Raw genomic sequence first — 115,343 nt, forward strand, 5'->3', positions numbered from 1 at the left:
AATAAACGGGTTGATCAACACCTTAATCTCTTCCTGTTTACTGAGCAATGTAAAAAGCTGGTCGTATTCTGCCTGCATCAGCTCGATTACATGCGGAAGCGTACAATAAATCCCGTCCTTATACCTTTTCAGGTACCAGATAACCGAGGTCAGGAAATTAATGGGGCTCTCCACAAAAAAATCCCCCTGTTTTTTTACCCATTCCCTGTTCAGCCCGAGCATAATCGTACGGCTTGCTTCGGTCGCATCGGTAATATCTTCCATCGCTTTGGGGTCAAGCGGATTACAGCGGTGCAGCGGCCTGTCAAAATTGATGACCCAGAAGGTCGGCCTAACCGGATAATTAGCCGCATATTTTTTTAACATATTCCAGGCTATACGGCTGAGGTCATCATACTTGAAGTCGTAAATAAACATCGAAAACCCCTTACTAATATGCTGGGAGATAATGTGGCGGATCACGAAATAACTTTTTCCTGCCCCGGGGGTACCCACTACCAGCAGCCCCCTGAACATGTTGATCAGGTTGATCCAGCTTTTCCTCATCACCCCTTTATTGTTGTACTGCGCGGGTAGGTTAACCGAATACTGGTTTTCCAGCAAACGTTCTTCCTGCGGAAAGCTTTCATTGTCCCGGTTAAAAATATCCGGCCGCAAACCGCCCTTTACGATCCGTGAAATTTTCGCGCCACTGGCCATCATCCACAAATATCCAACCATACTCACAGCGATATAACCTGCGCTTTTAATTGCCAGGTGCTCCACCAGGCAAAAAAATAAAATGCTGATAAAAAATAACGACAATCCGCACATATATTGCATCAGCAGCGGCTTGAGCGATATTTTCTCATCCTTGCCACCCTTTACACCCAATAGCGAAACCATCAAAAAAACAAGGCTCGCCAATTTGGGCAGGAAATTGCTGCTGAAAAGTGTCGTTTTAACAATACCCTTCAAAATTTTATCGACCGGATCTGCCTGCAATCCCAGATTCCTGAAGAAAGCATAACAGGCCAGATAAAAATGCAGCCCCAGTATCAGCAGGCTGATCAAGCGGGTAAGGTCAATTATCTTTCGTAATGCGCCGGTATCTTCGCCTGTATTCATCGACCTTGTTCCCTTTCCATACTGCGTCTTTTCTTTTTCTTCCTTTTCCCTACGCTCACTAGCGCCGGTTCCCGGACTGGTTCCAGTAAGAACGCCATATCCGCAGTAAGCGTCGTTCCGTCAGCAGCATTACCAACATGTTGCGTGAAGGCCGGATATTTATCCCGATGAGCACCTGAAGTAGCTGCTAGCCCCCGCCCAAACCTGGCCATCAATGCTGTAGCGGCATAGTCTTTCCCAAGTGCAGAGCCCTTGAAAATCGTTTTGCTGCCATGGTCAATATAGCTGATCCCAAACACCTTTCCCTCAGTCGACCGCGCCACTACCATTTCGATATTGACTGTGAATAACCTTTGCTGAAATTGGTTAAATGAACTTACGCCACGGGCAAGCTGCTGGTCTATCTTTTCCTTTACGCCTGCCCTGAGACTTTTCTTTAGCTCACCTTTCAATTCAAAATCCTTTTCCAGATGCCTTAAAATAGGCTGGCCACTCAAAGCACTCGCCTTTATCGGGACGCCGGTGGGTTGTTCCTGATCATTTAATACCGCATACAACAAACCTTTACACTGCTCCATCCTGGACCCGGCAGTGCCAGGCAAGGCGATCACATTGAAACTTTTAAGTATCATATTAAATTCTGCAAAACTGCCATATACATAATGTTCACGTACGGCACGAACCAGTCTGGAAAGGGATTTCCTGGTTGCCTTCTGCCCATAGATTACCTGCCGGGGTATAGCGACCTTTTCTATCTGCTGCTTCTCAGTCCTGCCCTGCGCAACTATCAGTTCATATTTTTGTTCAATCGTTTTCCGTACCGGCTCTGACAGGCGGTACCCAATACCATGGACATCGATCCGGGAACCATCGGGCCGGATATTGGTCGAAACGATGTGTATATGCGGATGATGCACATCCATGTGCTGGTAGACCAGGTAAGGCTGGTTACCAAATCCGATACCCTCCATATATTCCCGCGCTATCATACAAAGCCTGTACTCATCAATACTGTCTTTACGATGAAAGTTTAAGCTGATGTGCAAAGCATTGGTCTTTACTGCGGCATTGAGCCTGGTAAGGTTAAGAAAGCGGTTGATTTTCATGGGGGTGCTGAGTGCCGATACCTCTGCCGCAAACCCACTGCCCATTAACAGCAATGCTTCCCCCCGGGAAACCTTATCCTCGTTATAACGGACAATCCCGGCAACCTTTTTACCCGTTACGATCCTTGCAACCATTTTAAGGCAAGCTGGTTTGCAATGGCTAAAAGCTGCTCTATTTTGCGATCAATCGGTTTATATATTTCCAGTGTCCGGTTGACATAAAACCATTTCTGACTGGTCTGCTCACAAGCATTAAAATAGTGTGTCTGCTGATTGATATTGATGCCGATCGACCTGATTTCTCTACGTATCATAGCCAGCTCCTCCATTACCGCGCCCATTTCATCACTTCGATAGAACACATTGATCCTTGCGCCCGTAATGATCTTTCTGGCCGCTGCGCAGGCGCTTCTGCAATCACTGGTCGAAACCAGTTTCTCCAGGCGCTTAAAGGTTTTCTCATCAATCCTGATCCTCAGCACATGTTTTAAAAGTTGATCACTGTCCTGCTTTTTCGTCCTGCCCATCTTTAAAAACCAATCATCTTTTGGAACCGCAAGTCCCGCCGCGGTTCCCCAGCCGTAAGGATGGCAAGATATTTTTGTCTACAAAAATCCATCTTGCTGCGCGCCCGGGCGGGCAGAATCCTTCCATAAACACAAGCTGCGTTATTTAATTATTTCGTTTTACTAGCGCTGAAAATGAGCCCAGAAGCCTGCGTATTCTAAGCCGCATGTACGATCCCTCTGATTGCAGCTTTCTTTTGGGCCGATGGTAACGGTGTTCATCCATTATTTCCTTCTCTTTTAACATCATATTCTTAGATCACAGGGATAAATCCCGTATGCCATCACCAGGCGCATAAAAATAATGTTGTCTTAAAGGCATAATGAATACCTATACCCTCTTATTCATCATTGCCTCGATATCCTCATACTTATAATACATCAGGCCACCGATCCTTGTGAACTTGATCTGGCCACTTTTTCTGAGCTGTAAGAGCGTTCCGGGCGAGATTCCCAACAACTGCCTCACCTCGTAGCTTTTGATAAATGGCTTCTGCCTATCCTTACCAGCTGGCGGCTTAAAGGTAGGCCTTCTCAGCTCTGCAAAAAGTTCCTGCTTGAATTGTTCAAGATCTTCCTTGGTTATAAATTCCAATGTCCCCATATAATATTTTTTTTCTGTGGGATAAAACTGATAAAATCCAGATCACCAAAAGGGTAATCCCAGGTTACTTACCATTTATTTTACCAAACAAATTTATTGGCAATCAAGCAGCATCAAATAATGTCCTTTTCATTATTGAAGTTCTTAAACCATCCGGGGCATGCTTTGGGTAAAGAATTACCTGATGGTTATAAGGTTGATCCAGGTTGTGGATAAATTCATTAATAATTTAGCAACAGGCTTGTTAACTTTGTTAATTATGTCCAGTGAATATAAAGTCATTCATCTTTTTGAAAACCCTGATCTGATTATCATGAAAATAAATCCCAAAGAGTTTCCTCTGGCAACAGAAACCTGGGACATGTATCACTGGCTGTATTTTGATAAATTATCGGGTTGTTTATTGAAACTTTGGTTTCACAGCTCGGATTCCTCGACTGAAATAGAGGAACGCTATTTTGAACAGGGCTATCTCAAGTTCAGTGAAACTGAGGCTACCTTTATTGAAAAATTCAATTCTTCCCAGCATAAATTGGTTAACTATAGCCGCAGGCCGGTAAGTCCTGAGGTACAGGAACTGATCGATGGATACCTGAAGCAGCCCATGGGCTAAAGCATTATCGCACACCATTCAGCGATTGCAAAAATATCCTTGTTACTAGGGTAATGCAGGTACGCAATGCCAGATTTGCCGGTCAGGACAGCATGCCGTACATCCGGGAGTTACTCGCTAGCCTGGGAACACCATCAAATAAAAAAAACCTAATTGCAATCAGTTAGCCTGCTTTTTCCAATTAAATGTGTTTTGACGGACGTGTTGACAGGGGCTTTTATCGAGGAAAGGTTAAGCTATAGATTAGATTCTATCAGCAATTTGAAAGCTTTCAAACGGTACAGTATGGGCGCATTTGGCTTGCTGTTGGGATCAACCCTGAGGGAGGTAAACTGTGCTTCAAGAAACTTGTCTACATCGGCAATCTGTGTGCCGGGAAATAACATAACTGGTGGCTTAGGTAATTCAACGTTCTTAAACCATTCTTCCAGTTCATCCACTTCTTGCATTGTCATGCTACAAAATTAATTCAACGGAAAATTTTCTAAAAATATTTTTGTCTGAATTTCGTAGACCTTTACCTTTTGGTTGGATTACCAGATGGTCCGTGCTGTGAAAAATTTCGCGGTTATCACTGAAATTTTTTCAGTTTCACAGCTGCAAATTTTGCAGAAAAAATGAAATTTTTTCAGAAAACCCGCTTGCCTTTCTGTTCCAAACGTAATGGCACAGCACTTGATTGATATGGATACAACCTGATAGATGCAGGTGACAGATAAAATTAATTGATTTATAGTCCATTTATTATTAAAACACTAAAAGGAGAAAAACTATGACATTGGTTAAATTCAATCCCGAAAAAAAGAACAGTTCATTATTGCCAGGCTTTAATGACATTTTCGAATCTGTATTAGGCGATACGTTTTTCACTGACCGCCGCATCAGCAGCCTTCCTGCAGCCAATATTTCTGAATCCAACGCGGCATACCACATTGATCTGGCCGCCCCGGGCCTGAAAAAAGAAAATTTCAGGGTAGGTTTGGATGGGCATTTGCTAAGGATTTCTTCGGAGCAGCAAGATGAAAGCAACACGGAGGGAAAAAACTTTAACCGCCGGGAATACGGCTATGCTTCATTTACGCGTTCATTCACCTTGCCTGAAAGCGCAGATGTTAATGCGATTCAGGCCAGCTACAAAGACGGGGTACTCAGCCTGCATATTCCCAAAAAGGAAGAAGCCAGGGCGGTATCCAAACAGATTGAAATACAATAATGTAAGTGCCGCTCAATGCGGCACTTTGTATTACCAACCCTCAAAAAAACAGTTTATGGATATGCGTTTTACAATTACTGTCAGCCTTCAGGGGCCGGGAGAAAAAAAAACCACATATGGACGGTTTTGCATTGGAGATGATAAAAACATTGCCATGGAAATCTTCTCCCGCTTATCAGGCAAGCCTGAAAACGACTCGGGATTCGCGTTAATAATGGAATTTTTCGAAGAGGTTATGGGGTTGCCGGTTCCTTGCGGGAGGTTATATTGCGCTTTAGGTGAGCTAAAAGAGAATATCGCCTTTATATCAAAGGAAATCTTCCGCATCGCGAACCTGGAAAATAAAGATATTGCTCCTTTGAGCTAAGAAATGAAAAACCGCCGAGCACCGGTTGGTGTTAGTAAGCCACCTTCAATAAACAAAAATTCCTATGGAGCGAAAAAAAATACTGATCGTAGAGGATGACCTTATTTTGCTTGAAACCCTTACCGGTATCCTTTCTTCGAACGGTTACGAATGCAGGGGCTGCGAGGAGGCGGAAAAGGTAACGGCCCTGGCAGAACATTTTAGACCTGACCTGTTTATCATTGACTATATGCTTCCTGAATGGAATGGAGGGGAACTCTGTGGAGCGATCCGGGGACTCGAGGGCTTTGCGCAAACGCCGATCATTATCACATCGGCCTATACCAGCATAGTGCTTTCTTTAGCAGATTATGGTTGCGATGCTGTCCTTGAAAAACCCTTTAGTATTGATGAGCTACTCAAGCTCATCAGCTCGCTGCTTAGCGCCGGATCACCTGACAGTGGCCTTATCCCCAAGGTCAAGATGATCATAAAAAACATTATTCCAAAGCATTAATGGCAAGCTATTCCCCAGAAATCCCATCGTGCTTTCATATGCGCAACAGCCTCAACTCAGCCTGAAGACATCATGCTTCCCAATGGAAACGGTATGCAGTAAAAATAAATCGGGGAGCTTGGATGGAGATTGGCAGGTGCGATCGTGAAAAGTTCCGAAAGAATCATTTTGACCGGAAAACAGATCCTCTGGTATCATTTTTGGAGAGAAAACCTTATTTTGCCGGCAAAGAAAAGGATACTATGATCAAAAATCTACCTAAAACCCCTATTGAAAAAATTATTGCCCCGGTTAACCGTTTTGTACACCTGGAGTATACCAGTGGTATTGTACTGCTGATCAGTGTAATTATCGCTATTGTGTGGGCAAACTCATCAATCGGGGATTCCTATCACCATTTATGGGAAATGCATTTCAAGGTTGGCCTGGGTGAACATATTCTCGATAAGCCTTTACACATCTGGATCAATGACGGACTGATGGCACTTTTTTTCTTTGTGATCGGACTCGAGCTCAAGCGGGAATTTATGGAAGGGGAACTCTCTACATTTTCGAAAGCTTTACTACCGATGACTGCCGCCCTGGGAGGCATGCTTGTTCCGGCCGGAATATATCTGTTGTTTAATTCTGGTAGTGAGGCGCAGCATGGATGGGGAATCCCGATGGCTACCGATATTGCTTTTGCCCTGGCGCTGCTTTCCATGGCGGGTAAGCACATCCCCGGCGCTGTTAAGGTTTTCCTCTCGGCACTTGCCGTGGCGGACGATTTGGGTGCTGTGCTGGTGATTGCCTTTTTTTACACTGGCTCGGTGAATTTCACCGCACTGGGCATTGCAGGTTTATTTTTATTGGTACTGGTCATCGGAAATGCAATGGGAATACGCAGTACTGCGTTTTATTTGATTGTCGGTATAGCGGTTTGGATTGGTTTTTTACTCTCAGGGGTACATGCAACTCTTGCCGGTGTATTGGTGGCTTTCACCATTCCTGCCAGGACCAGGATCGATGAGCAGGTTTATTCCGGGGCGCTCCGCCGCCTGAGTGAGGATTTTGACAGGGAGATTCCCAGCAATAGTTCGCTCACTACCCCTGAGCAGCACAGGACCATCCGGGAAGTGAAAGACCTGAGCACGGCAGCTGAAACACCCCTTCAAAAAATTGAACACGCCCTTCACCCCTATGTTGCTTTTTTAATTATGCCTCTTTTTGCCCTTGCTAATTCAGGGATAATCATTGGAGCGGATTTCTTTTCTGTTATACTCAATCCGGTATCCATGGGAGTCAGTGTGGGGCTTGTGGCGGGCAAGTTTACCGGGATCATGCTGTTCTGCTTTGTGATGGTAAAGTTGGGGTTTGCACGTTTACCGGTGGGTTCAACCTGGAAGCAGATGATGGGCATCTCGCTTTTAGCCGGAATTGGCTTTACCATGTCCCTGTTTATCAGCGGGCTTGCTTTCTCCGATCCGCAAACCGTCCAACAGGCTAAATATGGCATTCTGATCGCATCTGTCATCGCGGGTTTACTTGGTTCGCTGGTGCTAAAATCGACAACACATAACAACCTAAATAAGGATTAATGATGAAAGATCAAAAAAAATCAGGTTTTAAAGATTTGCTGAATCTTTTTTTTGCCCGCAGGTTTAACCTGCATCTGGATAAGGCAAATGAGGAAGAAGTGGTGGCTTCTATTACGGCCAACAGTGTTTTTGTAGGCCCAAGTCTCTGGATTCTTATATTTGCAATTTTTATTGCCTCTATAGGTCTCAATGTCAATTCTACTGCAGTTATTATTGGGGCAATGCTAATTTCTCCCTTAATGGGCCCGATTATAGGAATAGGCCTGGGCATCGGGATTAATGATTTCTCACTGGTTAGGCAAGGTGGACGAAACCTGTTGATAGCAGCTTTGATCAGTATTGCCACCTCTGCGCTATATTTTTACCTTACCCCTTTGCATGATGCGCAGAGTGAACTGCTGGCCAGAACAACCCCTTCGATTTGGGATGTGTTCATTGCCTTTGTAGGAGGAATGGCTGGCGCAATCGCTGTAACCAGGAAAGAGAAAACCAATGTAATCCCAGGTGTAGCCATCGCAACTGCACTTATGCCTCCATTATGCACAGCTGGTTACGGCCTGGCGTCGGGAAACTTGCTTTATTTCGCTGGTGCGTTATATCTTTTTTTTATTAACAGTGTTTTTATCTGTATATCTACTTACTTGATTGTACGCTTTTTAAAATTCAACAAAAAGCATTTTGAAGATCAGGGTACAGAAAAAAAAGTTTCCAGGTATATCCTTTTTACAGTCCTGCTTACGGTTATCCCCAGCATTTACCTGGCCTATGGAATTGTTCAGAAAAGTATTTTTGAAAACAGTGCACAACGTTTTGTCCGTGAGGTTTTTGATTTTAACAATACACAGGTAGTCAGCAAGACTTTCAAATATTCAAGAAAATCCAGCGAAATTGATTTGCTGGTTATTGGCGCTCAGCTCTCGGGCCCCACTATAGACACCATTCGGGGTAAACTCAAGGATTATCGCCTGCAAGGAACCAAGTTAACCATCCGTCAGGGGCTTGACGCCCAGGCGAATATTGATTTTTCCCAGATTAAGGCGAGTATTATGGAAGATGTCTTCAACAGGGACTCCCTGAATACCGGCAGCAAAAAGCAAGCAATTATCCCTGCCCCTGAAATCAGGCAAGAGCTCCGGGCCCTTTTTCCTGCAATCAGGTCTTACAGTCTTTCCAGGGCAATTTTCCGATATACCGATACAGCCAGAAATGACTCTTTGCTACAATTTACAGCCGTTTTAAATGGACGAATTAACCTATCAGATGAGGCTAAATTGCAAAACTGGTTAAAGGCCAGGCTAAGTCAGGATACGATTCTTGTGTTATTGAAGTAGCCGCTTGTGTCCTCGCCTTTCAAATCAGGTAGTAGCAAACCGAATATAAGCTGGCAATACTATCGTTTAACGCTGTTTTTGATCCCATAGCGCTAAGGACAGAATATGTTAATGAATATCCGTTCACAACATTTACCTATCGAGCCGTAAACAAACCAGTCAAATACAACTCTTCAATGCCTTCCATAAGCGAAATTTTACTTATGCTAAGGATTAAGAGATATTAACGCATAGCCATCAAAAAACAAGCGATCAAGCAATTTCTTTCAATTACTCCAGTGAGCCCTTATCACATCCCGCTTAGGGCTTGCAGCGTTTGCAATCTTCGACGAGGTTTGCAGCAGATACCGGTCTATGCTGTGCAGCGCAAATATCTGGTTATTTGCAGGCCTGTCTCCTTGGATCGATGTAAACCATAAATCGTGCACCTCTATCTTTGGAGCTGCGATTAATATTGAACCAATAAAAATATTTAATTAGTACAAAAACATACTTTTGTTTTAATTGTTTTGTATAAAAAAATATCAAATGAAATATCACTTGTTAACAGAAATTATGCTTTTGCTCGAAGACTTTGAACATTCGGCTGACAACCTGGATAATCCCGGTCTGCAGGATTTTCTGACATGGGCTATTTTGAATAAGCTGGGAAATGTCAGCGCTACACCTGAACCTGACTGGGAGGGAAAAGAAAATGGTAGAAGCCCTGAGAGTGCTATTACAACCTTATTGGTTCATTTAAACCGCTATGCAAGAACATACTCCAGGGCAGCGATCGAAGGATCGAAATTTTCTACGCAAGACGATTTCAGCTATTTAATCAATTTGAAAGCTTTCGGGGAGATGACCAAAATGGAACTGATTAAAAAAAATATACAAGATAAGCCCACCGGCGTGCAAATTATAAACAGGCTGATTAAGAATGGTTGGGTTATGCAGCGAGCCTCTTCCCAAGACAGGCGAAGTAAAATTTTAAAAATCACCGCAGGGGGGCTTGAGGCATTGGAACTTCAGATGGGAAGGATTCGTTTAGCCAGCCGCATAGTGACAGCCAACCTCAACCACCATGATAAAATGACCTTGATCAGCTTACTTAATAAACTTGAGGCATTTCACCATCCTATTTTTATCAAACAAGCCAATGCGAAAAAACTCCTCGATGTGGCCTTGGAACAGTTACGGCCCGATGAGCTTCCAACCGGGCTACAACCGGGGTAGTCCGACAGGAAAAATTTAACTCCTAAACCACACTAAAAACGCACTATGAAACAACTATTTGATGAACTATCCTTTAAAGTCAGTAAAGCTGTTACACAAAAATACAGTACGAGCTTTTCTATAGGTATCTTTGCACTTTCCCCCGCCATACGGCCATGGATTTATGCAATATATGGTTATGTTCGTTTGGCAGATGAAATTGTAGATAGCTTCCACGGCTATGATAAAGCAACGCTGCTAAACAGGTTTCGTGCAGATACCTGGATGGCAATTGATGAAAAAATTTCGCTGAATCCTATCCTGCAAGCCTTTCAGGAAACAGTAAACCGTTACTCAATCGATCGATCGCTAATTGAGCAGTTTCTGAATAGTATGGAAATGGACCTGGAGCATTTCACTTACGACTACCAGCTTTACCAGACATATATCCTGGGATCTGCTGAAGTTGTAGGACTGATGTGCCTTAAAGTATTTGTAAATGGTGATGCATGTCAATTTGAAAGCCTTAAGCCGGCTGCAATGAAGCTTGGATCGGCTTTCCAGAAAGTGAACTTCCTTCGCGATCTAAAAGCAGATTCCCAGCAACTCGGCAGATGTTATTTCCCTGGCATGAGGACTGATATTTTTGATAATAAAATTAAATGCCAGATTCAAGAAGACATCGAAACTGATTTTGAACAGGCGCTCGAAGGCATCAGAAAGCTCCCAATGTGCGCAAGGTTTGGTGTTTATCTTGCTTACAATTACTACTGGTCATTATTTAAAAAGATAAAAAATACACCGGCAGAAATGATTATGCATAAGCGGATCCGTATCCCAAATACCCAGAAAATTTCGCTTGCCATGAGCAGTTACATCAGCTATAAAATGGCAATTGCAAAAATGGCAGCTTTTTAACTTATCAGCCGTAATCTTAAAATAATAAATATGAATACAAAAACAACTTGTCTGTTAGTAGGGCTTTTAGCGTTATCGCTGATTTACTCCTGCGCTTCTATTCCAAAAAATGCCAAGGCTGTCCAGCCTTTTTTACCAGATGCTTACCTTGGGAAATGGTATGAAATTGCCCGGTTTGATTATATTTTTGAGCGTAACCTGGATAATGTCACTGCAAATTACAGTAAGGGGAAAAATGGGGAGATCAAAGTACTCAACAAGGGATTTAATTACAAAAAACAAAAATGGAGTTCTTCTGAAGGAATTGCTAAATTTACAGGTGCGGAAAACACTGCTGCACTGAAAGTTAGTTTTTTCAGACCCATATACGCAGCTTATAACGTCATCGCAATCGATAAAGATTATAAGTATGCAATGGTTGCAGGTAAGAACCTGAATTATCTCTGGTTATTATCCAGGCAGAAAACTATGCCTATGGCCCTCCAGCGGGCATACCTGAAACAGGCAGAGGAAATCGGTTATGACACAGGAAAGCTAATCTATGTTAAACATGATAAATAAGTCCAATGTATGCCCTTTAAAGGACTAACCGGCTATTGGGCCACGGTCATTTGGCGAGTGATAAACATGAAGACCGTAATGCATATTTTATCTTACTGTTAACGCCCATGCGGGCCTTTAAGTTTCTCCAAATCGTACCTGATTTCCTGAATCTGGGTTAAATGATGGCCGGAAATGTCAGCAATCACTTCGATAAAGATTTCAGCATTCCGGCTGGAGGACAGCTCCTTGCCAAAACTTTTTGACAATGCGTTTAAAGTCCCGATGGAGGTCTTCAGGTTTAAGACCTTTTTTTCAACCAACATTAACTCAGAAATTGTTTCAGAGGGTTCCTTGAATAACATGTTATAGGTTTGTAAGCTTGTTAAAGCAAATTTATACCATCGGGTTATTTTTTCAAAGTAGTATTTTCAAATTACTTCTACTATTTTCCCGGTCTATAAAGTCTCAGCAGCGCTTTGAAATTTACAGCCGCCAGCTCTAGTTGTTGCCAGACTACCTGGTTAGCCTGATGTAAATTTGCTGACCAAATTCCATCAAAAAACCAACTTGCCAGTTTACTTATACTTGAAGGGTATGACTTAGATCCCCAATCTGGTCTTTTTGGTAATCAGCCCAATTTTCATGGGCCAGGTGGCGAGCTAAAATATCTATACCCCTTCTAAAGGTATTGACCCAGTCTGCAGCACTCCGAACAGCCTTTTTATTGTGCTTTCAGCTAAATATTCACCAATTGCATAAAAGGCTTCAACAGATATTTTCCGGGAGAAAAGATGTTGAGATGAATCACCAACAAATTTGCTTAATACAGTTTTTTTAATCTCGTTAATGCAGGTGCAATAATCCCTGGTTCAGCAATCTGAATTAAAATCATGGACATTTGCTAAAAACCAAAGCTGGAAAAATTCACCTGCTCCGGCTCTGAAAACGACCTTTTCAAAAATCTGCCTTCCAGGAATTATTTCCTCTGGCAACAGTGGTATGCTGGTCGGATTTCTCATTTAAATTTCCCCGTTGAACACAGGTACTGACCGTACCTTTAAGGCGCTTTTCCTGGACAGCTTATGAACTAATTGGTTTAGCTCGAGCCCCTGCAGGATCACTTGCTCCAGGGTGAGTTATTCCGCTGTACCAGCATTCGGGCAATTGAGCAAAAGGCTGCCTACTGTTAACCTTGACAGCTGATGGTAGTAGTAAATGAGTTTATGGCAAAAATCTTCCTGATTAAGGTAAGCAGGAAGTCCGTGAAAGGTGCCCGATTGCAGTGGTAGTAAGAAAGCCGGGTTATGGGCAAACTTAATCCCTTTTGGGATGGACTTTGCTTGGATCTTTCCGGGCATTCGGTTTTTCTTTAGTTGGTAATCCGCGGACCCATACTACGGGCTTTGAAAATGACCAGCGTGGTAACATTTAAATCGATTGAAATCGTTAGCAGAAAATATACCATTTGAAATAAAGCAGACCAACTAGCGGGATGATAGCGAATATGAGGTAAAATTAAGAATTTGCTTTTCCAAAAAACGCTAAAAATTCAGGCAACGCCGTGTGCTAAGTCCGGGTATCGGATTGTGCTATTTCAGCAACAGCATCCGGCAGAGAGGAATTGGAAAAGGTTTTACTACAAATCCTTGCGCTCACCCCTTTTTTTGCTCCGTCTATGAGCATTGCAAATATAGGATTTTTTACCAGAATGGCTTTCATTACAAAACGCTTCTTTGCTGGCTGTTAACTGTTTTGGCAAAACAGCTCGCATGGAGCCATTGCCAGCAAGTTTCGCAACGCTTATGTTATGCACTCAGAGCAAAGTCACCTCCGTTTTCAAAACAGAATCTCTTTCGTAGAGCGACAATAGCCAGCCGTATGGCTGTCTTCACGCTTCCCAAAGGCATTTGTAGCAGGTCTGCAATTTCAGCGTGGGTATATCCCTGGAAATATGCCAGATGGATCATTTCACGGTGTTTTGTGCAAAGTTGATCGATAAGCTTTTTTAAACCTATGGTATCGATATTAAATTGTTCAGCTGGTTTGTTCATAAGCTCGCTCCGGACATCATCCAGTTCGAAGGTTTTTTTGCCGTTTTTTGAAGATACCAGTCTGATGTGGTCGATAGCGATATTCCTTGCAATATTAAGCATCCAGGTAAAAAGCCTGCCCTTGGCCTGATCGTAGTGGACAATACTTTTACTGATCTTAACAAAACAATCCTGTAACAAATCTTCTGCTATTTCCCTTTGAATCACGATTTTGGTAATAACACCCAGCAAGCTGGCTGAATACATTTTATAAAGTTTTCTAAAGGCCTGCTCATCTCCGTTGATGAGGGCCAGTATAAGCTCTTTTTCGTTAAGGTATTTGGATGAAGGATGGCAAAGTATACGTGTTTTCATGATTCTTGTGAGGGCTTAGGTGAGCTTCGCTGACCGGGATAGATATTTGGTTGATTGATTGTCTATTGCCAAAAAATAATTAGTGCCCTCTTGGGGACACTAATTATTTTTTGGCTATTATTTTGGCATCAATACGGTATCCACTACATGAATGACCCCATTTTTCTGATAGACGTCAGCAATGCTCACTGTGCTTTTTCCGCCTTTTTCATCTTGTAGTACCAGTTTACCACCTTGCATCCAGGCCCAAATTTTCCCGCCTTCTACAGTTGTCAGTTCAGCTTTGCCTTTACCTTTTTTGATTGCAGCTGCGATAATTTTGCTGTCCATTTTACCTGCCAGGACATGGTAAGTCAGAATTTTAGTTAAGGTAGCTTTGTTTTCCGGTTTTACCAGGTTGTCTACCGTGCCGGCAGGCAACTTATCAAACGCGCTATTGGTTGGCGCAAAAACCGTAAAAGGCCCCTTTCCTTTTAAGGTTTCAACCAGACCCGCTGCCTTCACTGCGGCAACCAGTGTGGTGTGGTCTTTTGAGTTAACGGCGTTGTCAACGATGTCCTTTGAAGGATACATGGCTGCACCACCTACCATTTTGGTTCCTTTTTCAGCTTGTGCGAAAACGGTGGTGTTCGTTGCAAGTGCGATAGCTACTAGGGCAAATGCGGTTGAGAAAAGTTTTTTCATGGTTGTTTTTGTTGTTATAAGCCCAATTACGAAATAGTGCCTAAGGACAGATTTGAGATGGAACAACAAAAAACAAACAAAAACATAAAGCACTATCTATCAGATATTTAATAATAAACAAAATAGGAATACACTAATTAGGTGTGCGTTAGTTAGCATGATCGCTTACAAAGTACCTATCCAGTACGCAGGCAGGGTCAGCCACCTTGGCTTGCTTGTTTTTTTAAACCAATATCCCTATGCCCGGAGATTGTCAGCTAGCCAATCCACTGACAAACAAAACATTATACCAGTTACTTTTAATTAAAAAAAGCCATACCAATGACTTTAATTTTACTCGGAAGGCCAGGCGCTATTGGTCTATAACAGGAGTTATTCCGATCGATTGCTGGGCGTGCCATCCTTGCGGTTTTGTCTGGCTGATTATTGGTTATGATTACCAGATATTATTGCCCTGCGATGTCAAGTACGATGCGTCCTTCAATTTTTCCAGCTTTCATCTGTTCAAATACATCATTGATTTCATCAAGTCTAGCTGTTTTTATCTGTGCCTTGACCTTTCCTTCTACGGCGAAGGAAATGGCTTCCTGCATGTCTTTCCTTGTTCCAACTATCGAACCCCTGATGGTGAACCTGTTGAGTACGGTCTCAAAAATAGGAAGTTGAAAGTCGCCCGGAGGAAGTCCGTTGAGCGAAAGCGTTCCTTTCCTGCGCAGAGCTGACAATCCCTGGCTGAATGCGATGGGCGTTCCAGCCGTAAGCAGTACGCCATGCATGCCTCCGGTCTGTTTTTTTAAGAAAGCTCCAGGATTCTGCTCAGCGGAATTCACCACCAGATCCGCGCAGGTCTGGAAGCCCGGGCGGGTTGAATGGCCTGAACTCCCTGATGCACATTACTATCTGATCAAATCTAAAATTTCAACCGAGCATTACAACATATTTCAAGATACACCTTTCGAAGTGGACTTCCGGGAAAAAATTGGCACGCGTTGGAATAATTCCGATAGTAATTGGAACAAAGTCAGCCTAATATTATCTGTTTTTCAACGTCCAATGAGAATTATCGAAATTGTTAAATTAATTGCAAGAATGGACGGACGCGAGGATTTGGGAAATATGACTAGAACAATTGAGAGCCTTTTCCAATTCAAAATTAAAAAGGGTGTTCTGGCTTCCATACGGTTCTCAAAGAGGCATGCCGAGTACTACCTAATTAAATAATAATTTGGGATCTACCATAGCTACGCCTCTAACGAAACTCTTTCATTTTATTTATGTCGCTGGAGAAATAATTCAGATAACTGTTGTGAAGATCATCTGCTGTTTACGGCTGTACCGTTCCGAATTCAATTGAAACCACAGGATATAATAAAGCGATTTGGTATCTGCATTGAAGACTCTAAGCAAAAATCTGATCATACGATTTTCAATATCACAGGGTGCAACTTTTGCTTAACCAGATTCATTTCACTGGCAACTTTCTTCTTCTTCACTTTTGAATAAATCTGGGTTGTCCTGGTACTGCTATGCCCAAGCATATGGGCAACACTTTCGAGCGAAACTCCATTTTCCAGCGTTATAGTAGTGGCAAATGTGTGCCTGGCTATGTGAAATGTGAGACGTTTATTGATCCCCGCCAGTCTAGCGATAATCTTTAGGCAGCGGTTCATGTACTGGTTACTTGGAGTAGCAAAGATAGTTCCCTGAGCGAGTGAGGCTGTGGAATGCTCATACTTTTCGATAAAACCTAAAGACTCCGGTAGCAACGGCACATGAAATTTCAGTTCACTTGTATTAAGCGTTTTTTGCCTGATCATTTCAATCCATAGACTTCCGTCAGCTTCCCTCCTGATATAATCATTGGTCAGCCTGCTGATCTCGTTATAGGAAAGTCCGGTATAACAACTGAACAGAAACATTTCTTTCACGAGCATGACCTGCTCATTTTCAATTTCAAGTGACCATAACTCAGAAATTTCGTCCATATCAAGACATTCCCTGTCTTTCCTAACCATGAGACGCTTGTGATTTAAAAAAGGGTCTGTGATTATCCACCCAAATTTGAGCGCAATGCCCGTCAACTTCTGCAACCTTTCCAAATGTTTCATTACAGTGTTATTCGTACACGGGCGTTGGAACCGATCGGGTTCTTTTTTCCTCAAGTAAACTGCAAACTCGGTAATAAACCGAAAGTCTAATGCCATAAGCTGGATGTCTTTCAGTTTTTTCTTCTGGAGAAATTCTTTTAAGAAACGTTCAGTTGAATAATAGTTTTTGATCGTTCCTTTGGCGAGCAAAGCGCCCTGGTGCTCATAATGGTATTTGATCAGGTACATCAGGGTTTTTCCTTCCTCGTCACCCTCTACCTTGGATTTGATCGCCTGAGCAGTGATCGCTTTCTTTTGGTAGCGTAACTCATCATAAGCACCATTGATTTCATTTGTCACCTGTCTGAGCTTTTCTCGGAGCGAAATAATTTCTGGCGTATTCCCCAGGAGTCTTTGCGTCCGCTGGTTCCAAAATTTGGGCTCGACAGACCTTTTTACCGCTAGTCTGAGGTACTTACCATCGACCGTAATTTTCGCATAAATTGGAGCTTTGCCATTTAGCTCATTTTCCCGCTTTAAATAGAATGAGAGGGCAAAAGTGTGCTGAGATTTCATAAAATTTCCTCCTAAGCTGAGCACCAATTCTAGCACCTGAAAAACAGTAAAAACCAGGCGATAGCAAAATGGTGCAAAATAATTTTTAGTGATTGAAAAAAATACGCGACTCAGAAATCTACAATAATAGAAATAAGATTTTGGTGCTAGAATAGGTGCTAAATACTTTGATATTTTTAGCACCAAATTGATATGGGATAAAAATAAAAAACCCTCTAATCAATTGATTTAGAGGGTTTTTGACGGATTTTAAATCCTTGTTTCGTCGGGATGGCAGGATTCGAACCTACGACCTCCACATCCCAAATGTGGCGCGATACCGGGCTACGCTACATCCCGAACTTTGGTATCGATCTTTTTTTAATCCTGTTGTAAAGTGGATTGAACTTTTAGTCGGGATGGCAGGATTCGAACCTACGACCTCCACATCCCAAATGTGGCGCGATACCGGGCTACGCTACATCCCGAACTTTGGCATCACCTTTTTAACCTTATTTCTAAGGGTTGGCAAAGATATGGAATTTATTGGGTATTTCCATTTTTTACCAATTTTTTTTATTTTAACGGTTAAAGAAATCAAACTCCTTAATGTTATTTAAATACTATTATGCAAAGTAGTATAACTGCTGTACATCTTGTTTTAAAAACTATCTCGTTTCAACAGCGGCAAAGGTATATATAAATCTGAAGTTTGCAAGGGGCGCCTTAGCACTTTTTTAAATTATCACGATAATCACCTAATTTTCAATGAGATTATTTTCCATTTAAAACCTTCAACAGATAACAATTAGCATACATTCAATTCATATTAGAAAATTATTGATGTGCAACACTAAATTACTGAGCTTGAAAAGGCGTAAACGCGCTGTGAACGGGCATGCACTTTTAGTATAGAGCTTTATCCGAAAAAGGAAAGGGAACGAGGTTTTATCCCGCCCCCTTATCGTAAATTAACGCATTTGCTAAGATTTTTCTCTTATGCAGGTAGAGCCTGATTAATACATTATGCCGATTATTGTTTTACCAGTTTAAATTTCTGATTATTGGCACCACCGGCAGTGTATATTTCAACCTTGGTACCATTAGCAGTACCTGAGCCAGCTATATCCAGATTTTTACCAGGCGCATTTGTAGGTTCCAAAGTAAAATTACCACCGGCAACAGGGGTAATTTTCCACTCCTGAGCACTTGACCCGGTGTTTTGCCATATTTCTATCTGCGTACCATTGGCAGTAGCGGCACCCCTTACATTTAATACTTTGGCCGTATCTGCCTCCGATTGGATATAATATTTGCCAGGGGTGCTGCTTCTCTTCAACCGCCATACCTGGTTATTGGTGGTAGGGTTATTATTGCTCCACAGTGAAACAATAGCCCCATTTGTGGTATTTGAACCATTAAGATCGAGCAGGCTGCTATTATTTACTACCGATATGATTTTATAACGGGCACTATTCTCAATACCGGCAGTATTTTCATCTGTTAAAGTAGTCGGGTCGACAGTTGGTGCCGGTAAATTAAGCGCAGCAATTTCATCGTAAACACTTTGCGCTACCGGCAATGCCCACTTCCTGAAAAAATAGCTCAGGTCTTTACCAGAAATATTACAGGCTTTTAGCATAAAGTAGCGCATCCTTACTGCGTTATTGGCCGGATCATCGGTGTTGCCAAAAGCAGGTTTTTCTATACGCGACTGTTTATGCAGGTTAATGTAAAACGAATCGCCAAAGGCCAGCCAGAGTTGATGGAACATCATTAAACGTACAAATGGGTCATTAATCGTACCACTGGTTGCATTAAAATTTTTATTTGGATCGGTACTTGCCAGGTAACTAAGGGCATTATTGGTAATGCTGCCTTTAAGCCGGTTAACACCATTGCCACCAATGGCCCGTTCGGCTGCAAGCGTGTAAATATTTACGGTAACCTCACCCAATCCGCTCCAGGTCCATGCAGGTTGCTGGTGCATATGCCCTATTTCATGCCATGCGCCCCACCCACTGTTAACAATAGTAGCGGCACTTATTCCTTCGTCTATAAATCCAGGCGCAAACAACACCCTGTACCAGGTTGCAACTCCCCAAATACCGGGCTTATTGCTTTCTACACCAAGTATTTTGTGTACCGGTGGTACATGATCGGCTGTTGAGCCATCAAAACCAGAAATATAGTTTTCTCCCTGGTTAATGCCAATATCAATTTTTTGCAAAACAAAATTAGCATCTGTTTCAGTCATATTTGCAGCCCTGGTGCGGGTCCACACCAAATACATATTATCATTAATCAGCAAGGCATCGGGAGCCTGACTATAGCTGGCCAATTGGGCTGCCCAATCGGTGGTTTGATTTTTGAAGAAGACCGGTACCCTTACCGCACCGCTCTTAATGGTGATACGTACTTTAGCTGTTGGTGTACCTGCTGTAATATAGCGTATCCACAGCATACCACCAACATTATCGGTTATGGTGTTAAGTCCGGCAGCGAGTGATACTGTCCGTGGATCTAAACGGGTGGTATCACGCGAATAGGTACCGATCAATAATTTCGGCAGGGTACTACCGGCAAGTTGTGTCACAACCAGTTTTACCGTATCGCCAGGCAATAAATAATAACCGGTTGGCGAAAAATCGGACCATGTTCCACCCAAACCGGCCCTTTTATTTTCGTCAAATCCATTAAGTACTTCATTGAATTCCTGGATGGAGTCTCCAACGCTTAATGGCGTAAGCGCGTTTGTAGTCATTCTTGTTGCCACTTTCAAACTGGTTTCTGATGAGGGCTCTGTAATTGGTTTCTTACAGGAGAAGAAGAATAGGTTTGAGGATAGTAATAGTACCATCCATAATAATTGTTTTGTTTTCATATACTGTTCTTGTGTTTAGATATACTAAAAAAATAAAATCAGCTGATAGATGTTGTTTCTTTAAAATTAGATGCCTATTTTTAAACATTATAGCTATATTTTAACCTAAAGCACTCATATTTTGACTTATTTACACTATAGTAACTAATAAAAAATAATACAAATTATTAAATACTAAACACCACAATACATACATTTTATCATACAGTTACATTCGGAATTTTATTATAAAAATAAGGGCTCGGTAGTTAAGTAGGGCTGTCAGCTTCAGAACAAAAGCACACGTAAAACATTTACCAGATTTGTAATCGTAAAACAAACCAACCTGTGTAGGTTTATTCCGGCCAGGTAAAATGCTTATTCGCAAACCAAACAACTTGCTAAAGCTATTGCGTTGCTGTGCTTAGAAGAGGTGGGCTATGGAAACTGGATTATTTTCAAATCCGGAGCAATGGGTAAAAATTATAGCAGAGGGCTAGCGAAAATTCAGGGAAATAGGCAGCGCTGTGCAACAGCTGTACAAGATACGAAGAACATTTTTTTCAATACGAGTCTTGTACTGGCATTCGTAATAATTCACATTACGATTAAAAGCTTAAGGTTATCTGTCACCGGCCAGATAAATACTATCACTAACAGCTTCCAACCAAACAGTGGGGCCTTTTTCGCGTCCGGTAATGGCAACCTGGAAAAATGCGGTATCGGCACTTGCGCCATGCCAGTGGGGAACATTGGGCGGACATTTGATTACATCACCTTTTCTCAGAATAACTTTCGACCTGCCTTTCTCCTGGTAATAGCCCACTCCACCGGTTACGAGCAAGATCTGTCCTGCCGGATGTGAATGCCATTTCGAACGTGCACCAGGTTCAAAGCTCACATTACCAACGTTGTTCTGATTTAAGCTATCGCTTTCTATCAGTGGCTGGAGGTAAACGACTCCGGTGAAATTGTCATTTGTTACCTTTTTGCCTTTCGCAAAAAGGCCGGACTCATCGGTATTCGCATCATGGGATACTTTAGCTTCCTGAGTACATGAAAAGAGGGATATGGAACAAATAAGCCCCAAAACTGTCTGTCTTATCTTTTTCATGCTCATAAATTGGTCTGATAAAATTGTACAAGTTTATTCAATGCCTGCGATACATACTCCTGTTTCCAGTAAGTTTGGATATGCGTAGCACCATCAAGAACAAAAAGTTCTTTATTTTTGGCATTGGTAGCTTTTGCAAAAGCTTCATCGGTCATGTATTTTGTATCTGCCTTACTCCCTGCTATCATCAGGAGGGGTTGATTGATGAGATCCATATTTGTAGCAGCATCCCAGGTCATCAGATCAAGCAGACTGCTCATTGTGTATAGGAAGGTGGAGTTAGGATGGGCATGCGTGCGATAATAATACTCATATCCCTCTCTGTACAAATCTGTTTTGGTTTTGGCAATTTCATCATCGCTGATGCTGGCTACGCCTGCATAAACAATTTTGCCACCAGCTGCTTCCTGAGCACGTGCATCAGAAGCCTGCTTTAAGCGATCCTGAATGGTGTTGAGCTGCGCGTTTTGAAAGCCGTTTCTCCTCACCTCACCCGAGTTAAACATACTCAAGGTAGCTACAGCCCTAAAACGCCTGTCGGATTGTGCTGCTTTTAGCGAATAGCCTCCACCACCACATATACCCAATACCCCTAAACGATTGGCATCAACACCAGCATAACTACTGATATAATCTGCCATACCACGAACATCTTCAACCCGGCTGGCAGGTTTATCGGTATGGCGGGGAAGTCCTCCGCTTGCCCCCTGGTAGGCTGCATCTGCTGCAATGGTAATATAACCGGCTTCTGCCAAACGCTGCGCATATAACCCTGCAGTCTGCTCCTTAATCCCGCCATTTGGATGGGCTACCACTACCGCTGGATAGTGTTTTAAGGAGTCATAGCCAGCTGGGGTATATACATTGGCCGCAATTTCTATCCCATTAAGCTTGTATTTAACAGGATGTATATTCACCTTACCTTTTTCATTTTTAGCAATAGCCCCTTCATATACCAAAGTATAGGGATTTTTTTCCTGTGCCTTTGCTACCGTTTGCCCGTTTATATCTGTTGCAGCAACAGATGAGATCAACAGCGCTGCTATTGTTTTTATGCTTTTATTTGTTTTCATATCAATTTCACTTTTTATTTTCTAGCACTTCCTGTAAAACTTTTCTTGCCACATTCGATTCCTTGTGACCAATATTTTGCTTAACAAGACCTAAAAATTCATGCAGTTGATCTGCCGTAAAGCCAAGGTTCAGGCAGATATTCAGATGCGACTTTAACATGGGTTCAACTCCACCAATACTTGCCAGCACAGAAATTGTCACCAGTTCTCTTTCTGCAAAACTTAGCACATCGCGTTCAAACAGATCGGCAAAAAGATGCTCTTTCAAAAACACTTCTATCTCTGGTGCAAATGCCGCGTACCCGATTTTTGGCCCTTTTTCAGGAATACCTGTAAGCTGTTGCAGGTTCTTTTTGCCCCTTTCGTATTTAGTTTCTTTACTTTCAATTTTTGATGCCTCTGGTCCTGGCTGATCCACAATGCCCTTGTTTTTACGCCCTTCCACCACAGTCATGAGCGTCTGAAGTGCTCTTAAACTTCTAGGGAAACCACAATAAGCATACAAATGAACCAATGTTTCCCTGGCCTGGTTGATCGTCAAACCGTTACCCAGCCCTGTATTCAAGGTCCGCTCCAATTTAGCCAGATCACCCTTTGCAGCTACAACTGCGATATTGATCAGACGCTGCTGCTTTAAACTAAGCGCGGTGTCTTTAACACTATCCTTTGCATAAACTATTGTATTCATGATAAGCATCGCCAGCAACGGAATTTTATACATTAATCTTTTCATCCTAATTTCTTTTATTTCTCATTTAGCAAAGCCAATGCGGCTTAACCATTTAACCACCTCATTTTCTGCTTCCATTGCCCTACTACCTACAATCATCAGTAACTTGCCATCACGTTCAGATCCACCCTTCATGGTAAACCCTTCCATTACTTTGCTGCCGGAACAAAGCTCCTTCACCTGATCAAAACTACTGCCTATACCATAGCCACCATTGGTATTGAACGGAATAACCTGCTTTCCTTTTAGCTTGTAACTATTTAAGAAACTTTTCATCGGTGGCGGGAGCTGCATCCCCCAGGTGGGGAAACCGATGAATATTGTATCATAGCTTGCTATGCTATCGATTTTTGTCTTTAACGGAGGTAAAAAGCCGGATTCATTTTCACGCGCTACCTGGTCAACAGTTTGCCGGTAATTTTCCGGATAAGGTTTCTCTAATTCGAGTGCAATGAGCTTGCCTCCTGTATGCTTCCCGATCATCTGCGCAATTGCTTTGGTGTTTCCGGTACGCGAGAGGTAAACAATCAGAACCTTTTGATCTGGATTTATCGGTTTATCAATAGTCCTGTCCTGTGCGCTCGTACAACCGGCAAACAAGACAATGAACATGATCACCGCCACAAAGTATAATAATGTGCTTTTCATCTTTGTCTAATATCTGATTACAAATTTCGACAAGATAAGCGGCTATAAAGTAGACAGATTACCGAAAAGACTACCCGTATTACCTATCCAGACCTTTTTTCTTTAGCCAGGCCGACAATACATCGGCTACTTCAAGGTTATTCAGATCAGCAAAAGGAAAATGGGTATTGCCTTTGATCCCAATCTCTGGCAGGTGAACCACCTGGGCATCGCCGCCGTGTTTATTAATGGCCTTTACCCAAAGCCTGGCCATTTCAAGGCCCGAACGCCAGTGATCCTGGTTCCACACGGATGTGGGTGAAGCTGCAATGTTATCGCCATAGTAGATTACAATCGGCATCCTGGTAAGCTTTTTAAAATCTTCCATCGAAATTTCAGTTCCTTTCAGCGCACCAAAAAGCCCTGTTGAAGCAATGGGTGAAGGCAATTCCCCTTCAGGAAACACAAATCCGCTGTAAGGCTCAAATGCAACTATTGCTTTTACCTTATCGTTTTTGATTCCCGTTAACCAACCAGGACCGCCACCCTGCGAATGAGCAACCAGAATACCACCATCGATTTTATCCAAAAGTGCTGAAACTGATTCGCTTACTATGGAAGCATCAAACGCGCCGGTATTTGGGGTCATCTGCCTGTAGAACTGCTCCAGGGATGCAGCATCCTTTGGAAACTGAACCCCTGGAAAATAATCTGGATAATTGCCAATACGGAACTGCGTAAACCAGAACTGTTCATCAGCAGTTGGTGTAACAGTTGCGGCAACCATACTTTTCCCAGCTTCACCACGGCGGGGCTGATCCAGGAGATAAACCCCGAACCCACGCCTCAAGAATATGTTCTGAAAACCCTCCCGACCGTCTGGCGTGGTCTCCCAGGTCTTTTTGGATTGCCCGGCCCCGTGAAGAAAAACCAGCGGATACCTGTGCGCCTTAACAGGGAGCTGATAAAAAACATAGGCATGGTCTCCATGAAAAGTCTGGCCATCGGCCTTAAGCGCATTTTTGATATCGAATACACCTTGCGTTAAATTCACTTTACCCCCTACCGCAAAACTTCCCTGCTCAGCAATCATTAATGGTTTACCAGATTTTTGCTGTTGGCCACGTACCTGAAGTGAACTAAGCGAAAGTAAAGCCGCTATTAATATTATCTCTGGTCTAATCTTCATCATACTACCTATGTTTATCGGGCCAATCGGATAAGCCCAGCTTTATTATTTCTTATAAGTGATCCGGTAGATTACGCTTGCAAAGTCATCCGAAACCAGCATTGAGCCATCTTCCAACACCAAAACATCTACCGGGCAAAAAGGCTTTAACGTGGACTGCCTGGCGTATTGATCTTGGTAAAAGAAAGCGAACCCAGTTTCCATCTCTTGTTCTCTCTGATGTAAACCTCCGTCACAATAAATGGATTGGTCACCTCGTTTCCGCCTACAACAGCCAACAAGGTGATATTATTCAATAAGATAGCCGTATTATCGATAATATTTACACTTGCAGAATGGATATCGGCTTTTTTGTAATGAATACCGCCCGACTTGATTATGTTTACTTCCTGTGCTTTTCCCCAGCTTCCGCCCATGTGCACGAATACAGATTTTTCATCAAACAGGATGGCCAGTGAATCCGCATTTTTATCTGCCATCCAATCCCATTTCTTTTTCGATAGGTCTAATACTTCCTGCTCAGCTTTGGAAGGTGTAGATGTGCGGCTTCCCGGCGACTGGGCATAGGAAAGTACGGAGGTAAGTACCAGCAATAATGCCCCGGTAATTATTTTTCTCATGTGGTTTTTAATTTAGGCGAGTATAGATTGATTTAAATATTATCATTTATTTGCCAACGCGTTTCTGCAGATCAGCAGGATAACGTTCTCCCTGCACATCAATACCTGATAATGCTTCTGCTATCACCGCGAGTTCTGTTTCTGAAAGGTGAACCTGGGCTCCAAGGACATTTTCTTCTAACCTTGCAATTTTTGTAGTTCCCGGAATTGGTGCAATCCATGGCTTCTGTGCCAGCAGCCAGGCCAAAGAGATCTGTGCAGGAGTAGCATTGTTCTTTTCAGCTAGCTGACGAACGGCATCAACAAGCACCTGATTGGCTTTGCGGTTGTCTTGAGAGAATCGGGGCACAACATTTCTGAAATCGGTAGTATCAAACTTGGTATGTTCGTCAATAGCACCCGTAAGAAATCCTTTTCCCAGCGGGCTAAATGGAACAAAACCAATTCCCAACTCTTCCAGTAATGGAATGATCTCCTTTTCAGGTTCTCTGAAAAACAAAGAGTATTCACTCTGTAATGCTGCCACAGGCTGCACTGCATGTGCCTTACGGATACTATCCACACCTGCTTCTGACAATCCCCAATGCCTTATCTTTCCTTCCTTTATCAAGTCCTGTATCGTACCTGCCACATCTTCCATCGGCACATTGGGATCAACCCGGTGCTGATAGAAAAGATCAATATAATCGGTATTTAAATACCTCAAAGCGTTTTCGGCAACCTGCCTGATCCTTTCAGGACGACTGTCGACCCCTTTCGAGGCATCGCCGTCCAGAAAACCAAACTTCGTTGCAATGACAACCTGCTGCCTGAACGAACCAACAGCTTTACCAAGCAACTTTTCGTTACCACCCTGGCTATAGGCTTCTGCAGTATCGAAAAAGGTAACGCCCAGCTCATAGGCGCGTCTGATGAGGCTGATCGCGTCTTTTTCATCTGTAGCCGGGCCATAACCAAAGGTCAACCCCATGCAGCCTAAACCTAACGCTGATACTTCAAGTCCGCCATTTCCCAATATTCTTTTTTCCATAACTCAATTTTTATCCTTAGTCGTTTAATTTTCTTTCTCCCAACCATTTTACCATCGCCGGATCACGGTGATCAAAAAAGCTGCTTGCTTTGGTATCCAATGCCTGGATAGCAGCCATGTCTTCGGCACTTAGCTTGAAATCAAAAATATTGAAGTTCTCAGCCATACGGTTTTTGTTCACTGTTTTAGGGATGGCAACCACACCTCGTTGTACTAGCCAGCGAAGTATGACCTGGGCAACAGATTTTCCATGTTCTTTTGAAATGGCGATCAAAAGTTCATCATTAAATATATTATTTTTTCCTTCGGCAAACGGTCCCCAGGACTCGATTTGCACCTGCTGCTCCTTCAAAAATTCCTGGGCTTCGAGCTGCTGATGAAAAGGATGCGTTTCGATCTGGTTAACTGCCGGAACAACCTGGTTGTGGATAATCAGGTCTATTAGTCTATCAGGTTGGAAATTGCTTACACCGATTGCCCGTACTTTGCCTTGCTTATAAAGTTCTTCCATTGCGCGCCACTCTCCATATACATCTCCAAAAGGTTGATGAATCAGGTATAGGTCAAGATAATCCAATTGTAACTTTTCCAGTGACCTGTTAAATGCTTTTATGGTTCCATCGTATCCGTTTGACTGAATCCATAACTTAGTGGTAACGAACAACTCTTCCCGTTTGACCCCACTATCTTTGATAGCCTTTCCAACAGCCTCTTCATTGCTATATGAGGCAGCTGTATCAATTAAGCGGTACCCCGTTTCAATTGCATCCATCACACTCCGTTCACATTCGGCCAGGTCTGTTACCTGAAATACTCCGAATCCCAGCAGTGGCATTTCTATTCCGTTATTTAATTTTACTGTTTCCATTTTTTGATATTTAAAAACAAGCTGACAATCGAAGCATTGTTTTTTACTTCAACAAATATCCGACGGATGGGTACCATCAGGTGTAGACAGATTCCTGCTTTTACTACCAATATTCCCGATCGGATAATGCACACTGTAGAAACCAACGATTTATGTTTATTTTTGATTCATAAACAACAGGTTATGGAAAAGGAATTTCACTTTAAGTCAATTGCAGAATACAATGCATTTAACAACCATCAAACCATCCATCCGCTGGTTAGTGTTCTTGATTTCTCGAAAGCAAACACACGGACCGGGTCTAAGATGTATTTTGATCTGTATTGTGTTTTTCTAAAAGATGTGAAATGTGGCGACCTGAAATATGGCCGCGAGTATTACGATTATCAGGAAGGTACGCTTGTATTCATTTCTCCCGGACAGATGATTGATGTGGAGAATAAAATAGACTACTATCAGCCCGTAGGTCATGGCCTGGTTTTCCATCCGGATATGCTATTGGGCACCTCGTTGGGAAAAGCCATTGCCGAGTATAGTTTTTTCAGTTATAACACAAATGAGGCGCTTCACCTTTCTCCAAAAGAAAGGGATCTGGTATTGGATCTTTTTTCAAAGATCGATACAGAGCTGCACCAGTCAATAGATAAACATAGCAAGAAGGTTATTGCTTCCAATATCGAATTGCTTTTCAATCATTGCGACCGCTTTTATGACAGGCAGTTCATCACCCGCGAAACAGTGAACAAAGGGGTGATTGATAAATTTGAAAATTTGCTCAACAGTTATTTTGAATCTGAGAAGCCATATACGCTAGGCTTTCCTTCTGTAGCTTATTGTGCCGATCAGCTCCATTTCTCAGCAAAGTATTTTGGCGACCTGATCAAAAAAGAAACAGGTTCTACCGCACAAGAATACATCCAAAATAAAATCATAGATATTGCGAAGAACAAAATATACGGTACCAGGAAAACGGTGAGTGAAATCGCATATGAACTAGGTTTCAAATACCCTCAGCACCTGAACCGTTTGTTCAAACAGCGTGTAGGATTAACTCCAAATGAATTTAGGACCCTGAATTAATGTTTCGTCCAATCAATATTAAATGTATTGAGTTGCCAACTGTGAGTTGAAAATTACTTCCCTTCTCGGCTTTATTGTCACAAAACCTCACTCTTTGTAAAATCTTACTGGGGATAGATCAGGACTATATTAAGCAGGATTAATATTCCCCCTTGCATAAATCAATTTATCTTATTGGGAATGCATTATTATTTTGTGGGTATTGATTAATCTGTAAAACACGCTAAAAATACCTCTTAGAGCAAATGAAAATGTACTAATTACGGCGATTTTTAATTTGAGTAGCTTAAAAAAAAGGAGTAAAAACCATAAAATATTGATTACCAATTATTTAACAAAATTAAAACCGCATAAAAAAACCCTGCATTGCAGGGTTCATTTTTTTTCAGCGGTGAGGGCGGGATTCGAACCCGCGGTACCGTTACCAGTACGACAGTTTAGCAAACTGTTCCTTTCGGCCTCTCAGGCACCTCACCTTTTCATCCTCTTTTCTTTGCCCTACCGGCGTTGTTTTGAGGTCTGCAAATATAGTAAAACAAGTTATTCTGCAAAAAAAAATTATGATAATTGTTGATAATCTATGCGCACATGATAGATACTCATCAGCATCGTCTTGAATATCAATTTGATAGTTTCAATATCTTTTAACGTTAAATCGCAATCATCAAGCTGATTTTGCTCCAATTTGTAGTTAATTATCCGTTCAACCAGGTCATTTATGTTCTGCGCATCCGGATTTTTCAGACTTCTTGAGGCAGCTTCGACCGAATCTGCCAACATTAACACACCAGTTTCTTTGCTAAAAGGTATCGGTCCGGGGTAGCGAAAAATGTTTTCGTCGACGAATTTTTCCGGCGAATTTTTCAAAAACGACTGATAAAAATAATCGACCCGGGTATTTCCGTGGTGCGTTCTGATAAAATCGATAATCGCTTCCGGAATCTGGTTCCTCCTTAAAATTTCAATTCCCTTGTGTACGTGCTGAATGATGATCTGTGCACTTTGCTCGTAAGGCAGTTTATCGTGCGGACTCACGGCCGTATTCTGGTTCTCGATAAAATATTGCGGGTTGTCTACTTTACCAATATCATGATACAGCGCACCTGCTCTCACCAATACAGAGTTACCACCTATTTTAAATATGGCAGCCTCGGCCAGGTTAGCCACCTGCAGCGAGTGCTGAAAGGTTCCAGGCGCCTTAAAAGCAAGCTCCCTAAGCAGTTTATTATTCGTATTGGTCAGCTCAATCAGCGCCACATCAGATGTGATACCAAAAATACGCTCAAACAGGTAAATTAAAGGATAAGCCAGCAGCGACAATAACACGCTAAATACAAAAGGAATAAAATTAATCCATTCAATTTCGCGGAATGAGCCCTCGCGCAGCAAAGCAATACCTACAAAGGCCACAAAGTAGGCCAGCAAAATAAATAAAGCCGAAACCAAAAACCGCTCGCGTTTAACAAAGTTTTTAATACTGAAAATAGCCACCATACCGGCCGTAACCTGGTAAAACACAAATTCGAAACTATTGGCCACAAAAAAACCTGCAATTAAAATCACCAGCATGTGCAGGTAAAGCGCCAAACGCGTATCGAACAGAATGCGGATAATAATCGGCACCACGCAAAATGGTATATAATAAAGACTCGGTATTTCTATTTTAATGGCCCAGGTAAGCGCCAACAACATCCCTGTGGTCACAATCAGGATTAACGACAACTGCCGGTTATCGGCAAAAATATCTTTACGAAACAGAAACAGGAACGACATTAATATGGTAAGGATAAAGCCAACCAGTACCACCTGGCCTAAATAAACCAGCGCCCTGCTCCCTATCGTTTTGGTTTGCGCATCGTAAGTGGCCTTATACGATTCGAGTTTCTGGTAAATTTCTTCGTCTATTACATCATTTTTAGCCACAATCAGCTCGCCTTTCTGCACCATCCCTTTAGTGGTAGAAATATTGCTGATGGTATTATCCTGTATCGTCTTGGTTAAACGCTCGTCAAATACAATATTAGGTGTAATATGATCAATGGCCAGATTAGCTACCAAATCGCCCATTACCGGATTGGGTGCTTTAAAATTAGCTTTAAAAAAGTTCAGCGCAGTTTCTGCAGTAAAAACATCCTGCGTATTGCGCTCCTGGGCTACATTATTTTCTACAAGCGAAAAATCGTAATTCTTCTTGCCGGCCTGGTGTTTTACATTTAAGCCAATAATCCCTTTTGTGTAAATAGATTGCAACAGTTTATAAGCTGCACTTTTATAAACCTCCCTGCCCTTCTCATCCAGCTGTTTCGATTTCCACTTGATATCAAACTCGTTCGAAAACTCATCAAGTTCATTCGCCGTAATCTCCTTATCAAACTGATACACCGGCAAAATATCCTTTAAAGCATTCTTTTTATCGGCACTTACCTGCGGGCTGGTTTTTAAAATGGCAAAACTGAAAGGCGAAATCAGGTCTTTATTTTTCCAGACTGCATTTTTTTCAAACTCATACCTGAATCGGGGTTGCTTCGGCAGGAATAGCGTAATGATAAAAACAGTAAATATCATCATCGCATATTTAAGGTTTGATGAATATTTACGGTAAAGGATTTTGTGTGAATTTCTCTTGATTTTGGCCAAAACGGTGTAATTATAGTATGTTCAAAATTAACATTTTTATCTCAATATACATTTTACAGATTTTGTTTGCAATTACCGGATTTTATATTTTACTTTATGATATCAAATTAATATCAATCATGTATCAAGAAAAAATCATTAACCCGCCATCAGGCTATTTAACATTCGCCTTATTTGTAGCGCTTTTAGGTGCAGCAATTTTCTGTTTTGTTACCGAAAGTTTTATCTGGGGAGGGTGTATCCTGGCCTTTAATTTCTTTCTGGTTTTACCGGGATTGATTATCAACAACCCCAACGAATCGAAAGTATTAACCCTCTTTGGTAAATACGTAGGTACGGTAAAAACCGACGGCTTTTTTTGGGTTAACCCCTTAACCAGCAAAAGAAAGGTTTCTTTACGCGCCAACAACCTAAACGGGCAACAATTAAAAGTAAACGATAAGCTGGGCAACCCGATCGAAATTGCTGCTGTAGTGGTTTGGAAAGTAAATGAAACCGCAAAAGCCATTTTCTCGGTAGAGAATTACATGCAATATGTAAATATCCAAAGCGAGGCCGCAGTGAGGCATTTGGCCAACATTTTTCCTTATGACCATGCAGAGGGCGAAGAAAACACCATTACCTTAAAAGATGGCGCCGAAAAAGTGAGCGAATTTTTAGAGAACGAATTGAACGAGCGTTTATCAAGAGCAGGTATTGAAGTGTTGGAAGCCCGCATTTCGCACCTGGCCTATGCACCCGAAATTGCCAGTGCCATGTTACAACGCCAGCAGGCTACAGCAGTAATTGCGGCGCGTAAACTTATTGTAGAAGGCGCGGTAGGTATGGTAGAAATGGCTTTAGAAAAATTATCGCAAAAAGGCATTGTTGAGCTTGATGAAGAACGCAAAGCGGCAATGGTGAGCAACCTGCTCGTGGTACTTTGTGGCGACCGCCATGTGCAACCCGTAGTAAACACCGGTACCTTATATAATTAGGATAATGGAATTTGAGGAGAAACAAGGCTTAAAGATCTGGTGGCTATACCTGGTAACCGCAATAACCGTGCTGCCCACTTTACTCATCCTGATCTTTCAAAAAGATGGCGAAGCGCTGCATCAATTTAAAAAAATGTACTACGCCCCTGCTTTTGCCATTTTACTCCCTTTTTTAATTATTTTTTTAATCCAGCAAAACCAGCTAACCTTAAAAATTAATACCGAAGGCATTTCGTTCCGCTATTTCCCCTTTCATTTCAAACCCAGCGTTTACCAATGGACGAGTATTGAAAAGGCTTATATCAGAAAGTACGATGCATTTTCCGAATATGGCGGTTATGGTGTTAAAACCCGCCTTTGGTTTAAATTTAAAGACAAAGCTTATATCTTAAACGATAAAAACAGAGGCTTGCAGCTGGAATTTAAAAACGGTAAAAAATTGCTGTTCAGTTCGAACAAAATCGATGAAATGGAAATGTTCCTCATCAATTTAAAAACCAGGTACAAAATACAGGCAATACAATAAAGATGGCGGAGAAAGATAAAAAAGCGTTTGTATTAAGAATTAGTCCTGCTTTATTAAAAGAAGTAGAAACCTGGGCTGCCGATGAATTCAGGAGCACCAACGGGCAAATTGAGTTTTTACTTACGCAGGCTGTAAAATCGCGAAAGAAAGGCAAGGCGAAAGAAGAGTAGAAATTGCTAACTGCAAACTGCCAACCGGTAACTGTTAATTGCTAACTGCTAACTCATTTGGGCGTTCCCCTTCCCGATGAAAAATCGGGAAAGGGTCGGGCTTTTCAGGGCTGCGCTGCGCTCCGGCACCAGTTAAAAACCGGCACTAAACCCTTACAATCCATTAGGTTTGTTTTATATTTAAAGATATCGCAATTCAGAGGTGATCCAACTGCAATCCTAGGTGTGAAGACCTATTTAGGGATACGGTCCTTTGACTTTGCTATGCTTCGGGCTTAAATAGAAATTCAGGCATTGAGGGCCTATTATTATGGATATAAGCTGTAAGCATAACTGCGATACTTTCTAACAACTCAAAATTAAACATTATGGAACAGTTTTCATTTTTTACAGGTATCGATGTGTCTAAACTATGGTTGGATATTGCAGTATTCAGTCCTACTAACGGGCTTGTTTATCAAACAAAGATCAACAACAATATAAAAGACATTAGATGTTTTTTTAAGGCACTAAAGAAGTATTTAAGTGTCGATGTGTCTGAACACTTATTCTGTATGGAGCACACTGGCAAGTATGGTCATACTTTTCTTAATGCATCGATTCTTGAGAAGGCGAAAGTATGGGTAGAATTACCGATTCAAATCAAAAGAAGCCAAGGACTTGTCAGAGGAAAAACAGACAAATGGGATGCTATTAGAATCGCTCAATACGCACATCGGTTCGCAGATAAGGCTGTTTTTTGGAAGCCTGCTGATAAGTCTCTTCAGGACATTAAAGATCTTCAGGTGAAAAGAAGCTTGCTGGTAAAAGCACATTCACAGCTTATTCAGGAAGACAAGGACGACCCGCTTTTCAAAAAGCCATTATTAGCTTTAAAACAGGCCATACAAACTATCGAGCTAAAGATGGAAAAACTACTGGAACAAAATGAAATAACCTGTCATCAATATAATCTGCTTAAAACAGTACCAGGCATTGGTAAACAAACAGCAATGGCTTTGATCATCGTGACGAACGGTTTTACCAGGCTAACAGAAAGCCGAAAGTTAAGTTGCTATGCGGGCCTTGCTCCATTCCCTTATAGTTCAGGTAGCTCTATTAAAGGCAGGACTAAAGTCTCAAAAATGGGTGACATGAAACTCAAAGTATTACTTAATCTTTCAGCTTGGAATGCTATCAGATCTATAACCGCTTTTAAGGATTATTTCAAGAGAAAAGTTAGCGAAGGAAAACATAAAATGTCCGTTATTAATGCCGTAAGGAACAAACTACTTGCTTTGGCTTTAGCCGTGATCAAAAGAAATAGCCCTTATGAAAAAAACTATACTCTTTCCTTGATTATGCCATAGAAATCCCTAACGCAAAACCCACCGTTTAAGCAGACCTTATAGGTTTCAAAAACCTATAAGGTCTTAAAAAACTTAAAGCGCCATGTGGTAAATCTTTTTGTTGTAATCAGGATTGGCCCCAACCTGCGAAGCCACAAAAGCACCCACTTTGCAGGCGTTATCCAAAGTGGTTTCCATGGGGTAACCTTGCAGGTAACAGGCAATAAATGTAGCCAGAAAAGCATCGCCAGCACCAACTGTATCGGCAACCTGTACTTTATAACCGGGGTGTTTAAACAGTTTTCCTTCTTTTAAAACGCAGGCACCTTTATCGCCCAGCGTTAAGCAAATAATACCAATGTTAAACTGATTGGCCAGTTGTTTAAGCAGCTGTTCGTCGGTATTACCCGTTAGACCGAAAGTATCTTTTACCCAAACAATTTCGTCTTCATTTATTTTTAGGATATCGGCATAGTTCAAAAGATCGCTGATTAAGTTCTTTTCATAAAAAGGACTTCTTAGGTTTATATCAAAAATCTTTGTTTTCGCATTTTCAAGTAAGCTGATAATGGTTTTTTTAGAACGCGCATCACGGCAGGTTAAGCTGCAGTATACCAATGCATCTGCCTGTTTAACCGCTTCGGTATTCTGGTCGGTAAGTTCAATATCATCCCAGGCAACAGGCTGTTTAATGGTATAAGTGGCCTGGTGATTGGCATCGAGCTGTACCACTACCGTACTGGTTGGTAATTCGGTGTGTACCTGAATCAGGTCTGTGGCAAAATGGTTGCTGCTTAAAAAATCCAATAATTCCTGACCATTGCCGTCGTTGCCAACCGCACTAATAAAGCTGCTTGTTATATTTTGTTTATGCAGGTTAAGTGCAACATTCATACTCGAGCCGCCGGCTTTCTTCCCCTCCGGAAAAACATCCCAGAGTATTTCGCCAATTGTAATTACTTTATTTTGCATGATAGATGATATAAAAGCGTAAATAAACAATTTTTAGTGATGGAACAAAATAATTTGTTTGCTACCTTTAAGTTTAACCTCAATTACCTTAATCATGAAAAAAATTCTGCTTGCCGTACTATTGTTAATCTCTGCCGGAAGCTTTGCCCAAAACGCGAAAGATAAACAAGCCATACTTGATTTATTAGAAAAACAGCGTACCGATTGGAACAAAGGCGATGTAGAAGCTTTTATGCAAGGCTACGAAAAATCAGATAGTTTACTCTTTGTGGGAAAAAACGGACCGACTTACGGCTGGCAGAAAACGCTCGATAATTATAAAAAAGGTTATCCGGATAAATCGGCCATGGGCTTTCTGGTATTCGGCATTAAAAAAGTCGATTTTCTGAATCCTAACCTGGCTTTTGTTTTGGGGAGCTGGAATGTAAAGCGCGAAAAAGATGAGCTGAAAGGTTATTTTACCTTACTCATTAAAAAAATAAAAGGCGAGTGGAAGGTTGTCGCTGATCATAGCAGTTAAGGGCAGAAGCAAAGTAAGGGAAATAAAAAAAGGCGATAAAATCGCCTTTCTCGCTCATCCGCGTTGCAAACGCGCACGATAGTAAGTTATAGTCCTCGTTTGTAACGAGGATTATTGAGCCCCGCATTTTAAATGCGGTTCGTGGCATTAACAGGCGATACAATCGCCCTTCTCACTCATCCGCGTTGCAAACGCGGACGATGTATAAATTATGCTTCCAGTTTAAAATCTTTATAATAAAAATCCTTATCCGCATCAGTTAGCTGGCGGATGACCCTACAGGGATTGCCAGCTGCAAAAACGTTATCGGGTATATCGCGTGTTACTACACTCCCTGAGCCAATTACCACATTCGATCCAATTTTTACACCTGGATTAACTACTACATTGCCGCCAATCCACACACTGTTGCCAATGGTTATTTCTTGTGCCCATTCATACTCCTGATCGCGCAGGTGTGCATGTATAGGGTGTCCTGCGGTATAAATGGCAACGTTTGGCGCAATAAAAACATTATTGCCAATACTTACTTTGGCACAATCTAAAATAACCAGGTTAAAGTTGGCGTAAAAGTTATCGCCAATTTCAATGTTATAGCCGTAATCGCAACGGAAAGGTGGTTCTACATAAAACATCTTTTCTGTTTTACCAAATAACCTTTTTAGCAGTTCTTTGCGTTGTTTGATAAATTTTGGGGCAAGGTTGTTAAATTCGAAAACAATTTCGCGGGCCTTTAATCTTTCTTTTGCTAATTCTGCATCGCCTGCCTGATAGGCTTTGCCAGCCAGCATTTTTTGTTTTTCGGTAAGTATGTTGTTTTCCATCGGGTATTTTAAATTGATAATTTTGAACGCAATAATAACAAAAACGGGGCTACCGTAATGGATGCCCCGCTGTATTTTAATTTTCAGTACTTTATGGTCTGCCTTTGGCTAGTGCCCTTTCAGCAATTTTTACAGCCTTTTTCTCTCTCCAATGTGCATACTTTTCTTTGAAGGTCATTTTAATCAAGCTGTCAATTGCGCCGTGTGTAAATAAACTCCAAACACTGGCTACTTTGCGGCTAATCGATTGATCCCAGGCACGTAAACTTAACGAGAACGAACCATCTACATACTTCATCCAGTGCCACATACCGGTTGGCATAAATAAAGTATCGCCATGCTCTAAGAAAACTTCATATCCTTCAACACCATTTAAAGCAGGAAATTTTTTGAAATCAGGGTTGGCTACATCATAATCTTCTAAAGCGTAAGTTGCATTAGGCAAGCAATATAACCTGTCTTTCCACTTATAATCGAATAAAATGATGTGCTTTCTGCCACCAAAATGAGTGTGGAAAATATGCGGTAAGTCGATGTCGTAGTGCAGGAAAGTTACCGAGTTCGAGCCGCCAAAAAACATAGCAGGCATGCTTTCAATAAAGCCACCCATTAAATCTTTTGGGATTTTAATATCGTTAATTAAGCTAGGCACTTTTTTAAACAAATTGAAGAAGAAAATCCTCAATTCTGTTGGTTCACGCTTGATTAAATCAAGGTAATCGCCAAATTTCATGTGTGCGGTAGCTGCATTTATCGGTTTCGATGGATCAGCTTTAGAATTATCGTAAAGCGGAACTTCCAGATCACCACCAATTTCTTTTAAATATTCAGTCGTCCATTTTTCTCTTGCAGGCCAGTCTTTAGTAAGGCCCCTGATTACTAACGGACGTTTAGTTTTCAGATAATTTTTCTTAAAATCTTCGGGAGTGATGCTCTCTACGATATCAACTGGTTTTAAAATGAAACTCATGCGCTTAAAATCGGTTATTTGTGCCGAACAACAAATGTGTAAATTTTATTTTATAAAATCGGTGTTCACCATTAAATGTGACTAAAATCACGTAATCTAAATTAGTAAATAGTTAACAATTTAATAACTATGCAACTATACTTTGTTTTACGATTTCGGTATGGGCAGCATTCCAGAGGTCTATTCTTTTCTGCAAGGCGTGTTTAGCAGTTTCTTCGGCTGCAGCCCAAAAAGCTTCGTCCTGCTGGCATAGTTTCTCTGTCATGGATAGTGCTAAATGGCTGTGGTGATCGCCATCAACCTCAATATGGCGCTCCAGATAGTATTTAAAAACAGAAACCTGATCGGGCTGAGTACTGTTTAAATCGTTAACCATGCTAAAGAACATGTTCGGAATCAGGTCTTCGCGACCAAAGGTAAAACTTGCCGCCTGCAAATGTGTTTTGCCACTGTTAATGGTTTCGAATGTTGCGTTTACAAAATCTTTTGCTGCAGCTGGTACTTCAGCAATTTCGAAAGCTTCATCAAAACTTTTGCCGTTTTGTAATGCATTTATAAACGTGTTTATCGGGGCAGTATTGGCACCACATTGTTCCATGGCATCTAAATAAAGCTCAAAATGGCTTTTAATGTTGCCCTTAGCATCTACATCCGATTCTTCGCCCGCCACAATTTCATTTATCAGTTGCCGGGTAACCGGATCGCCTACCGGAAACCAGGGCAGGGTGGTGCAGGTTAAGTTAATTTGCAAAGACTTAAGCAGCGACATGAAATCCCAAACGGCAAAAATATGGTGCTCCATAAAAATGCGCAGGTCGTTGATTTCGCTAATGGCAGTGTATACCGGGTGGTTAATAATTTCTTGCCTTAAAGGCTCAATTTTTTCCTGAATTTTAATAATGTTCGGATGCATGTATGATTGGTGGTGTGGGATGAATGAGTTTTAAATGATTTAAGATCGGATAATTGGATTATGGGAGGTTAAAACTGTAATCAATCATTCAAAACTTTAACATTCTATCCTCAGTTATTTGGGTAAATTCTTTTCAAGGGCCTTAATGGCTTTTTTAATGGCAAGTGCTTCTTTCCACTTCATGTATTTTTCGCGGTAGTTGGCTTTCATAAAGTCGTCAAATTTACGTTGCAGGGTTAAGTTATACAAACTTTTCGCTTTTACCAGCCAGCTTTTATCCCAGGCCCTCAGGCTAATGGAGAAAGAGCCATCCAGATATTTCATCCAGTGCCAGTAACCGGTTGGCATAAATAAGGTATCGCCATGTTCGAGAAATGCTTCTACCCCTTGCACACCTTGTAAAGCCGGAAACTGTTCGAAATCAGGGTTTTCTACATCGTAATCTTCCAGGGCGTATGTGGCGTAGGGAATCTGGTACAGGCGCTCTTTCCATTTGTAATCGAACAGGATAACATGTTTGCGACCGTTAAAATGCGTATGAAAAATATGTGCCAGGTCGATGTCGTAATGTAAAAAGGTTACGGAGCCCTTTCCGCCAAAAAACATATTGGGGTAGCTGTCTAAAAAACCACCCATTAAATCTTTGGGGGCAATGTAATCTTCGAGCAATTTAGGGGCAAACTTAATCGGGTCGAATAAAAAGATACGTAAATCGGTTGGCGTTTCCTTAATCAGGTCTATGTAATCGCCAAATTTCATTTCGGCAGCCGAGGCATTTATAGGTTTCGATGGGTCTGCTTTGGAACTATCGTAAAGTGGAACTGTTTTATCGCCAACAACGTTTTTCATATAATCCATTGTCCACTTCTCGTAAGCTGGCCATTTCCGGGCCATATTTTTTATTACCAATGGCTTTCTGGGCTTTAGGTAATGTTGCTCGAAATCTGATTTAGAAATGTCTTCAACTACATCTATCGGAGATAAATTGAATTTCATGTTAAATAAGGATTAATGAAGCAAAATTAAATAGTTAAAAAACAGTAAGCATTACAAAACCCAAAACATGAAAAAGAACTGACAATTAATCGAAAAAAGTCAGAAAGTACGCGTACTTAAATAAAAAAAACGCTCTTACAATTACGCAAGAACGTTAATTTAGTAATCACACGGAACAGTGTAAATTTTTTTAACAAGGATATCTTTCGTGTTAATGCCTGTATATACGATAAAGAAACTGTTGTGGTTTTCAATAAAAGGCTAAAAGTTACCTATGGGTTAAATATTTTTTTAAATCACTTTTGCTGTTTTTATTTTTTTAGCGAAAACGCGGGGGAAGAAACGTTTTAACCATATCGCTTTTGTTTCTTTACCGCCAATGTAAGCTTCTTCTTTTTTACTGTTTACCGCCTGCACAATTTGTTTGGCACATGCTTCGGCAGTCATGGCTTTTTCATGTGCATCGCCCATAATATTCAGCGTACTCCCATCGCCCGTTAACGCATTGTAGGTTACATTGGTTTTGATAAAGCCCGGGCAAATAATGGTAATATCAATATTTTGTTCATACACTTCCGAACGTAGCGAATCGAAATAGCCATGTAAAGCGTGTTTTGAAGCCGAATAGGCTGAACGCAGTTTGGTGCCAAATTTTCCTACCAGACTGCTAATCACCACAATTTGGCCGCCGCCATTGGCAATCATTGAAGGTAAAACGGCTTTGCTGAGCTGCACTGTACCCCAAAAATTGGTATTCATGATTTGCTGCTCGGTTTGTAAGGTAGTTTCCAGTGCCAGTCCGCGTTGGCTTACCCCTCCGCTATTGATGAGCAGGTCGATTTTCCCGAAAATGCGGATGGCATCTGTGGCTTTACTTTCCAGTGTTTGGGTTTCGCTTAAATCGAAAGGCAACACGTGCACATTAAACGAATTTTGGCAGTTTCCTTTTACACGGAACAATTCATCGCGGTTTCTTCCCGAAATAATCAGTTTGTTACCCGCTTTAAAATATTCGTAAACCAGGGCCTCGCCAATACCGGATGATGCGCCTGTAATCCATACAATTTTTGACATTTTTTTAAATTATTGATTGAAAGAATGGTTTCCGGCCACGCTTACTTAATTTTCTACTATAAATAATTCCGAAGCAATGTGGTCGGCAAAGAGCTTTCCTGTTTCAGTTAACCGGATTTTAGTTCCTTCGTGTTCCAGCCAATCTTTACCCTCGAAATTTTTAAGGTTGTATTGGGTTTCTTCTAAAAAATCTTTTCCAAAATCAGCATTTATTTTTTCAAGATCTGTTCCCCACATAGTTCGTAACGAGATCATCATATATTCGTTAAACCTATCGTTCAGGCTAAGTTCTTCTATAATTTCGGGCAGTTTGTTAGCTGCCAGTGTTTCTATAAACAAGGCATTGTTTGCCGGGTTCATGTAGCGGTTTAAGCCGTCAAAACCATGAGCCGATGGGCCAATGCCAATGTAATCGACACCTCTCCAGTAATTGGTATTGTGCACCGCATAATGGACGGGTTTGGCAAAGTTTGAAATTTCGTAATGCTCAAATCCGGCTTTAACCAGCTTATCCATCAAAATTACAAATTGGGCAGCACTTTGGTTATCGCTTACCGGTGTTTGTTTTTTAGCTTTAATGGCGTGCGCCAGTGCGGTTCGGGGTTCAACAGTTAAGGCGTAGGCCGAAATATGTGGAACCTCCAGCGAAATTGCTTTTTGGATGTTGCTCATCCACTTCTGATCGGTTAAGAGCGGGTAACCGTAAATCAAATCGAGTGTAAGGTTTTCAAATCCTGCATCCTGACTCCTCCTGATGCAATCTTCGGCTTCCATGGCTTTGTGCGCACGGTTCATCCAGATCAGGTCTTCATCGAAAAAAGACTGTATGCCCACGCTAAAGCGGTTAACCGGTAATTGTTTCAATTCTTTTAACTTCTGTGCGGTTAAATCATCGGGATTGGTTTCGATAGTAATTTCTGCATCAGCATCGACCGAAAAAGTATGGTTAATGGTGTCGAAAATCTTTTGGAGGGCTGCTTGCGGTAGGATGGAAGGGGTACCTCCACCAAGATAAATACTCCCAACCTGTCCGGAGATGCGATCTTTCTTCATTTTAATTTCCTTGCAAATGGCCTCAACCATTTCACCGGCATATTTTAGCGATGTACTGAAATGAAAATCGCAGTAGTGACAGGCCTTTTTACAGAAAGGAATATGGATATAGATACCAGACATTGCTGCAAAGATAATGAAGTTAGTTTTGCTTTAGTGTCATAATAACTTTGATAGCGAAATATCGATGTTTGCCCATTTAGGTTGTAAATCATTTAGTCAAGTTATTGCTTTACTTTTTGTTGTTTTTATCAAGTTATAGCTTTATATTTGTGTTGTTTTAGACAAGTTATTACTTTACTTATGGAGAAAAAATCATTAATGCTTCAGCAGCTGAATGCTAAACTTTTGAAGTTTTCAGTATTGAGTAAGATAGTAATTCCATCAAATGGGTGGATTAAAGCTATTCGAAATACGTTAGGTATGTCAATGGAACAATTAGCAAATAGGTTATCTATAAGCAAACAAGCGGTATCGGATATTGAAAGAAGGGAGAAAGAGGGTTCAATTACACTTAAATCCTTACGGGAGTTAGGTCGCGTTTTAGATATGGAACTTGTATATGGTTTTGTTCCAAAAGATGGATCATTGGAGGCCATGGTGGAGAAAAAAGCCAATGAACTGGCTAAAAAAATTGTCCTTCGCACATCAAACACCATGGAATTAGAAGATCAGGTGAATTCTAAAGAAAGAATAGAGAAAGCGATACAGGAAAGAACACAGGAGATTAAAAATGAAATGCCTAAAATTTTATGGGATTAGATTTAATTTATATAGATGGGCAAACTCCTTTGGATGAAGAAGAAAAAGAAGGTTTGCTTATCTCTACTGTGACGATAAGAGAAGAGCTTGATGAATTTGAGCAGCAAAATATCGAAGAGGCGATAAAATGGACACTTACTACACGGTTTAAATTAGATAAATTGTTTACACAAACATTTATAAAATTAGTGCATAAACAAATGTATAAAAGTGTGTGGTCATGGGCTGGTGATTTTCGGAAAACCAATAAAAATATCGGAGTAGACCGATGGCAAATTGCTCTTGAGTTAAAGAAATTACTGGAAGACGCTGTGTTTTGGACTAAAAATAATACTTTTTCTCCAGATGAAATAGCGATTCGTTTCAAACATAGACTGGTAAGTATTCATTGTTTTTCAAATGGAAACGGAAGACATAGCCGTTTAATGGCTGATATTATTATTGAAAGGATTTTTGGTGTGCCCGTATTTACCTGGGGTGCTGCAAATCTTTCAAAGAAAAGTAACAGCAGGGTCACTTATCTTCGTGCACTTAAATTGGCAGATCAGGGCGATTACTCTGCACTCCTTTTATTTGCAAGGTCATAATAAATTTATTAAAACGCTCAATCCATTTTTTTAGGTAAACCATGATTATTCAATTACTTTTGCAACCTTAAGATTTGATTTACAGCATGCCGAAGTTTATTTTCATTTTGTTTGCGTTTTTATGTGCTGCAAATTTTGTAGCAGGGCAGCAAATTCCTGTACAAACAGATAGCACTGTTGTAAATCAGATTCAGTACAGGAGATACCGGCCCGATTCGGCTACATTGGCCAGGCAGCGTTTTGTAACCGATTCTGTTATGCGCCATACCTGGGTTTTGGCTGATAGCCAGATCAATAAAAATGCCCTGACTGATACCATCGAAAAAGAATATCTTTTTCCGAAGCTGGATTTACTGGCCTGGCAAAAAAAATACCAGCAGTTTAAGAAAAAGGAAAATCCGTATCAGTTAGGCACCAAAATACCGAAGGGTAATGTAGGTTTGCTGGGTTTTATTTTCGGCATGCTCATTATTTTTGCAGTATTAAAAAACGCATTTTCCAAGCAGCTGTCGGCTATTGTGCAATCGTTTTTTAGCAACCGGATTTTAAATAACATCAATAAGGAAGATAACCTGTTTAGTTCCTGGCCGTTTTTGCTGCTTTTTGTGCAATTTGGCTTCGTATTCGGGATGTTCTTTTTTCTGGTAGCCCAGTGGAATGATATGTACCAGGCCAAAGATGGTTTTAAATTTTTCTTTAGCATATCCATTACCATTATTGTTTTTTATGCACTCAAATTGGTGATTCTGCGTTTTCTGGGCTATCTGTTTAATGTACAGAAACCTGTGGGCGAATACATCTCTATATTATACCTCAGTTATTTCAATGCGTCGCTGCTTTTTATCCCGCTTGTTATTGCATTTGCGCTTACTCCGCTTAAATACGGCGAAGTATATATTGTGTTGGCATTCTTGTTGTTAGGCATCATTTTTGCATTTCAGTTATTAAGGGCGGGTATAACGATACTTTCTAATAATAAGTTTTCTAGAATGCATTTAATTTTGTACTTTTGCGCCCTCGAAATATGTCCTATCCTAATACTAATTAAAACGATAGGGCTGTAGCAGGAAAAAGGAAAATGCAAGAAAAGAACGACTCTAGAATCCGCAAAGTAAAAAGTATTTTGGTTACTTTACCAAAACCTGAAACTGAAAAATCTCCTTATTACGATTTGGCTAAAAAGCACAACCTGAAAGTCGATTTTAGGTCATTCATCCATGTTGAAGGCGTACCTGCCAGAGACTTCAGGAAGGATAAAGTGAACCTGGCCGATTTTACTGCGGTAATTTTTACCAGCCGTAATGCAGCTGATCATTTTTTCAGGATCTGTGAAGAAATGCGTTACGAAGTACCGGCAGAACTAAAATATTTCTGTCTGTCTGAAACCATTGCACTATATCTTCAGAAGTATATCCAGTACAGAAAACGCAAAATCTTTTTTGGCAAACAAACTGCAGCTGATTTGGCTGAAGTGCTTAAAAAGCATGCGAATGAGAAGTTTTTATACCCTTGTTCTGATGTAGCCACTGAAGATACCATGAAGTTTCTGGAAAAAAGTGGCTATAACTTTACTCCTGCTGTTTTATTCAGGACCGTAGTGAGCGATTTATCCGATCTTGCAGAAGTGTTTTATGATGTGATTGCCTTTTTCAGTCCATCAAGTATTCAATCGTTATTTAAAAATTTCCCCGATTTTAAACAAAATAATACCCGGATTGCAGCCTTCGGTACCAATACCAGTAAAGCTTGTACCGATATGGATCTTATTGTAGATATTGCTGCACCAACTCCAGGTGTGCCATCTATGACCATGGCCATAGAGAACTATATCAAAATATCTAATAAATAATACATTTATTAATTTATTTTAAGTCAACACAATAAATGCGTAACTTTGCTGTTATTAAGAGAGTTACACATTTTTTATGGGCAAAGTGTTAGGAGGGAGTAAGCAGTTAATCTAACTTTAATTGCTTTCGCGTAATGATTTAATGTAAAATATTTGTTTTTGTTGATAATTTCAGTGATTTTTGATAAAATTGCTCCCTTATCGTGCTTTGCACACTATAAAAAATATGAAGAAAATTTACCTTCTAACTATTGTAGGTATATCATTAATGTTAGCAAGTTGTGGCCATGGAGGCCAAGGCGAACTGGTTGGTGCATATAACCGGAAATTTAAAAACGATAGGATTCCGTTAGGAATGGTATATATTCCACCAGGGCATACGCCACTTGGAGGATCTGACGAGGATATTACATTCTCTCAGAATGGGCCAAGCAGAATGGTAACCATTAGTGCATTCTTCATGGATCAGACCGAAATCTCTAATGCAGAATATCGTCAGTTTACCAACTGGGTGCGCGATTCTATTGCCATTGCCATGATGGGTAACCCACAACAGTTTATGATGACACCCAAAGGAAATGCAGCTGCGGCTGTTGGTGGCGATAAATTTATCGACTGGAAAAAGGTTGGTCCAAATGGGGCAAATATCTGGCGTAACAAGGGCAGAGGTGGTGCAGGTGCACAGGCCAGTCAGCTGGATGGCATGTATTATTCGGGCTTAGATGCCCTTCCAGGCAAGAAAGAATTTGATGTGCGTAAGTTTGAGTATACCTACGCCGAGTTAAATATGGAGAAAGCGGCCCTGGGTCACAAAGATCCAAACAGCAAACGTCAGGATTATATAGACCGTTATACAGTTGCCATTTATCCTGATACCATGGTTTGGAAAACAGACTATTCTTATTCTCAGAACGATCCAATGGTTCGCGGTTATTACAATCACCCTTCTTATGATGATTATCCGGTAGTTGGCGTAAGCTGGGAGCAGGCAAAAGCTTTCTCTCACTGGAGAACCAAATTGTATGATGGCGTAGCTACAGCACGTAAATTACCAGTAGGATCGCGTTCTGATTACCGTTTACCAGCAGAAACGGAGTTCGAATATGCAGCGAGAGGTGGCAATACCAAAACCAAATACCCTTGGGGAGGCCCGTACATCAGAAATACAAAAGGATGTTTACAAGCTAACTTTAAACCAGGTCGCGGCGATTACTCGAGCGATGGTGGTATTTATACAGTTGGCGTGAGATCTTATTTTCCTAACGATTATGGCTTATACAACATGGCCGGAAACGTAGCAGAATGGACCATAACTGCTTACAATAAAGGTGCTAGTCCGTTATTGCACGATTTGAACCCTAACTTTACTTACGATGCAGGTGCTGCAGACAGCAAATACAAAAAGCGTAAAGTAGTAAAAGGCGGTTCGTGGAAAGATACAGGTTACTTTTTACAAAATGCTGTAGCAACTTACGAATATCAGGATACCCAACGGTCGTACATTGGTTTCAGATGCGTTTCATCTTATCCAGGTACCGATTTAAGACGTTAAACCAAACAAACTAAAAACTAAAGAAAAACATCAAAATTTTATGGCAGCAAAAAAACAACCAGGCTGGTTGAATCCGGCAATTTCATTTGGAGCTAGTATTGTAATTATTGGAGCGTTATGTAAAATTCTACACGTTGGTGGGATTTTCGGGAGCTATGCAATTGGAATTGGATTAGGTGTTGAAGCAATTCTGTTTGCTTTGACCGGTTTTTTTCCACCAGAACCAGAACCAGCATGGGAAAGAGTTTATCCGGAATTAAGAGCCGATTTTGCTGGCGAATTACCAAAAGCTTCTGCAAGACCGGTAGCCGCAGTAGGATCATCGAACACTGCTGCTTTAGATAAAATGTTATCAGATGCTAAAATTGGTCCTGAATTGATTGAAAGCTTAGGTACAGGTTTACGTACGTTTGGTGATAAAGTAGCAACCATTTCAAATGTTGCAGATGCTTCTACTGCTACTAATGAGTTTACAGGTAAAGTTAAAACGGCATCAGCCGGATTTGATAGCTTAAGTGCCTCTTTCGAAAAAGCTACTGCGAATTTGAAAGCAATGGGCGAAAGCAATGTTGATTCACAAGCGTACCACGATCAGGTAAACAACCTGGCTAAAAACTTATCGGCATTAAATGCTGTTTACGAACTGGAATTACAGGATTCGAGCGCGCATTTAAAATCGATGAATAAATTCTATTCAAACCTATCATTAACCATGCAGAACTTTAACGAATCGATGGAAGATTCGAAACAGTTTAAAGAAGAGGTGAACAAGTTGGCTAAAAACTTATCATCACTTAATGCAATTTATGGCAATATGTTATCGGCTATGAACAGCCCACGTGTATAATTTGTTTAGTTTTTAATTTTTAAAGAAAAGCTACATCAAACATGGCAGGCGGAAAAGAAACAACAAGGCAGCGGATGATCAATATCATGTATTTGGTATTGTTGGCCATGCTCGCCTTAAACGTATCAGATACTGTTTTAGATGCATTCAAAAATATCAATGATAGTTTGGATACCTCTAAAAATAATGTGAATACAAGCATTAATCAGTTATTTGCTGCTTTCGAAAATTCGAAACTAAAAGAGGAACCAGCTCGTGCACAACCTATTTATGAAAAAGCAAGGCAAGCAAGAGTGGCTGCTGACGAATTAGATAATTATATAGAAAGCCTTAAGAAAGAATTTACCAAACAAGGTGACGGACTTAATCCGGAAACTGGTGATCTTGTAAATAGAGATAATCTTGATATTGCACAGCATATCATGATCAACCAAAAAGAAGGAGACAAATTAAAGGCAAAGATTAATGCTACCCGCGAAAAATTAATCTCTTTATTAGATCCTGCAGACAGAGCTAGTGTTGCTTTCTCTTTGGAAGCTAAAGATCCTGAAAGAAAAAGAAAAGGCAACTGGCAGGAAACTTATTTCGGTGAAGGTACGCCACTAACCGCTGCAATGACAGTTTTAACCAAATTGCAGGCAGATACTAAAAATGCTGAAGCAGAAGTGGTGAAAAAGTTATTCGGTAACATGGATAAAGCACAGGTAAACCTTGATCAGTTCGCAGCAGTTGCAGTAGCGCCTACTTCTTACGTAATTCAAGGTCAACCTTATACTGCCGAAGTATTTTTAACTGCAAGCGATTCGAGATCAACTCCTGATATTACGGTAAACGGAAATAAACTTTCGATCAAAGATGGTAAAGGAACTTATACCGGCGGAACAGGTAGTGTTGGTCAGTTTACTTGGGTAGGAACCATTCGCGTTCGTCAAACCGATGGTACCGTAAAAGAATACAAAACACAACCACAATCTTATCAGGTGGCAAAACCATCTGCATCGGTTGCATCAACCAAATTGAATGTAATTTATGCAGGTATCCCGAATCCATTTACGGTTTCGGCAGCAGGTTTTCCATTAGAGAGTATTAAAGCCTCTATTTCTGGTGGATCAATGTCTGGTAGCAACGGAAATTATAATGTAAATGTACCAGGTAGCCTTGTGGGTTCAGAGGTGTCTGTTAATGTATCAGCTAACAACGCTGGCAAAACAGTGAGCTTAGGCTCACAAAAATTCAGGGTTAAAGGTATTCCAACCCCTGTTGCTAAAGTTGGTGGCCGTGCTGGTGGCGATGTGGCCTCAGTACAGTTAAAAAGCGAAACCGAAATTGAAGCCGATTTGGATGATTTCCCTTTCGATGTTAAGTTTAAGATACAGCGTTATAAAGTAACCATTATTAAACCACGTTCGGATGCGGTTACAATTGCCGCTAGTGGTGGCAGTTTTGCTGGTGCCGTAAAAGGTGCTATTAATTCGGTTACTCCTGGTACAAGAGTATTTTTTGAAGATATTGTTTCTATAGGTCCCGATGGCCGTCAGAAGATTTTACCTTCATTAGCATTTAGTGTTAAATAAGAAGAAGATGAAAAGGATTTTAAGTATTGCTGTTTTAGTGTTGTTAACTGCCTTTGCTTTTGCACAGAAAAAGCCGACTAAGTTAGCACCCAAAAAGCCTGCACCTGTTGCGGCTGCTCCTGTAGTAGATACGGTGAAAGCTCCGGTTAAAACAGTGAAGAAAAAACTTAAGGTACCACCAAAAGATGGTTTCTATGCCCGTAAGGATATTGACAGTACCGAAATGGTGCCTTTGGCTGATGTGAGGGAAGAAGATGTGTTTTACGCAAAACGGATCTGGAGAGAAATTGATTTGCGTGATACGGTTAACTCACCTTTAAGATCGCCAAAATCAAGATTAATTGATGTATTGGTATCTGCCATTAAAACCGGCGAATTAACCGCTTATTCGCCAATTGATAGTGCTTTGAATGAGGATGATGCGTTTAATAATCCAATGACGCCTGATTCAGCCGCAAAATCGGCTTTAGGAACAGCTGAGGTTTCGAACAATAAAACAGGTACGGTTACCACTGTAGTGAATGATTTTAACCCGGATTTGTTTTTAAAATTCAGAATCAAAGAAGACTGGATTTTTGATACCAAGCGTTCTATTTTCGAACCACGTATTGTAGGTATAGCACCTTTAAAATTTAATGAGGTTTCTAAACAATGGCAGCCTGTATTCTGGGTATATTACACAGAAGCAAGAGAGCTTTTAACCAAAAAACGTTTAATTAACACCAATAACGATGCTTCTAACTTAAGTTTCGACGATTTCTTTATCCGTCGTTTATTTAGCAGCTACATTGTTAAAGAATCGAATCCTGGTGATAACAAAATCAGAGATATCATTACTGATCCAAGAGAAAGACTTTACGAATCTGAAAGGATTAAAAAATCTGTTCTGGATTACGAACAAGGTCTTTGGGAATACTAAGCATACAAAAGGCTCCGATGAAAATCGGAGCCTTTTTTCTTATCGTCACCTGTTCTTTCCCCTTGCCGTCTTGCTGATCCGATAGCTATCGGATTTATTTCAGCATCTCATGATTAGACCTGAATCATCAATAATTTACCAACCTGGCCTATAACAAGAAGAGCGATAACCCACATAGGTTACCGCTCTTCTTGGTAAATTAAACCTATTACTGGTTATCCGTAACGGCCTCAATTACATTTTGTACTGCTACCGGTACATTAGATAAAATATCGTAACCTGTTGCAGATTCTACTGCATTAACTGTGGTGCGGTAAGTTTTCCAGTTGGTATTTAAACCATTTGTATTGGGCAAGTTTACCGCAATTACCCTGGTAGATGAAGTTACACGGCTTAAATCGTTATTTCCATTAGGCAGTACAACAATTACTTTCCAGGTATTAGAAGGAACATTTACACGGCCATTATCAATGGTATAGGTAATGCCACCATTACTTCCGGTACCACCCGAACCGTAAGAACCACAAATCACATAAACTTCGTTGCCGGCGGTTACTAATGAGCGGGTGTAATTTTCAAGATCAGCCCATGGTCCTTGGTTATTGTTGGGTGCCTGTGGCATCATATTGCTCATTAAGAAGGTAGAAGAATTGGCGGCAACAGAAGCGGTTCTGTCAGCCGACGGGCAATTGTGGCCACGATCAAAACCTGAACCAGAGTAGCTGCTGCTCGATACCTGGTACCAGCCTGAAGGCAATGTACTGTCTGATCTGAAATCATCCTGGCGTGGCGTAGAACCTAAATCGGCCGAACCAATATGCCAGCTTACCCAATTTGGTGTACCTCTGGTTTTGCTGTAAGAACTGCTGTAGTAAGTACGCTCCATCAGGTAATTTTCCGGATAAGTAATACTGGCAACAGCATTGCTTGGATTACCCATTAAAAGGTGGCTGTCATCTCCTGGTGTAGTTGGTGGGGTAGTTGTTCCGTCACCAGTAGAAATGCTGAAATCATCGATGTTAATGCGGGCGGTGCCACCACTGATTTTGCGGATCTGAAAACGCACATTTCCGGAAATAGCAGTGTTAAAGGTAGCGGTCGTTAAGCTTGTAGAACTACTGGTAATGGTGCTACCCGATTGTTGCCAGCTCGAACCACCATTAGTAGAGTACCAGAGTTGCCAGGTACTGTTCGCATCGGTGCCATATTTGGCGTGAGCGATGGTTACTATGTCGGCTCCGTTTACATCAAAATTCATACTCAGAATACCCGTGTTGCGGATCCGCACCGATTGGCTGCCATTTTTGGCATCTGCAGCAAGGTTTCCAATCAGCGCATCGTTAAGGCTCCAGCTTCCGCTGCTTAAAGTTACCGAGGCCGTAGCATAACTTCCTTTGGTTCCTGATTCAAAGGTTTCTGGAAAACCTGCTGTAACGGCCTGCGTACCAGCAACAGCTGCTTTAGTGTTTAATTTTTGCTCAAAAACGCTGGTTTCGGGCGTCAGCTGATTTTCTTTTTTACAGGCAGCGAGGCCCAGGCATAGCATTGCCATTAAGCTTAATTTTTTTAATGCTTTCATGTGTAATTTGGAATTATTTAGTGGATGGGATTAATTTTAAGTCTCTACAGCAAAAGTTTCGATCGCTAAGCAGCTACCATCAGGTAGGTAACCAGTAATAATTATTGGAACCTTGCTACTGCCTTCTACACGTGTAACCTGTATATTGGATAGATTTTGCCTGATGAAATTGTGTAGCTCCGTTATTTTGCGTGCATTTTCTACCATTGGCGTATCAGCAGCATCTACCTTCGAGGTAATGTGGTTAAAAAAGGCAGTGTGATCTACTTGTTTTAAATCAGATAGGGCAGATTGGTAGCGGGATGCTATTTCTTGCTGTAATGCGGCAGGAGGGATTTTGCCCCAGTCAGCCACTTTAAAAGGGCTCTCCGATTCGCTAAAATACATTACGCCTACCAGAAGTTTGGTAATTGTGGTTAGGATGTTGTTACTCATAAACAGGGATGCAGGTTTGCTAACCCTAAATTATGGAGAAAATATTGAAGCTTTACACCGTTCAGATTAATTTAGTGTTAATCTTTTTACGTGCTTGTCTGTTATGGTTTACGTGTTGAATTTAGGTCTCTTTAAAGTGAGCCAGTAAGGTTTGCACCTGTTTTTTGTTTAGTACTTCTGCAAGTTGTTGCTCCGTGGCTTCTTTAATCTTTTTTACCGATTTAAAATGAGTGAGTAATTTATCGGCAGTGGTTTTGCCAATACCTTCAATTTGTTCCAGTTCGGTTTTGAGCGTGCCCTGGTCGCGTTTTTTACGGTGGAAGGTAATCCCAAATCTATGGGCTTCATCACGCAGTTGCTGGATTACTTTTAAGGTTTCCGATTTTTTATCCAGGTAGAGTGGAAATGAATCGCCCGGATAGAATAATTCTTCCAGACGTTTGGCAATACCAATTACTGTTACCCGTTTTTCTATACCCAGTAGTTTTAAACTCTTCATAGCCGATGAAAGCTGGCCTTTACCGCCATCAATGATGATGAGTTGGGGCAAAGTCTGGTTTTCATCCAGCATGCGCCTGTAACGACGGAAAACGGCTTCCTCCATGGTGGCAAAATCGTTGGGCCCTTCTACCGTTTTAACGTTAAAGTGCCTGTAATCTTTTTTCGATGGTTTGGCATCCTTAAATACCACAATTGCCGAAACCGGATATTTTCCCTGAAAATTGGAGTTATCGAAACATTCGATATGCTTGGGTAACTGCGTTAAACGCAGGTCCTTTTGCATGGTGGTTAAAATGCGGTCGGTACGTAAATCGGGGTTTAGCTTTTCGTACTGGTTTAACTTTTCCTTTTTAAAGAAGAGTACATTCTTTTGCGAAAGTTCTAAAAGCTTTTTCTTTTCGCCCAGTTTAGGTACGGTAAAACGCAGGCTTTCATCTTCCAGCGAAGGTTCAAACGGAACTATAATTTCTTTCGAAGTGCTGTTAAACTTGCTTCTGAAATCAAGCATGGCGAGAGTCATGATTTCGTCGTCGCTTTCATCCAGTTGCTTTTTAACCTCAATGGTTTGGGTCTGGATAATGGTACCGTTCATTACCTTCAGGTAATTGACAAAAGCATAGCGCTCGTCTGATGCAATGCTTACCACATCTACATTGGTGATAGCACTGTTAACTACGGTCGATTTGCTTTGGTATTTCTCTAAAACCTCTAATCTGCGGGCATATTGGTGCGCCAGCTCGAAATTTAAATCTTCGGCAGCCGATTTTATCGTCGATTTTACCTCACGGATTACGTTGCCGATCTTTCCATTGAGGATTTCCTTTATTTCTGCAATGTTTTTATCGTAATCGTTTTCAGTCTGGTATGCCTGGCAAGGTCCTTTGCAGTTGCCAATCTGATATTCAAGGCAAACTTTAAATTTCCCTTCAGCAATATTTTTATCGTTTAATGGCAGATTGCAGGTGCGTAAAGCATAGGTTTCCTTAATCAGGTCCAATATTGTATGCATCATACCTATTGAACCGTAGGGACCAAAATAGGTCGAACCGTCTTTAATTACCTTTCGGGTCCAGTAAATGCGGGGGTAGTGCTCATTTTTGACAATAATCCACGGATAGGTTTTATCATCTTTTAGATTGATGTTGAATTTGGGCTGGTGCTTTTTAATTAAGCTGTTTTCCAGCAACCAGGCATCAATTTCGGTATCAACAATGGTAAAGGTAATTTTTCTGATCTTCGAAACCAATACCCTGGTTTTGCCGTTAAACTGATTCTTATCGCTGTTAAAATAAGAGCCCACCCGGTTGCGCAGGTCTTTCGCCTTTCCAATGTACATTAACTTGCCATCGGCATCCCAATACTGGTACACACCCGGTTTATGCGGTATAGCGGTTAATGCTGTTTTATGGTCGAAACTGCTCATTAATTACAAAAATAAGATTCAAAAAGGGAAATCCTTATCTAAACGGATAATGATTTAATGTTGTTTAAAAGAATTTGGGCGTGCCCCTAAGCTGCGCAAAGGGTCAGGCTATCCGTTACAATCTTTTGTTACCCTCCGCTTCGCTTCAGGCAAAACAAAAGGATTTTCACTGCTATCCTTCACGCAATCGCAAGTGTATTAAAACCCTAACTTCTTATCCAGTTCTGTTGTACCTTCCTCTTGTTGCTGGTATTGATTACAATCGTAGGTAATCGATACCCCGCTTTTTGGTGCTTCAAAATCTGCCCGGCCAATCTTTAACGCCGGGTTGGCATATACCCGTTTAATAAAGCCGGCAAAAATAGGTAAAGCCGTATTCGCACCTTCACCCTGGTTGGTGCTGATAAAGTGGAAAGCACGGTCCTCGCAGCCAGTCCATATACCGGTTACCAGTTGTGGGGTAATGGCCATAAACCAACCATCAGAGTTATTTTGTGTGGTACCGGTTTTTGCACCAATTGGTGCATTTACACCATATTTATAACTTAATCGCGATCCTGTTCCGTTAGCAACAACACCTTTAAGCATTCTGGTCATTACATAGGCAACCTCTTCGCTCATAATTGGCTTTGGTATTTCTTTCTGAGAAAATAACACTACCCCATTTTTATCCTCTATTCTTAACAGGTAAATGGGTTTGGTATAAGTGCCTTTATTGGCGAAAGCGCCATAAGCACCAACCATGTTGTAAATAGACGAATCGAAAGTACCCAAACAAATTGAAGGAAATGCCGGAACATTCGGGATACCCATTTTAGTAGCTAGTGTTGATACCGCAACCGGGCCAACTTGTTTCATTAAGTAAGCCGTAACATAGTTTTGCGAATAAGCAAGCGCCTTTTGTAAGGTTATGCTGCCTTCTAAAGGTTTACCTGAGTTTCTTGGTGTCCATGGGTCGCCATAACCTTCTATAGTTACCGGAACGTTAGGTACAGTGTAACAAGGAGAATAACCATTTTCAATGGCTACCGCGTAAGTAAAAGGTTTAGCGGTTGAACCCACCTGACGGGTACCCATTTTAACCTGATCGTATTTAAAATGCTCGTAATTGATACCACCTACCCAGGCTTTAACGTGGCCGTTGGTTGGGTCCATGGTCATCATGGCATTACGCAATAGCATTTTGTAATAACGTACCGAGTCAATTGGTTTCATAACCGTGTCGATATTACCCTTCCAGGTAAAAATGGTCATTTCTGTTTTCGTGTTGAAATCCTGGGTAATCTCTTCGTCCGATTTTCCTTCCAGTTTTAAAGATTTGTACCTGTCTGACCGCTTTATGCCCTGTTCAATCTGCAATGCTTTATCTTTGAAAGGGTTACGGCCTTTCCAGCTGGCAATAAACTGTGCTTGCAAAATCTTCATGTATTCTTTTTGCGCTTCCTCCGCATATACCTGCATATCGTAATTCAATGTGGTATAAATTTTAAGTCCGTCGCGATCTAAATCATAAGGTGTACCATCAGGTTTGAGAATAGATTGTTCCTGGAAAATGGTTTTGATATCGTTTTTAAGCACGGTGCGGAAATAAGGTGCAATACCATCGTTTACGGTTGCAGCGTTGAAGTGCAGGTTTAAAGGTTTATCTTTTTGTTCTTCAAATTCCTGCTGGGTTAAAAGGTCAGATTTTACCATCATGGCCATTACCGTATTTCTGCGATCTCGCGAACGCTCAGGATGGCGGGTAGGAGAGTACATGGTAATCCCTTTTTGCATACCCACTAAAGTAGCAGCCTGCGTTAAGGTTAATTTATCGGGCGTAGTGTTAAAATAAACCCTTGCAGCCGATTTAATACCATAAGCCTGGTTACCAAAATCGACCGTATTTAAATACATGGTAATTATTTCTTCTTTGGTATAGTTGCGCTCGAGTTTAACGGCAACAATCCACTCTTTAAATTTGGTGAGCACCAGTGAGAAGAAATTCAGATTCGATTCGCGGGGGAAAAGATTTTTGGCCAACTGCTGGGTAATGGTACTGGCACCTTGTTTTTTGCCAATTAAATTGTAACCGATAATGCTAAAAGTACGCTTGAAATCGATACCTGAGTGATCTTTGAAACGGGTATCTTCAGTTGCGATTAAGCCATTAATTACGTTTTCAGAAATATCCTTATACGTAACGTTTGATCTGTTTTGCACAAAATAAGTTCCAATCGGGCGACCATCTTCGGCAATAATTTCTGATGCCTGGTTGCTTTTTGGGTGTTCAATATCCCTGAAAGAAGGCAAAGCGCCAAAAAGGCCAAAACCAATCATGGAGATGAAAATAGCAAAGAGGGCTATTCCACCTACCAATAATTTCCAGATCATTAAACTATATCTTCTTGTATCTTGTGCAGAAAGGGGTTTATTCATTTTGTGCTGTAATTTTCCAAAACCACCACAAAAGGAGGTTTGGATGCAAATTTATTAATTTTTTAGAGAACCAAATTTAAGCTTTGAAAGTTTGGCAATTCTAAGACCTAACACTAAGTGCATTTAAGCTTTTTTACCACCTAAGACATTTAAGCGCATATAAGCTTTGGTCTTTCAGCTTTAGTCTTTCAGCTTTTTTCACCACCTAAGATATTTAAGCGCATATAAGCTTTGGTCTTTCAGCTTTAGTCTTTTCGCTTACTTATAATTGTCTTTTAAAAACTCCAGGTATTCGTTAATACGCTGCCTGTCGGTTAGTTTTTCAAAATTTTCTTTACTGATGATAAAGCCTTTGTACAGGTTGGCCGGTACTTTCATAATGTTCTTTAACTGGCCAACAATGCTCGACTCATAAAGTTTCGCATCTTCCAAATCGATAAAACTGGTTACATAAATCAACTGATCGTTATCAAGCTCTACCAATTTATGTACCAAATCATTGTCGGGATAGTTACCCCGGTTAAACTGACCCAAACCAAAGCGCGATGAACTTAGGGTTAAAGTAGCATCGGCCACATCAATTACATAATAATATTCTTCTGATTTTGCTGCACTGAAAATGCTGGCAGGTTTGTTTACATCAGCAGGTTTAACCTCCTCAACTGGTTTGGCTACTTTAGGCTCAGCAGTTTTTACAGTTGCATTTTCGGTTACCAAAGGTTTATTTTCAACAGGAGCAGGGTTAGCCTGACTTACAAAACGTGGTGCATTTGGGTCGAAATCAATCAGCGCGACAGGTCTTTGCTTAAATTCTTCGAGGTTTGCTTCAATGTATTTCAGGTGGTCGCGCACCAATGGTGTAATAATTTTATCGTTAGGGTAAAGTGTGGTAATCAGGTTGAACTGCGTAAGTAAGGAATCTACTTTAGCAGTACGGCCAATTGCAATGGCTTTTAAATAAGCATACTGTGGCGCAAAATCATTTTCTGGAAATGCACTGATGTTATCGTTTACCTGTTTTACCACATTTGGATAATCTTTCTTCGCATAGGTGTCAAAAGCCGTATTGTAATTATTAATGGCTATGTTTTCCAGCTGACTTTGTTTAGCAGAATACGAGGGATCTAAAATGGTTTTCGCAAAATTAGATTCAGGAAATTTTTTCAGTACCAATTGTTTGTATTCTTCCGATTTTGCTTCGTCAACACCTTTGTAATTCAGGTATAAACTATAGTACATGGCAACCAGGTGGTTATTTTCCGGATATCTTTTCAGCAATTCCAGGTATATTTTATTGGCTTCTGCTTTGTCGCCCAGCTCCTGCTGGTAAAAGCTGGCAATTTCGAAATAGGCATCAATAATTTTTTGATTAGAGCTAGCAAGCAATTCGGGAGTGGTTGGCAGGCCATCCAGAAATTGTTTCTCCAATGAAGTCTGGTCTGTTGCTGTTGGGTTGTTAGTACCGTTTGCCGGTGTTATGCCGGTAGCTACATTTCCGCCTGCCAGCACCGAATTGGTTTCCTGTGCAGATGAACGCACACTCTGTCTCCAGTTATCTTCCAGCTGTCTGTTGCCCCAGCGTTTTTTAAAATCGCCAAAACCTGCACTTATAGCGGCGTTATTGCTGAAATAAAAAGTGCTACCGGCAGCAGTTTTGGGTGTATTTAAAGATTGATTCGGAAAATCGGGATCATTTAAGAACTGATTGTTGATAACCCCTCCAGTATTGGCAACTTCGACCTTTGGTGTTAAATAAGCTTTAACCTTCGCCTCGCGTTCGCCTGCAGGCAGTTTGGCAATAGCTTGCGCAGTATCTTCTTTGGCAATAAGTGTATAACGATCTGTTAAGTATTGCAAGTTATTTGCCTTTTTAACAATCGCATCGTAATCAGGAAAGTTTTTAGGTAAAATCATTACGGTACTATCGTAATAACGCTTTGCCTTAATGTAATCGTTAAATTCTTTAAAGTTTAAATCAGCAATTCTTAAATAGGATAATGCCTTTTGATTTTGGTTTCGGGTACTGGTTTGTACCGATTTGTTATAATATTCTGCTGCTTTTACAAAATTTCCTTCGGCAGAGAGTAACTCGCCTACCTGATAATAAATCTGATCGGTATAATCGGTGTTCTTATCGTCTTTTAATAAAGCTAAGAGTTGCTGCTCTTTATTTAGTTTCTCACCGCTTAATAATGCCTTTAATTTAATCCGGTTTAAATTGGCATGAAAATACATCTCGAAAGGAGCATTACTTTTCTCTACTTTAGTAAAGTTGGCGTAGGCATCCGTAATGTTTTTTTCTTTCTCTTGCAATTGGGCCAGGATAAACCGCCAGCGAATGCGTAGTTGTTTTTCTTCTGCACGTTCAATAGCCGATTCGAGAAAAAGGATAGCCTCTTTGTTCCGTTTTTGGTAAATGCGCATCTGTGCCGCTGTGGCCAATGGCTCGGCAATATCTTTCTTCAGCTCATCGCAGGCACGAAGCATCGTATCAATTATTTTATCGGCCAGTACCATGTTGTTCAGCTGCATCTGGCTACGGGCTTTCCAGTTCATGGCCATGATAAAGGTTTTTAAATCGCTGCTGTAGGTTTTTGCAGTATAATCGAAATATTCTGCTGCAATAAAATAATTACCCTTTAAATAATTGGCCTTGCCCAAAAGCATGTAGGCATCATCGATATAGTTACTAAAACTTTTTTCGTTAATAATGGTCTGACTTTTGGTAATCACCTCATCCAATTGTTTATTGGCTACGCCAGCTGTGAGTACCAGATTTACCTGAGGCTCAGGATCGAGGTATACCGGGAGTATTTTTTCGTAGTTATCGGTATAACTTTGCAGTAAACTCTCGTTATATTCGGTTAATAAAACATTTGAGTTATAAATATAGTTATATCTTGCCGTCAGGTTCTGAAATCTTCGGTCAACGGCTGTATCCTTGTTTGCCACACAGCCATATATAAAAAGGAGGCTGAAAATGAAGAGGAGAGTATTTAAGTTTCTGCTAGCGTAATTTTTCAAGTATGGTAGATATCTTTAGTTCAACATATAAACAAATTGTAAGCCAAATTATTATCGGCTGTCAATTTTAATTATTCAAAGTTAATTGAAAATTATAAAGTAATAAATAAAAGATAATTATGAATATATTTTATTAAAACTAATTTTTTAGTATATTGCATTAATTAAACAATTTTTACTTATTAAAAACTAAATTATGAAAAAACAAATTTTGTTCGCAACTCTTGGTGTATGTTCATTAATGTTCTTTGCTTTCAGACCAGTAAGTAAGGTGGCTATTTTGAAAAATGGAAATACAAGTGTTTCAAAAATGAAGATTTCGCCAGAAGATTTGAAGAAAATTCAAGCTCTCGATTCCAAAGGAGTAGAATCTTACATCTCATTTAAACAAACTTCAGCATGGGATGTTTTGACTACGGAATTTTGGGTGATTAGTGATAATTCTTCTGTTGATAAAAGTGCTTTAAAAACAAAAAAGGCATTAGACGCAATTATTAACGAATACAAATAGTAGACAATTTAATTGGTTAGGGTGGTTACATCCTAACCTTTTTTTATGTTTTTTATAAATACTCTCAACACTAAAAGCAAGCAAAATCTATTTTTGTCTTTTGCTTTATTTCACTTTTTAGTGATAATATTGATAAGTATATCAACTACAATCAATAGTTGGTATCAATTGTATCATGAAAATTCTAAACAGAATAAGGAGCCAAGGGCTATAAAAACTTTAAATTCAATATCTCGATCTTTTCTAATTAGTAATTACACTTTTTTTACAGGTCTTGACACAGGCTATGGTTTTTTTGCTCCGAATGTAGCAAGTGTTTGTCAGATTCAATTTATCGTTAAGAATGAATCGAATAAAATAATTGATATATTGTATATGCCTGAGTTTTCTAATGTAGAAAGTATATCAAGATATGCAACATTAATGGGGAAATTTCAAGAACGACTTAAGCAATATAATGTAAAAGAGAAAAGTAATTATCTATTATATTTAGATGTTGTTGTTAAGTCCATGTCTAAGCAAATATTAAAAAAATACCCGCCTAAATCTAAAATGGATGTTATACTTTTTTTACCAAAATATCCGACATTAAAGCAATTTAATCAAGGAGTTGTAACTCCTTCTTACATTCCAATTGATTCATATAAAGTTAATTATAGGTAGAATGCTTGTAAAACTTCGCCGCTATTTCTTCGATAGAAGAGAGGAGGATATGCTATTTCTTTTGTTTTTCAGAGTATCAGTCAGTCTTTTTCTTTTGATTCATTTTTTTTCTTTGGGAAAAGACTTTAACTATTTCTACTCTAACGATGGATTAATTCCGTTAAGAGTGCAAAATGTATACAATGAATCTTTTTCACTCCCTAAATTATTAGATTATCTCTACAAAGAATTTGATTTAAATGTCGAAAAAGTTCTTTTAAGCTTCAAGGTATGTTATTCTTTTTTATGTTTAGCATTGTTTTTTGGTTTTTTTTCAAGGTTATCTTCATTCTTTCTTATAATCCTTCATTTATTATTAGTTCGAGGAACACCCTTTTATTCTTATGGTGTCGACTACTTTTCTAGCATTGCTCTTTTTTATTGTCTTATTTTTCCTTTAGACCAATATTCTTCCTTAAGAAATCTTATTTTAAAAAATAATTTTAGTGTTAATCCAACTCCCTTTAGAAGGTTGTTGCAATTACATCTGGGAATAATGTATTTTTTTTCGGGATTCGGTAAACTATTAGGATTTAATTGGTGGAATGGGGAGTCAATCTGGAAAGCTATACATCTACCTTATTTTAATTACAATTATGCTGGGAGTTTCGATTATTTGTCTAAATACCCAATAATCTTTGTTTTGCTAGGCTGGGGGACAATATTGATAGAACTTCTTTATCCGATTTTTATGAATTTTAAAAGAACAAGATTATTTTGGTTGTTACTGGTCGTTTCATTACATGTTGGAATAGCATTCATACTTAATCTATACTTTTTTTCAGCGATAATGATCATAATAAATGTTGCTGGTTTTGGTAATTTTAGAATGGAAAATCAAAAACCATAATAATAATGGAAAATCCGAAAGAGGAAGATACAAAGAAAAAGGTAAATACTGCCGCAAAATATTCGGCCATCGGCTTCCAGATGATTGCTACCATTGGTCTTTTAACTTTTATTGGTTACAAAATCGATGAACACAGACATAGCAAAACCAATTTAATTACTGCAGCTTTTGCTTTGGCAGGGGTGGGAATCGCACTTTATCAGGCCATCAGGCAGGTTACCAGGGGTTAATTTTCAGTTGACAATTTACAGTTTTCAGTTGACAGCTTTCAATTAACCGATTCACCAATTTAAACAGTTAACCGAAATTGCTATATGGCTTTATTGTTAGATTGTTGGGCTTGATACCAGTAGAAATGAAACAATTTAACAATCCAGCAATGTCCGCGCAGCACTTCACTTAACCGATTAACCAATTCAAACAGTTAACCAATTAAACAATAATTCCCCAACACACTACTTACTTGATACTAAAAACCTTATCTTTGCCGGAGTTTTAATCTGCTAAGAAATTATTCCATTGACTCTGGCCAAATTTACAAGTATCTATTTCATCTTCGTAGGCTTATTGATAGGCGTTGTTGCCGTTTTACCCTTACTATTTCCTAATACCCAACTTTTTATCCCTAATTTTTGGGTGATGTTCGGCTTTTTGGCTGGTATTACCTATATCGCCTATATGCTGGTTGATATCGGGATAAAACGCGACCCTGAGGTAGGTATTATGGCTATTATGGGATCGATAGGGGTGAAGATGATTTTTTGTATGGCTTTTGTCTTGATTTACAGTATAAAAGCTAAGGGAATTGGGTCAGTATTTCTGCTTAATTTTTTTTCTTTATATTTATTGTTTACGGCCTTTGAAATTTACTGTTTGTTACGTAACTTGCGCCACCAAAATTTAAAGTAAAAAACTGCCAATAAATGGATTGTAACCGAGTTTTTGTGTCTAAAGTTAAAAGGCTAACTATTGTTTTTACGCTTTTAATCGCGTTTTTATCTATCAAAATTGATACTTTCGCTCAAGTTGATAGCGCTGTTGTACCTGTTGATAGTGTTGTTGCCGAATCTGCTCATGCAGCTTCGGGTGAGCATGGAGCAGAAGCTGGACATGGCAAAGAAAAATTCGAGCCAACCAAAGTAATTATGGAACACATTGCGGATTCGCACATGTGGCACCTGTGGGGGCATACTTCACTACCTCTTCCTGTAATTTTATATACACCAGCTGGATTAGAAGTTTTCTCTTCTGCGCACTTTCATCATGGTGAAGAAGATTATAAAGGAACTTATAATACTTACCGTTTGGTAGAAGATCATGTTAAAGTGATTGGTGCAAATGGTCAGGTTGATGAAGCTACTTCAGTTTTAGATTTTTCAATCACTAAAAACGTTGCTGCGATGTTCGTAGCAATCCTGGTGATATTAATCGTTTTCATTTCGGTAGCTGGTGCCTACAAAAAACGTGTAGGTAAAGCGCCTAAGGGTTTACAATCTTTAATCGAGCCAATTATTGTTTTCGTTAGAGATGATATTGCTAAACCAAACATCGGTCATAAATACAATAAATTTATGCCTTATTTGTTAACCGTGTTTTTCTTTATCTGGTTTAACAACTTATTAGGTTTAGTTCCAATTTTCCCGGGAGGTGCAAACGTAACGGGTAACATTGCATTAACTTTCGTAATGGCTTTGGGTACTTTGATCATTGTAAATATCAATGGTAACAAATATTATTGGAAGCATATTCTTTTACCTGACGTTCCTTTCTGGTTGTGGCCTTTAATGGTTGTGGTGGAGGTTATTGGTATTATTTCTAAGCCTTTCGCTTTAATGGTACGTTTGTTTGCGAATATCACTGCAGGTCACATTATCGTATTAAGCTTAATCTCGTTAATCTTTATTTTCGAAACATTGGCTATCGCTCCGGTTTCAGTTGCATTCGTATTGTTTATGGATGTGTTGGAATTGCTGGTAGCATTTTTACAGGCCTTTATTTTTACATTACTTACTGCCTTGTTTATTGGTATGGCAGTAGAAGAACATCATTAATAGAAAACTATTTTTTACAAATTAATATAAATTAAATTAGTTATGGTAGGTTCAATCGCGGCAATCGGTGCCGGTTTAGCAGTAATCGGTGCAGGTATCGGTATCGGTCAAGTAGGTGGTAAAGCAATGGAAGGTATTGCTCGTCAACCAGAAGCTGCATCAAAAATTCAGACTGCAATGATTATCGCTGCTGCCCTTATCGAGGGTGCTGCTTTATTCGGTGTGGTAGTTGCATTATTAGGCTTAAACGGTTAATAATCACTGAAAGAATTAGGTAGGGTATTTAACGATTGGTTATTTACCCTGCCTTATTAAAAAGATTGTTTTTAAAAATTAGATAAAATGGAATTAGTAACCCCAAGCATAGGATTGGTTTTTTGGACATCGATAGCATTCATCTGTTTATTGATTATACTTAGAAAGTTTGCATGGAAACCTATTTTAGGTGCTATCCACGAACGTGAGCAAAGCATTGATGAGGCTTTAAACAAAGCTGAATTGGCTAAACAGGAAATGGCCCGTTTAACCAGCCAGAACCAGGATTTAATGCAACAGGCACGTGCTGAGCGCGACGAAATTTTGAAGGAAGCTAAAACCTTAAAAGATAGTATCCTAAACGAAGCTAAAAAACAAGCTCAGGTTGAAGGTGCAAAATTGATCGAGAAAGCTAAAATCGAAATCGAAAACCAAAAGAAAGCAGCTTTAGCTGAAGTTAAAGATCAGGTTTCTACTTTATCATTAGAAATTGCTGAACGCGTTTTACGTACACAATTAGATGATAAAACCAAACAGGAAGCATTAGTTGCTAACTTGTTAAAAGACGTTGAATTAAACTAAGAGTATTGCGTAAAGCGGTAGGCGGAGTAAACGCCAAACGCTAAACGCCAACCCAAAAGATATGTCAGAAATTAAAGTTGCAAGCAGATACGCCAAATCACTAATAGACCTTGCCATTGAAAACAATGCACTGCAGGATGCCTATAACGATATGGTTTTATTTGAAAAAGTGGTTGATGAAACCCCTGAGCTGGAAGCGATATTAAAGAACCCGATTGTACCTTTAGATAAAAAGACCGGAATTTTAAATGGTATTTTTGCTGATAAGGTAGGTAAGTTAACAACTACTTTTTTCAAAACAGTGGTTAACAAAGGTCGTTCGGCTATTTTATTTGCTACTGCAAAACAGTTTGTGCAACAATACAATCAGATTAAAGGTATCGTTACTGCTGATGTTACTTCTGCTACCGCTTTAAGCGCTGCAGCTAAGGAAGAGGTTGTTGCCATTGTGAAAAAGGAATTAGGCGCTAATGAAGTTATTGTAAACGAAAAAGTTGATCAAAAACTAATTGGTGGTTTTATATTAAAAGTAGGCGATAAGCAATTTGATGCAAGTATTGCCAGCGGTTTAAATAAACTTAAAAAAGAATTTGCGCAATAGCGCATGGCGATAAGCGTATAGCAGGAAACGCCGTACGCCAAACGCCGAACAAAAAACATTGCGATAAGCGGATGGCGATAAATGCCAGGCGCCATGCGCTAAGCACTAAACATTTATAAAAAGATATAAAGTAAAATTATGGTAGAGGTAAGACCAGACGAAGTATCGGCAATTATCAGACAGCAATTGGCGGGCTTCAAATCAGAAACCGAACTGGAAGAAGTTGGTACCGTGTTGCAAGTAGGCGACGGTATTGCCCGCGTTTACGGTTTAACTAAAGTTCAATCAGGAGAGTTGGTTGAATTTGCAAACGGACTTCAGGGTATCGTATTAAACCTGGAAGAAGATAACGTTGGTGTGGTACTTTTAGGTGCTTCTGACGAGATCAAAGAAGGTGATACCATTAAACGTACCAAAAAAATTGCCTCTATTAAAGTTGGTGAAGGTATGCTTGGCCGTGTAGTTAACACTTTAGGAGAGTCTTTAGATGGTAAAGGTCCGATTTTAGGTGAAACTTACGAAATGCCTTTAGAGCGTAAAGCACCGGGTGTAATTTACCGTCAGCCGGTAAACGAGCCTTTACAAACTGGTATTAAAGCAATCGATGCGATGATTCCAATCGGTCGTGGTCAGCGTGAGTTGGTTATCGGCGACCGTCAGATTGGTAAAACTGCCGTTTGTATCGATACCATTATCAACCAAAAAGAATTTTATGAAGCAGGTCAGCCTGTGTTCTGTATCTATGTAGCTATCGGTCAGAAAAACTCTACTGTAGCTAACATTGTACGTACATTAGAAGAGAACGGTGCTTTACCATACACAGTTGTTGTTGCTGCTTCGGCTGCAGATCCTGCTCCAATGCAGTTCTATGCTCCGTTTGCAGGTGCTGCAATTGGCGAGTTTTTCCGTGATACAGGTAGACCAGCTTTAATTGTTTATGATGATTTATCTAAACAAGCTGTGGCTTACCGTGAAGTATCTTTATTACTTCGTCGTCCACCGGGCCGTGAGGCTTATCCAGGTGACGTTTTCTACCTACACAGTCGTTTATTAGAAAGAGCTGCGAAAATCAACGCTAACGATGATATCGCTAAAAACATGAACGATTTACCTGAGTCGATTAAACATATCGTTAAAGGTGGAGGTTCGTTAACAGCACTTCCAATTATCGAAACTCAGGCAGGTGACGTTTCTGCTTATATCCCAACTAACGTAATTTCGATTACTGATGGTCAGATCTTCTTAGAGTCGAACTTGTTCAACTCAGGTATCCGTCCGGCGATTAACGTAGGTATCTCTGTATCACGTGTGGGTGGTAACGCGCAAATCAAATCGATGAAAAAAGTAGCAGGTACTTTAAAGTTAGATCAGGCTCAATACCGCGAGTTAGAGGCTTTCTCTAAATTCGGTTCTGACTTAGATGCTGCAACTAAATCGGTATTAGATAAAGGTGCACGTAACGTAGAAATGTTGAAACAAGCGCAATTCTCTCCATTTACTGTTGAGAAACAAGTTGCAATTGTTTACGCTGGTACTAAAAACTTAATGCGTAACGTTCCCGTTAACAAGGTAAAAGAATTTGAAACTGAATTCTTAACTCAGCTGGAATTGCGTCATGCAGAAACTTTAGCGGCTTTAAAAGCTGGTAAATTTGATGACAGCATTACTGGTGTTTTAGATACAGTAGCAAAAGAAATTTCAAGTAAATACTAATTAGATACAAGTAGTGAGTATCAGGTATCAAGATAGATTTTCCTAACTTGATACTTGGTACTTGATACTTCGATACTTAAAGAATGGCTAATTTAAAAGAAGTAAGAAACCGGATTGCATCGGTACAATCAACACAGCAAATCACCAAAGCTATGAAAATGGTTTCGGCGGCTAAGTTGAAACGTGCTACCAACGCAATTATCGCTTTACGTCCTTATGCAACTAAACTGAAAGAGATTTTAGGTAATCTTTCGGCCAGTTTAGAAGGCTCTTCATCACCTTTTATCCAGGAGCGTGAGCCCAATAAGGTTTTAATTGTTACTGTATCATCAAACCGTGGTTTGGCTGGCGCTTTTAACATGAACGTAATTAAAGCGGCCAATAATTTAATTGCTGAGAAGTATAGCGAACAGTTGAAAAACGGTAATGTAAGCATTATTTCTATCGGTAAGAAAACGCAGGATTTTTACGAGAAACGCAAATACAACGTTATCGGTAACAATAACGAAATATTTTCGGACTTAACTTTCGAAAATGTAACTAAAATTACCGATGCAATTATGGCTGGCTTTGTTAAAGGCGAGTTTGATAAAGTGGAGGTGGTGTATAACCGTTTCAGAAATGCAGCTGTACAGTTTATTACTACAGAACAGTTATTACCTTTACCTAAAACTGAACCTGTAACTGAAACAAAAGCAGATAAGAAAACAACCAATGTTGATTATATCTTAGAGCCTTCGCAAGAAGAAATTGTTGAGCAGTTAATCCCTAAATCGATTAAAATCCAGTTGTACAAAGCCGTATTAGATTCGCACGCGTCTGAGCATGGTGCACGTATGACCTCAATGGATAAAGCAACTGAGAACGCAGGTGAGCTATTGAAAGCATTAAAACTTTCGTACAACCAGGCGCGTCAGGCAGCAATTACAACTGAGTTGACTGAGATTGTAAGTGGTGCAGCAGCATTAGAAGGATAACATTAAGTTTGGAGTTCGGAGTCCTTAGTTTGGAGTCTGAATAACAAAACATATTAAAACCCATTTCTTAATTGGAATGGGTTTTTTTGTGCTTTATATTTTCTAAATCCAGAATTATTATACTTTTTGTATTATTAAATGGAATGAAAAGGGTAGAAATAAGCTCCCTGTTACATTTATTAAAGTATAACCGGGTGCAAGGGCACTGTTGGTCTCAGAAGGCGATAAGGGAAGTTTTTGGATGTTTAAACGCACTATATGAATGAAGCCCATCTCAGTTAAGAAATGAGCTTCGTGCTTTCTACTGGTTGTTATAAATTTTCGAGTGTAGAACTAATACCCGATTCACCATGTGCGCCAAGTTGAATTTTAGTATTGTTGTCTACTGAGAGTATGTTATGCATTGAATCTTTTTGCCAAAACATTTCATCAAAACGAAATGCTTTTCCTTTCGCAATGCCGCTAATGTTTGTAACCTGCAATAAATCTCCCGTTGCCTGTAATTTAACATAAATAGTATCCGAGAGTCCGTTTGGTTTTAATACTGATTTTACGGTATTAACAGGTAGGTTTACATAAGAATTCAGATCTAAATCGAAGGAACTGTTATTTTTGATTTGGTAACTAATATCTCCTGGAAGTACTCTGATTTTAGTCTTGCTTGTCTTGTTGTAAACAGTTAGACTTACTTCAAAAATACCTGAAGTTTTGTACCGATGCTCAGTTTTACTCCCTTTAGTTTCCGTAGTTCCATCACCATAGTTCCAGACATAATTATTGCCTGCAGTTGAATCTTTTGCATTCAGTTCAATTGACTGTGTTAGATACAGTGATTTTTTTTAACATTAAAATCGGTTGTACTAATTTCTGCAATGGTTTGTTTCTTGCACGCAGCAAAGAAAAACAGGGCAATAGCTAGCCCCAATAAGCTTTTAAATTTCATAATGTAGTGATTTTATTTGTGTGTGCTCAAAACTAAGAAATTTTATAACTAAAAATTTAATTCATTAAAAATATTCGAATAATTAGTCGGCTTGGTCGGTTGATTTGTACTTCGACGTATTTAATTTACCTTTCAATGTGCAAGCTTAAACAGCTTAATTATGGACTTTTAATATCTTTGTAACCTAATATCAGGTTATGAAAAAATACATTCTCATTATGCTCTCGCTCGTTCCGTTTTTTACTCAGGCGCAGAATCCGGCAAGAGATTATACCAATGCAGTACTTTGGCAACAAACCTCGGGCGAATACCGCGCTTTATGCTTTCAGGCCTACAACTTTGCCCGTTTATCGTTAAAGGAGGCAGTATGGGCTGATACGAGTAGAAAACCCAATTGTGTAATTGTAGATATTGATGAAACTGTGCTGGATAACTCAGCTTTTCAGGGGCACGAAATTAAGAAAGGACTAAGTTACAATCCTGCAGACTGGACCACCTGGACCAATTTAGTACAGGCTGACACCGTTCCGGGGGCACTTGCTTTTCTTAAGTTTGCAGCAAGCAAAAACATTGAAACCTTTTACCTCAGCAACCGCGATGAAAAGGACTATACTGCAACCTTAAAAAACCTGCAGAAATTTGGTTTCCCTTATGCGGATGATGCACACTTGCTGGTTTCGAAAGGCACATCGAATAAAGAACCTCGCCGGCAAAAAATAGCCGAAACGCATAACATTTTAATGCTTTGTGGCGATAATCTGAGTGATTTTTCGAATATTTTTTATCGTGAAAATAAAAATACAAACGAGCAGGTAAACTTAAATCAGGCACTTTTCGGGGTGAAATTTATTGTATTGCCCAACCCCATGTATGGCGATTGGGAAAAGCCTTTGTATCAGGGTGAAAAGCTATCTGATCAGGATAAGGCAAAGCAACGTTTAGAACGATTAAAAAGTTACTAAGTTTCTGTAATTATTCAGCAATAAGTATTACTTTTGCAGCAACATAAAAATAAACATTATGGAGAACAATAAATTAAAGCACAATACAGAAAGTATGCAAACGGCTAACCAGCCAGGAATTTATAAATTGATGGTTTTTGGTGTACTGATATGCATTGTGGGTACTTACGCACGTTTCGCTTACGATTCATGGCAAGTATCTTTAGCATCGTGGATCGTTTTGTTTATCGGTGCAATTATCGCCATTAAAGGTGTATTCAAAATTTTAGACGCATAACATATTTTCTCTCTATAATAAAGCCTGTCTTGTTCACTCATGACAGGCTTTTTTTGTTTTTGTGCTTTTCAAAAAAAATATTTTTTTAGCCTAATTGATGCTTCAAAGCACTCAACTGGGATAATTAATGGCTGTAAAGCTCAACTCCAAGCTCTCAACTCCCAACTGCTATGGGTTACCTTAAACCAATTTTAGTATAAAGGGAAAACGCGGTACAAAAAATAAAAAGATACCGCGACTTCAATGGCCAGCGAAGATAATATCACACAAATGATTAACCCCTTAGAACCACTAAATCATGAAAAGGATTATTATTGCTATGGCCGTAGCCGCATGTCTGTTCGGCTGCCAGAACGCTGAAAAAAAATATGGCTCAGTAGCCTCAACTGAGGAAATCAGTGCAACTGATAGTACCACCAGTACAGTTGCCCCCAAAATTATTAAAACTGCCGATATGCGCTTCCGCGTTAAGGATGTGCAAAATACCAAAGAGAAATTAAGCCAGACCATTAAAGCGCAGGGAGGCACTGTAGCCGAGTTTTCTATCCAAAGTGTAATACAGGAAAGCCAGAAAGTTAAACAATCTATCGATTCGCTTAAAGAAATTACCTCTTACCGTACAGAAGGCTATCTCGTGGCTAAAGTGCCATCAGAAAGGCTCGATGATTTTACCAACGCCATTGCTAAAATGGCGGTATTTGTCGATAACCAATCCATGAAAATGGACGACCAGAGCATTAACTACCTGTCCAATAAACTCAAAGCCAACAATAGGGTAGAAGCCGTTGAGCGGATTAATAAAATGGCAACAAAGAAAAGTCCGAATGTAGAAACCTCGCTTTTGATCAAAGATGATTATGTTGACCGGAAAATCGAAAACCTGCTGATTGATAACCGCGTAAAGTATAGCACCATTACGCTAAATTTTTATCAGGATAATACCGTTAAAACCATGATTGTGGCCAATGATAATGTGTACGATTACAAACCAGGCTTTGCCGATCGCTTTTGGTTAGGCCTTGTAAACGGCTGGACCATTTTTAAAGAAATTATCCTTGCACTTTCTAACCTTTGGATGTTGATACTGGTTGGTGTAGGTGTATTTTTTGTAGCAAGATATCTCATCAGAAAAAATAAACTGGCAACTGATCTGGCTACCCGGAATTTGATTGATCGGGCAATGCAATAAGTGATATTTATAAATCGCTCCATGGTTCGTGTCCGCACGAACCATTTTTTTATTTCCTGAAAAGTATTTAAAAAAAGGGAGACCCTGAAATACCCGTCTGACCGGCGGGGCAGAAATCCGATAGCTATCGGAACAGGATGACGATTGTTTTCCCTAATGGTTTGTGCCTACACAGACCATTTAAACTACCCCTTAAGTTTACCTGTAGCCTTTTTTACCCCTGTAACCTTACTTTTATTATCACTCACAAAAGATTCCCAGCCTGAGTAGGTTTTAGATTTGCCGCCAGTTGTAATTTTTTGGAACGAATGGCAAACCGCAACAGCCAGTCCATCAGTGGCATCTAAAAATTCGGGTGTTTCTTTAAAGTTTAGTAACCTTTGCAACATTGCTGCAACCTGTTCTTTAGTGGCATTTCCGCTACCTGTAATGGATTGTTTGATCTTTCTGGGCGAATATTCAGTTACAGAAATATTTCTGGATAAGGCAGCAGCAATAGCGGTTCCCTGTGCACGTCCTAATTTTAACAGTACCTGAATATTTTTGCCATAAAAAGGGGCTTCAATGGCCAGTACATCAGGTTTATACTGATCAAGTAAAACAACGGTTTTTTCGAAAATGCGCTGAAGTTTAAGAAAAGGATCATCGAGATGGGTCATTTTTACAATCCCCATACTAATCAACTCTGTTTTATTTCCCTTTTCTAAAATCACACCGTAACCCATCACCGCAGTGCCCGGGTCGATGCCCATAATAACCCGTTCCTTTTTTTCGTTCAACATTACAGCAATATTAAGCATATTTGCAATCTAAAAAGACAAGTTTGACAGGCAAGAACAAAAAAATATTATCATTACTTATAAAAGCCGCCATTGTGCTCTTTGCCTTTTGGTTTATTTACCACAAGCTTGTTGCCAATAAAAACCTGAGCGATTTCCGAACGCTGTTAAAAGACATCGATCAGCTCGAAATTACGGCTGTAATTGGCTTGGTGGTAATCCTGATGTTTGTAAACTGGTTACTCGAGGCGGCAAAATGGAAGTATTTAATGAGCCATATCGAAGCCATTAGTTTTTACCGGGCTATTGAATCAGTTTTTTGTGGTTTAACACTAGCTATTTTTACCCCAAACCGCTTGGGTGAATATGGGGGCAGGGTATTTTTTCTTTCGCCCAGAAGGCGGATTGTTGGCGTTGTTGCCATGAGTGTTGGCAGCATTGGCCAACTGGTGTTAACCAATGTTTTTGGCGCAATAGCCGCCTGTTTTTTTGTCTACCGTTTTATCCCGGTTGATCGGGTATTGTTTATCGCCGTAGTTTTTCTGGCCGTATTTTTCTGTCTGTTTTTTATTGTTTTTTATTTCAATATCAAATGGCTAAATGGTTTGCTGCTATCTTTTAAATTTACCCGCAAGTACAAAAAGTTTTACAGTATTTTAGGCCGTTACCGCAGGAAAGAATTGCTTCGCATCATTGGTTATTGCCTGGCCAGGTACCTGGTATTCAGTTCGCAATACTTTATCCTGTTTATCTGGTTAATACCCGGGTTGCATTATGCAGATATTGTAATGATGACTTGCTTGCTGTTTCTGGTACAATCGGCCCTGCCTTCGTTAGATTTGTTTGATGTTGGCATAAGAAGTGTTACCGCTGTAGAATTGTTTAAACATGTAACCGATCAGCATGTTGCTGTTATTGCATGTACCGCAAGTATTTGGCTCATAAATATTATAATTCCTGCTATATTAGGCGCTTATTTCGTTTTTAAACTCAACTTTTTTGGAAATCTTAAATCTAATTAGTCTATTATCCGCTGCATTAACCCTCATTTATGCTTTTCTCGTGCTTAATTTTATCAGGGGATGGCATAATTTAACTTATTTTATTCCCGAAATTTCCGATCCGCAAACCAAAGTTTCGATTATTGTAGCTGCGCGAGATGAGGAGGCTAATATTGCCAAAACGATCGACGATTTGATTGCTCAGACCTATCCAAAGGTTTTAACCGAAATTATCATTATCGACGACCATTCAACTGATGCTACAGCTGAAATTGTATTGAGTTACTCCGATCGAAATGTACGGTTGATTAAACTAAATGAGGACCGTGCCTTAAATTCATATAAAAAGAAAGCCATACAAACGGCAATAGGTACCTGCTCCGGTGATTTAATTGTAACCACAGATGCCGATTGTAGAATGGGTGAAAACTGGCTAAGTACCATTGTGCAGTTGTTTGAGCAAAAGAAATATAAAATGATTTCTTCACCGGTAGCCTATTTTCAGGAAAAGAGCTTTTTCGAAAGGCTGCAATCGCTTGAATTTTTATATCTGATTGGCCTGGGTGCATCTACCATCGGCAATAAACAGCCTTCTACCTGTAATGGCGCGAACCTGGCATATGAGAAAACAACTTTTTACGAGGTTGGCGGTTTTCAGGGTATTGATGATCTGGCTTCAGGAGATGATGAATTGTTATTGCATAAAATTGCGGCCAAATATCCCGACCAAATTGGCTTCCTTAAAAACAGGGAAGCAATTGTATATACCCATGCCAAAGAAAATTTAAGTGCTTTTATTCAGCAGCGCAGGCGTTGGGCTTCAAAAAGTACCCGTTATAAAAACAAGGGGATTATTGTGCTGGGGGTACTCATCTGGATTTTCAACCTCAGCATATTATCCAATTTCATTACAGGATTATTTATACCAGGTTTTTTAACCATTACATTTTATCAATTGTTGGTTAAAATGGTTTTAGAAAGCTTATTTTTATGGGATGTGACGGGCTTTGCCAAAAGACGTAGCCTGCTCATTTTAATCCCGGTGTTAAATGTCCTGCACATCCTATACATGGTGTATATCGGCATTGCCGGCAACAGCGGAAAATACAATTGGAAAGGCAGAATGGTTAGATAATGGATAATAGCCCATCAAAAAAAGTATGGTTAAAATTTAAGCGGAATAAATTTGCTTTTGGCGGATTGATTTTTATCTTACTATTGATGGTGATGGGCATTTTAGGCTATGCCATTATGCCCGACGATTCTCCGGATGCGAACCTGCAAAAACTGCAGCTAAATAAAAAGAAACCTGGCAGTACCTTTACTTTTCTCATTACGAGCAGCAACCCAAAAGTAGAAAAAGTAAATTTTTTCGAAAAAATGCTGTTTGGTCAAACCCCAACCTTTAAAAGTATTCCAATTACAGGCTATAAAATAGTAGGACAAAATGTTTTGGTTCAGGAATATATTGGCGATGATGAAAAAGCAAAGGAAACCCAATATGCTTTAAAAGATTTATGCCCCGATTGTGTTTTACCAGCTAAAATGAGCACACCTCAATCTTTATTTGAAAAAAATAACATTTACCAGCGGACGTATATTTTAGGAACTGATATTTATGGCCGCGATTTATTAAGTCGCGTAATTTTGGGCATCCGTGTTTCCCTATCAGTAGGTTTAATGGCAGTACTTATTTCGCTTTTCATAGGCGTGAGTTTAGGTGCTGTAGCAGGTTATTTTGGTGGCCGGATTGACGCGACAATCAGCTGGTTTATGAACGTGGTATGGTCTTTACCTTCATTACTGTTGGTTATCGCTATATCATTTGCGCTGGGAAAAGGTTTCTGGCAAATCTTTATCGCTGTAGGCTTATCTACCTGGGTAGATGTTGCCCGGTTGGTGCGCGGACAGGTTATGGCCCTAAAAGAAGTCGAATTTGTGGAGGCGGCCAGGGCGCTGGGTTTTAGTACCAGTAAAATAATTATTAAACATATCTTACCCAATATAGCAGGGCCTATTTTAGTCGTGGCCTCTTCTAATTTTGCCTCGGCGATATTACTCGAAACCGGTTTAAGCTTTTTAGGCTTCGGCGCACAACCCCCTATGCCAAGCTGGGGCAGTATGATTAAAGAGCATTATGGTTATATTATTATGGATGCGGCCTATCTGGCCGTTTTTCCTGGTTTAGCCATCATGCTTACCGTTTATGCATTTAATGTGCTGGCTATAGGCCTTCGCGATGCATTTGATGTTAAGGGGCAAAATGCAACCGTTTAATCTAAAATAGGACGCAATAAAAAAGCAGCACCACTTTGTGATACTGCTTTACCCTTAAAATAGTAAAATTTTATGCTGATGCACTAAGTGTATTGCCCGAAACGGTAACCGCGTAAATTTTTAAGGCACTGGTAGTTCCTCCATCGTTGGGTTGGGCTAAAATGCTTCCCGATGTGGTATACCTCGAGCTATGCAATGCACATTGTATATAATTGCTGGCCTGAATAAAGCTTAATGCCCCACCCTGGTGCGGACAGGTCGCCTGGGTAGCCACAAATGAAGTGCTTGCATTGCCCGTTGCCGTTCTGATAAACAGGATTCCGCTTACGGTAACTGATGCTCCTATAGTGAGCAATTGCGTAGTGAGATCAACACTGGCTGTTGTACCTGGAGGTACTCCGCCACCATTTGGTTTGCCGGGTTCGGGCGAATCGCTCTTTTTGCCACAGGCCGAAAAACAGGCTCCAGTGCACACAGCGGCAACACCCAGGCCTAAGGATTTGATAAATTCGTTACGTTCCATAATTTTTTCAGTTAGTTTATTTTAGATTAACAATGTTTATCAGTGGTATTTAAATTATTGGGCTTTATCCTTTTTCTTATCGAAAGAGAACCTGCGTGCGATACTAAAACCCCAGCGATACTGGCCTTTGGTCCATGAGGTATTGGTGTCGGTTATAAACTGCGATTCCTGTATCGCTGTTGCGTTGGTGAAATTGAGGTGGAAAATATGACCGCCGGTTTCGAATTCTAAACCCGCACCCAATGTATTGTAATATTTATTTCCCCAAAGATTTTCGAGGTAAGCCTTTTTGTTATCATCTCTAAACGGCAGGGTGTAATCGGCTACAAATGCCATGCGTTTGGTGATTTTGATACGACCACCTACCGAAAGGGCAAAAAGATCATTCTGATCACCAAAAACGGTAAAATTCCGGTGTACATAAGATGGCATGATTAACATCGAGAAATCAGGACTGAACTTGCGTGCAATTACAGCCTGAACCACATACACAATGCGGTCTTGAAAATCCTGGTATGCAATAGCGGAGGTTGGGTCGGTACTGGCTTTTACAGCCGATATAGTACTGCTGCCGAAAAGTGTAACGCTCAATGGCATTTTTTCATCGCCAGTTTGCCTTAGCAACCGGTATTTAAGATTGCCTTCGTATAATTGGGTAGCCGGACCGGCTCCTTTGGCCCTGGCAATACCCACCGAAAGATCATCGCTGATTCCGTATTCAAAGCCAATGCGAACATCGGTAGATTGATCCAGTCCAAAGAAATTTTTAATGCCGCCACTTTGCCCCGCAATATCACCAAAACGGTGGTCTACCCTAAAATCGAGTTCATTTTTAAAAATGGTTTCGTTGGTTTGGATATTAATCAACTTCGGCGATTTAAAAGTTGCGCTCACCTTGCTTTTGGTTACCGGCATTTGCAGTGCTTTTTCCAGCGAGTCTTGTGCAAAGGTTGTTGAAGACAGGCCAAGGCTCATCATTATTAGTATGCTGTAAATTTTCATCATGACTTAATTTTTTGTGGGGTAAATGGCATTAATTTTAATATCCACTACTTCGGCAATTTTTGCGATTACGATGGTTGGTATTTTGATTTTATGATCTTCCAGTCTTACTCTAAAAGCCGCATTTGCAGTTACGGCATCAGCAGTAACGATAATTTTTGCCTGTGTTTGGTAGGTTTTGGTTACGCCGTGAATCTGTAAATTGCCTTTTACTGCAACAGTGTATGTTCCTGGTTTAGATAAATCAACAGCATCAATTATTTTACCCTTAAATTCGGAAGTAGGGTAGGTATCACTCTCCATGTAATTCTCATTAAAATGCTCCTGCATCAGTTTCTTTTTAAATTGGAAACTGTTGTTGTTAACTTTGAAGATTACTTCGCCGGTTTTAATGTTAATGCCCGAAGCAGCTGTCTTACTTGTTGCATCAATATCCTCCATCGGCGTTTTAGAGAAGAATGAAATGGTTGCATCTTTACTGATGAGCATTTGTGCCTGTACGGCTGCAAAAGCCGAAACCAGCATAAGGGTGATGAATAGTTTTTTCATGGCTTTCCTGTTTAGTTTGCTGGCATTCCTCTGTCGTACCAGGCTGTTAATAATTGCTTTTCTTGTGCCGTTAAGGAACTGCCTAAAGGCATATTCATGGTTACCAGGGTAGTAGTTTTTACACGTGTATCGCCAGTAACTGATTGTATGCCGTTAAAGAGCCAGGTTCCTTTTTGCCCACCGTTAGGGCCATGGCAATTGTTACATTTTGTGGTTAAAAGTGCACCAACGTAGTTGTTGTAGCTCACATTGGCTTTAGTTACGCTGCCTGTATTGATTTCAGGTTTAAGCTCTTCGGCTTGTTTCTTCGAGCATGCAAAAAGCGTTAGGTAGAACGCAGTGATGCAAAGGTAAAGGGCTGTTTTTCTCATGGTAATGCTTTAGCAGGTAATTAGTCTGTTTTTCATAGTAAAGCTTAGCTAACAGGTATTTAGAAAGCCTTTACAAGCAAAATTTTAATTACTGAATAATGGATTAATGTTACGTTTTGTTAATTAAGTTTCTTAACTGTATTACGGCCACGTTTTTAGAAAGGTTGCCCTAAAGCCGTATTTTTTGCAAAAAAAAATCCCCGATCGTTTTACACGTCGGGGACTCTGTCAAAAAATGTTTGTTGTTCTGCTATCTCCAGGCTTTGTACTGGTTAATCAGTCCGTTGGTAGAACTGTCGTGACTTGCAACTTTTTCATCTCCGTTTAGCTCAGGAAGGATTTTCTTAGCCAGTTGTTTGCCCAGCTCAACACCCCACTGATCGAAACTAAAGATGTTCCAGATAATGCCCTGTACAAATATTTTATGCTCGTAAATGGCAACCAGGCTACCTAAAGTATAAGGAGTTACTTTTTTCAATAAAATAGAGTTGGTTGGGCGGTTACCTTCAAAAACTTTAAAAGGAGCAATTTTTTGGATCTCCGCTTCCGATTTACCTTCTTTTTTAAGCTCAGCAATAACTTCTTCTTCGGTTTTACCGTTCATTAAAGCTTCAGTTTGCGCAAAGAAGTTAGATAACAAAATTGGGTGATGATCGCCAAGCGGATTTAAACTCTGTGCTGGTGCAATAAAATCGGCCGGGATAATACGTGTACCCTGGTGTATCAACTGATAAAAAGCATGCTGGCCATTTGTGCCTGGCTCACCCCAGATAATCGGCCCTGTTTCATAATCCACTTCGTTACCGTTTCTATCTACATGTTTACCGTTACTTTCCATATCTCCCTGCTGGAAATAGGCTGCAAAACGATGCATATACTGATCGTAAGGTAAAATAACCTGTGTTTCAGCATTGTAGAAATTAATGTACCACACACCCAGCAAACCTAATATAACAGGTAAATTGCTTTCGAATTCGGCAGTTTTAAAGTGGTTATCGGTAGCATGTGCTCCGGCAAGCAGTTGTTTAAAATTATCGAAACCAATGCTCAGTGAGATAGACAGGCCAATGGCGCTCCATAATGAGTAACGGCCTCCAACCCAATCCCAAAATTCGAACATATTTGCAGTGTCGATACCAAAAGCAGCTACATCTTTTGCGTTGGTAGATAATGCAGCAAAGTGTTTGGCAATATCGCCTTCTTTACCACCTTTTTCTAAAAACCAGGTACGTGCAGAATGCGCATTGGTCATGGTTTCTTGTGTAGTAAATGTTTTAGATGCTACCAGGAATAAAGTGGTTTCGGCATTTAAATCAGCTAAAGTTTCGGCAATGTGTGTACCATCAATATTCGAAACGAAATGAATATTCAAATGGTTTTTATAATGTTTTAGGGCTTCGGTAACCATTACAGGACCCAAATCAGAACCACCAATACCAATGTTTACGATATCGGTAATGGCTTTGCCGGTATAACCTTTCCACTCGCCGCTGATAATGCTGTTGCTAAATTTTTCCATTTTTGCCAGCACCGCATTCACATCAGGCATTACATCTTTACCGTCAACCAAAATTGGGGTGTTACTCAGGTTACGTAAAGCAATGTGAAGTACCGAACGATCTTCCGTTTCGTTAATTTTATCGCCATTGTACATCGATTTAATGGCTTCATCCAGCTTGCACTCGCGCGCCAGTTGCATTAATAATGCTAATGTTTCATCGCTAATTCGGTTTTTACTGTAATCGAGTAAAATGTCTTCAAAAAAAACAGAAAACTTATTGAAACGATCTGCATCTTCAGCAAAAAGATCTTTAATGCTTTTCTGGTTAATATCTATAAAATGATCGGCCAGGTATTTGTAGGCCTCTGTTTCGGTAAAATTTACTTTAGGTAACATAATTTTGGGTTTTTTGTAAAAGTAATAAAGCAAAAATTTAAAATGGTCTTTTTAATGTTCAAAAATCATTAAGAATTTTAAATCTCAAATAAAGCGTGTAACTTTAATATCAACGTCCCTGTTAACTAAGCATCTATTGTTTTACCATTAATTCTACCACCATGTTAGAAAATTTAAATGAAATGGTACGTGAAAACGTACAGGAAAGCGTTGTAAATAATGCCGCTATTCCGAATGAAAAAAATGAAGCGGTTATTCAGGCTGCATCCGGCTCCATTTTCGATTCTTTAAAAGACCAGCTTTCATCAGGTAATATTGGCGCCCTTACCGATATTTTTAACGGCAATAAAGCCGAAGGCACCCAGGTGGCCGAACAAGCTTCTGGTAGTTTTATTGATAAGTTAAGTGGATTGGGGATTAATGCCGATACAGCGAAATCTCTGGCATCGAGTATTATTCCGGGGCTGATTGCCAAATTTACCCAAAAAACCAACGATCCGAACGATAGTTCGTTTAACCTCAAAGATGTTTTAGGTAGTTTAGGTGGCGAGGACGGTAAATTTGATGTGAGCGATGTGATTGGCATGTTCAATGGCGGGCAATCGCAACAAGGTGGTCAGGCCGGTGAAGGTGGGATTATGGATAAGTTAAAAGGAATGTTTAATTAGATTATTTTCTTATCGATTAATATTTTCAAAGCCATTCCAATTCAGGGATGGCTTTTGTGTTTGTTTCCATGCCAGCTCTACTTAAAATTGATTAGCTTAGGGCAACTAAACCTAAATTCTTGATTTCATGAAAAAACTTTACCTGATTGGCCTTTCGTTATTTGCCTTAAATGCAGCTGCCCAAACTACAGCATTACGCCCTGTCGTTGCTAAAAAAGCCGATGCGCTAGAGCAGAAAGTAATTAACTGGCGGCGTGATTTTCACGAACACCCTGAATTGGGTAATACTGAAGTGCGAACAGCAGGTATTATTGCCAAACACCTCGAGTCGTTAGGCATTAAAGTAACCACAGGAGTAGCCAAAACAGGAGTAGTGGGGATTTTGAAAGGTGGAAAACCGGGACCGGTTGTGGCACTCCGTGCCGATATGGATGGCTTGCCTGTTGCCGAACGGGTTGATGTGCCATTTGCATCAAAAGTAAAAACGCAGTATAACGGGCAGGAAGTAGGTGTAATGCATGCCTGTGGGCATGATAGCCACATGGCTATTTTAATGGGCGTTGCAGAGGTGCTGGCCGGTATGCAAAAAGATATTCAGGGTACGGTGAAATTCATTTTTCAACCTGCAGAGGAGGGCGTACCGGAAGGGGAGGAAGGCGGAGCTGCGCTGATGATTAAAGAGGGTGTTTTAGAAAATCCGAAAGTTGATGTAATTTTTGGTCTGCATATCAATTCGCAAACTGAGGTTGGCGATGTAACTTATCGTCCGGGTGGTACAATGGCAGCAGTAAACGATATGAAGATTACCGTTACGGGCAGGCAGGCCCATGGTGCATATCCCTGGAGTAGTATCGATCCTGTCGTTATATCGGCGCAGATCATCAATAACCTGCAAACCATTGTTAGCCGCAATTTAAATGTAACCGAGAATCCTGGTGTGGTTACCATTGGCGCAATTAATGGTGGTGTACGCTCTAACATTATTCCCGAAAAGGTAGAAATGCTGGGCACTGTTCGCAATTTTAGCAAAGAAGATGAGGCGATGTTTATTGAGCGGATTAAAACCATTGCGACCAAAACAGCCGAAGCGGGTGGCGCAACTGCCATAGTAAAAATCCCATACAGTAACCATTATCCGGTTACCTTCAACAATATTGCGCTTACCGAAAAAATGTTACCCAGTATGCAGTTAACAGCAGGGAAAGAACATGTAAAGTTAAAACCACCGGTTACTGGTGCCGAAGATTTTTCTTTCTTTCAGGAAAAAGTACCAGGCTTGTTTGTGTTTTTAGGCGGGATGCCAAAAGGGAAAGATCCTTTAAAAGCCCCATCGCACCATACACCCGATTTTTACCTGGATGAAAGTGGATTTGTTTTAGGTGTGAAGTTACTGGCTAACCTAACGCTAGATTATATGGGCATGAAGAAGTAATTGGTTCAATCGTCATTTGTTCATTAGGAACTGCAAACTGCCTATTGTAAACTGTTTTATGGGTTAACTGGTTAATTGTTCAAACTGGTTAACTGGTTCCAAGTGTCAAACACTTAACGGGATCGTCATTCCCAACTTGATTGGGAATCACGTAGTGCTCATGAATGCCTTTGAAAAAGAGAGAGCTTATGAATAATCGTAATGCTTAAGCCTTGAGATTCCCGCATGCGCGGGAATGACGATTTTTTTAGGAATTTGTCACTCAAAACAGAGTGAAGAATCACATCAAAAGTGAACGTAATATTTAGGTGCTGTAAAAGAGAGATCAAAAAGTTGCTATATTTGTTTCATGACCAAAGAACAGATTCAGGATTTAAGAGACAGAGTAACGTCTCTAAGGAGGTATCTTTGACGTTGATGAGCTACTTTACGCCATTCGCGAAGAAGAAAAATTAACCATGGCGCCCGATTTCTGGGATGATCCTAAAAAAGCAGAGAAAATTCTTGCTGAAATAAGTGCAAAGAAAAAGTGGACAGATGGCTTTAACCAAACCCATAATGCGGTTGAGGATGCAGCTGTTATGTTCGATTTTTTCCAATCAGGCGATGCTTCAGAAGCTGAGATGAAAGACCAATTCGAAATCAGCAAACAAGCTGTAGAAGATCTCGAGCTTAAAAATATGCTGCGGAGCAAAGAAGATCAGCTTTCGGCGGTAATGCAAATTACTGCGGGTGCCGGTGGTACCGAAAGTTGCGACTGGGCCTATATGCTGATGCGGATGTACCTGATGTGGGGCGAAAAAAACGGCTATAAAATTACTGAGCAGGATAGTCAGGAAGGAGAGATTGCCGGTATTAAGTCGGTAACACTTCAGTTTGATGGCGATTTTTCTTATGGCTACCTCAAAGGCGAAAATGGTGTTCACCGACTGGTGCGGATATCGCCTTTTGATTCGAATGCCAGGAGACATACTTCCTTTGCTTCGGTATATGTTTATCCTTTGGTTGATGATACCATTCAGATTGACATTAACCCTGCAGATATTGAATTTGAAACTTTTAGGGCTGGTGGTGCCGGCGGACAAAACGTAAACAAAGTTGAAACCGCAGTACGTTTATACCACAAACCATCGGGCATCATAATTAAAAACCAGGAGTCGCGCTCGCAGTTGCAGAATAAAGAAAATGCCATCCGTTTACTTAAATCGCAGTTGTTCGAAATAGAAGAACGTAAGCGTAACGAAGCCATTGCAGCAGTAGAAGGATCGAAGAAAAAGATAGAGTGGGGCTCGCAGATCAGAAGTTATGTTTTGGACGACAGACGCGTGAAAGACCACCGTACCAACTACCAGACTTCTAACCCTGATGCGGTTTTAAATGGCGATATCAACGACTTTTTGAAAGCATATTTAATGGAGTTTTAAATTTGAATACCCGTTCCAGCTAATTTTAAGTTTTTGTATATTTGATTAGTGATAAATAACATCCTTATGATAAATACCTTGACAATAGAATTAACCAATCAAAAAGCCTATAAGCTTTTGAAAGAGTTAGAAGAATTGAATCTGATAAAGGTAATTAAGAACAATAACAAAACATCTACTCTTCGTGGTAAGATAAAAAGCCAGATGGATGAAAAGGCTATTGATAATCAATTAAACGATCTGCGCGGAGAATGGCAAAGAGATATTTAATTGATACATCAGCAGCTATAAAATACTTAAACGGAACATTCCCGTCTGATGGTTTAAGATTTATGGATGACTTGGTTGATGTGGAATGCATTTTGTCATTTATTTCAGAAATAGAACTTTTGGTTTGGAAGCCTACAAATCCCCAGGATATAATCATATATCAAACATTTGTGTCAAATTCAATAGTTTTAGGACTAGAAGATGGAATTATAGCGGAAACAATAAGGATTAGAAAAAATTATAATTTGAAGTTGCCCGATGCCTTGATTGCAGCAACTTGTTTAGTTAACGGCCTCACACTTATAGCAGATAATAATAAAGATTTTGTTAGAGTAAGCGAATTAAACTGTATTAATCCTAATAATTTATCTTTTTATGAGTAAGGTAGTCTTAATTTTAATGATAACTTTTTGTATCAGCAAGGCAAAAGCACAAGAAATTATACCCCTTTATGCTGGTGAAATCCCTGGCGCGAAACCAGCCCCGGCCGATTATATGGAAAATACCGAAGTGCGTAGCAATGGTACGCTGAGTATTACCAAAGTATCGGTACCTACTATGACGGTTTTTGTCGCGCCAAAAGAAATTGCAACCGGAACAGCTGTAATTATTTGTCCGGGGGGTGGTTATGGTGCTTTGGCTTTTAGTCACGAAGGAACCGATGTTGCCAAGCGTTTTAATGCAATTGGTATTACGGCTTTTGTGTTAAAATACCGTTTGCCGAGCGACGAAATTATGGTCGATAAAACCTATGGCCCTTTACAGGATGCCCAGCAGGCCATTTACCTGGTGAAGAAAAATGCAAAAAAATACGGGATTAAAGCTAACAAAGTTGGTATCATGGGCTTTTCGGCAGGTGGGCATTTTGCCTCTACGCTGGTAGCACATTATAACGATCTTAAAATAGCCAATCCCGAAAAAATAAATCTGAAACCCAGCTTCGCAGCTTTAATTTACCCGGTAATCAGCTTCGAAGAATCAGTGCATACCGGTACCATGAAAAACCTTTTAGGACCTAACCCTGCTGATGATCTGAAACATTATTTCTCGGCCAATAAAAATGTGAACAAGAAAACACCTCCTGTTTTCTTTGTGCATGCCAAAGATGATAAAACCGTACCTTATGCCAATAGTGTTTTAATGAATGAAGCATTAAAGGCTAATCATGTTGATACTGATATTTATTTATACGAAAACGGCGGACATGGATTTGGCCTCATTAATAAAACTTCGGATGTAGATTGGTTTAACTTATTGAGCAACTGGATAAAGAAAGAGAAATTTTAATATCTTTGCCGGATATTTTAACCTCTTGATTTAAAACACCATGCAAAAAACGATAAAATACCTGATGGTATCTCTTGTTGCTATCCTCGCTATAGCAAGTTGTAAAAAAGAAATTAACTGGAATGCATTTCCCGATCCCAACGGAAATGGCTGTAAGCTGGCCAGTTTAAAAACTGATCTTGGTACATTGGGCGAGTTTTCAATCAGTTATAAATACGATGCTTCCGGTAAATTAGTTAGCGCAACCAGTGATGGCGAAACAATGGTTTATACCTATGCTGCTACAAAAATTACCGGAACCCTCGAAAGTGGTGAAAAGACAGAACTTACATTATCAAACGGACGAGCGGTATCCGGTTATATGTCTGATTTCTTTCCTGGGGTAAGTGCTACGAGAACCTACACTTATAACGCTGATGGTTATTTAACGGTAATTAAAAGCTATTTAGGAAATAGCCTTAATTCTACTGCCGAACTTAGTTATACTGGCGGTAATTTAACTCAAACCAAAGTAACCTATACCACAGATGGAAGTGTTGAAACAACCACTTATGAATATTCTGGTGAAGTTGCGGTAAATGCTTATGAGCTGGTTGACCCACTTTCGGCTTTTGTAGATTATATTCCGGGAAATTATTTCGGTAAAGCATCTAAAAATGTGCTTAAAAAATCAGTTACAAGTTCCAGTAACATGGCTAGTGTTGATACAGAGGAATATACTTATACTTTTGATGGTAAGGGTAATGCAACTTCAATTGTGATCAAAAATCAAACTAAAATGGGTGGAAGTGTAGCCGATGAGTCTTTAGCATCTTTAAGTTTAACTTACAACTGTAAATAGATTTTAATACGTTCATACAAAGCCCGATCATAATGCTTGTGATCGGGCTTTTGCGTTTATAGTAAGCATGCAAGCCCGTATCGCTGGCGATGGTTTCATGTTTTATTTAGGAAATTGGTTAAAAAGGCCCATTTTACCACTCTATTTTTACGATTTAGGCCCTCATTTTTTATGGCTTGTCTGTATAGCTTTGCTTACAAGCACGTCCGCATTTATCCCGTTCGTTGCAAATGATCTAACCAAATTTACTGAACTAGCATGCAAGCAGGTTAATAGTTGTTTAGCTGTGAATCTTGTTGTTTTTCAGGTTTTTATCTGGTTAAGATCATGAGTGAAGTCTTTACAATTAACCAAATATTTACCTAAATCAAAAAAAGATGAGAAAAGAAACAATGAAATGGTGCCTGCTATTGGTATGCATGTGTACGGCGCTTTTATCTTGTAAAAAAGATAAAGCCCAGGTTGAACCAGAACATGGCCAGGTTAAAGCCTGGGAAACCTTAATTGATGGCAATTCTTTTGCCAGCTACGCTAATTTCGAAGCGCAATGGAATTACAATTACCCCTGGGGTACCGATCATAACGGTTCGGCACGCATGGTAGGTAGCACTTCAAACCATAACCAAATCTCGTTAAGCGGTGGTGTACTTACCATTAAGGCAACCCGTTTGGCTACCTCGCCCGGCAACAGTACAGCCAATGGTTTTACCAATGTAGCCATCTGGTATAATTCTGGAGCTTGCCATGCCAAACAGCAGGTGGTAATTAATGATCAGTTTCCGAGTTACACCATATCAGGAGATTTTGCTGTGCCAACTGTAAAAGGTACCTGGCCCGCTTTCTGGATTACCGGTGTTAATTCGTGGCCGCCTGAAAGCGATATTATGGAATTTAAGGGTAGCAGTACCAACTGGCAAAACACTTACGATGGTGGTTGGGAAAACAAGCTTTCTGCGGTTTCTAATGCGGGCTCCTATCACAATTACAAATGCTGGTACAACAAAGTGAGTGCAACCGATGTAGATTGCCATTATTATATTGATAATGTTTGGGTAGCTAAGCATACCATGAGCAATTCGGTAAATAAACCCATGTGGCTAATCATCAATATGCAAATGGAAGGCGATAGCGGATCTCCTGGTCCGGGTGGCAATACCTTGTATACTGCAAGAAATATTTACCTGGGTAGAGAACGGGCTTTTTAAATAACCATTAATGCATACGGGAGGAAACACCATGTTTCCTCCTTTTTTCCAAGTAATTGAAATGAAAAACTGGCTGATAATCTTTTGGTTTTTGCTGTTGGGTATTGCATTGGTGCAGTGCAAAAAAGATGAGCTGACTGAGCCCAAAAATGAGGTTGTATTGCTGGTTGGTAAAATTAATCTGTTGCGGCAGAGCGGCTGTAACTGTGGTACAATATACATGCCGCCTGTACCGCCGTTATCTGTAAATATGAGCCTGCAGGCTGCAGCCACTGCACATGCAAAAGACATGGCACAAAAAAACTATTTCGACCATTTATCTCCAGAAGGCGGTACACCCGAAGAACGCGTAATAAATGCCGGCTATACTGGCGAATTCATAGCCGAAAATTTAGCCAAAGGTTATAGCAAGGCTGATGAGGTAGTAGCTGCATGGAAAAACAGCACAAGCCATTGTAAGGCCATGATGGATGCCAAAAGTAAAGAAGCAGGTGTGGGTATGGCTCAAAACTATTGGGCAGTGAGCTTTGGTGCTTCGCGTTAGTGCTGAGCTAAATAATTAATGTGGAAGTAAAGAAGATTAAATCTTTTTCTTTACATCATTAAGAAATTAAGGTAATTAAGTTGGTGTAAATTCCTTTATTCAAGATTGATTTGAAGTTTAAATCCCCTTCATCGTTTTATCGATAACATCCAGTAAACCATTGCTATAAGCATCATCGGTAAGCTCCCAGAACATAATACCATTTAGTTTTTTATCAATTACGTACCTGGTTTTTAAATCAATTGATTTAGGATCGTCGAAAGTAACCAGTTGCATATTTTTAGTATTGTAGTAATAAGGCGATTTAGCTGCCTCATCCCAATAATAAGTATAACCTTCGGCTTCGGTAAAAGTGGTTTTAAAGTTTTTAAAAGAAACACCACGGATAAATTTGGTAGGCTGATACAGCCCCTGGTTGGCATCTACTGTATTCTCAAAAATCCGAGCATAAAAAGCAGCGCCCAGGGCTATTTTATTTGCGGGTACACCCAAATCAATTAACGATTTTACAGCATAATCGCCAGATAATTGTTGTTTGGTGGTTGAATATAGAGGAGTATGATGCCCACTTACTGTTGCATAGCCGCTTACCAGATCGTAACTCATTATATTAACCCGGTTTACCAATGGCATTACCTTATTCCATTCAAAGCACGAATCGATACAGTTTTGTGTACCTCCTGCCGCGAAACTAATCTCTGCTTTTTTGCCAAGTTTATTCCGCAATGCTTTAATCAATAAGGTAAAATTATGTTTGTCTTCCGGCGTATATCTGTGACCGGGATAGCCCATTACTGCCGGATATTCCCAATCGAGGTCGATGCCATCGGCATGAAAAAAATCGAGGATTTCTTTAGTGGTTTTGGCAAAGGTTTTCCGGCCGTTTGCCCGGCTAAAAACTTCTGAACAGGGTGCACAACCACCCCAGCCGCCCAGTGCAATCATCACCTTTAAATCGGGATTACGCTTTTTAAGCTCAACCATTTTCGAAATTAAAGCCGAATCTTTGGCCGATCGGATATTTAAACTATCGCCTCTCAAATGCCCGAAACTATAAATCAGGTGACTTATTTTTTCAACCGGAAAACTATCAATAACAGATCCGCGACCCGTATAATATGCAATTACATTGGGTTTAGCCGGTGTTTGTGCTTTCAAACTGCCTGTCAGGAATATGAATGCCATTAAAAGGCCAGCTTTAAAGAAATTACCGGTTTTAGAATGCACGTGCTGAAGTTTTAAGGGTTATTTTTCTGTTAAGATTTGTTGTAGTTCGTTTAGTTCGGCTACCTTTTCGGTGGCACCAGCGTTTTCGTAAGCCGAAATCAGGTTTCTGATTACGCGGCGAATAATATCGGTATTGCTGCAGGGTTTGTAATATTCGGGCAAAGCTTCGAGGTTAAGCTGGCGTAAAAACTGGTCAACATCGTGTTTGCCAAAAATATTACCGCGGTTAAAGGCGTTAATGTAAAAAAGTACACCATACTCGGTGCCTTCCTGTTTACTATCATCTATATACCCTAAAATAAAATGCTGCGGCAAATTAATGCCGTATACTGGTAAATCCAGCTTTTGAGCCAGGGTAGAATAAATAATGGCTAAAGAAATCTGGTTTCCCTTTTTGCTTTCCAGAACCTGACTGAGATAAGAATTTTGCGGATCGTGGTGGTTTTTGGTGTTTCCACCAAAACCATACTGCTGGTATAAAACGTGGTTAATCAGTTTAACTTTTTCAACCGAACTCATTTCATATTGAAGGCCCAGCCAGATATCCCTTTTAATATCTTCAATCTGATTAATTACCTTTTGTTCGTCTAAATCGGGGTATTGGTAACGGTTTATAATCAGTGCACCCTGCAATAAATCGAAGGCGCCACTTAAATACCAAAGGTTTAAATCTTCCTTAACGGTTTTAAACTGGATTTGGTGAACAATATTTTCAATGCGCTCCTGCATCAGGCTGTCGAACGATTGCTCCCATGCATTTTCTAAATAATGGATTACCTCACCACCATATTCCAGCAGTTTTTTCTCCACATGCTGGTACACTTCCTCATCCGGATCATCCAGCAATTTTACTAAAGCACTTATCTCTGCGATATTTTCCATAAAACATACATACGTTTGCGGTGTTTAATTACTTTTGCAATATTATGCTATTTCAATTTATTACAGATTACCTTAAACACCGTTTCACAGCAAAAAGCAGGCATGGAACGCATTCGCCATTTGTGTACAAGCTCGCTGATGAGGTAATTTACGATTTTAAGGACAAATCTGAATACAAAAACATAGAGGAGCAGCGAAAAAAACTTTTTAATGACGATTCTGTAATCACCGTTACCGATCTCGGCGCGGGGTCGCACCTCAATAAGAACCGCACTAAAAAAGTAAGCCAGATTGCTAAAAACGCATTAAAAAGCCCGCGGTTAGCCCAACTCATTTACCGCCTGACTAAGCACACTGCGCCCAAAAGTGCTATCGAACTCGGTACCTGCCTGGGTATTACTACCGCCTATCTGGCTAAAACAGATACCAATGCTCAAATTATTACCATTGAGGGCTGCCCGCAAACTGCAGCAGTAGCCAAACAAAATTTTGAAACGCTGGGATTAAACAATATTGAGCTGCATGTAGGTAATTTCGACTTAATTTTACCCGATATTATCGCGCATCAGCCCAGCCTGGATTTCGTTTACATAGATGGAAACCACCGGAAAGACGCCACACTGAATTATTTTAAATGGTGCCTGCCAAAAGTTAACGAAAATTCATTGCTGATTTTTGACGATATTTACTGGAGCCAGGGGATGAAAGAAGCCTGGACAGAAATTAAAAACCACCCTGATGTTACCGTAACCATCGATTTATTTTGGATTGGTTTGGTTTATTTTAAAAAGGGGCAGGCTAAAGAACATTTTAAACTTAAGTTTTAAACTTTATGCAGGAACCGAAGTTAGCAGGTATTCAAAAACGATCGGCACTCTTTATTTTGCTGCTCAGCCTCTTTTCGGGGATTGCATCTTACCTGCTATCGCTCCTTTGTAAAATGGATGCCCTTACGCACATTATGTTTGGGTGGGATATTTTTTGCCTCGTGCTCATTAGCCTCCACTGGTACATGTTTTTTCATACCTCTGCAGCCGAAACCCATTTAAAAGCCAGGATGCAGGATGAAACCCGCGGCGAAATTTTCTCCATTGTAGTGGTTTCTACCTTTGCCGGTTTGCTTGCAGTAGTGCTGTTGCTCATTAATAAAGATATCGAGCCACTCGATCTGGTAATTGCCATACTCGGCATGTTTTTATCGTGGTTTTTAGTGCATACCACCTTCACCATGCGTTATGCCCATTTGTACTATGGCGATAAGCGTAAAATAAAATCAGAAAAAGGGGGCTCTGGATTGGAGTTTCCGGGCGATGATGAACCTGATTTTATTGATTTTGCCTATTTCTCTTTTGTTTTAGGCATGACTTTCCAGGTTTCTGATGTCGAAATTTCTGATCGTACCATTAGAAGACTGTCGCTGCTACACAGTTTAATTGCTTTTATTTTCAATACGGTAATTGTAGCACTTACCATCAATGCTGTTGCGGGTTTAAGTAAGTAACCGAGGCTTATCCATCCCTCTGTAGGGCGACGTGGAAAAATCTATTTTCCTCCTTTCCTGTCATCTTGAAAGCTTTAAGGGGATCGTCATTTCGAGCGGAGTGCAACGCAGTCGAGAAATCTGTATAGATAGATTTTTCCATTTCGCCCCGGAGAAAACCGGTTGGCTCCAGTCGAAATGACGATCCTATTTTTGGATTGCTACTGCAACGAATAATCTCTTATTTGATCTTTTTGATAATTTTTATTTCATTGATAGTGAGATTGTTGATTCTTGTAAACTGATTTTTCAGTCGTATAACTTATTTTTAAGTTGTAAAACTGAAAAATAAGTTATAGATTTGGTTATGGAAGAATTAACCAAAGCAGAAGAGCGCATTATGCAGGTTTTATGGAAGCTGCAAAAAGCATTTGTGAAAGATATTATTGATGAACTGGATGAAGAGCCGAAACCACCATACAATACCATTTCGTCTATTGTGCGTTTGCTCGAAAAGAAAGGTTACGTAAACTATAAAGCTTACGGTAAAACTTACGAGTATTTTCCGGCAATTGGGAAAGATGAATATGCTAAAACTACATTTTCCAAGCTGTTTTCGGGGTATTTTGATAATTCGCCAGCTAGCCTTTTGTCTTTTATGGTAAAAGAGGAAAAGCTAAGTGAAAAAGATATAGAAGAAATTAAACAGTTAATTAACCAAAACAGCAGGCCATGATATTAATGTACCTCCTCAAGGTTTCGGCATGTACAGCATTGTTTTTTGCCCTTTATCATTTTTTGCTGGCCAGGCTAACATTTTTTAACCTCAACAGGGCTTACCTGTTGCTAATGCTCGTATTCAGTTTTTTTATCCCTGCTTTGACTATCGAAAACGCACGCGAAATAATAGTGCCTGCTGATAAAGAAGTAAATCAGGTTACTTATGCAAAAAATGATGGCTTTGTAGAGCAGGATTTTATAGATAATGGTGCAAAGCCGGTTCAAAACTTAAATTGGGAATTGATTCTTATTTGCGCATACCTCACTATTTTGATTCTTTTATCTTTCAGGATGGTTTTTATGATGATCCGGATTAAGCATCAGTTGCGTAAAAACAAGTTGGCGGAGGAAGATTCGGTTATTCTGGTCGGTAAAAACTCGGCTATTAAAAACTGTTCGTTCCTTAATCGCATTGTCGTCGATATTTCTCTCCCTGCCTGCGAACGTGAGCTGGTAATCAGGCACGAGTCGGTGCATGTAAAACAGCTGCATGCTTTAGATAAGCTATTGGCGAATCTGGTAACAGCCATCCTTTGGTTTAACCCCGTTATTTATTTCTGGCGCAATGCCATCGATCATAACCACGAATTTCTGGCCGATCGGGAAACCTCGCGCGTAGCCGATAAAAATGTTTATGCATCGTTGCTGCTCAATCTGGCCATGCCAGCCAAACAACTTGCAACCCATAGCTTCAGTAAGTTACCCTTAAAAAATAGAATTATGATGTTGTACAAAGAACCAAATGCAAAGCTTAAAAAGCTGGCTTATTTAGCCATAGTGCCTGTATTGTTGATCTGCTGCATGGCATTTATCAACAGAAAAGAAATTATTGTAGAAAAAACACTGGCTGGTGCCGAAATTCCATCCGATGCACCGCGAAAACCCAATGTTTATGCCATGAATTACCTTAAAGATAACCTGATTATTAAGCGAAATACACCGGGGGCCTTTAAAGAAGTAGAAGTGGTATTGGTTGTTGATGCAGGCCATGGCGGCAAGGATGTGTCGCCTACGGCTTTAGACGGGCAGAAAGAAAAAGACCTGAATTTACGCGCGGTTAAAATCTTAAAAGAGGAAGCTGCCAGAAGGGGAATTAAAGTACTCCTTACCAGAGAGAAAGACGAGTATTTAGCCCTACACGATCGTTTGCCAAAACAACCGGTAACCGCATTTATATCTATTCATCATAGCACCGGCATAAAAACTGGAGAAGGTGTTCCGTTTAATGGCGTAGAGGTATACGTTTCTAAATTAAACAAGAATATTAAACTGGCAGAAGAATTTGGAACAGGTATTCTGGGTAAACTCAATAAGCTGGAAGGCCTGCCGGTTAGAGGTGCTTTAAAGGAAGCCAATCTCTATTTATTACGCGAATCGAAAGCACCTGCCGTGGTGATCGAAATGGGGAATATTGCTGACCAAAAAAGTCTGGAGTATATCAGTCAGGAAAAAAATATCCGCAGAATGAGTAACCTGATTCTGGATGGATTTGTAGAATTTTCTAATCGTGGCTGCTAAATAAACAGAGTTATGGAAGCCTTAACCTATCTGCTTAAAGTTACAGTCTGTACGGTATTGTTTTTCGGTTTTTACCTGCTGGTACTCAGAAAGCTTACTTTCTTTAAAATTAACCGCTTTTATCTGCTGGGCACCATATTGCTGAGTTTCGCAATTCCGGCTTTGCATTTCGAGGTTAAACGCGAGGCAGTGGCAGCTGAGACAGATCTTGTAACCAACTTACCTGAAGTAAAAACTGCTGAGGAGCCCGTAAAACTTATTCAGCCTATAATGGTCGAATATCAACCGGAGATAAAGCCCGAAATAGATTGGTTAAGTTTAATTCCTTATGCGTACGGTACTATTGCTGCTGTTTTGCTGCTCATTTGCCTTTGGCGGTTATTCAGCTTGCTTAAATATGCCCGTAAATACACCCAAAACAGTGATGGCTTAAAGTTGATTACCAAAACCACCGGTTTTACCAATTGCTCTTTCTTTAATTATGTGTTTATTGACGGAGATAAACTCAGCGATGCCGACTTAGCTGTTTTGCTTAAACACGAACAGGTGCACGCCCGGCAGTACCATTCGGCAGATAAGATACTGCTTATGATTGCTAAAGCACTGTTATGGTTTAACCCGGTAATTTATTTGTATGATAAGGCTTTGGAGCAAGTACACGAATATGAAGCTGATGAAATTACTTCGGCCAGTTTCGGCAATCAGGCTTATGCCAGTTTGTTACTACAGCTTGCGGTAACTAAAACCAACAATGCGCTGATCCACAATTTTGTTAAAAGCCCGGTTAAGGATCGGATTAAAATGTTGTTCAATCAAAAATCTGGAAGTATGAAGAAATTATGTTATTTATTGGCGTTGCCGCTCGGATTGCTGCTGATTTGGGGTTTTACGGTTAAAGTAACCTCGGTTTTAGTAAAAGAACCAGTTCAGGAAAAAACATTTACCCTGGTAATTGACGCCGCTCATGGAGGAACAGATTACGGATCTACGTTTGGCGGTAAAAAAGAGAAAGACTTAACCCTGTCCATTGCCCAGAAAATAAAAACTGCAGCAGAGGCAAAAGGTTTAAAGGTGGTGCTTACCCGTACAGCCGACCAAAATCCAGATGTTAAAGCAAGAGCAGCTGTAAATGGCGATTGTTTGATTTCCTTACAGTTAAATGCCGGCCGAAACAACACTAAAAATGGCATTGAGTTTTTTACTTCCGGTACTTATGAACGTGATTTTAAATTACCAAAGGCCAACTCGATGACTTACTGGATTTATAAAAATATCCGAAACATTGAGGGGATAAGTGTTAACAATAAACCACAATCGACAAAAAATGCATTAATAGATGGCAGTGCTAAACCTGGTATTGTGATTATACTGGGAAACTTAACCCATAAATCTGACTTTAATTTCATTACAGATGAGGGTAAACAGACTCTACTTGCCGATAAAATTGTAGCAGGTATTCTGCAGTATAAAAAAGCCACGCCATCTGATGAGGTAATTGCAGCGAGGCAAAAAGTATCCGATTCTTTAGGGAGAGCTTACGAAGCCTGGTTGAATTCTGATAAGTATAAGGCATTGAAAATAAAGGCTGCTAAGATTGGGAAACAAAGTATTTCTGGTAAAATTGAAAGCCTGCATAGTTTTGGGGCAGTTAACCCGCGTATAGATGGTTTTATCCTTAATGCAGATGGAACAAAATATCGGGTTTACATCAACCCTGAAATTATGAAAAAAACAACGTACAAAGCAGGAGATACTTTTGTGGCAAAAGTTAATAAGGCAGAAGTTTGGTATGATTCGGATAATCTGGTTTTACAGCCAGACATTAAAACCTTAGAAATTAACACTGACGGAGCAGCATTGAATAAAGCAATAGTTCCTAAAATTATTTCCTTTTCTAAAATGACAGGCAATGCAAAACAGAAAGTGTCTATTATGGAGAATGCCGAAATTGATTTGCTGAACAGCAGGTTAACGGCAAAATATGTAGAATTGGATCAGCTCAATAACAAAATGATTGCCAGGAATGTGGTATTGAAATCCGATGAGGGCACCACTTTAACTGCCCCGATTGTTGTTTTTGATCTTACAAATGGAACTTTCAAAGCAAAGTCGGGCAGCGGAAAAATAGAAAGACCAAATAAACAGGAATTAGAACAACAATTAAAAAATGCACTTTTATCTCAGCCAATTAATGAAGCTGATGCAAAAGTAGAATATCGTGCTAAAGATTCAGTTAAAATGACGAGAGACAAAAATATTATATATTTATTTGGAGACGCTATGGTTGTATACAATGGGGTTAGGCTTAAAGGTTCAAAAATTACCTACGATAAAGTGAATAATACAATTTTAGCCAACAAGGCCACTGCTTCTTCGGATAAAATTGATAAACTGATTACAGCGGATAGTATTTACCTGGATCTTAAAACTTCGAAAGCCAGGTTATCTGGAGGAAATTTTTAGCCTGTAGATGAACAAAATTTACTGCATCCTTTTATTTACTTTAATTGGGTTAAGTGTTAATGCTCAGTTCAGGCTTTCGGGTAACGTACTTAAGGCTAATCACAGCTATTTATCTTTTGCCACAATAAAACTTAAGGGTGGGAATGGGATAAATCAATATACCCAAACAGATAGCCTGGGCTCTTTTTACTTTAGCCATTTAAAACCGGATAAATATGTTTTGACGATTTCGGCAATTGGTTTTGTAAGTAGAAATGAGCTTTTCAATGTTAAGGCAGATACGGTTATCAACTTAATGCTTAACGAAGAAACAAATAGGCTAGGTGAGATTGTGATAAAGGCTAAACAACCCTTAATCACCCAGAAAATAGACCGCACCGTTTTCAATGCTGAAAATAGTTTAGCAGCTATCGGTACCGATGCACTCGAACTGCTGGCAAAAGTGCCTGGAGTAAGGGTTTTAAACGATAAAGTTTCACTGGTAGGGAAGGGGAGTGTAAGTGTAATGATCGATGATAAACTGGTGCAGCTAGCGGACGATGATTTGTCAAATTACCTCAAATCAATTTCGGCGGGTAATATTGCAAAAATCGAGATCATAACCAATCCACCAGCTAAGTATGATGCCCAGGGGAATAATGGCTTAATTAATATTGTACTCAAAAAAGCATTGGGCAATGGTTTTAAAGGCTCGGTAAATGCCGGATTAAATCAGGCCACTTATGCTACGGCTATTGCAGGTGGTAATTTAAATTATCGCAAAGATAAGCTTACGCTGTATACCAATCTTAATTTCAGAAAAGGCTCGTTAGTGCCTGTAGAGCAAAGTAATATTTACTATCCTGCGCAGCAGTGGGAAGTGGTAAATAAAGACCGTAATTTTCGAACAGTACCCAGCGGGCAGTTAGGGTTCGATTATCAGTTTTCGAAAAGAAGTACTGTTGGCGCCTCCTATGCTGGTGGCCTTACCAATTTTCATTCAGAAGAGCAGATCAATACTTCGGTTTTTGGAGCAGCACATCTTATTGATTCAGTACTAAACTCCAATGCCCATGCCAAAATCAGGTCACATTATCATTCTGCCGGTATATATTTAAAACAATTGCTGGATACTAGCGGCAAAACATTTACATTTAATGCCGACTGGTTTAGGTACAATGATGATAAGAACCGTTTTTTTGATAATACCAGTTATTCCTCCAATGGACAGCTTATTCCAGGTTCTTTTGCCGAGTATTTATCGGCCAGTAAGCAGCAGATCGCCCTATATACGTTAAAGGCCGATTTCGATTTACCTTATTCTTTTTTGAAAGTATCGTTTGGTGGAAAAACCAGTTTTATCCAAAATGAGAGTGATGTTAACTTTTTTAAACGCAATGCAGGAACCTATATCCAGGATGAAAAACAAAGTAATTTATTCAGGTACCGGGAAAATACGCAGGCGTTATACCTTAACACAAGTAAAACTATTAAACGATGGGATTTTCAATTCGGTTTACGTGGTGAATATACGCAGCTTGATGGTGTTTCGTTAAATGAGCGCAATCAGATCCGGTATTTCCAGTTGTTTCCCACTGCTTTTATTAATTACCGGGCAAGCGAAGAAAGTGTTTGGTCGGTAAATTATGGCCGGCGAATTAACCGGCCTCCTTATCGCAAACTCAATCCTTTCCGATGGTACAGCAACCAATATGTTTATACAGAAGGTAATCCGTTTTTAAAACCATCATACAATAACAATATAAGCCTGATGCATATTTACAAACAGGTATTCACCACCACTTTTTCGTTTAGCAAAACCACCGATGGCTATAACGATGTAAATTTTGTAGATGCGCTTTCCAATACCCAATCATCAAAACCGGTTAATTTTATTACAGGCTACCATTATCAGCTCAGCAATTCAATTGTGCTTAATCCGTTAAAGATTTGGGAGAACACCAGTCAGCTCGATGTTTTTTATAATGTAGCTAATTCTGCATTGCCGCAAACTTTAAAGCGTTTAACAGGCTTAGGTGCTTATTTTGCCAGTACAAACCAGTTCATTTTTAACCAATCGAAAACTGTGCTTGGCGACATCAGTTTCTGGTACGCCTGGCCTACGGTTGATGGGGTAAACAAAAGCAGGAGCCAATACAATCTGGATATTGGCTTTAAAACGTTATGGCTCAATAAAAAAATGCAAATTGCCCTGGCAGCTACCGATATTTTAAAAACAGATCGCTATCGTTTTAGCAGTTTGATTAACGGCATTAATCAGGTATATCACAATTATTACGATAGCTGGCAGTTAAGGTTTTCGGTACGATATAATTTTGGCAATGAAAAAATTAAGCGACAAGAAATTAAACAAGGTAATGAGGAGGAGCGAAAGAGAAACAATTAATGATGGGAAAAACATTAAAGATGAACTGGACTTAGAAGTTTCCCGCAGATTTCGCTGATTAGCGCAGAACGGGTAGCATGGTTTTTTACCATCTAAGACATTTAAGCAGAGGTAAGATTGGTTTGGCTATTGCGATTTTTTCCATTATCCATCTTACATCATTCCCGTTCCATCTTTTAAAACGCTTCAGCCAAACTGATGTAAAAGCCGCTTTGGCGTTTTTCATTTGGTAATTTTTCACCTATACCATAATCAAGTCTAACGCTGAGGCCTTTTGCCGGATCAAAAAAGTAGCGGCCTCCAACTCCATAATTTGGTTTTAACCCGTCGCCATTAAACTGACCATTGCTAAATACCTTACCTGTACCTGCAAAAGCTACAATGCCAAAACGGTTCATAAAGCGGTAGCGGATTTCGGCTTGTGCTGCCATTAAGTTTTCGTCGCGGTAACGGCCGCTGTAATAGCCGCGCATCATTTGGTCGTTTCCTAATTGCTGTAACAAATAAAAAGGAGTGCTTTTGCTTTGTATGGTGTAATATAATCCCTGTACGCCTACAACCACTTTGGGGGCTAAGCTAAAGAAGCCACGCAGGTCAAGCTTTATTTGTGAGCCATTGAAACTTTCGCCGCCGAAAAAATCAGGGGCGTATTGATAGGTTGCCCTTCCAAAAAAACCTTTGGTTGGGTAATTGTTGCTATTGCGGGTATCGTAACTTTGCGATACGCCGATCCAAGCTACCGAACCGCCATCTTTATCTAAAATGCGGGGATTAGTAGTATAAATGCCTCCAGCTTCCTTATCGATAAAGTGGTAGTTTTCAAAACCCAATGAAACACCTGTGTAGGCTTTGGGTAAGGTATTCATTTCTGCATCAAAAAGTGTTTTAAAAACCCTTTGATCTAATTTATCTTCATCAGCCTTTGTGGCGTTATTACCAATACCATAAAAATTAAAAGGCTGGTTTTTAAAACGGATATCGCCAATGAAGTGATATTTATTCCCTTTGCTCCACATATCGCCTTTAAGCATAAAATTAGCTGTCTTTTTGGTAGAGTAGGTGGTATTCAGTGCGAAATTGGAGCTGCGGTTCAGCGTATCTTTACGATCTATATAAAAGGAGTAAATAGCGCCAACACCAAATTCAAATCCAGTTTCCTGACTATAGCCAAAAGCCGGTAAAGGCAAAAAGCTTGCCTTGCGTGTCGTGTCTTTTTCGTTTGAGAGCATTTTCCTGATCAGTTTCATTTGTGCAAAAGAGCTTCCTGAAACAAGTGCAAGTAAAATAATCAGATAATATTTTTTCATTGGTGCAAAGAAAAGGAAATTTAGTTATAAGTTGGTTAATTGGTTAACGGTTTAAATTGGTTAACTGACTCTAAACGCCAAACGCCCAACTCCAAACTGATTGGTTCATTGGTCATTTGTTCATAGGTACTGCAAACTGCCAACTGAAGTGGTTAACTGTCTCCAAACGCCAAACGCTCAACTCCAAGCTAATTGGTTCATTGGTCATTTGTTCATTAGTACTGCAAACTGCCAACTGTAAACTGAAGTGGTTAACTGGCTCCAAACGCCAAACGCTTAACTCCAAACTGATTGGTTCATTGGTCATTTGTTCATTGGTAATTCAAACTGCAAACTGCCAACTGTAAACTGAGGTGGTTCATTAGTCTCTGGTCATTGGTTATTGATAATTGGTGCTTGATTATTGTTCCTTATAAATAAGGTATACCTTATATATATGTGTTATCTCAAAAAGATCCTTCGATTCCGCTCACGGTGATGATGACGATTGCTGAGGAGAACGCTAATTCGTATTGTTCACAAACGCCAACCGTAGCCTGCCAAACGCTAAACGCATTTACGTTTTAACCTTTCGGCCTAAATACCTATTTTTGCGGCAAACAATACAAAACGAAATGAGCAATACTAGAGGACCAATATCTCAGTTTATGGAGCGTAATTACCTCCATTTTAATGCAGCGGCAATGATGGATGCGGCTAAAGGATACGAAACGCATTTGGATGAGGGTGGAAAAATGATGATCACACTTGCCGGTGCAATGAGTACTGCAGAATTGGGTATTTCACTTGCTGAAATGATTCGCCAGGATAAAGTGGCCATTATTTCTTGTACAGGTGCCAATTTAGAAGAGGATATTATGAACCTGGTTGCACATTCTCACTATAAACGTGTACCTAACTACCGCGACTTAAGTCCGCAGGATGAATGGGATTTGTTAGAGAACCATTATAACCGCGTTACCGATACCTGTATTCCGGAAGAAGAAGCTTTCCGTCGTTTGCAGAAACACATCCACAAAATCTGGAAAGATGCAGATGATGCCGGCGAAAGATATTTTCCGCATGAGTTTATGTACAAAATGTTGTTGAGTGGCGTTTTAGAACAATACTATGAAATTGACCCTAAAAACTCATGGATGCTGGCTGCGGCTGAAAAGAATTTACCAATTGTGGTACCAGGATGGGAAGATTCGACTATGGGTAACATCTTTGCTTCTTATGTAATCAAAAACGAATTCAAAGCTACAACGATGAAAAGCGGTATTGAGTATATGGGCTGGCTTGCCGATTGGTATGTTAAAAACTCAGAAGGTAAAGGAATTGGTTTCTTCCAGATTGGCGGTGGTATTGCCGGCGATTTCCCGATTTGCGTAGTACCAATGTTATATCAGGATATGGAAATGGAAAATATTCCTTTTTGGAGTTATTTCTGTCAGATCTCAGATTCGACCACTTCTTACGGCTCATATTCTGGCGCTGTGCCAAACGAAAAAATTACCTGGGGTAAACTGGATATTCATACGCCAAAATTTATCGTAGAAAGTGATGCAACAATCGTAGCACCCTTAATGTTTGCGTGGATATTAAAACAATAATGGCAAGAAATAAATAAACCAAATTGGTTTTTGGTATGCCCATTTGAGATTCTGTATCGAAAATGGGCATTTTTATTGCCTCAGCGGCTCAAATCAGCATTTGTTTAGAATGATTATAAATTGTATTTCCAGTCACTATTATGTCATGGGATTTATTAATAAGTTATACTTTTGTTCAAGTTTTGATGGGGCTATCTGGGCTCAGGCATCAATTTCACAACAAAAAGTAAATTAAATAAGTATAAAGTGTTCATTATGAGAGATATCTCGATGATTTTAAAAAGCGTTTGGAAGTCGTTATTCGTGTTTTCAGCAATTTCCGTAATAGCGGTTTCTACCGTAAATGCGCAGGATGCTAAAGAAGGAAGAACGCTTTTCAAAGCAAAATGTTCTTCGTGTCACGCGTTAGATCACAAAGTTGTTGGTCCGGCATTAACTGGAGTAAGCGATCGTCACCCTGAAGCGTTCCTGTTAAAATGGATTCCAAACAACGCAGCTATGATTGCTGCAGGCGATCCGGCTGCGGTTAAATTATTTAACGATAATGGTAAAGTACCAATGACTACTTTCCCTGAGTTAGATGAAGCAAAAGTAAAAGATATCTTAGCTTACATTAAAGAAGGCGAGCCAAAGCCAACTGGCGATGCGGCAGCAGCTGCAGCTCCAAAAGATGAAACCACTTCAGGTTTATCAATTGCAGGTATCGTAGCTATTGTAATTGTAGCTATTGTTATCCTTGTAATTTTAGGTCGCGCATCTAAATTATTAGAGCGTTTGATTTTACAAAAACAAGGTATCGAAATTGAAGAAGATGTGCCATTAAAAGTAGGTGTGCGCAAGATGTTCAAAAACAAGAAATTTGTAATGTTCTTCATCTTGTGTCTAATTATCTGCTTAGGTTCGTTCGGTTGGATGGGTATGTGGAATACCGGTGTTCACACAGGTTATCAGCCAGTTCAGCCAATTAAATTCTCTCACGAGCTGCACGCTGGTATCAATCAGATCGATTGTCAGTATTGCCACTCTGGAGCATTTAAATCTAAAAATGCATCTATTCCATCATTAAACGTTTGTATGAACTGCCACAAAGCGGTACAGGCAAGAGATAAATATGATGGCGAGATTTCTCCTGAGATCAAAAAAATCTACAGTGCTTTAGGTTACGATCCTGAAACACAGAAATACGACGAGAGTAAATCGAAACCAATGGAGTGGGTACGTGTACACAATCTACCTGATTTTGCTTACTTCAACCACTCTCAACACGTGGTAGTTGCAGAAGATGCAATTCGTCAAGCAAAAGGATTACAACCAAATGAACCTGTTTGTTTCGCTTGTCACGGTCCGGTTAATACGATGGAAGAAATTTATCAGTATTCTCCGTTAACCATGAAATGGTGTATTAACTGCCATAAAGAAACAGATATTTCTGGTCAGAAAAACAATGCTTTCTACGCTAAGGTTATCGAAGCGCACGAAAAAATTAAAAAAGGCGAGAAAATTACCCCAGCGTTATTGGGTGGTTTAGAGTGTGGTAAGTGCCACTATTAATAGATTAGAGTTTAGTAAAAACGTTCGATACACAGTAATATAGCTTAAATGGAAAGCAATAAAAAATACTGGAAAGGCTTAGAGGAGTATAACAATACACCGGATTTTGTTAAAAATAACAAAAACGAATTCGCCGAGCCACTTCCAATAGAAGATGTTTTAAATGAAGCAGGGTTAAGTACCGTTACCCCACGCCGCGACTTTTTAAAGGCGTTAGGCTTTGGTTTAGGTGCGGTTACATTAGCAGCCTGCCAAAGTACACCGTTAAAAAAATCAATCCCTTATCTGGTAAAACCTGAAGAGGTTACTCCAGGTATTCCTAACTTTTATACTTCAAGCTTCAATGGCCAGAGTATTTTAGTTAAAACAAGAGAGGGGCGCCCAATTAAAATTGAACCGAATCCAAATGCAGGTTTATACAATTGCGGTACCGATGCAAGAGCGCAAGCTTCAGTATTAGATTTATACGATGTATCTAAACTAAAAGCACCAGCTTTAGTAAAAGGTGGTCAGACTGAAGAAACTACCTGGGCAAAAATCGACAGCTTTGTAAAAGGCGAGTTGGCAAAAGCACAGGCTTCAGGTAAAAAAATCCGTATCGTAGCCTCAACAGTAAACAGCCCGTCAACTAACGCAGCAATTGCTCAGTTTGTGGCCAAATATCCTGCTGCCAAATTGGTTCAGTATGATGCTGTTTCTTATACAGGTATTATCCAGGCAAACCAAAACAGTTTTGGTAAAGCTGTTTTACCAAAGTATAACTTCGATAAAGCCGATTTAATTGTAAGTTTCAGTGCCGATTTCTTAGGTACCTGGATTAGTGGTGAAGAATTTACTGCTCAATACACGGCTAACCGTAACTACAAATCGTTAGAAAATAAAAAAATGAGCCGCCACATTCAGTTCGAAGGTGGAATGAGCTTAACTGGTACCAATGCCGATACCCGTGTTCCGGTTAAATTATCGGAAGAAGGTCCTGCTTTAATTGCTTTATATAATGCAATTACTGGTCAGGCTTTACCAGGTGGAACTTTAGGTAACAATGCAACTGCTGATAAAGTAATTAAATTAGTTGCTAAAGAATTATTACAGAATAAAGGTAAAGGTTTAGTAGTTTGTGGTTCGAACGACGTTTCTACTCAAATCCTGGTAAATGCTATTAATGCCGCTATCGGAAGTTATGGTACTACTATCGATTTAGATAACCCTTGCTACTTATATGCTGGTAACGATGCCGAATTTAATGGCTTAGTTGCTGAAATGGGACGTGGTGAAGTTGCTGCAGTTTTATTCTTAAACAGCAACCCTGCTTACGACGCAGCAAATCCAAAAGCATTTACTGATGCTTTAGCTAAAGTTCCGGCAAAAATTTCATTCTCAGACCGTGCTGATGAAACAGCTTCGCTTTGCGATGCAATTGCCATTAACCACAACTACTTAGAATCGTGGGGTGATGCTAACGCTTACGAAGGATATTATTCTATCGTTCAGCCAACAATTAACCCGGTATTCAATAGCCGTCAGGCAGAAGAGAGTTTATTAACCTGGGCTGATGCTCCTGTTAAAGATTACTATCAGTTTGTACGCAGCAACTGGGAAGCTAAAGTATTACCAGCTGCAGGCTTGAAATGGGAACAGGTATTAGAAAAAGGTGTAGTTACCACAACAGCAAAAACTGCTGGTGCTTATAGCTTCACATTATCGTTAGCTGCAGTAGCTACTTCAATTACCAACAGCAGCAAAGCTTTGGCTAAAGAAGTAGAATTACAGGTTTATGAAAACATCCCGATGCGTGATGGTAAAAATGCTAACAATGCATTCTTACAAGAGTTACCTGATCCGGTTTCTAAAGTAACCTGGGATAACTTTGTTGCCATTGCACCAAAATTTGCAGAAAAATTAAAAGTTAAAGAATTTGATGTTGTAACTGTAAAAGGAAGCAACGGATATTCAATAGAACTTCCGGTATTGATCCAGCCAGGACAAGCACAAGGAACCGCATCTATTGCATTGGGTTATGGCCGTACCAAAACTGGTAAAGCGGGTAACGATGTAGGTAAAAATGCTTTCCCTTTTGTTTCTTTCGTTAACGGAACAATGCAATATGCTACTTCAGTAACCATTACCCCAACAGGCGGGTACTACGAATTGGCTCAAACACAAACTCACCACTCTTTCGAAGGCCGTGCAGTAATTAAAGAAGCTACTTTTAAAGAGTACTTAAAAAATGCTGGTGCTGGTAACGAAAAAGGCGAGCATAAAGATTACGATCTTTGGGATCAATATGAAAAACCAGGTAACAACTGGGTTATGGCAATCGATTTGAATGCTTGTACTGGTTGTGGTTCTTGTATTGTTGCCTGTAACGTAGAAAACAACATTCCGGTTGTAGGTCGTGATGAGGTTCGTCGTCGTCGTGAGATGCACTGGATCCGTATCGACCGTTACTATAGCTACGAAACTAAGGATGGCGATGTAACCAGAGAGAAAGAAATTGCAAAATTAGAAGACTTAGATCACGTTTCAGTTGTTCACCAACCGATGTTGTGCCAGCACTGTGACCACGCACCTTGCGAAACTGTATGTCCGGTATTGGCAACAGTACACTCAAGTGATGGTTTAAACCACATGGCTTATAACCGTTGCGTAGGTACACGTTATTGTGCAAACAACTGTCCATACAAAGTACGTCGTTTCAACTGGTTTAACTACTGGAATGATTCTCGTTTCGATAACTATTTAAATAACGAGTTTACCCAATTGGTATTGAATCCTGATGTAACCACACGTTCACGTGGTGTTATGGAGAAATGCTCTATGTGTATCCAACGTATCCAAGGTGGTAAATTACAGGCTAAATTGGAAAAACGTCCATTAAAAGATGGCGATATTAAAATGGCTTGTCAGGAAGCTTGTTCAGCAAATGCAATTGTATTTGGTGATGCAAACGATCCTAATTCAGAGGTTTCAAAAGCATTGCGTTCTGAGCGTATCTACTACGTATTAGAAGAAATCAATGTGAAACCAGGTATCGGCTACATGACAAAAATTAGAAATACAGATACAACAGTACAAGCGTAAGCTTTAGTATAAAGAAAATACAAATTATGTCAGGACATAACGAATCAATACTTAGAGAACCATTAATTACCGGCGATAATATCACGTATGCAAAAATTACGGATGATATTTTGATGCCAGTAGAAAATAAGCCAAACAAAGCTTGGTGGATTGGTTTCATCGTTGCCTCATTAGGTGCTTTACTTTGGGTAGTAGCTGTAAGTTACACCTTCTGGAACGGTATCGGATCATGGGGTTTAAATAAAACAGTAGGTTGGGCATGGGATATCACCGGTTTCGTATGGTGGGTAGGTATCGGTCACGCCGGAACGCTAATTTCGGCTGTACTATTACTTTTCCGTCAGAACTGGCGTAACTCAATCAACCGTTCGGCTGAGGCGATGACAATTTTCGCCGTAATCTGTGCCGCAACTTATGTAGTATCGCACATGGGCCGTCCTTGGTTAGCTTATTGGGTTTTACCTTTACCAAACCAGTTTGGTTCGCTTTGGGTAAACTTTAACTCACCATTGGTATGGGATATGTTTGCAATCTCAACTTATTTCTCTGTATCATTATTATTCTGGTACACAGGTTTATTACCAGATATTGCAACCATCCGCGACCGTGCAGTAGGTACCCGCAGAAAAATCTATTCTATCTTCTCTTTCGGGTGGAGTGGAAGCGTTAAAACATGGCAACGTTTCGAAGCGGTGTCGTTAATCTTAGCAGGTATTTCTACACCACTTGTACTTTCGGTACACACCATTGTATCAATGGACTTTGCAACTTCGGTAATTCCTGGATGGCACACTACCATCTTCCCTCCATACTTCGTGGCAGGTGCGATTTTCTCAGGTTTCGCGATGGTATTAACCTTATTATTGGTTGCACGTAAAGTATTAGGTTTAGAGAATTACATCACCATGTTCCACATCGAGTCGATGAACAAAATCATCATCTTAACCGGATCAATCGTAGGTGTTGCTTACTTAACTGAGTTCTTCATTGCCTGGTATTCAGGTTCTGAGTACGAGCAATATGCTTTCATCAACAGGTCTACTGGTCCTTACTGGTGGTCTTACTGGATGATGATGACTTGTAACGTAATCTCTCCACAGTTATTATGGTTCAAAAAGATCCGTTTAAGCATCAAAGCTACCTGGATTTTATCGATCGTAGTAAACGTAGGTATGTGGTTCGAGCGTTTCGTAATTATCGTTACTTCACTACACCGCGATTATATTCCATCGAGCTGGGCCATGTTCTATCCAACCTGGGTTGATATCAGTGTATTCGTAGGTTCGATTGGTTTATTCTTTACCTTATTCTTATTGTTCTTGAGAGTATTGCCATCAATCGCTATCGCAGAGGTTAAATTATTATTGAAATCTGCAAGTGAGCAGGCTAAAATGAAACAGATTAAAGAAGGGCACGAGAATAAAGAATATGTAGCTGAGTACATAGAGTCTTTAGAAAAATTTGATAGTGTTAAACAAGAAGATTACGCAAAAATATAACAATGAGTGATATCAAATATATTTTAGGCAGCTTTGGCGATCCTGATGAAATGATGCATGGCATCGAGAAACTTCAGGAAAATAACATCAGCATTTATGATGTATATACTCCAATGCCTATACACGGAATAGAAGCCAAATTAGGAATTAAAAGATCTAGAATCGATATCGCAGCATTTTGCTTTGGTATTACCGGTACTTGCTGTGCATTCGCTTTGATTTATTTCTGCGCAGTTATCGATTGGAGAGTAAACATCGGTGGTAAACCATCATTTGCATTGCCGGATTTTATTCCGATAATGTTCGAGCTTACAGTATTATTCTGTGCTTTCGGTATGGTGTTAACTTACTACGCTTCTACACACTTATTTCCGGGAAGAGCACCAAGGGTGATGGATTTACGTGCTACTGATGATCGCTTTGTAATTGCAGTTGATGCAAAAGACAACGCCGCACACACGGTAATTGATGGATTATTAAAAGATGCAGGTGCTTTAGAAGTAAAGTATAATGAAAGGAAGTACATTAGCTATGAATAAGAATAAATTTGTTTACACAGCGTTTTTAGCTATCGCTTTTGCAGCTACCTTTTCTGCTTGTAGAGATAAACGCAGTACTGGCTTAGAATATGCCAGAAACATGTATGATCCGATTGCTTACAATCCGGACCAACCAAACAAGAATTTTAAAGATGGTAAAACGGCACAATTGCCACCAGCACATACTAAACCTGTAGGTTTTACAGAGTATGATGAGTTTCCTAATACTAAAGAAGGATACGAAGCAGCAGGAGTGAGCATGGTTAACCCTTTACCGGTTGATACTGTAAATTTAGCTCAGGGTAAGCATTTGTTCGACGTTTTCTGTAGCCCATGCCACGGAACAAAAGGAGACGGACAAGGACACCTGGTTAAAATTGAGAAATTTAGTGGTGTACCTTCATACTTCTCTGGAAGTTCATCAAGAGGTGGAGAAATGAAAGCGCTTACAGCTGGTAAAATCTACCACACCATTACATACGGTGTAAATAATATGGGCTCGCATGCTTCACAAATTTCACCAACTGATCGTTGGAAAGTAGTGATGTATGTTCAGGAATTACAAAAACAACAATAAGTAAAGCAGAATATAAATGGGAACTCACAATATTAATTTTAGTGAACAGTTTGAGTTTACAGGAAAAGTAAAAACCTTAAGTATAGTTGGTATCGTTATTGGTATTGCTGCTGTACTCTTCGGTTTCTTAGCTGGCGATAAAGTAATGCACGAGCGTACTTTTGCCAACCTGTTGCTTATGGCATATTACTTTGCATGCGTTTGTATGTCGGGTACATTTTTCCTTGCTGTTCAATATGTAGCGCAGGCAGGATGGTCTGCATCTATTTTACGTGTACCACAGGCTATGGCAAAAACCTTGCCTTTAGCAGCTGTAATACTTGTTGTAGTTATTTCGGCAGGTTTATTTACACATAATTTATACCACCACTGGAATGCTGATGGATTAACTGATCCAAGCAGTCCGAACTATGACTCAATCATTGCTGGTAAATCGGTATTCCTTAACGTACCTTTCTTCTTAGGTCGTCAGGTAATCTTCTTAGGTGTTTACAGCATTTTCTCGATGCTTTTTGTTAAACTTTCTTATAACGAAGATTTAGCAGGTGGTTTAAACTCTTACAGAAAAAGCTTCAAAAACGCTTGTATTTTCTTAGTTATTTACGGATTTACAACTCCTGTTTTTGCTTTCGATACCGTGATGTCTTTAGAGGCGCACTGGTTCTCAACCATGTTCGGTTGGTATAACTTCGCCGCCATGTGGGTAAGCAGTTTAGCAACTATTGCTATTATCCTGATCTTGTTAAGAAGAGCTGGTTACATGCAATGGGTTAACAACAGTCACTTACACAACTTAGGCCAGTTTATTTTTGGTTTCTCAATCTTCTGGACTTATGTATGGTTTGCTCAGTTCTTATTAATCTACTACGCAAACATGCCTGAGGAGACTGTATATTTCTTCAAACGCTTTGAATATTACAAATTCTGGTTTTTCTTAAACCTTGCAATGAACTTCTTAGCGCCAGTGTTATTGTTAATGGATAGAGATAACAAAAGAACCGATGCCAAATTATTATTCGTTTCTATCGTGGTATTGTTAGGTCACTGGGTAGATTACTACCAGATGATTATGCCAGGTGCAGTAGAAGATGGCCACAATGGTTTCGGAATTGTTGAAATCGGAACTGCAGTAGGTTTCGTAGGATTGTTTACCTTTACCGTTTTATCGGCATTGAGTAAAAAGCCTTTGATTGCAAAGAATCACCCATTATTACAAGAAAGTTTGCATCATCAACTGTAATGGTGATAAGATAGAGCAAATATTTAGTTATTATTATAATTAGCAGTACAGCGTACTACTTTTAAGAAAATGAGTTTAAGAAAGTTTATAACGAATAAAACGACCGCAGCTTTAGCAGTATTACTTACTGTTTTTGCAAACACTAGCGTATTTGCGCAAGATGCAGCAGCAGGTGCTGCCGCGGCACCGAAGGTTGATATGGGCGAGGTTTATAAATCGGTAATATTTTACGTACTGATTTTCCTTGCCGTATGTTTATTCATTGCAATTATCGGTAAATCGATAAGGGTATATGAATTAAGCCGCGAAGCACAAGGTAAACCTGTTGGCATTAACTGGAACAGGGTACATGCAAGTTTATTTGCCTTGTTCTTGGTGTTGGGTTTATATGGTGTATATTGGGAGTATACCGTGCACGGTGCAATGTTACTTCCTGATGCAGCATCAGAACATGGAAAGAAAATAGATGAGATGTTCAATTTAACATTGATCATCACTACAATCGTGTTTGTAGTAACACACATCTTATTATTCGGATTTTCTTATATCTACAAATATTCTGCAAAAAGAAAAGCTTACTACTATCCGCATAACAATACCATCGAAAAAATCTGGACTATTGTTCCGGCTTTAGTATTAACAGTATTGGTATTAATGGGTTTCTTAACCTGGAGATCAATCTTCTTTAAAGTTGAAGATCCAAATAACAAACCTTTACAAATTGAAGTAACTTCTGAGCAGTTTAAATGGTCTATCCGTTATCCTGGAGCTGATGGTGTTGTAGGTGCTAAAAACTACAAATTAACTACAGCTACTAACCCACTTGGTATCGACTTTAAAGATTTAAACTCTCGCGATGATGAGATGGCTGACGAAATGGTTATTCCGGTAGGAAAACCAGTTAAGTTAATCTTAACCAGTAAAGATGTAATTCACAGTTTTTACATGCCGCATTTCAGGGTTCAGTTAAATACTGTACCTGGTATGAGAACTTTCTTTGAGTTTACGCCTACTAAAACAACTGCAGAGATGCAGCAAGAAACAAACGATCCTAACTTTAAGTACCTTTTCTTCTGTGCTAAAATTTGCGGTGCTGGTCACTACAACATGCAAAAAGTGGTACGTGTAGTTTCTGAGGCTGACTACAAAGCCTGGATAGCTGAACAGAAAACATACTTAAATGATGATTTAAGAAAACAATTTAATTTGCCAGTGGCACCTGCACCTGTAAAAGCAGTAGCAGATTCAGCAGCTACAGATTCAGCAGCTGCTAAAACTAACCAAATGGCTTTAAATAAATAATATTAAGCAGGAGCGAACGAATTATGTCAACAATAGCATTACACGACGAACACAATCACGATCACGCTGATCATGGGCATCATAAAGAGACTTTGATTTCAAAGTACATCTTTAGCATGGATCATAAAATGATTGCCAAGCAGTTTTTAATTACCGGTATTATTATGGCGGTAATAGCAATGGGCTTATCTATTTTATTCCGTATCCAATTGGCCTGGCCAGATAAAAATTTCCCTTTCTTAGAAACATTTTTAGGTAAATGGGCTGAAGGCGGTCGTATCAAAGCCGATTTCTATCTGGCATTGGTAACCATTCACGGTACCATCATGGTATTCTTTGTACTAACAGCCGGATTGAGTGGTACATTTAGTAACTTATTAATTCCATTACAAATTGGTGCACGAGATATGGCTTCGCCATTCTTGAACATGCTTTCATACTGGTTCTTCTTTATGGCCTGTGTGATCATGATGTCATCATTCTTTATTCAAACAGGTCCTGCATCTGGTGGTTGGACAGTTTATCCGCCATTATCAGTAGTAGCGAAGGCTATGCCAGGTTCGGGTTTGGGTATGACCTTGTGGTTAATCAGTATGGTACTTTTCGTAGCATCATCATTAATGGGTGGTATTAACTACGTAAGTACAATCTTAAACATGCGTACTAAAGGTATGGACCTTTGGAAAATGCCTTTACCTATCTGGGCATTCTTCTTAACTGCTATTTTGGGTATTTTATCATTCCCTGTATTAGTTGCGGGTGTGGTATTAATGATCTTCGACCGTAGTTTCGGAACAAGTTTCTATTTATCGGATATCGTAATGGGTACTGATATTTTACCAAACGAAGGTGGTTCTCCAATTTTATGGCAACACTTATTCTGGTTCTTAGGTCACCCTGAGGTATACATCGTAATTATGCCGGCTTTAGGTATTTCATCTGAAGTAATCTCGGTAAACTCACGTAAACCGATCTTCGGTTACCACGCGATGGTTTACTCTTTAATTGGTATTACCGTATTATCATTTATCGTATGGGGTCACCACATGTTTGTTACCGGTATGAACCCGTTATTGGGTGGTGTATTTATGATCACTACTTTAATTATTGCGGTACCATCGGCGGTAAAAACATTTAACTACCTGGCTACTTTATGGCGCGGTAATATCCGTTTTACTCCGGCCATGTTATTCGCTATCGGTTTAGTTTCATTCTTTATCTCTGGTGGTTTAACCGGTATCTTCTTAGGTAACGCATCTTTAGATATTAACTTACACGATACTTATTTCGTAGTTGCCCACTTCCACCTGGTAATGGGATCAGCAGCGATTTTTGGTATGCTTGCAGGTGTTTATCACTGGTTCCCTAAAATGTTCGGTAAAATGATGAACGCTAAACTAGGATATTTACACTTCTGGTTAACTTTCATCGCCGCATATCTGGTATTCTTCCCGCTTCACTTCTTAGGTTTAGATGGTGTACCACGTCGTTACTATGCATTTACTGAGTTCGAGTTTATGAAAAAATGGTTAACTGTAAACGTATTTGTTACCTGGGCTGCTATTATGGCTGCATTGGCACAAGTTGCGTTCTTATTTAACTTCTTCTACTCAATCTTTAAAGGAAAAGTTTCTCCTCAAAACCCTTGGGAAGCCAATACATTAGAGTGGACTGCACCAGTAGAACATTTACATGGTAACTGGCCAGGAGAAATTCCAACTGTTTACAGATGGCCTTATGATTATAGCAAACCAGGACATGATGCAGATTTTATTCCGCAAACTGTTCCTTTCTCTCAAACCATGAGCTCTAACTTACCTCACGATTTTGAAGGAAATGCTGAAGCAGAAAAAATTCAACAGGAATGGGAATTAGCCAATCCGGTTGCAGAAAATAAAGGCTAGTTTAAAGCTTTAAATAAAATTTAGAAGGGGTATCTGATTAAGTTTCTGCTTATCCGGATACCCTTTTCATCTTAACAGAGATATGGTCAGCGGATCAGAACAACGTTTCATTAAAATTAATCTGATAACCATCGTAGTTACACTATTGGTTATACTTGCCGGCGGTATTGTGCGCAGTACAGGCTCTGGCATGGGTTGTCCGGATTGGCCAAAATGTTTCGACCGTTATATTCCACCAACCGATGTATCTCAGCTTCCGGCCAATTACAAAGAAAAGTATGTAGCAGGAAGGCTAAAGAAAAACGAAAAATTTGCCAAATACCTCGAAAGTATGGGCAAAGTAGCACTGGCAGATAGTATCAGACACGATAAAAGCATCACCATTCCCGAAGAATTTAATCCGGCCAAAACCTGGACCGAATATCTGAACCGTTTGGCTGGTGTTGCTGCAGGGATTTTTTTACTGCTAACAGCCATTTGTTCTTTTACATATAGGAAAACTGCTAAACGCATCATTGTATTAAGCATACTCAATATTTTTGTAGTGGGCTATCAGGGTTGGTTAGGCTCAATCGTAGTATCTACTAATCTGGCGCAGTGGGTGGTAACAGTACATATGCTTTTGGCATTGGTTATTCTGGCTATTTCCATTTATACCTACAATTATGCGAAACAGCTAAACAAGGCACCTTCGGTAATTATGTACCGCATACTGTGGCTAAAAGGCTTTTTGTTCTTTACGCTGATTATTAGCCTTGTACAAATAGTTATTGGTACAGATGTTAGAGAGGCGGTAGATGTAATCGCAAAATCGCTCGGATATGGTGCAAAGGCTAGCTGGATTTCGAAAGTTGGAAGCATCTTTTCTTATCACCGCGATCTGGCTATACTGGTAGTGATCACCAATGCGGTGGTTTATAAAATGGTTACCGACCGTTTTAGCGGCAAAGCAGCTCCATTGTTAACGGCCAGATTTATTCTAATTACGCTCTTAGTTCAGTTGTTAAGTGGTTTAGCTTTAGCATACATTGCTTTTCCTCCGGTTGCGCAGGCGTTACATATTTTGTTCTCTACGCTACTATTTAGTTTACAATTTTATCTGTACCTGTTGGTATATCGTACCAGTACATATAAACAATAATATTTAAGGGAATTGAAACAATTTTTTTCAGATTTTTCTAAACTCATCAAATTCAGGCTATCGTTTACGGTAGTGTTTTCTGCATCGATCTCTTTTCTGATCGGACAGAAAATGCAGGTAGGCAGGGGCCATATTCCCAGCATAGATTGGGGAAACTGGCTGATTTTAATTGCAGGTGGCTTTTTGGTTACTGCAGCTGCCAATACCTTTAACGAGATTATAGAAAAGGACCTGGATAAACTGATGTCGCGCACCAAAGACAGGCCAATGCCAGCGGGTAGGATGACTACCGGACAGGGTTTGATATTAGGTGTGTTTATGTCGTTTGTAGGCACCTGGTTATTGGGTAAGTTGAATTTAGAAACGGGTTTATTATCGGTATTCTCCATTTTATTATATGCTTTTGCCTATACACCTTTAAAAAGGAAATCGCCAATAGCAGTTTTTGTTGGGGCTATTCCGGGGGCATTACCACCACTTATTGGTTACCTGGCAGCCTTCGGCAGCTTAAAAGCCGAGCTGTTTCATGAAATCGATTATTACATTGCCGGTATTTTGTTCCTCATCCAGTTTGTATGGCAGTTCCCTCATTTTTGGGCCATTGCATGGGTATTGGATGATGATTATAAAAAGGCAGGTTTCAGGTTATTGCCTACCAAAAAACGCGATAAAGCGACAGCTTTACTTACGTTTTTAAGTACTTTGATTTTAATACCAGTAAGTTTATTGCCTACCTTTTATGGCTTTGGCGGTTATTACATTGCTGGCTTATCGCTAATTGCCGGTTTTATTTTCAGCTGGTTAGCATTTAAACTTTTAATGAACAGAGAAATGATTGATGCGAAGCGCGTGATGTTCTGTTCATTTTTTTACATCCCTGCTGTACAGCTCGGATTATTATTAAATTTTATAGCAAAATAACTGATGGTTATCACAATGGAAAAAATCCAGGATACATTTGATCCAAAACCCAGAAAGTTTATTGTTTGGTTATTCGTAGTATCATCTACCATTATGTTTGGGGGCTTTACCAGTTATTATCTGGTTTTTGCCGCATCTAAAGGTAAAGGGCATGGTTTAATATTGCCCGATGCGTTTATTTACTCGAGCATGGTGATTTTGGCCAGCAGTGTTACTTTATTTTTAGCGGCAAGGGCCCTGAAAAAACTTAATTTCAGCTTACAACGCAACCTGCTTTGGGTTACTGTAATCTTAGCCATAGCTTTTGGTGTGATGCAGTTTAATGCATGGGGTAGTATGGTAAGAACAGGCGCCACCCTGGTGGGTAACAACGCCGCAATTTCTTTTATTTACGTCGTATCGGGCATGCACCTTTTGCACATTATTGCGGGTGTAGGCTTTATTATTAATGCATTAATAGGCAGTTATAAGCATATTCCTGCTGCCAAGAGCCAGTACAGAATGGAAATCGCTTCTATTTTTTGGCATTTTATAGATATCCTATGGATTTATCTATATGTTTTTTTACTTTTGAACCGTTAAATTTGTTAACAAACTATTATACTATTTCCAAATGAATGCAGTATCACAATTAGATCAAGTTAAAACCGGGCCATGGAATGGTGGTCGTTCTCCGTGGTCGGTAGAATATGGTAAAATCATGATGTGGTTTTTCCTTTTATCAGATGCTTTTACATTTTCATCATTATTGATCTACTACGGCGCTCAGCGTTTTTCTAAATTAACATGGCCAGATCCTGATTTGGTATTTCAATCTATACCTGGTATAAAAGATAGTGGTGCTCCATTGGTTTTTGTGGGCCTTATGACTTTTATATTAATCTTAAGTTCTGTAACGATGGTTATGGCAGTAGAAGCCGGCCACCGTCGCGCAAAGAAAGAAGTAATCTGGTGGATGGTAGCTACTATCGTTGGAGGTTTCATGTTCTTAGGCTGTCAGGCTTTAGAGTGGACGCACTTACACCACGAAGGTTTTTGGTGGGGACATATCCCATCTGCTGAGGAATTAAAGCATTTATTTGACGGACCAGTATCTTTGATAGCTGCACAACAATTTGCGAATTTATTCTTCACTATCACTGGTTTCCACGGTTTCCACGTATTTAGTGGTGTGGTAATTAACATCATTATCTTAATCATGACCATTAATGGTACTTTCGAGAGAAGGGGGCATTATTTAATGGTTGAGAAAGTGGGTTTATACTGGCACTTCG

General features: G+C 39.9%; 111 protein-coding genes and 3 tRNA genes (2 of these 114 only partly in view). 67 read left to right on the forward strand and 47 right to left on the reverse strand.

The features are described 5' to 3' along the window. From mobC to OC25_RS02365, 4 genes are all read right to left on the reverse strand, one after another. On the reverse strand, positions 1 to 1,107 hold the 5' portion of the coding sequence (gene mobC, locus OC25_RS02350; protein ID WP_052265900.1) for a conjugal transfer protein MobC. 915 nt of this gene lie to the left of the window's left edge; the window shows 1,107 of its 2,022 coding nt (coding positions 1–1,107); the start codon lies at positions 1,105 to 1,107; the stop codon falls past the left edge of the window. Beyond that, positions 1,104 to 2,348: a relaxase/mobilization nuclease domain-containing protein gene (locus OC25_RS02355; RefSeq protein ID WP_052265901.1), complete on the reverse strand. Its 1,245-nt coding sequence runs from the start codon at positions 2,346 to 2,348 to the stop codon at positions 1,104 to 1,106. The genes mobC and OC25_RS02355 overlap by 4 nt, the downstream gene beginning before the upstream one ends. After that, positions 2,330 to 2,740: a hypothetical protein gene (locus OC25_RS02360; protein ID WP_039471282.1), complete on the reverse strand. Its 411-nt coding sequence runs from the start codon at positions 2,738 to 2,740 to the stop codon at positions 2,330 to 2,332. The genes OC25_RS02355 and OC25_RS02360 overlap by 19 nt, the downstream gene beginning before the upstream one ends. Positions 2,741 to 3,110: 370 nt before the next feature. Then, on the reverse strand, positions 3,111 to 3,383 hold the full coding sequence (locus OC25_RS02365; protein WP_039471284.1) for a helix-turn-helix domain-containing protein: 273 nt from the start codon (positions 3,381 to 3,383) through the stop codon (positions 3,111 to 3,113). 160 nt (positions 3,384 to 3,543) lie between these two features. On the opposite strand from OC25_RS02365, the gene OC25_RS02370 reads away from it, so the two are divergent. Continuing rightward, complete coding sequence (locus tag OC25_RS02370; protein ID WP_039471286.1) at positions 3,544 to 3,996, forward strand: hypothetical protein; 453 nt, start codon at positions 3,544 to 3,546, stop codon at positions 3,994 to 3,996. A gap of 236 nt (positions 3,997 to 4,232) precedes the next feature. Here OC25_RS02370 and OC25_RS02375 read toward each other — a convergent pair whose 3' ends face one another. After that, the gene (locus OC25_RS02375) at positions 4,233 to 4,451 is read right to left on the reverse strand and encodes a DUF6965 family protein (RefSeq protein WP_039471288.1); all 219 of its coding nucleotides are present in this window, start codon (positions 4,449 to 4,451) and stop codon (positions 4,233 to 4,235) included. Between the two features lie 317 nt (positions 4,452 to 4,768). Between OC25_RS02375 and OC25_RS02380 the strand changes: the two genes are divergently transcribed. From OC25_RS02380 to OC25_RS02415, 8 genes are all read left to right on the forward strand, one after another. Beyond that, positions 4,769 to 5,209, forward strand: coding sequence for an Hsp20/alpha crystallin family protein (locus tag OC25_RS02380; protein WP_039471291.1), 441 nt, complete (start codon positions 4,769 to 4,771; stop codon positions 5,207 to 5,209). Then, entirely contained in the window at positions 5,196 to 5,576 is a 381-nt protein-coding gene (locus tag OC25_RS02385; RefSeq protein WP_156131374.1) for a hypothetical protein, read from the forward strand. Before OC25_RS02380 ends, OC25_RS02385 begins: the two co-directional genes overlap by 14 nt. A 64-nt stretch (positions 5,577 to 5,640) precedes the next feature. After that, complete coding sequence (locus OC25_RS02390; RefSeq protein ID WP_052265902.1) at positions 5,641 to 6,072, forward strand: response regulator; 432 nt, start codon at positions 5,641 to 5,643, stop codon at positions 6,070 to 6,072. 122 nt (positions 6,073 to 6,194) lie between these two features. Next, the gene (gene nhaA / locus OC25_RS02395; RefSeq protein ID WP_245221862.1) at positions 6,195 to 7,649 is read left to right on the forward strand and encodes a Na+/H+ antiporter NhaA; all 1,455 of its coding nucleotides are present in this window, start codon (positions 6,195 to 6,197) and stop codon (positions 7,647 to 7,649) included. Next, positions 7,649 to 8,980 carry a DUF389 domain-containing protein gene (locus OC25_RS02400; protein ID WP_082018478.1) on the forward strand — a complete coding sequence of 444 codons (1,332 nt, stop codon included), beginning with the start codon at positions 7,649 to 7,651 and terminating at the stop codon, positions 8,978 to 8,980. The genes nhaA and OC25_RS02400 overlap by 1 nt, the downstream gene beginning before the upstream one ends. A gap of 528 nt (positions 8,981 to 9,508) precedes the next feature. Beyond that, on the forward strand, positions 9,509 to 10,198 hold the full coding sequence (locus OC25_RS02405; protein ID WP_052265904.1) for a MarR family winged helix-turn-helix transcriptional regulator: 690 nt from the start codon (positions 9,509 to 9,511) through the stop codon (positions 10,196 to 10,198). A 45-nt stretch (positions 10,199 to 10,243) separates the two neighbouring features. Beyond that, positions 10,244 to 11,095 carry a phytoene/squalene synthase family protein gene (locus OC25_RS02410; RefSeq protein WP_039471295.1) on the forward strand — a complete coding sequence of 284 codons (852 nt, stop codon included), beginning with the start codon at positions 10,244 to 10,246 and terminating at the stop codon, positions 11,093 to 11,095. 30 nt (positions 11,096 to 11,125) lie between these two features. Next, complete coding sequence (locus tag OC25_RS02415) at positions 11,126 to 11,656, forward strand: lipocalin family protein (RefSeq protein WP_039471297.1); 531 nt, start codon at positions 11,126 to 11,128, stop codon at positions 11,654 to 11,656. 98 nt (positions 11,657 to 11,754) lie between these two features. On the opposite strand, the gene OC25_RS02420 is transcribed toward OC25_RS02415, so the two are convergent. The 17 genes from OC25_RS02420 to OC25_RS02500 all read right to left on the reverse strand — a co-directional run bounded on the left by OC25_RS02420 (position 11,755) and on the right by OC25_RS02500 (position 27,483). Further along, positions 11,755 to 12,000 (reverse strand): hypothetical protein, encoded by a 246-nt coding sequence (locus OC25_RS02420; protein ID WP_039471299.1) that lies wholly within the window; start codon positions 11,998 to 12,000, stop codon positions 11,755 to 11,757. Between the two features lie 774 nt (positions 12,001 to 12,774). After that, positions 12,775 to 12,996: a hypothetical protein gene (locus tag OC25_RS02425; RefSeq protein ID WP_039471301.1), complete on the reverse strand. Its 222-nt coding sequence runs from the start codon at positions 12,994 to 12,996 to the stop codon at positions 12,775 to 12,777. A 447-nt stretch (positions 12,997 to 13,443) separates the two neighbouring features. Next, positions 13,444 to 14,043, reverse strand: coding sequence for an RNA polymerase sigma factor (locus OC25_RS02430; RefSeq protein ID WP_082018479.1), 600 nt, complete (start codon positions 14,041 to 14,043; stop codon positions 13,444 to 13,446). A 117-nt stretch (positions 14,044 to 14,160) separates the two neighbouring features. After that, positions 14,161 to 14,727: a fasciclin domain-containing protein gene (locus OC25_RS02435; protein WP_039471303.1), complete on the reverse strand. Its 567-nt coding sequence runs from the start codon at positions 14,725 to 14,727 to the stop codon at positions 14,161 to 14,163. 446 nt (positions 14,728 to 15,173) lie between these two features. Next, positions 15,174 to 15,560, reverse strand: a complete 387-nt coding sequence (locus tag OC25_RS02440) for a zinc-binding dehydrogenase (RefSeq protein ID WP_342418090.1) — start codon at positions 15,558 to 15,560, stop codon at positions 15,174 to 15,176. 582 nt (positions 15,561 to 16,142) lie between these two features. After that, entirely contained in the window at positions 16,143 to 17,390 is a 1,248-nt protein-coding gene (locus OC25_RS02445) for a site-specific integrase (protein ID WP_039471680.1), read from the reverse strand. 265 nt (positions 17,391 to 17,655) lie between these two features. Further along, positions 17,656 to 17,729: transfer RNA gene (locus tag OC25_RS02450), tRNA-Pro, on the reverse strand. Between the two features lie 54 nt (positions 17,730 to 17,783). Beyond that, positions 17,784 to 17,857 (reverse strand) — tRNA-Pro (locus OC25_RS02455). Between the two features lie 545 nt (positions 17,858 to 18,402). Then, on the reverse strand, positions 18,403 to 20,253 hold the full coding sequence (locus OC25_RS02460) for a M60 family metallopeptidase (RefSeq protein ID WP_082018481.1): 1,851 nt from the start codon (positions 20,251 to 20,253) through the stop codon (positions 18,403 to 18,405). Positions 20,254 to 20,854: 601 nt separating this feature from the next. Further along, on the reverse strand, positions 20,855 to 21,346 hold the full coding sequence (locus OC25_RS02465; RefSeq protein ID WP_039471307.1) for a cupin domain-containing protein: 492 nt from the start codon (positions 21,344 to 21,346) through the stop codon (positions 20,855 to 20,857). Between the two features lie 2 nt (positions 21,347 to 21,348). Then, positions 21,349 to 22,419: an alpha/beta hydrolase gene (locus OC25_RS02470; protein ID WP_039471309.1), complete on the reverse strand. Its 1,071-nt coding sequence runs from the start codon at positions 22,417 to 22,419 to the stop codon at positions 21,349 to 21,351. Positions 22,420 to 22,426: 7 nt separating this feature from the next. Next, positions 22,427 to 23,152, reverse strand: a complete 726-nt coding sequence (locus OC25_RS02475) for a carboxymuconolactone decarboxylase family protein (RefSeq protein WP_039471311.1) — start codon at positions 23,150 to 23,152, stop codon at positions 22,427 to 22,429. 18 nt (positions 23,153 to 23,170) lie between these two features. Then, positions 23,171 to 23,797 carry a flavodoxin gene (locus tag OC25_RS02480; RefSeq protein ID WP_039471313.1) on the reverse strand — a complete coding sequence of 209 codons (627 nt, stop codon included), beginning with the start codon at positions 23,795 to 23,797 and terminating at the stop codon, positions 23,171 to 23,173. Positions 23,798 to 23,876: 79 nt separating this feature from the next. After that, positions 23,877 to 24,968: an alpha/beta hydrolase gene (locus OC25_RS02485; protein ID WP_245221864.1), complete on the reverse strand. Its 1,092-nt coding sequence runs from the start codon at positions 24,966 to 24,968 to the stop codon at positions 23,877 to 23,879. 143 nt (positions 24,969 to 25,111) lie between these two features. Beyond that, positions 25,112 to 25,585, reverse strand: coding sequence for a nuclear transport factor 2 family protein (locus OC25_RS02490; RefSeq protein ID WP_039471316.1), 474 nt, complete (start codon positions 25,583 to 25,585; stop codon positions 25,112 to 25,114). Positions 25,586 to 25,631: 46 nt separating this feature from the next. Then, entirely contained in the window at positions 25,632 to 26,615 is a 984-nt protein-coding gene (locus tag OC25_RS02495) for an aldo/keto reductase (RefSeq protein WP_039471318.1), read from the reverse strand. Positions 26,616 to 26,631: 16 nt separating this feature from the next. Beyond that, a complete protein-coding gene (locus OC25_RS02500; RefSeq protein ID WP_039471320.1) occupies positions 26,632 to 27,483 on the reverse strand; it encodes an aldo/keto reductase in 852 nt (283 codons plus the stop codon). 183 nt (positions 27,484 to 27,666) lie between these two features. On the opposite strand from OC25_RS02500, the gene OC25_RS02505 reads away from it, so the two are divergent. Next, complete coding sequence (locus OC25_RS02505) at positions 27,667 to 28,563, forward strand: helix-turn-helix domain-containing protein (protein ID WP_039471682.1); 897 nt, start codon at positions 27,667 to 27,669, stop codon at positions 28,561 to 28,563. Between the two features lie 389 nt (positions 28,564 to 28,952). Here the strand turns inward: OC25_RS02505 and OC25_RS02510 are convergent. Both OC25_RS02510 and OC25_RS02515 read right to left on the reverse strand, forming a co-directional pair. Beyond that, positions 28,953 to 29,039: transfer RNA gene (locus OC25_RS02510), tRNA-Ser, on the reverse strand. 82 nt (positions 29,040 to 29,121) lie between these two features. Continuing rightward, positions 29,122 to 31,128 carry an HD family phosphohydrolase gene (locus OC25_RS02515; RefSeq protein WP_156131383.1) on the reverse strand — a complete coding sequence of 669 codons (2,007 nt, stop codon included), beginning with the start codon at positions 31,126 to 31,128 and terminating at the stop codon, positions 29,122 to 29,124. Positions 31,129 to 31,319: 191 nt separating this feature from the next. On the opposite strand from OC25_RS02515, the gene OC25_RS02520 reads away from it, so the two are divergent. From OC25_RS02520 to OC25_RS02530, 4 genes are all read left to right on the forward strand, one after another. Beyond that, positions 31,320 to 32,177 (forward strand): SPFH domain-containing protein, encoded by an 858-nt coding sequence (locus OC25_RS02520; RefSeq protein ID WP_039471684.1) that lies wholly within the window; start codon positions 31,320 to 31,322, stop codon positions 32,175 to 32,177. Positions 32,178 to 32,181: 4 nt separating this feature from the next. Beyond that, positions 32,182 to 32,703 carry a hypothetical protein gene (locus OC25_RS26655; protein ID WP_052265906.1) on the forward strand — a complete coding sequence of 174 codons (522 nt, stop codon included), beginning with the start codon at positions 32,182 to 32,184 and terminating at the stop codon, positions 32,701 to 32,703. A gap of 2 nt (positions 32,704 to 32,705) precedes the next feature. Beyond that, entirely contained in the window at positions 32,706 to 32,873 is a 168-nt protein-coding gene (locus OC25_RS27260; protein ID WP_082018483.1) for a type II toxin-antitoxin system antitoxin, read from the forward strand. Between the two features lie 368 nt (positions 32,874 to 33,241). Continuing rightward, complete coding sequence (locus OC25_RS02530) at positions 33,242 to 34,222, forward strand: IS110 family transposase (protein ID WP_052265907.1); 981 nt, start codon at positions 33,242 to 33,244, stop codon at positions 34,220 to 34,222. A gap of 72 nt (positions 34,223 to 34,294) precedes the next feature. On the opposite strand, the gene OC25_RS02535 is transcribed toward OC25_RS02530, so the two are convergent. Next, a complete protein-coding gene (locus OC25_RS02535; RefSeq protein ID WP_039471325.1) occupies positions 34,295 to 35,173 on the reverse strand; it encodes a carbohydrate kinase family protein in 879 nt (292 codons plus the stop codon). Positions 35,174 to 35,267: 94 nt separating this feature from the next. Here OC25_RS02535 and OC25_RS02540 point away from each other — a divergent pair, with 94 nt between their 5' ends. After that, positions 35,268 to 35,693 carry a YybH family protein gene (locus OC25_RS02540; protein WP_039471328.1) on the forward strand — a complete coding sequence of 142 codons (426 nt, stop codon included), beginning with the start codon at positions 35,268 to 35,270 and terminating at the stop codon, positions 35,691 to 35,693. A gap of 209 nt (positions 35,694 to 35,902) precedes the next feature. Here the strand turns inward: OC25_RS02540 and OC25_RS02545 are convergent, their stop codons facing one another. From OC25_RS02545 to hemW, 6 genes are all read right to left on the reverse strand, one after another. Further along, entirely contained in the window at positions 35,903 to 36,517 is a 615-nt protein-coding gene (locus OC25_RS02545; protein ID WP_209435554.1) for a sugar O-acetyltransferase, read from the reverse strand. Between the two features lie 91 nt (positions 36,518 to 36,608). Continuing rightward, positions 36,609 to 37,487 carry a cupin-like domain-containing protein gene (locus OC25_RS02550; protein WP_039471330.1) on the reverse strand — a complete coding sequence of 293 codons (879 nt, stop codon included), beginning with the start codon at positions 37,485 to 37,487 and terminating at the stop codon, positions 36,609 to 36,611. A 127-nt stretch (positions 37,488 to 37,614) separates the two neighbouring features. Beyond that, positions 37,615 to 38,400 carry a DUF3050 domain-containing protein gene (locus OC25_RS02555; RefSeq protein ID WP_039471333.1) on the reverse strand — a complete coding sequence of 262 codons (786 nt, stop codon included), beginning with the start codon at positions 38,398 to 38,400 and terminating at the stop codon, positions 37,615 to 37,617. Positions 38,401 to 38,514: 114 nt separating this feature from the next. Beyond that, positions 38,515 to 39,396, reverse strand: coding sequence for a cupin-like domain-containing protein (locus tag OC25_RS02560; protein WP_039471336.1), 882 nt, complete (start codon positions 39,394 to 39,396; stop codon positions 38,515 to 38,517). Positions 39,397 to 39,687: 291 nt separating this feature from the next. Continuing rightward, on the reverse strand, positions 39,688 to 40,470 hold the full coding sequence (locus OC25_RS02565) for an SDR family oxidoreductase (protein WP_039471338.1): 783 nt from the start codon (positions 40,468 to 40,470) through the stop codon (positions 39,688 to 39,690). A 45-nt stretch (positions 40,471 to 40,515) separates the two neighbouring features. Further along, positions 40,516 to 41,646 (reverse strand): radical SAM family heme chaperone HemW, encoded by a 1,131-nt coding sequence (gene hemW / locus OC25_RS02570; RefSeq protein ID WP_039471340.1) that lies wholly within the window; start codon positions 41,644 to 41,646, stop codon positions 40,516 to 40,518. A 180-nt stretch (positions 41,647 to 41,826) separates the two neighbouring features. On the opposite strand from hemW, the gene OC25_RS02575 reads away from it, so the two are divergent. From OC25_RS02575 to porN, 8 genes are all read left to right on the forward strand, one after another. Further along, positions 41,827 to 42,285: a mobile mystery protein A gene (locus OC25_RS02575; protein ID WP_039471343.1), complete on the forward strand. Its 459-nt coding sequence runs from the start codon at positions 41,827 to 41,829 to the stop codon at positions 42,283 to 42,285. After that, the gene (locus OC25_RS02580; RefSeq protein ID WP_039471345.1) at positions 42,276 to 42,872 is read left to right on the forward strand and encodes a mobile mystery protein B; all 597 of its coding nucleotides are present in this window, start codon (positions 42,276 to 42,278) and stop codon (positions 42,870 to 42,872) included. Before OC25_RS02575 ends, OC25_RS02580 begins: the two co-directional genes overlap by 10 nt. Positions 42,873 to 42,958: 86 nt before the next feature. After that, the gene (locus tag OC25_RS02585; protein WP_039471347.1) at positions 42,959 to 43,936 is read left to right on the forward strand and encodes a DUF4271 domain-containing protein; all 978 of its coding nucleotides are present in this window, start codon (positions 42,959 to 42,961) and stop codon (positions 43,934 to 43,936) included. Between the two features lie 14 nt (positions 43,937 to 43,950). Then, on the forward strand, positions 43,951 to 44,721 hold the full coding sequence (locus OC25_RS02590; protein WP_039471348.1) for a uroporphyrinogen-III synthase: 771 nt from the start codon (positions 43,951 to 43,953) through the stop codon (positions 44,719 to 44,721). Between the two features lie 226 nt (positions 44,722 to 44,947). After that, positions 44,948 to 46,273, forward strand: a complete 1,326-nt coding sequence (gene porK / locus OC25_RS02595) for a T9SS ring complex lipoprotein PorK/GldK (protein WP_039471350.1) — start codon at positions 44,948 to 44,950, stop codon at positions 46,271 to 46,273. A 40-nt stretch (positions 46,274 to 46,313) separates the two neighbouring features. Continuing rightward, positions 46,314 to 47,120, forward strand: coding sequence for a type IX secretion system motor protein PorL/GldL (porL, locus tag OC25_RS02600; protein ID WP_039471353.1), 807 nt, complete (start codon positions 46,314 to 46,316; stop codon positions 47,118 to 47,120). 41 nt (positions 47,121 to 47,161) lie between these two features. Then, positions 47,162 to 48,694, forward strand: a complete 1,533-nt coding sequence (gene porM / locus OC25_RS02605; protein ID WP_039471355.1) for a type IX secretion system motor protein PorM/GldM — start codon at positions 47,162 to 47,164, stop codon at positions 48,692 to 48,694. Positions 48,695 to 48,701: 7 nt separating this feature from the next. After that, positions 48,702 to 49,613: a type IX secretion system ring subunit PorN/GldN gene (gene porN / locus OC25_RS02610; RefSeq protein ID WP_039471357.1), complete on the forward strand. Its 912-nt coding sequence runs from the start codon at positions 48,702 to 48,704 to the stop codon at positions 49,611 to 49,613. A gap of 208 nt (positions 49,614 to 49,821) precedes the next feature. Here porN and OC25_RS02615 read toward each other — a convergent pair whose 3' ends face one another. From OC25_RS02615 to porW, 5 genes are all read right to left on the reverse strand, one after another. Continuing rightward, a complete protein-coding gene (locus tag OC25_RS02615; protein ID WP_039471359.1) occupies positions 49,822 to 51,192 on the reverse strand; it encodes a DNA/RNA non-specific endonuclease in 1,371 nt (456 codons plus the stop codon). A 36-nt stretch (positions 51,193 to 51,228) separates the two neighbouring features. Beyond that, positions 51,229 to 51,627, reverse strand: a complete 399-nt coding sequence (locus tag OC25_RS02620) for a nuclease A inhibitor family protein (RefSeq protein WP_039471362.1) — start codon at positions 51,625 to 51,627, stop codon at positions 51,229 to 51,231. Positions 51,628 to 51,748: 121 nt separating this feature from the next. Further along, complete coding sequence (uvrC, locus tag OC25_RS02625) at positions 51,749 to 53,551, reverse strand: excinuclease ABC subunit UvrC (protein WP_039471363.1); 1,803 nt, start codon at positions 53,549 to 53,551, stop codon at positions 51,749 to 51,751. A 198-nt stretch (positions 53,552 to 53,749) separates the two neighbouring features. Beyond that, a complete protein-coding gene (locus OC25_RS02630; protein ID WP_039471366.1) occupies positions 53,750 to 55,969 on the reverse strand; it encodes a transglycosylase domain-containing protein in 2,220 nt (739 codons plus the stop codon). A gap of 258 nt (positions 55,970 to 56,227) precedes the next feature. Beyond that, positions 56,228 to 58,993, reverse strand: a complete 2,766-nt coding sequence (porW, locus tag OC25_RS02635) for a type IX secretion system periplasmic lipoprotein PorW/SprE (RefSeq protein WP_039471368.1) — start codon at positions 58,991 to 58,993, stop codon at positions 56,228 to 56,230. A 196-nt stretch (positions 58,994 to 59,189) separates the two neighbouring features. On the opposite strand from porW, the gene OC25_RS02640 reads away from it, so the two are divergent. The 10 genes from OC25_RS02640 (at position 59,190) to atpG (ending at position 67,235) form a co-directional block, all read left to right on the forward strand. Continuing rightward, positions 59,190 to 59,504, forward strand: a complete 315-nt coding sequence (locus OC25_RS02640; RefSeq protein WP_039471369.1) for a hypothetical protein — start codon at positions 59,190 to 59,192, stop codon at positions 59,502 to 59,504. Positions 59,505 to 59,549: 45 nt separating this feature from the next. Beyond that, entirely contained in the window at positions 59,550 to 60,167 is a 618-nt protein-coding gene (locus OC25_RS02645) for a hypothetical protein (RefSeq protein WP_039471370.1), read from the forward strand. Between the two features lies 1 nt (position 60,168). Further along, positions 60,169 to 61,056 (forward strand): HTTM domain-containing protein, encoded by an 888-nt coding sequence (locus OC25_RS02650; protein ID WP_039471372.1) that lies wholly within the window; start codon positions 60,169 to 60,171, stop codon positions 61,054 to 61,056. Positions 61,057 to 61,061: 5 nt separating this feature from the next. Further along, complete coding sequence (locus tag OC25_RS02655; RefSeq protein ID WP_039471374.1) at positions 61,062 to 61,286, forward strand: AtpZ/AtpI family protein; 225 nt, start codon at positions 61,062 to 61,064, stop codon at positions 61,284 to 61,286. A 693-nt stretch (positions 61,287 to 61,979) separates the two neighbouring features. Continuing rightward, positions 61,980 to 63,107, forward strand: a complete 1,128-nt coding sequence (gene atpB / locus OC25_RS02665; RefSeq protein ID WP_039471378.1) for a F0F1 ATP synthase subunit A — start codon at positions 61,980 to 61,982, stop codon at positions 63,105 to 63,107. Positions 63,108 to 63,149: 42 nt separating this feature from the next. Beyond that, entirely contained in the window at positions 63,150 to 63,362 is a 213-nt protein-coding gene (gene atpE, locus OC25_RS02670) for an ATP synthase F0 subunit C (protein ID WP_025144011.1), read from the forward strand. Between the two features lie 87 nt (positions 63,363 to 63,449). Beyond that, positions 63,450 to 63,944, forward strand: coding sequence for a F0F1 ATP synthase subunit B (locus tag OC25_RS02675; RefSeq protein ID WP_039471384.1), 495 nt, complete (start codon positions 63,450 to 63,452; stop codon positions 63,942 to 63,944). A gap of 61 nt (positions 63,945 to 64,005) precedes the next feature. Continuing rightward, complete coding sequence (atpH, locus tag OC25_RS02680; RefSeq protein ID WP_039471386.1) at positions 64,006 to 64,545, forward strand: ATP synthase F1 subunit delta; 540 nt, start codon at positions 64,006 to 64,008, stop codon at positions 64,543 to 64,545. A gap of 138 nt (positions 64,546 to 64,683) precedes the next feature. Continuing rightward, positions 64,684 to 66,258, forward strand: a complete 1,575-nt coding sequence (gene atpA, locus OC25_RS02685) for a F0F1 ATP synthase subunit alpha (RefSeq protein ID WP_039471388.1) — start codon at positions 64,684 to 64,686, stop codon at positions 66,256 to 66,258. 83 nt (positions 66,259 to 66,341) lie between these two features. After that, complete coding sequence (gene atpG, locus OC25_RS02690; RefSeq protein WP_039471390.1) at positions 66,342 to 67,235, forward strand: ATP synthase F1 subunit gamma; 894 nt, start codon at positions 66,342 to 66,344, stop codon at positions 67,233 to 67,235. Positions 67,236 to 67,546: 311 nt separating this feature from the next. Here atpG and OC25_RS28510 read toward each other — a convergent pair whose 3' ends face one another. After that, the gene (locus OC25_RS28510; protein WP_082018495.1) at positions 67,547 to 68,065 is read right to left on the reverse strand and encodes a PKD domain-containing protein; all 519 of its coding nucleotides are present in this window, start codon (positions 68,063 to 68,065) and stop codon (positions 67,547 to 67,549) included. Continuing rightward, positions 68,056 to 68,178, reverse strand: a complete 123-nt coding sequence (locus OC25_RS28415; RefSeq protein ID WP_280740755.1) for a hypothetical protein — start codon at positions 68,176 to 68,178, stop codon at positions 68,056 to 68,058. Before OC25_RS28415 ends, OC25_RS28510 begins: the two co-directional genes overlap by 10 nt. A gap of 197 nt (positions 68,179 to 68,375) precedes the next feature. On the opposite strand from OC25_RS28415, the gene OC25_RS02695 reads away from it, so the two are divergent. From OC25_RS02695 to OC25_RS02705, 3 genes are all read left to right on the forward strand, one after another. Beyond that, positions 68,376 to 69,140: a 5'-nucleotidase, lipoprotein e(P4) family gene (locus OC25_RS02695; protein ID WP_039471392.1), complete on the forward strand. Its 765-nt coding sequence runs from the start codon at positions 68,376 to 68,378 to the stop codon at positions 69,138 to 69,140. Positions 69,141 to 69,198: 58 nt separating this feature from the next. Then, entirely contained in the window at positions 69,199 to 69,417 is a 219-nt protein-coding gene (locus OC25_RS02700) for a hypothetical protein (RefSeq protein ID WP_039471394.1), read from the forward strand. Positions 69,418 to 69,715: 298 nt separating this feature from the next. Continuing rightward, positions 69,716 to 70,606, forward strand: a complete 891-nt coding sequence (locus OC25_RS02705; protein WP_245221868.1) for a DUF4349 domain-containing protein — start codon at positions 69,716 to 69,718, stop codon at positions 70,604 to 70,606. A gap of 185 nt (positions 70,607 to 70,791) precedes the next feature. On the opposite strand, the gene ruvC is transcribed toward OC25_RS02705, so the two are convergent. After that, positions 70,792 to 71,388: a crossover junction endodeoxyribonuclease RuvC gene (gene ruvC / locus OC25_RS02710; protein ID WP_052265920.1), complete on the reverse strand. Its 597-nt coding sequence runs from the start codon at positions 71,386 to 71,388 to the stop codon at positions 70,792 to 70,794. Positions 71,389 to 71,429: 41 nt separating this feature from the next. Here ruvC and OC25_RS02715 point away from each other — a divergent pair, with 41 nt between their 5' ends. From OC25_RS02715 to OC25_RS02725, 3 genes are read left to right on the forward strand one after another with little or no spacing between them, the layout of a single operon-like run. Then, positions 71,430 to 72,407 (forward strand): lysylphosphatidylglycerol synthase domain-containing protein, encoded by a 978-nt coding sequence (locus OC25_RS02715; protein ID WP_039471396.1) that lies wholly within the window; start codon positions 71,430 to 71,432, stop codon positions 72,405 to 72,407. Continuing rightward, a complete protein-coding gene (locus OC25_RS02720; protein WP_082018485.1) occupies positions 72,385 to 73,521 on the forward strand; it encodes a glycosyltransferase family 2 protein in 1,137 nt (378 codons plus the stop codon). The genes OC25_RS02715 and OC25_RS02720 overlap by 23 nt, the downstream gene beginning before the upstream one ends. Next, complete coding sequence (locus OC25_RS02725) at positions 73,521 to 74,663, forward strand: ABC transporter permease (protein ID WP_039471398.1); 1,143 nt, start codon at positions 73,521 to 73,523, stop codon at positions 74,661 to 74,663. Before OC25_RS02720 ends, OC25_RS02725 begins: the two co-directional genes overlap by 1 nt. A gap of 70 nt (positions 74,664 to 74,733) precedes the next feature. Here OC25_RS02725 and OC25_RS02730 read toward each other — a convergent pair whose 3' ends face one another. The 5 genes from OC25_RS02730 to pgi all read right to left on the reverse strand — a co-directional run bounded on the left by OC25_RS02730 (position 74,734) and on the right by pgi (position 79,005). Continuing rightward, a complete protein-coding gene (locus OC25_RS02730) occupies positions 74,734 to 75,186 on the reverse strand; it encodes a QcrA and Rieske domain-containing protein (RefSeq protein WP_039471400.1) in 453 nt (150 codons plus the stop codon). Positions 75,187 to 75,240: 54 nt separating this feature from the next. Further along, complete coding sequence (locus tag OC25_RS02735; protein WP_039471402.1) at positions 75,241 to 76,191, reverse strand: DUF5777 family beta-barrel protein; 951 nt, start codon at positions 76,189 to 76,191, stop codon at positions 75,241 to 75,243. A gap of 3 nt (positions 76,192 to 76,194) precedes the next feature. Then, on the reverse strand, positions 76,195 to 76,737 hold the full coding sequence (locus OC25_RS02740; protein WP_039471404.1) for a YceI family protein: 543 nt from the start codon (positions 76,735 to 76,737) through the stop codon (positions 76,195 to 76,197). Between the two features lie 11 nt (positions 76,738 to 76,748). Next, on the reverse strand, positions 76,749 to 77,108 hold the full coding sequence (locus OC25_RS02745) for a hypothetical protein (RefSeq protein WP_039471405.1): 360 nt from the start codon (positions 77,106 to 77,108) through the stop codon (positions 76,749 to 76,751). A 250-nt stretch (positions 77,109 to 77,358) separates the two neighbouring features. After that, positions 77,359 to 79,005 carry a glucose-6-phosphate isomerase gene (gene pgi / locus OC25_RS02750; protein ID WP_039471406.1) on the reverse strand — a complete coding sequence of 549 codons (1,647 nt, stop codon included), beginning with the start codon at positions 79,003 to 79,005 and terminating at the stop codon, positions 77,359 to 77,361. Positions 79,006 to 79,166: 161 nt separating this feature from the next. Here pgi and OC25_RS02755 point away from each other — a divergent pair, with 161 nt between their 5' ends. The 9 genes from OC25_RS02755 (at position 79,167) to OC25_RS02800 (ending at position 86,676) form a co-directional block, all read left to right on the forward strand. Continuing rightward, positions 79,167 to 79,673: a hypothetical protein gene (locus OC25_RS02755; RefSeq protein WP_039471407.1), complete on the forward strand. Its 507-nt coding sequence runs from the start codon at positions 79,167 to 79,169 to the stop codon at positions 79,671 to 79,673. 127 nt (positions 79,674 to 79,800) lie between these two features. Further along, positions 79,801 to 81,105 carry an amidohydrolase gene (locus OC25_RS02760; protein WP_039471408.1) on the forward strand — a complete coding sequence of 435 codons (1,305 nt, stop codon included), beginning with the start codon at positions 79,801 to 79,803 and terminating at the stop codon, positions 81,103 to 81,105. 349 nt (positions 81,106 to 81,454) lie between these two features. Next, positions 81,455 to 82,529, forward strand: a protein-coding gene (prfB, locus tag OC25_RS02765) for a peptide chain release factor 2 (RefSeq protein ID WP_156131375.1) whose coding sequence is annotated in 2 segments (ribosomal slippage) — positions 81,455 to 81,514 and positions 81,516 to 82,529 — 1,074 coding nt in all. Because the reading frame shifts where the segments join, the coding sequence is not laid out codon by codon here. Between the two features lie 66 nt (positions 82,530 to 82,595). Then, positions 82,596 to 82,799 carry a hypothetical protein gene (locus tag OC25_RS02770; protein ID WP_245221870.1) on the forward strand — a complete coding sequence of 68 codons (204 nt, stop codon included), beginning with the start codon at positions 82,596 to 82,598 and terminating at the stop codon, positions 82,797 to 82,799. Further along, a complete protein-coding gene (locus OC25_RS02775; protein WP_039471410.1) occupies positions 82,781 to 83,182 on the forward strand; it encodes a type II toxin-antitoxin system VapC family toxin in 402 nt (133 codons plus the stop codon). Before OC25_RS02770 ends, OC25_RS02775 begins: the two co-directional genes overlap by 19 nt. After that, a complete protein-coding gene (locus OC25_RS02780) occupies positions 83,175 to 84,086 on the forward strand; it encodes an alpha/beta hydrolase (RefSeq protein ID WP_039471412.1) in 912 nt (303 codons plus the stop codon). The genes OC25_RS02775 and OC25_RS02780 overlap by 8 nt, the downstream gene beginning before the upstream one ends. A 40-nt stretch (positions 84,087 to 84,126) precedes the next feature. After that, the gene (locus tag OC25_RS02785; RefSeq protein ID WP_039471413.1) at positions 84,127 to 84,927 is read left to right on the forward strand and encodes a DUF4595 domain-containing protein; all 801 of its coding nucleotides are present in this window, start codon (positions 84,127 to 84,129) and stop codon (positions 84,925 to 84,927) included. A 377-nt stretch (positions 84,928 to 85,304) separates the two neighbouring features. Then, a complete protein-coding gene (locus OC25_RS02795; RefSeq protein WP_039471418.1) occupies positions 85,305 to 86,132 on the forward strand; it encodes a glycoside hydrolase family 16 protein in 828 nt (275 codons plus the stop codon). 10 nt (positions 86,133 to 86,142) lie between these two features. Then, a complete protein-coding gene (locus OC25_RS02800) occupies positions 86,143 to 86,676 on the forward strand; it encodes a CAP domain-containing protein (protein WP_052265908.1) in 534 nt (177 codons plus the stop codon). A gap of 117 nt (positions 86,677 to 86,793) precedes the next feature. Here OC25_RS02800 and OC25_RS02805 read toward each other — a convergent pair whose 3' ends face one another. Continuing rightward, positions 86,794 to 87,861 (reverse strand): glycoside hydrolase family 18 protein, encoded by a 1,068-nt coding sequence (locus tag OC25_RS02805; RefSeq protein ID WP_039471420.1) that lies wholly within the window; start codon positions 87,859 to 87,861, stop codon positions 86,794 to 86,796. Positions 87,862 to 87,921: 60 nt separating this feature from the next. Beyond that, positions 87,922 to 88,785 carry a transglutaminase-like domain-containing protein gene (locus tag OC25_RS02810; RefSeq protein WP_039471421.1) on the reverse strand — a complete coding sequence of 288 codons (864 nt, stop codon included), beginning with the start codon at positions 88,783 to 88,785 and terminating at the stop codon, positions 87,922 to 87,924. Between the two features lie 44 nt (positions 88,786 to 88,829). On the opposite strand from OC25_RS02810, the gene OC25_RS02815 reads away from it, so the two are divergent. The 6 genes from OC25_RS02815 to OC25_RS02840 all read left to right on the forward strand — a co-directional run bounded on the left by OC25_RS02815 (position 88,830) and on the right by OC25_RS02840 (position 97,412). Then, on the forward strand, positions 88,830 to 89,612 hold the full coding sequence (locus OC25_RS02815; RefSeq protein ID WP_039471423.1) for an O-methyltransferase: 783 nt from the start codon (positions 88,830 to 88,832) through the stop codon (positions 89,610 to 89,612). A 5-nt stretch (positions 89,613 to 89,617) separates the two neighbouring features. Beyond that, the gene (locus tag OC25_RS02820) at positions 89,618 to 90,286 is read left to right on the forward strand and encodes a DUF1345 domain-containing protein (protein WP_039471426.1); all 669 of its coding nucleotides are present in this window, start codon (positions 89,618 to 89,620) and stop codon (positions 90,284 to 90,286) included. A gap of 346 nt (positions 90,287 to 90,632) precedes the next feature. Continuing rightward, positions 90,633 to 91,001, forward strand: a complete 369-nt coding sequence (locus tag OC25_RS02825; RefSeq protein ID WP_039471428.1) for a BlaI/MecI/CopY family transcriptional regulator — start codon at positions 90,633 to 90,635, stop codon at positions 90,999 to 91,001. Next, complete coding sequence (locus OC25_RS02830) at positions 90,998 to 92,563, forward strand: N-acetylmuramoyl-L-alanine amidase (RefSeq protein WP_039471429.1); 1,566 nt, start codon at positions 90,998 to 91,000, stop codon at positions 92,561 to 92,563. The genes OC25_RS02825 and OC25_RS02830 overlap by 4 nt, the downstream gene beginning before the upstream one ends. Positions 92,564 to 92,575: 12 nt before the next feature. Next, positions 92,576 to 95,026: an N-acetylmuramoyl-L-alanine amidase gene (locus tag OC25_RS02835; RefSeq protein WP_039471431.1), complete on the forward strand. Its 2,451-nt coding sequence runs from the start codon at positions 92,576 to 92,578 to the stop codon at positions 95,024 to 95,026. A gap of 7 nt (positions 95,027 to 95,033) precedes the next feature. Further along, a complete protein-coding gene (locus OC25_RS02840; protein WP_039471434.1) occupies positions 95,034 to 97,412 on the forward strand; it encodes an outer membrane beta-barrel protein in 2,379 nt (792 codons plus the stop codon). 176 nt (positions 97,413 to 97,588) lie between these two features. On the opposite strand, the gene OC25_RS02845 is transcribed toward OC25_RS02840, so the two are convergent. Continuing rightward, positions 97,589 to 98,719: a BamA/TamA family outer membrane protein gene (locus tag OC25_RS02845; RefSeq protein WP_039471436.1), complete on the reverse strand. Its 1,131-nt coding sequence runs from the start codon at positions 98,717 to 98,719 to the stop codon at positions 97,589 to 97,591. A 614-nt stretch (positions 98,720 to 99,333) separates the two neighbouring features. On the opposite strand from OC25_RS02845, the gene OC25_RS02855 reads away from it, so the two are divergent. The 13 genes from OC25_RS02855 to OC25_RS02915 all read left to right on the forward strand — a co-directional run. Then, a complete protein-coding gene (locus OC25_RS02855) occupies positions 99,334 to 100,314 on the forward strand; it encodes a deoxyhypusine synthase family protein (protein WP_039471440.1) in 981 nt (326 codons plus the stop codon). A gap of 255 nt (positions 100,315 to 100,569) precedes the next feature. Then, positions 100,570 to 101,865, forward strand: coding sequence for a c-type cytochrome (locus OC25_RS02860; RefSeq protein WP_039471443.1), 1,296 nt, complete (start codon positions 100,570 to 100,572; stop codon positions 101,863 to 101,865). Positions 101,866 to 101,913: 48 nt separating this feature from the next. Continuing rightward, complete coding sequence (locus tag OC25_RS02865) at positions 101,914 to 104,946, forward strand: TAT-variant-translocated molybdopterin oxidoreductase (protein WP_039471444.1); 3,033 nt, start codon at positions 101,914 to 101,916, stop codon at positions 104,944 to 104,946. 26 nt (positions 104,947 to 104,972) lie between these two features. Continuing rightward, positions 104,973 to 106,445 carry an NrfD/PsrC family molybdoenzyme membrane anchor subunit gene (gene nrfD, locus OC25_RS02870; protein ID WP_039471446.1) on the forward strand — a complete coding sequence of 491 codons (1,473 nt, stop codon included), beginning with the start codon at positions 104,973 to 104,975 and terminating at the stop codon, positions 106,443 to 106,445. A 2-nt stretch (positions 106,446 to 106,447) separates the two neighbouring features. Next, positions 106,448 to 106,984, forward strand: a complete 537-nt coding sequence (locus OC25_RS02875; protein WP_039471449.1) for a DUF3341 domain-containing protein — start codon at positions 106,448 to 106,450, stop codon at positions 106,982 to 106,984. Next, on the forward strand, positions 106,956 to 107,561 hold the full coding sequence (locus OC25_RS02880) for a c-type cytochrome (RefSeq protein ID WP_039471451.1): 606 nt from the start codon (positions 106,956 to 106,958) through the stop codon (positions 107,559 to 107,561). The genes OC25_RS02875 and OC25_RS02880 overlap by 29 nt, the downstream gene beginning before the upstream one ends. Positions 107,562 to 107,577: 16 nt before the next feature. Next, positions 107,578 to 108,801 carry a hypothetical protein gene (locus OC25_RS02885; RefSeq protein ID WP_039471453.1) on the forward strand — a complete coding sequence of 408 codons (1,224 nt, stop codon included), beginning with the start codon at positions 107,578 to 107,580 and terminating at the stop codon, positions 108,799 to 108,801. 69 nt (positions 108,802 to 108,870) lie between these two features. Further along, complete coding sequence (locus tag OC25_RS02890; protein ID WP_039471455.1) at positions 108,871 to 110,103, forward strand: cytochrome c oxidase subunit II; 1,233 nt, start codon at positions 108,871 to 108,873, stop codon at positions 110,101 to 110,103. Positions 110,104 to 110,126: 23 nt separating this feature from the next. Next, the gene (locus OC25_RS02895) at positions 110,127 to 112,007 is read left to right on the forward strand and encodes a cytochrome c oxidase subunit I (protein WP_209435555.1); all 1,881 of its coding nucleotides are present in this window, start codon (positions 110,127 to 110,129) and stop codon (positions 112,005 to 112,007) included. Positions 112,008 to 112,089: 82 nt separating this feature from the next. Further along, positions 112,090 to 113,148: a COX15/CtaA family protein gene (locus OC25_RS02900; protein ID WP_039471460.1), complete on the forward strand. Its 1,059-nt coding sequence runs from the start codon at positions 112,090 to 112,092 to the stop codon at positions 113,146 to 113,148. Positions 113,149 to 113,160: 12 nt separating this feature from the next. After that, complete coding sequence (gene cyoE / locus OC25_RS02905) at positions 113,161 to 114,069, forward strand: heme o synthase (RefSeq protein ID WP_039471462.1); 909 nt, start codon at positions 113,161 to 113,163, stop codon at positions 114,067 to 114,069. Positions 114,070 to 114,084: 15 nt separating this feature from the next. Beyond that, positions 114,085 to 114,651 (forward strand): cytochrome c oxidase subunit 3, encoded by a 567-nt coding sequence (locus OC25_RS02910; RefSeq protein ID WP_082018487.1) that lies wholly within the window; start codon positions 114,085 to 114,087, stop codon positions 114,649 to 114,651. A 31-nt stretch (positions 114,652 to 114,682) separates the two neighbouring features. Beyond that, on the forward strand, positions 114,683 to 115,343 hold the 5' portion of the coding sequence (locus OC25_RS02915) for a cytochrome c oxidase subunit 3 (RefSeq protein WP_039471467.1). Its footprint extends 47 nt past the window's final position; the window shows 661 of its 708 coding nt (coding positions 1–661); it begins with the start codon at positions 114,683 to 114,685; its stop codon lies beyond the right edge, outside the window.

Origin of the sequence: Pedobacter kyungheensis (assembly GCF_000812965.1) — a bacterium.
GTDB lineage: Bacteria > Bacteroidota > Bacteroidia > Sphingobacteriales > Sphingobacteriaceae > Pedobacter > Pedobacter kyungheensis.

Excerpts from the sequence above, each read along its gene's own strand:
- porM (WP_039471355.1), top strand. The coding sequence starts at position 47,162 with ATGGCAGGCGGAAAAGAAACAACAAGGCAGCGGATGATCAATATCATG.
- OC25_RS27260 (WP_082018483.1), top strand. The coding sequence starts at position 32,706 with ATGGCGGAGAAAGATAAAAAAGCGTTTGTATTAAGAATTAGTCCTGCT.
- OC25_RS02555 (WP_039471333.1), bottom strand. The coding sequence starts at position 38,400 with ATGCATCCGAACATTATTAAAATTCAGGAAAAAATTGAGCCTTTAAGG.
- OC25_RS02630 (WP_039471366.1), bottom strand. The coding sequence starts at position 55,969 with ATGAATAAACCCCTTTCTGCACAAGATACAAGAAGATATAGTTTAATG.
- OC25_RS02895 (WP_209435555.1), top strand. The coding sequence starts at position 110,127 with ATGTCAACAATAGCATTACACGACGAACACAATCACGATCACGCTGAT.
- OC25_RS02495 (WP_039471318.1), bottom strand. The coding sequence starts at position 26,615 with ATGGAAAAAAGAATATTGGGAAATGGCGGACTTGAAGTATCAGCGTTA.
- OC25_RS02820 (WP_039471426.1), top strand. The coding sequence starts at position 89,618 with ATGCAGGAACCGAAGTTAGCAGGTATTCAAAAACGATCGGCACTCTTT.
- OC25_RS02875 (WP_039471449.1), top strand. The coding sequence starts at position 106,448 with ATGAGTGATATCAAATATATTTTAGGCAGCTTTGGCGATCCTGATGAA.
- OC25_RS02675 (WP_039471384.1), top strand. The coding sequence starts at position 63,450 with ATGGAATTAGTAACCCCAAGCATAGGATTGGTTTTTTGGACATCGATA.
- OC25_RS02815 (WP_039471423.1), top strand. The coding sequence starts at position 88,830 with ATGCTATTTCAATTTATTACAGATTACCTTAAACACCGTTTCACAGCA.
- OC25_RS02800 (WP_052265908.1), top strand. The coding sequence starts at position 86,143 with ATGCATACGGGAGGAAACACCATGTTTCCTCCTTTTTTCCAAGTAATT.
- OC25_RS28415 (WP_280740755.1), bottom strand. The coding sequence starts at position 68,178 with ATGAAATTTAAAAGCTTATTGGGGCTAGCTATTGCCCTGTTTTTCTTT.
- OC25_RS02445 (WP_039471680.1), bottom strand. The coding sequence starts at position 17,390 with ATGAAATCTCAGCACACTTTTGCCCTCTCATTCTATTTAAAGCGGGAA.
- porK (WP_039471350.1), top strand. The coding sequence starts at position 44,948 with ATGAAGAAAATTTACCTTCTAACTATTGTAGGTATATCATTAATGTTA.
- OC25_RS02620 (WP_039471362.1), bottom strand. The coding sequence starts at position 51,627 with ATGAGTAACAACATCCTAACCACAATTACCAAACTTCTGGTAGGCGTA.
- OC25_RS02530 (WP_052265907.1), top strand. The coding sequence starts at position 33,242 with ATGGAACAGTTTTCATTTTTTACAGGTATCGATGTGTCTAAACTATGG.
- OC25_RS02725 (WP_039471398.1), top strand. The coding sequence starts at position 73,521 with ATGGATAATAGCCCATCAAAAAAAGTATGGTTAAAATTTAAGCGGAAT.
- OC25_RS02375 (WP_039471288.1), bottom strand. The coding sequence starts at position 4,451 with ATGACAATGCAAGAAGTGGATGAACTGGAAGAATGGTTTAAGAACGTT.
- OC25_RS02590 (WP_039471348.1), top strand. The coding sequence starts at position 43,951 with ATGCAAGAAAAGAACGACTCTAGAATCCGCAAAGTAAAAAGTATTTTG.
- OC25_RS02545 (WP_209435554.1), bottom strand. The coding sequence starts at position 36,517 with ATGGAAAACAACATACTTACCGAAAAACAAAAAATGCTGGCTGGCAAA.
- OC25_RS02805 (WP_039471420.1), bottom strand. The coding sequence starts at position 87,861 with ATGGCATTCATATTCCTGACAGGCAGTTTGAAAGCACAAACACCGGCT.
- OC25_RS02855 (WP_039471440.1), top strand. The coding sequence starts at position 99,334 with ATGAGCAATACTAGAGGACCAATATCTCAGTTTATGGAGCGTAATTAC.
- atpE (WP_025144011.1), top strand. The coding sequence starts at position 63,150 with ATGGTAGGTTCAATCGCGGCAATCGGTGCCGGTTTAGCAGTAATCGGT.
- OC25_RS02575 (WP_039471343.1), top strand. The coding sequence starts at position 41,827 with ATGGAGAAAAAATCATTAATGCTTCAGCAGCTGAATGCTAAACTTTTG.
- OC25_RS02910 (WP_082018487.1), top strand. The coding sequence starts at position 114,085 with ATGGAAAAAATCCAGGATACATTTGATCCAAAACCCAGAAAGTTTATT.
- OC25_RS02380 (WP_039471291.1), top strand. The coding sequence starts at position 4,769 with ATGACATTGGTTAAATTCAATCCCGAAAAAAAGAACAGTTCATTATTG.
- OC25_RS02700 (WP_039471394.1), top strand. The coding sequence starts at position 69,199 with ATGGAGAACAATAAATTAAAGCACAATACAGAAAGTATGCAAACGGCT.
- OC25_RS02830 (WP_039471429.1), top strand. The coding sequence starts at position 90,998 with ATGATATTAATGTACCTCCTCAAGGTTTCGGCATGTACAGCATTGTTT.
- OC25_RS02550 (WP_039471330.1), bottom strand. The coding sequence starts at position 37,487 with ATGAGTTTCATTTTAAAACCAGTTGATATCGTAGAGAGCATCACTCCC.
- OC25_RS02500 (WP_039471320.1), bottom strand. The coding sequence starts at position 27,483 with ATGGAAACAGTAAAATTAAATAACGGAATAGAAATGCCACTGCTGGGA.
- OC25_RS02515 (WP_156131383.1), bottom strand. The coding sequence starts at position 31,128 with ATGATATTTACTGTTTTTATCATTACGCTATTCCTGCCGAAGCAACCC.
- porN (WP_039471357.1), top strand. The coding sequence starts at position 48,702 with ATGAAAAGGATTTTAAGTATTGCTGTTTTAGTGTTGTTAACTGCCTTT.
- OC25_RS02640 (WP_039471369.1), top strand. The coding sequence starts at position 59,190 with ATGAAAAAACAAATTTTGTTCGCAACTCTTGGTGTATGTTCATTAATG.
- OC25_RS02410 (WP_039471295.1), top strand. The coding sequence starts at position 10,244 with ATGAAACAACTATTTGATGAACTATCCTTTAAAGTCAGTAAAGCTGTT.
- OC25_RS02360 (WP_039471282.1), bottom strand. The coding sequence starts at position 2,740 with ATGGGCAGGACGAAAAAGCAGGACAGTGATCAACTTTTAAAACATGTG.
- OC25_RS02740 (WP_039471404.1), bottom strand. The coding sequence starts at position 76,737 with ATGAAAAAACTATTCATCACCCTTATGCTGGTTTCGGCTTTTGCAGCC.
- porL (WP_039471353.1), top strand. The coding sequence starts at position 46,314 with ATGGCAGCAAAAAAACAACCAGGCTGGTTGAATCCGGCAATTTCATTT.
- OC25_RS02810 (WP_039471421.1), bottom strand. The coding sequence starts at position 88,785 with ATGGAAAATATCGCAGAGATAAGTGCTTTAGTAAAATTGCTGGATGAT.
- uvrC (WP_039471363.1), bottom strand. The coding sequence starts at position 53,551 with ATGAGCAGTTTCGACCATAAAACAGCATTAACCGCTATACCGCATAAA.
- OC25_RS02695 (WP_039471392.1), top strand. The coding sequence starts at position 68,376 with ATGAAAAAATACATTCTCATTATGCTCTCGCTCGTTCCGTTTTTTACT.
- OC25_RS02770 (WP_245221870.1), top strand. The coding sequence starts at position 82,596 with ATGATAAATACCTTGACAATAGAATTAACCAATCAAAAAGCCTATAAG.
- OC25_RS02835 (WP_039471431.1), top strand. The coding sequence starts at position 92,576 with ATGGAAGCCTTAACCTATCTGCTTAAAGTTACAGTCTGTACGGTATTG.
- OC25_RS02475 (WP_039471311.1), bottom strand. The coding sequence starts at position 23,152 with ATGAAAAGATTAATGTATAAAATTCCGTTGCTGGCGATGCTTATCATG.
- OC25_RS02470 (WP_039471309.1), bottom strand. The coding sequence starts at position 22,419 with ATGAAAACAAATAAAAGCATAAAAACAATAGCAGCGCTGTTGATCTCA.
- atpA (WP_039471388.1), top strand. The coding sequence starts at position 64,684 with ATGGTAGAGGTAAGACCAGACGAAGTATCGGCAATTATCAGACAGCAA.
- OC25_RS02705 (WP_245221868.1), top strand. The coding sequence starts at position 69,716 with ATGAAAAGGATTATTATTGCTATGGCCGTAGCCGCATGTCTGTTCGGC.
- OC25_RS02885 (WP_039471453.1), top strand. The coding sequence starts at position 107,578 with ATGGGAACTCACAATATTAATTTTAGTGAACAGTTTGAGTTTACAGGA.
- OC25_RS02405 (WP_052265904.1), top strand. The coding sequence starts at position 9,509 with ATGAAATATCACTTGTTAACAGAAATTATGCTTTTGCTCGAAGACTTT.
- OC25_RS02785 (WP_039471413.1), top strand. The coding sequence starts at position 84,127 with ATGCAAAAAACGATAAAATACCTGATGGTATCTCTTGTTGCTATCCTC.
- OC25_RS02730 (WP_039471400.1), bottom strand. The coding sequence starts at position 75,186 with ATGGAACGTAACGAATTTATCAAATCCTTAGGCCTGGGTGTTGCCGCT.
- OC25_RS02865 (WP_039471444.1), top strand. The coding sequence starts at position 101,914 with ATGGAAAGCAATAAAAAATACTGGAAAGGCTTAGAGGAGTATAACAAT.
- OC25_RS02430 (WP_082018479.1), bottom strand. The coding sequence starts at position 14,043 with ATGAAAACACGTATACTTTGCCATCCTTCATCCAAATACCTTAACGAA.
- OC25_RS02840 (WP_039471434.1), top strand. The coding sequence starts at position 95,034 with ATGAACAAAATTTACTGCATCCTTTTATTTACTTTAATTGGGTTAAGT.
- OC25_RS02420 (WP_039471299.1), bottom strand. The coding sequence starts at position 12,000 with ATGTTATTCAAGGAACCCTCTGAAACAATTTCTGAGTTAATGTTGGTT.
- OC25_RS02615 (WP_039471359.1), bottom strand. The coding sequence starts at position 51,192 with ATGAAAGCATTAAAAAAATTAAGCTTAATGGCAATGCTATGCCTGGGC.
- OC25_RS26655 (WP_052265906.1), top strand. The coding sequence starts at position 32,182 with ATGGAATTTGAGGAGAAACAAGGCTTAAAGATCTGGTGGCTATACCTG.
- OC25_RS02585 (WP_039471347.1), top strand. The coding sequence starts at position 42,959 with ATGCCGAAGTTTATTTTCATTTTGTTTGCGTTTTTATGTGCTGCAAAT.
- OC25_RS02735 (WP_039471402.1), bottom strand. The coding sequence starts at position 76,191 with ATGATGAAAATTTACAGCATACTAATAATGATGAGCCTTGGCCTGTCT.
- OC25_RS02890 (WP_039471455.1), top strand. The coding sequence starts at position 108,871 with ATGAGTTTAAGAAAGTTTATAACGAATAAAACGACCGCAGCTTTAGCA.
- OC25_RS02520 (WP_039471684.1), top strand. The coding sequence starts at position 31,320 with ATGTATCAAGAAAAAATCATTAACCCGCCATCAGGCTATTTAACATTC.
- OC25_RS02390 (WP_052265902.1), top strand. The coding sequence starts at position 5,641 with ATGGAGCGAAAAAAAATACTGATCGTAGAGGATGACCTTATTTTGCTT.
- OC25_RS02780 (WP_039471412.1), top strand. The coding sequence starts at position 83,175 with ATGAGTAAGGTAGTCTTAATTTTAATGATAACTTTTTGTATCAGCAAG.
- OC25_RS02745 (WP_039471405.1), bottom strand. The coding sequence starts at position 77,108 with ATGAGAAAAACAGCCCTTTACCTTTGCATCACTGCGTTCTACCTAACG.
- OC25_RS02355 (WP_052265901.1), bottom strand. The coding sequence starts at position 2,348 with ATGGTTGCAAGGATCGTAACGGGTAAAAAGGTTGCCGGGATTGTCCGT.
- atpB (WP_039471378.1), top strand. The coding sequence starts at position 61,980 with ATGGATTGTAACCGAGTTTTTGTGTCTAAAGTTAAAAGGCTAACTATT.
- OC25_RS02775 (WP_039471410.1), top strand. The coding sequence starts at position 82,781 with ATGGCAAAGAGATATTTAATTGATACATCAGCAGCTATAAAATACTTA.
- ruvC (WP_052265920.1), bottom strand. The coding sequence starts at position 71,388 with ATGTTGAACGAAAAAAAGGAACGGGTTATTATGGGCATCGACCCGGGC.
- OC25_RS02825 (WP_039471428.1), top strand. The coding sequence starts at position 90,633 with ATGGAAGAATTAACCAAAGCAGAAGAGCGCATTATGCAGGTTTTATGG.
- OC25_RS02490 (WP_039471316.1), bottom strand. The coding sequence starts at position 25,585 with ATGAGAAAAATAATTACCGGGGCATTATTGCTGGTACTTACCTCCGTA.
- OC25_RS02795 (WP_039471418.1), top strand. The coding sequence starts at position 85,305 with ATGAGAAAAGAAACAATGAAATGGTGCCTGCTATTGGTATGCATGTGT.
- OC25_RS02535 (WP_039471325.1), bottom strand. The coding sequence starts at position 35,173 with ATGCAAAATAAAGTAATTACAATTGGCGAAATACTCTGGGATGTTTTT.
- OC25_RS02580 (WP_039471345.1), top strand. The coding sequence starts at position 42,276 with ATGGGATTAGATTTAATTTATATAGATGGGCAAACTCCTTTGGATGAA.
- pgi (WP_039471406.1), bottom strand. The coding sequence starts at position 79,005 with ATGTTACCTAAAGTAAATTTTACCGAAACAGAGGCCTACAAATACCTG.
- OC25_RS02845 (WP_039471436.1), bottom strand. The coding sequence starts at position 98,719 with ATGAAAAAATATTATCTGATTATTTTACTTGCACTTGTTTCAGGAAGC.
- OC25_RS02485 (WP_245221864.1), bottom strand. The coding sequence starts at position 24,968 with ATGATGAAGATTAGACCAGAGATAATATTAATAGCGGCTTTACTTTCG.
- OC25_RS02760 (WP_039471408.1), top strand. The coding sequence starts at position 79,801 with ATGAAAAAACTTTACCTGATTGGCCTTTCGTTATTTGCCTTAAATGCA.
- OC25_RS02460 (WP_082018481.1), bottom strand. The coding sequence starts at position 20,253 with ATGAAAACAAAACAATTATTATGGATGGTACTATTACTATCCTCAAAC.
- OC25_RS02480 (WP_039471313.1), bottom strand. The coding sequence starts at position 23,797 with ATGAAAAGCACATTATTATACTTTGTGGCGGTGATCATGTTCATTGTC.
- OC25_RS02505 (WP_039471682.1), top strand. The coding sequence starts at position 27,667 with ATGGAAAAGGAATTTCACTTTAAGTCAATTGCAGAATACAATGCATTT.
- OC25_RS02425 (WP_039471301.1), bottom strand. The coding sequence starts at position 12,996 with ATGCCCGGAAAGATCCAAGCAAAGTCCATCCCAAAAGGGATTAAGTTT.
- OC25_RS02435 (WP_039471303.1), bottom strand. The coding sequence starts at position 14,727 with ATGAAAAAACTTTTCTCAACCGCATTTGCCCTAGTAGCTATCGCACTT.
- OC25_RS02645 (WP_039471370.1), top strand. The coding sequence starts at position 59,550 with ATGTTTTTTATAAATACTCTCAACACTAAAAGCAAGCAAAATCTATTT.
- OC25_RS02540 (WP_039471328.1), top strand. The coding sequence starts at position 35,268 with ATGAAAAAAATTCTGCTTGCCGTACTATTGTTAATCTCTGCCGGAAGC.
- OC25_RS02400 (WP_082018478.1), top strand. The coding sequence starts at position 7,649 with ATGATGAAAGATCAAAAAAAATCAGGTTTTAAAGATTTGCTGAATCTT.
- OC25_RS02415 (WP_039471297.1), top strand. The coding sequence starts at position 11,126 with ATGAATACAAAAACAACTTGTCTGTTAGTAGGGCTTTTAGCGTTATCG.
- nhaA (WP_245221862.1), top strand. The coding sequence starts at position 6,195 with ATGGAGATTGGCAGGTGCGATCGTGAAAAGTTCCGAAAGAATCATTTT.
- OC25_RS02565 (WP_039471338.1), bottom strand. The coding sequence starts at position 40,470 with ATGTCAAAAATTGTATGGATTACAGGCGCATCATCCGGTATTGGCGAG.
- atpH (WP_039471386.1), top strand. The coding sequence starts at position 64,006 with ATGTCAGAAATTAAAGTTGCAAGCAGATACGCCAAATCACTAATAGAC.
- OC25_RS02650 (WP_039471372.1), top strand. The coding sequence starts at position 60,169 with ATGCTTGTAAAACTTCGCCGCTATTTCTTCGATAGAAGAGAGGAGGAT.
- OC25_RS02860 (WP_039471443.1), top strand. The coding sequence starts at position 100,570 with ATGAGAGATATCTCGATGATTTTAAAAAGCGTTTGGAAGTCGTTATTC.
- nrfD (WP_039471446.1), top strand. The coding sequence starts at position 104,973 with ATGTCAGGACATAACGAATCAATACTTAGAGAACCATTAATTACCGGC.
- OC25_RS02900 (WP_039471460.1), top strand. The coding sequence starts at position 112,090 with ATGGTCAGCGGATCAGAACAACGTTTCATTAAAATTAATCTGATAACC.
- OC25_RS02655 (WP_039471374.1), top strand. The coding sequence starts at position 61,062 with ATGGAAAATCCGAAAGAGGAAGATACAAAGAAAAAGGTAAATACTGCC.
- hemW (WP_039471340.1), bottom strand. The coding sequence starts at position 41,646 with ATGTCTGGTATCTATATCCATATTCCTTTCTGTAAAAAGGCCTGTCAC.
- OC25_RS02370 (WP_039471286.1), top strand. The coding sequence starts at position 3,544 with ATGCTTTGGGTAAAGAATTACCTGATGGTTATAAGGTTGATCCAGGTT.
- OC25_RS02880 (WP_039471451.1), top strand. The coding sequence starts at position 106,956 with ATGAAAGGAAGTACATTAGCTATGAATAAGAATAAATTTGTTTACACA.
- OC25_RS02465 (WP_039471307.1), bottom strand. The coding sequence starts at position 21,346 with ATGAAAAAGATAAGACAGACAGTTTTGGGGCTTATTTGTTCCATATCC.
- OC25_RS02560 (WP_039471336.1), bottom strand. The coding sequence starts at position 39,396 with ATGAAATTCAATTTATCTCCGATAGATGTAGTTGAAGACATTTCTAAA.
- OC25_RS02365 (WP_039471284.1), bottom strand. The coding sequence starts at position 3,383 with ATGGGGACATTGGAATTTATAACCAAGGAAGATCTTGAACAATTCAAG.
- OC25_RS02755 (WP_039471407.1), top strand. The coding sequence starts at position 79,167 with ATGTTAGAAAATTTAAATGAAATGGTACGTGAAAACGTACAGGAAAGC.
- atpG (WP_039471390.1), top strand. The coding sequence starts at position 66,342 with ATGGCTAATTTAAAAGAAGTAAGAAACCGGATTGCATCGGTACAATCA.